General features: G+C 55.1%; 104 protein-coding genes and 1 other RNA gene (2 of these 105 only partly in view). 50 read left to right on the top strand and 55 right to left on the bottom strand.

The window, feature by feature from the left end:
• The 4 genes from BMI79_RS09200 to BMI79_RS09185 all read left to right on the top strand — a co-directional run.
• A protein-coding gene (locus BMI79_RS09200) for a phage holin family protein (protein WP_076942062.1) crosses the window boundary here: on the top strand, positions 1–140 show its 3' portion. 280 nt of this gene lie to the left of the window's left edge; 140 of the gene's 420 nt are visible here — the last part of the coding sequence; the start codon falls outside the window, past its left edge; it ends in the stop codon at positions 138–140.
• Positions 118–405, top strand: coding sequence for a YqjK-like family protein (locus BMI79_RS09195; protein WP_076941842.1), 288 nt, complete (start codon positions 118–120; stop codon positions 403–405). The genes BMI79_RS09200 and BMI79_RS09195 overlap by 23 nt, the downstream gene beginning before the upstream one ends.
• Positions 406–681: 276 nt before the next feature.
• Complete coding sequence (locus tag BMI79_RS09190) at positions 682–1,077, top strand: DoxX family protein (protein ID WP_076941841.1); 396 nt, start codon at positions 682–684, stop codon at positions 1,075–1,077.
• A gap of 74 nt (positions 1,078–1,151) precedes the next feature.
• On the top strand, positions 1,152–2,138 hold the full coding sequence (locus BMI79_RS09185; protein WP_076941840.1) for a glutathione S-transferase family protein: 987 nt from the start codon (positions 1,152–1,154) through the stop codon (positions 2,136–2,138).
• Positions 2,139–2,164: 26 nt separating this feature from the next.
• On the opposite strand, the gene BMI79_RS09180 is transcribed toward BMI79_RS09185, so the two are convergent.
• Positions 2,165–3,070 (bottom strand): LysR family transcriptional regulator, encoded by a 906-nt coding sequence (locus BMI79_RS09180; RefSeq protein WP_076941839.1) that lies wholly within the window; start codon positions 3,068–3,070, stop codon positions 2,165–2,167.
• A 109-nt stretch (positions 3,071–3,179) separates the two neighbouring features.
• On the opposite strand from BMI79_RS09180, the gene BMI79_RS09175 reads away from it, so the two are divergent.
• Positions 3,180–3,881 (top strand): pirin family protein, encoded by a 702-nt coding sequence (locus BMI79_RS09175; protein ID WP_076941838.1) that lies wholly within the window; start codon positions 3,180–3,182, stop codon positions 3,879–3,881.
• A gap of 47 nt (positions 3,882–3,928) precedes the next feature.
• On the opposite strand, the gene rnpB is transcribed toward BMI79_RS09175, so the two are convergent.
• Positions 3,929–4,307: RNase P RNA component class A (gene rnpB, locus BMI79_RS09170), an RNA gene on the bottom strand.
• A 41-nt stretch (positions 4,308–4,348) separates the two neighbouring features.
• Positions 4,349–5,212 carry a 16S rRNA (cytidine(1402)-2'-O)-methyltransferase gene (rsmI, locus tag BMI79_RS09165; RefSeq protein WP_076941837.1) on the bottom strand — a complete coding sequence of 288 codons (864 nt, stop codon included), beginning with the start codon at positions 5,210–5,212 and terminating at the stop codon, positions 4,349–4,351.
• A gap of 62 nt (positions 5,213–5,274) precedes the next feature.
• Between rsmI and BMI79_RS09160 the strand changes: the two genes are divergently transcribed.
• Genes BMI79_RS09160 through dolP form a run of 4 tightly spaced genes read left to right on the top strand, consistent with a single transcriptional unit; the run spans position 5,275 to position 8,852 of the window.
• Positions 5,275–7,275 (top strand): penicillin-binding protein activator, encoded by a 2,001-nt coding sequence (locus BMI79_RS09160; protein ID WP_076941836.1) that lies wholly within the window; start codon positions 5,275–5,277, stop codon positions 7,273–7,275.
• Complete coding sequence (locus tag BMI79_RS09155; RefSeq protein ID WP_208611198.1) at positions 7,272–7,625, top strand: YraN family protein; 354 nt, start codon at positions 7,272–7,274, stop codon at positions 7,623–7,625. Before BMI79_RS09160 ends, BMI79_RS09155 begins: the two co-directional genes overlap by 4 nt.
• 50 nt (positions 7,626–7,675) lie before the next feature.
• Entirely contained in the window at positions 7,676–8,266 is a 591-nt protein-coding gene (gene diaA / locus BMI79_RS09150; RefSeq protein ID WP_076941834.1) for a DnaA initiator-associating protein DiaA, read from the top strand.
• A 10-nt stretch (positions 8,267–8,276) separates the two neighbouring features.
• Entirely contained in the window at positions 8,277–8,852 is a 576-nt protein-coding gene (dolP, locus tag BMI79_RS09145; protein WP_076941833.1) for a division/outer membrane stress-associated lipid-binding lipoprotein, read from the top strand.
• Between the two features lie 137 nt (positions 8,853–8,989).
• Here dolP and mtgA read toward each other — a convergent pair whose 3' ends face one another.
• The 4 genes from mtgA to mnmL all read right to left on the bottom strand — a co-directional run bounded on the left by mtgA (position 8,990) and on the right by mnmL (position 13,989).
• Positions 8,990–9,721, bottom strand: a complete 732-nt coding sequence (gene mtgA / locus BMI79_RS09140) for a monofunctional biosynthetic peptidoglycan transglycosylase (protein WP_076941832.1) — start codon at positions 9,719–9,721, stop codon at positions 8,990–8,992.
• Complete coding sequence (gene elbB / locus BMI79_RS09135; protein WP_076941831.1) at positions 9,718–10,371, bottom strand: isoprenoid biosynthesis glyoxalase ElbB; 654 nt, start codon at positions 10,369–10,371, stop codon at positions 9,718–9,720. The genes mtgA and elbB overlap by 4 nt, the downstream gene beginning before the upstream one ends.
• 237 nt (positions 10,372–10,608) lie before the next feature.
• Positions 10,609–12,948 carry an aerobic respiration two-component sensor histidine kinase ArcB gene (gene arcB, locus BMI79_RS09125; RefSeq protein WP_076941830.1) on the bottom strand — a complete coding sequence of 780 codons (2,340 nt, stop codon included), beginning with the start codon at positions 12,946–12,948 and terminating at the stop codon, positions 10,609–10,611.
• Between the two features lie 114 nt (positions 12,949–13,062).
• A complete protein-coding gene (gene mnmL, locus BMI79_RS09120) occupies positions 13,063–13,989 on the bottom strand; it encodes a tRNA modification radical SAM protein MnmL/YtqA (protein WP_076941829.1) in 927 nt (308 codons plus the stop codon).
• A gap of 696 nt (positions 13,990–14,685) precedes the next feature.
• Here mnmL and gltB point away from each other — a divergent pair.
• Both gltB and BMI79_RS09105 read left to right on the top strand, forming a co-directional pair.
• Positions 14,686–19,146: a glutamate synthase large subunit gene (gltB, locus tag BMI79_RS09110; protein ID WP_076941828.1), complete on the top strand. Its 4,461-nt coding sequence runs from the start codon at positions 14,686–14,688 to the stop codon at positions 19,144–19,146.
• A gap of 11 nt (positions 19,147–19,157) precedes the next feature.
• On the top strand, positions 19,158–20,576 hold the full coding sequence (locus BMI79_RS09105; protein ID WP_076941827.1) for a glutamate synthase small subunit: 1,419 nt from the start codon (positions 19,158–19,160) through the stop codon (positions 20,574–20,576).
• Positions 20,577–20,697: 121 nt separating this feature from the next.
• On the opposite strand, the gene sspB is transcribed toward BMI79_RS09105, so the two are convergent.
• The 5 genes from sspB to zapE form a co-directional block, all read right to left on the bottom strand.
• Complete coding sequence (gene sspB, locus BMI79_RS09100; RefSeq protein WP_076941826.1) at positions 20,698–21,195, bottom strand: ClpXP protease specificity-enhancing factor; 498 nt, start codon at positions 21,193–21,195, stop codon at positions 20,698–20,700.
• A 5-nt stretch (positions 21,196–21,200) separates the two neighbouring features.
• Positions 21,201–21,842, bottom strand: coding sequence for a stringent starvation protein SspA (gene sspA, locus BMI79_RS09095; protein WP_076941825.1), 642 nt, complete (start codon positions 21,840–21,842; stop codon positions 21,201–21,203).
• Between the two features lie 390 nt (positions 21,843–22,232).
• Complete coding sequence (rpsI, locus tag BMI79_RS09090; RefSeq protein WP_076942061.1) at positions 22,233–22,625, bottom strand: 30S ribosomal protein S9; 393 nt, start codon at positions 22,623–22,625, stop codon at positions 22,233–22,235.
• A gap of 15 nt (positions 22,626–22,640) precedes the next feature.
• Positions 22,641–23,069, bottom strand: a complete 429-nt coding sequence (gene rplM / locus BMI79_RS09085) for a 50S ribosomal protein L13 (RefSeq protein ID WP_004958166.1) — start codon at positions 23,067–23,069, stop codon at positions 22,641–22,643.
• Positions 23,070–23,289: 220 nt separating this feature from the next.
• Positions 23,290–24,417, bottom strand: coding sequence for a cell division protein ZapE (zapE, locus tag BMI79_RS09080; protein WP_076941824.1), 1,128 nt, complete (start codon positions 24,415–24,417; stop codon positions 23,290–23,292).
• 232 nt (positions 24,418–24,649) lie between these two features.
• Between zapE and zapG the strand changes: the two genes are divergently transcribed.
• The 3 genes from zapG (at position 24,650) to degS (ending at position 27,764) form a co-directional block, all read left to right on the top strand.
• Complete coding sequence (zapG, locus tag BMI79_RS09070; protein WP_076941822.1) at positions 24,650–25,051, top strand: Z-ring associated protein ZapG; 402 nt, start codon at positions 24,650–24,652, stop codon at positions 25,049–25,051.
• Positions 25,052–25,242: 191 nt separating this feature from the next.
• On the top strand, positions 25,243–26,616 hold the full coding sequence (degQ, locus tag BMI79_RS09065; protein WP_076941821.1) for a serine endoprotease DegQ: 1,374 nt from the start codon (positions 25,243–25,245) through the stop codon (positions 26,614–26,616).
• An 89-nt stretch (positions 26,617–26,705) separates the two neighbouring features.
• Positions 26,706–27,764 (top strand): outer membrane-stress sensor serine endopeptidase DegS, encoded by a 1,059-nt coding sequence (gene degS, locus BMI79_RS09060; RefSeq protein ID WP_076941820.1) that lies wholly within the window; start codon positions 26,706–26,708, stop codon positions 27,762–27,764.
• 44 nt (positions 27,765–27,808) lie between these two features.
• On the opposite strand, the gene murA is transcribed toward degS, so the two are convergent.
• The 7 genes from murA to mlaF all read right to left on the bottom strand — a co-directional run bounded on the left by murA (position 27,809) and on the right by mlaF (position 32,603).
• Positions 27,809–29,068: a UDP-N-acetylglucosamine 1-carboxyvinyltransferase gene (gene murA, locus BMI79_RS09055; RefSeq protein WP_076941819.1), complete on the bottom strand. Its 1,260-nt coding sequence runs from the start codon at positions 29,066–29,068 to the stop codon at positions 27,809–27,811.
• A 56-nt stretch (positions 29,069–29,124) separates the two neighbouring features.
• Positions 29,125–29,379 carry a BolA family iron metabolism protein IbaG gene (ibaG, locus tag BMI79_RS09050; RefSeq protein ID WP_076941818.1) on the bottom strand — a complete coding sequence of 85 codons (255 nt, stop codon included), beginning with the start codon at positions 29,377–29,379 and terminating at the stop codon, positions 29,125–29,127.
• A 128-nt stretch (positions 29,380–29,507) separates the two neighbouring features.
• The gene (mlaB, locus tag BMI79_RS09045; RefSeq protein ID WP_076941817.1) at positions 29,508–29,810 is read right to left on the bottom strand and encodes a lipid asymmetry maintenance protein MlaB; all 303 of its coding nucleotides are present in this window, start codon (positions 29,808–29,810) and stop codon (positions 29,508–29,510) included.
• Complete coding sequence (gene mlaC / locus BMI79_RS09040; RefSeq protein ID WP_076941816.1) at positions 29,810–30,439, bottom strand: phospholipid-binding protein MlaC; 630 nt, start codon at positions 30,437–30,439, stop codon at positions 29,810–29,812. Before mlaC ends, mlaB begins: the two co-directional genes overlap by 1 nt.
• 14 nt (positions 30,440–30,453) lie before the next feature.
• The gene (gene mlaD / locus BMI79_RS09035; RefSeq protein WP_076941815.1) at positions 30,454–30,996 is read right to left on the bottom strand and encodes an outer membrane lipid asymmetry maintenance protein MlaD; all 543 of its coding nucleotides are present in this window, start codon (positions 30,994–30,996) and stop codon (positions 30,454–30,456) included.
• Between the two features lie 4 nt (positions 30,997–31,000).
• Positions 31,001–31,783, bottom strand: a complete 783-nt coding sequence (mlaE, locus tag BMI79_RS09030) for a lipid asymmetry maintenance ABC transporter permease subunit MlaE (RefSeq protein WP_076941814.1) — start codon at positions 31,781–31,783, stop codon at positions 31,001–31,003.
• Between the two features lie 4 nt (positions 31,784–31,787).
• Positions 31,788–32,603: a phospholipid ABC transporter ATP-binding protein MlaF gene (mlaF, locus tag BMI79_RS09025; protein ID WP_076941813.1), complete on the bottom strand. Its 816-nt coding sequence runs from the start codon at positions 32,601–32,603 to the stop codon at positions 31,788–31,790.
• A 441-nt stretch (positions 32,604–33,044) separates the two neighbouring features.
• Here mlaF and BMI79_RS23320 point away from each other — a divergent pair, with 441 nt between their 5' ends.
• The 11 genes from BMI79_RS23320 to npr all read left to right on the top strand — a co-directional run bounded on the left by BMI79_RS23320 (position 33,045) and on the right by npr (position 41,147).
• Complete coding sequence (locus tag BMI79_RS23320) at positions 33,045–34,025, top strand: calcium/sodium antiporter (RefSeq protein ID WP_095996112.1); 981 nt, start codon at positions 33,045–33,047, stop codon at positions 34,023–34,025.
• A gap of 15 nt (positions 34,026–34,040) precedes the next feature.
• On the top strand, positions 34,041–35,027 hold the full coding sequence (gene kdsD, locus BMI79_RS23315) for an arabinose-5-phosphate isomerase KdsD (protein WP_095996111.1): 987 nt from the start codon (positions 34,041–34,043) through the stop codon (positions 35,025–35,027).
• A 17-nt stretch (positions 35,028–35,044) separates the two neighbouring features.
• The gene (kdsC, locus tag BMI79_RS09010) at positions 35,045–35,599 is read left to right on the top strand and encodes a 3-deoxy-manno-octulosonate-8-phosphatase KdsC (protein ID WP_076941811.1); all 555 of its coding nucleotides are present in this window, start codon (positions 35,045–35,047) and stop codon (positions 35,597–35,599) included.
• On the top strand, positions 35,596–36,174 hold the full coding sequence (lptC, locus tag BMI79_RS09005; RefSeq protein WP_076941810.1) for an LPS export ABC transporter periplasmic protein LptC: 579 nt from the start codon (positions 35,596–35,598) through the stop codon (positions 36,172–36,174). Before kdsC ends, lptC begins: the two co-directional genes overlap by 4 nt.
• Complete coding sequence (lptA, locus tag BMI79_RS09000) at positions 36,143–36,682, top strand: lipopolysaccharide ABC transporter substrate-binding protein LptA (RefSeq protein WP_076941809.1); 540 nt, start codon at positions 36,143–36,145, stop codon at positions 36,680–36,682. Before lptC ends, lptA begins: the two co-directional genes overlap by 32 nt.
• Before the next feature lie 6 nt (positions 36,683–36,688).
• The gene (lptB, locus tag BMI79_RS08995; protein ID WP_076941808.1) at positions 36,689–37,414 is read left to right on the top strand and encodes an LPS export ABC transporter ATP-binding protein; all 726 of its coding nucleotides are present in this window, start codon (positions 36,689–36,691) and stop codon (positions 37,412–37,414) included.
• A gap of 30 nt (positions 37,415–37,444) precedes the next feature.
• Positions 37,445–38,878: an RNA polymerase factor sigma-54 gene (gene rpoN, locus BMI79_RS08990; protein ID WP_076941807.1), complete on the top strand. Its 1,434-nt coding sequence runs from the start codon at positions 37,445–37,447 to the stop codon at positions 38,876–38,878.
• A 23-nt stretch (positions 38,879–38,901) separates the two neighbouring features.
• Positions 38,902–39,189, top strand: a complete 288-nt coding sequence (gene hpf / locus BMI79_RS08985) for a ribosome hibernation promoting factor (RefSeq protein WP_076941806.1) — start codon at positions 38,902–38,904, stop codon at positions 39,187–39,189.
• Positions 39,190–39,429: 240 nt separating this feature from the next.
• Complete coding sequence (gene ptsN / locus BMI79_RS08980; protein ID WP_197091822.1) at positions 39,430–39,891, top strand: PTS IIA-like nitrogen regulatory protein PtsN; 462 nt, start codon at positions 39,430–39,432, stop codon at positions 39,889–39,891.
• 132 nt (positions 39,892–40,023) lie between these two features.
• A complete protein-coding gene (gene rapZ / locus BMI79_RS08975) occupies positions 40,024–40,878 on the top strand; it encodes an RNase adapter RapZ (RefSeq protein WP_076941805.1) in 855 nt (284 codons plus the stop codon).
• Positions 40,875–41,147 (top strand): PTS phosphocarrier protein NPr, encoded by a 273-nt coding sequence (gene npr, locus BMI79_RS08970; protein WP_076941804.1) that lies wholly within the window; start codon positions 40,875–40,877, stop codon positions 41,145–41,147. The genes rapZ and npr overlap by 4 nt, the downstream gene beginning before the upstream one ends.
• 145 nt (positions 41,148–41,292) lie before the next feature.
• Here the strand turns inward: npr and BMI79_RS08965 are convergent, their stop codons facing one another.
• The 5 genes from BMI79_RS08965 to BMI79_RS08950 all read right to left on the bottom strand — a co-directional run bounded on the left by BMI79_RS08965 (position 41,293) and on the right by BMI79_RS08950 (position 45,708).
• Positions 41,293–42,786 carry an aldehyde dehydrogenase family protein gene (locus BMI79_RS08965; protein WP_076941803.1) on the bottom strand — a complete coding sequence of 498 codons (1,494 nt, stop codon included), beginning with the start codon at positions 42,784–42,786 and terminating at the stop codon, positions 41,293–41,295.
• A 20-nt stretch (positions 42,787–42,806) separates the two neighbouring features.
• Complete coding sequence (locus BMI79_RS08960; RefSeq protein ID WP_076941802.1) at positions 42,807–43,172, bottom strand: cupin domain-containing protein; 366 nt, start codon at positions 43,170–43,172, stop codon at positions 42,807–42,809.
• Between the two features lie 36 nt (positions 43,173–43,208).
• On the bottom strand, positions 43,209–43,385 hold the full coding sequence (locus tag BMI79_RS23785; RefSeq protein WP_158069110.1) for a hypothetical protein: 177 nt from the start codon (positions 43,383–43,385) through the stop codon (positions 43,209–43,211).
• Positions 43,386–43,541: 156 nt separating this feature from the next.
• Positions 43,542–44,843 (bottom strand): NAD(P)/FAD-dependent oxidoreductase, encoded by a 1,302-nt coding sequence (locus tag BMI79_RS08955; protein ID WP_076941801.1) that lies wholly within the window; start codon positions 44,841–44,843, stop codon positions 43,542–43,544.
• Positions 44,844–44,943: 100 nt separating this feature from the next.
• Positions 44,944–45,708 (bottom strand): helix-turn-helix transcriptional regulator, encoded by a 765-nt coding sequence (locus tag BMI79_RS08950; RefSeq protein WP_076941800.1) that lies wholly within the window; start codon positions 45,706–45,708, stop codon positions 44,944–44,946.
• A 274-nt stretch (positions 45,709–45,982) separates the two neighbouring features.
• On the opposite strand from BMI79_RS08950, the gene BMI79_RS08945 reads away from it, so the two are divergent.
• Positions 45,983–47,110: an iron-containing alcohol dehydrogenase gene (locus BMI79_RS08945; protein ID WP_076941799.1), complete on the top strand. Its 1,128-nt coding sequence runs from the start codon at positions 45,983–45,985 to the stop codon at positions 47,108–47,110.
• A 270-nt stretch (positions 47,111–47,380) separates the two neighbouring features.
• On the opposite strand, the gene BMI79_RS08940 is transcribed toward BMI79_RS08945, so the two are convergent.
• The 9 genes from BMI79_RS08940 to BMI79_RS08900 all read right to left on the bottom strand — a co-directional run bounded on the left by BMI79_RS08940 (position 47,381) and on the right by BMI79_RS08900 (position 55,183).
• Positions 47,381–49,297 carry a BglG family transcription antiterminator gene (locus tag BMI79_RS08940; RefSeq protein WP_076941798.1) on the bottom strand — a complete coding sequence of 639 codons (1,917 nt, stop codon included), beginning with the start codon at positions 49,295–49,297 and terminating at the stop codon, positions 47,381–47,383.
• Between the two features lie 243 nt (positions 49,298–49,540).
• Positions 49,541–50,281 carry a 2-dehydro-3-deoxy-phosphogluconate aldolase gene (dagF, locus tag BMI79_RS08935; RefSeq protein ID WP_076941797.1) on the bottom strand — a complete coding sequence of 247 codons (741 nt, stop codon included), beginning with the start codon at positions 50,279–50,281 and terminating at the stop codon, positions 49,541–49,543.
• The gene (locus BMI79_RS08930) at positions 50,278–51,396 is read right to left on the bottom strand and encodes a DgaE family pyridoxal phosphate-dependent ammonia lyase (RefSeq protein ID WP_076941796.1); all 1,119 of its coding nucleotides are present in this window, start codon (positions 51,394–51,396) and stop codon (positions 50,278–50,280) included. Before BMI79_RS08930 ends, dagF begins: the two co-directional genes overlap by 4 nt.
• On the bottom strand, positions 51,380–52,519 hold the full coding sequence (locus BMI79_RS08925) for an amidohydrolase/deacetylase family metallohydrolase (RefSeq protein WP_076941795.1): 1,140 nt from the start codon (positions 52,517–52,519) through the stop codon (positions 51,380–51,382). Before BMI79_RS08925 ends, BMI79_RS08930 begins: the two co-directional genes overlap by 17 nt.
• 52 nt (positions 52,520–52,571) lie before the next feature.
• Positions 52,572–53,222: a DUF4310 family protein gene (locus BMI79_RS08920; RefSeq protein ID WP_076941794.1), complete on the bottom strand. Its 651-nt coding sequence runs from the start codon at positions 53,220–53,222 to the stop codon at positions 52,572–52,574.
• 11 nt (positions 53,223–53,233) lie between these two features.
• Positions 53,234–54,010, bottom strand: a complete 777-nt coding sequence (locus BMI79_RS08915) for a DUF4311 domain-containing protein (RefSeq protein ID WP_076941793.1) — start codon at positions 54,008–54,010, stop codon at positions 53,234–53,236.
• A gap of 87 nt (positions 54,011–54,097) precedes the next feature.
• Positions 54,098–54,394 (bottom strand): DUF4312 family protein, encoded by a 297-nt coding sequence (locus tag BMI79_RS08910; RefSeq protein WP_076941792.1) that lies wholly within the window; start codon positions 54,392–54,394, stop codon positions 54,098–54,100.
• Complete coding sequence (locus tag BMI79_RS08905; protein WP_076941791.1) at positions 54,394–54,759, bottom strand: SFCGS family glycine-rich protein; 366 nt, start codon at positions 54,757–54,759, stop codon at positions 54,394–54,396. Before BMI79_RS08905 ends, BMI79_RS08910 begins: the two co-directional genes overlap by 1 nt.
• A gap of 76 nt (positions 54,760–54,835) precedes the next feature.
• Positions 54,836–55,183, bottom strand: a complete 348-nt coding sequence (locus tag BMI79_RS08900) for a glycine dehydrogenase (protein ID WP_076941790.1) — start codon at positions 55,181–55,183, stop codon at positions 54,836–54,838.
• 427 nt (positions 55,184–55,610) lie between these two features.
• Between BMI79_RS08900 and rnk the strand changes: the two genes are divergently transcribed.
• A complete protein-coding gene (rnk, locus tag BMI79_RS08895) occupies positions 55,611–56,021 on the top strand; it encodes a nucleoside diphosphate kinase regulator (RefSeq protein ID WP_076941789.1) in 411 nt (136 codons plus the stop codon).
• A 62-nt stretch (positions 56,022–56,083) separates the two neighbouring features.
• Here rnk and cybC read toward each other — a convergent pair whose 3' ends face one another.
• Together cybC and pmbA are read right to left on the bottom strand one after the other, a co-directional pair.
• Positions 56,084–56,470 (bottom strand): cytochrome b562, encoded by a 387-nt coding sequence (gene cybC / locus BMI79_RS08890; RefSeq protein WP_076941788.1) that lies wholly within the window; start codon positions 56,468–56,470, stop codon positions 56,084–56,086.
• A 133-nt stretch (positions 56,471–56,603) separates the two neighbouring features.
• Positions 56,604–57,944, bottom strand: a complete 1,341-nt coding sequence (pmbA, locus tag BMI79_RS08885; protein WP_076942059.1) for a metalloprotease PmbA — start codon at positions 57,942–57,944, stop codon at positions 56,604–56,606.
• Positions 57,945–58,279: 335 nt separating this feature from the next.
• On the opposite strand from pmbA, the gene yjgA reads away from it, so the two are divergent.
• Positions 58,280–58,828 (top strand): ribosome biogenesis factor YjgA, encoded by a 549-nt coding sequence (yjgA, locus tag BMI79_RS08880; RefSeq protein WP_076941787.1) that lies wholly within the window; start codon positions 58,280–58,282, stop codon positions 58,826–58,828.
• Between the two features lie 32 nt (positions 58,829–58,860).
• Here yjgA and BMI79_RS08875 read toward each other — a convergent pair whose 3' ends face one another.
• The 5 genes from BMI79_RS08875 to aaeX form a co-directional block, all read right to left on the bottom strand.
• Positions 58,861–59,160 carry a barstar family protein gene (locus BMI79_RS08875; RefSeq protein ID WP_076941786.1) on the bottom strand — a complete coding sequence of 100 codons (300 nt, stop codon included), beginning with the start codon at positions 59,158–59,160 and terminating at the stop codon, positions 58,861–58,863.
• A gap of 4 nt (positions 59,161–59,164) precedes the next feature.
• Complete coding sequence (locus tag BMI79_RS08870; protein WP_076941785.1) at positions 59,165–59,623, bottom strand: ribonuclease domain-containing protein; 459 nt, start codon at positions 59,621–59,623, stop codon at positions 59,165–59,167.
• Positions 59,624–59,819: 196 nt separating this feature from the next.
• Positions 59,820–61,787 (bottom strand): p-hydroxybenzoic acid efflux pump subunit AaeB, encoded by a 1,968-nt coding sequence (aaeB, locus tag BMI79_RS08865; RefSeq protein WP_076941784.1) that lies wholly within the window; start codon positions 61,785–61,787, stop codon positions 59,820–59,822.
• A complete protein-coding gene (gene aaeA, locus BMI79_RS08860) occupies positions 61,787–62,698 on the bottom strand; it encodes a p-hydroxybenzoic acid efflux pump subunit AaeA (protein WP_422066823.1) in 912 nt (303 codons plus the stop codon). The genes aaeB and aaeA overlap by 1 nt, the downstream gene beginning before the upstream one ends.
• Positions 62,699–62,726: 28 nt before the next feature.
• Positions 62,727–62,930 (bottom strand): p-hydroxybenzoic acid efflux pump operon protein AaeX, encoded by a 204-nt coding sequence (gene aaeX / locus BMI79_RS08855; protein WP_076941783.1) that lies wholly within the window; start codon positions 62,928–62,930, stop codon positions 62,727–62,729.
• 306 nt (positions 62,931–63,236) lie between these two features.
• Between aaeX and aaeR the strand changes: the two genes are divergently transcribed.
• The 6 genes from aaeR to BMI79_RS08825 all read left to right on the top strand — a co-directional run bounded on the left by aaeR (position 63,237) and on the right by BMI79_RS08825 (position 69,434).
• The gene (aaeR, locus tag BMI79_RS08850; protein ID WP_076941782.1) at positions 63,237–64,148 is read left to right on the top strand and encodes an HTH-type transcriptional activator AaeR; all 912 of its coding nucleotides are present in this window, start codon (positions 63,237–63,239) and stop codon (positions 64,146–64,148) included.
• Positions 64,149–64,445: 297 nt separating this feature from the next.
• Positions 64,446–65,348, top strand: a complete 903-nt coding sequence (locus tag BMI79_RS08845; protein WP_076941781.1) for an acetamidase/formamidase family protein — start codon at positions 64,446–64,448, stop codon at positions 65,346–65,348.
• A gap of 12 nt (positions 65,349–65,360) precedes the next feature.
• Positions 65,361–66,704: an APC family permease gene (locus tag BMI79_RS08840; RefSeq protein ID WP_076941780.1), complete on the top strand. Its 1,344-nt coding sequence runs from the start codon at positions 65,361–65,363 to the stop codon at positions 66,702–66,704.
• 591 nt (positions 66,705–67,295) lie between these two features.
• Positions 67,296–68,660 carry a glycoside hydrolase family 28 protein gene (locus BMI79_RS08835; protein WP_076941779.1) on the top strand — a complete coding sequence of 455 codons (1,365 nt, stop codon included), beginning with the start codon at positions 67,296–67,298 and terminating at the stop codon, positions 68,658–68,660.
• A gap of 262 nt (positions 68,661–68,922) precedes the next feature.
• Entirely contained in the window at positions 68,923–69,093 is a 171-nt protein-coding gene (locus tag BMI79_RS08830) for a SymE family type I addiction module toxin (RefSeq protein WP_076941778.1), read from the top strand.
• Positions 69,090–69,434: a SymE family type I addiction module toxin gene (locus tag BMI79_RS08825; RefSeq protein WP_076941777.1), complete on the top strand. Its 345-nt coding sequence runs from the start codon at positions 69,090–69,092 to the stop codon at positions 69,432–69,434. The genes BMI79_RS08830 and BMI79_RS08825 overlap by 4 nt, the downstream gene beginning before the upstream one ends.
• A 317-nt stretch (positions 69,435–69,751) precedes the next feature.
• Here the strand turns inward: BMI79_RS08825 and BMI79_RS08815 are convergent, their stop codons facing one another.
• From BMI79_RS08815 to csrD, 11 genes are all read right to left on the bottom strand, one after another.
• The gene (locus BMI79_RS08815; RefSeq protein ID WP_076941776.1) at positions 69,752–79,819 is read right to left on the bottom strand and encodes a hemagglutinin repeat-containing protein; all 10,068 of its coding nucleotides are present in this window, start codon (positions 79,817–79,819) and stop codon (positions 69,752–69,754) included.
• Between the two features lie 62 nt (positions 79,820–79,881).
• The gene (locus BMI79_RS08810; RefSeq protein WP_244157327.1) at positions 79,882–81,513 is read right to left on the bottom strand and encodes a ShlB/FhaC/HecB family hemolysin secretion/activation protein; all 1,632 of its coding nucleotides are present in this window, start codon (positions 81,511–81,513) and stop codon (positions 79,882–79,884) included.
• A 669-nt stretch (positions 81,514–82,182) separates the two neighbouring features.
• Complete coding sequence (gene tldD, locus BMI79_RS08800; RefSeq protein WP_076941773.1) at positions 82,183–83,628, bottom strand: metalloprotease TldD; 1,446 nt, start codon at positions 83,626–83,628, stop codon at positions 82,183–82,185.
• 7 nt (positions 83,629–83,635) lie between these two features.
• Positions 83,636–84,496, bottom strand: coding sequence for a deaminated glutathione amidase (gene nit1 / locus BMI79_RS08795; protein WP_076941772.1), 861 nt, complete (start codon positions 84,494–84,496; stop codon positions 83,636–83,638).
• Positions 84,493–88,305 (bottom strand): AsmA2 domain-containing protein YhdP, encoded by a 3,813-nt coding sequence (gene yhdP, locus BMI79_RS08790; RefSeq protein ID WP_076941771.1) that lies wholly within the window; start codon positions 88,303–88,305, stop codon positions 84,493–84,495. The genes nit1 and yhdP overlap by 4 nt, the downstream gene beginning before the upstream one ends.
• Before the next feature lie 44 nt (positions 88,306–88,349).
• Positions 88,350–89,819: a ribonuclease G gene (gene rng / locus BMI79_RS08785; RefSeq protein ID WP_076941770.1), complete on the bottom strand. Its 1,470-nt coding sequence runs from the start codon at positions 89,817–89,819 to the stop codon at positions 88,350–88,352.
• Positions 89,820–89,873: 54 nt separating this feature from the next.
• Positions 89,874–90,461, bottom strand: coding sequence for a Maf family protein (locus BMI79_RS08780; protein ID WP_076941769.1), 588 nt, complete (start codon positions 90,459–90,461; stop codon positions 89,874–89,876).
• 55 nt (positions 90,462–90,516) lie between these two features.
• Positions 90,517–91,005, bottom strand: coding sequence for a rod shape-determining protein MreD (mreD, locus tag BMI79_RS08775; RefSeq protein ID WP_076941768.1), 489 nt, complete (start codon positions 91,003–91,005; stop codon positions 90,517–90,519).
• Positions 91,002–92,015 carry a rod shape-determining protein MreC gene (mreC, locus tag BMI79_RS08770; RefSeq protein WP_076941767.1) on the bottom strand — a complete coding sequence of 338 codons (1,014 nt, stop codon included), beginning with the start codon at positions 92,013–92,015 and terminating at the stop codon, positions 91,002–91,004. The genes mreD and mreC overlap by 4 nt, the downstream gene beginning before the upstream one ends.
• A 94-nt stretch (positions 92,016–92,109) precedes the next feature.
• Positions 92,110–93,153, bottom strand: coding sequence for a rod shape-determining protein MreB (gene mreB, locus BMI79_RS08765; RefSeq protein ID WP_021180765.1), 1,044 nt, complete (start codon positions 93,151–93,153; stop codon positions 92,110–92,112).
• A gap of 321 nt (positions 93,154–93,474) precedes the next feature.
• Positions 93,475–95,406, bottom strand: coding sequence for an RNase E specificity factor CsrD (csrD, locus tag BMI79_RS08760; RefSeq protein ID WP_076941766.1), 1,932 nt, complete (start codon positions 95,404–95,406; stop codon positions 93,475–93,477).
• 297 nt (positions 95,407–95,703) lie between these two features.
• Here csrD and acuI point away from each other — a divergent pair, with 297 nt between their 5' ends.
• The 14 genes from acuI to BMI79_RS08685 all read left to right on the top strand — a co-directional run bounded on the left by acuI (position 95,704) and on the right by BMI79_RS08685 (position 108,570).
• Positions 95,704–96,681: an acrylyl-CoA reductase (NADPH) gene (gene acuI, locus BMI79_RS08755; protein WP_076941765.1), complete on the top strand. Its 978-nt coding sequence runs from the start codon at positions 95,704–95,706 to the stop codon at positions 96,679–96,681.
• 137 nt (positions 96,682–96,818) lie between these two features.
• A complete protein-coding gene (gene msrP, locus BMI79_RS08750) occupies positions 96,819–97,820 on the top strand; it encodes a protein-methionine-sulfoxide reductase catalytic subunit MsrP (RefSeq protein ID WP_076941764.1) in 1,002 nt (333 codons plus the stop codon).
• Positions 97,821–98,420 (top strand): protein-methionine-sulfoxide reductase heme-binding subunit MsrQ, encoded by a 600-nt coding sequence (gene msrQ / locus BMI79_RS08745; RefSeq protein ID WP_076941763.1) that lies wholly within the window; start codon positions 97,821–97,823, stop codon positions 98,418–98,420. It abuts the gene before it with no gap.
• A gap of 286 nt (positions 98,421–98,706) precedes the next feature.
• The gene (gene aroQ, locus BMI79_RS08740) at positions 98,707–99,201 is read left to right on the top strand and encodes a type II 3-dehydroquinate dehydratase (RefSeq protein WP_076941762.1); all 495 of its coding nucleotides are present in this window, start codon (positions 98,707–98,709) and stop codon (positions 99,199–99,201) included.
• A gap of 117 nt (positions 99,202–99,318) precedes the next feature.
• On the top strand, positions 99,319–99,780 hold the full coding sequence (gene accB, locus BMI79_RS08730; RefSeq protein ID WP_076941760.1) for an acetyl-CoA carboxylase biotin carboxyl carrier protein: 462 nt from the start codon (positions 99,319–99,321) through the stop codon (positions 99,778–99,780).
• 11 nt (positions 99,781–99,791) lie between these two features.
• On the top strand, positions 99,792–101,141 hold the full coding sequence (accC, locus tag BMI79_RS08725; protein WP_076941759.1) for an acetyl-CoA carboxylase biotin carboxylase subunit: 1,350 nt from the start codon (positions 99,792–99,794) through the stop codon (positions 101,139–101,141).
• Between the two features lie 149 nt (positions 101,142–101,290).
• Positions 101,291–101,533 (top strand): YhdT family protein, encoded by a 243-nt coding sequence (locus tag BMI79_RS08720; protein WP_076941758.1) that lies wholly within the window; start codon positions 101,291–101,293, stop codon positions 101,531–101,533.
• Complete coding sequence (gene panF, locus BMI79_RS08715) at positions 101,523–102,968, top strand: sodium/pantothenate symporter (protein WP_076941757.1); 1,446 nt, start codon at positions 101,523–101,525, stop codon at positions 102,966–102,968. The genes BMI79_RS08720 and panF overlap by 11 nt, the downstream gene beginning before the upstream one ends.
• Before the next feature lie 11 nt (positions 102,969–102,979).
• Entirely contained in the window at positions 102,980–103,861 is an 882-nt protein-coding gene (prmA, locus tag BMI79_RS08710) for a 50S ribosomal protein L11 methyltransferase (RefSeq protein WP_076941756.1), read from the top strand.
• Between the two features lie 186 nt (positions 103,862–104,047).
• Entirely contained in the window at positions 104,048–104,785 is a 738-nt protein-coding gene (locus tag BMI79_RS08705) for a carbonic anhydrase (protein ID WP_076941755.1), read from the top strand.
• A gap of 382 nt (positions 104,786–105,167) precedes the next feature.
• Positions 105,168–106,172: a tRNA dihydrouridine synthase DusB gene (gene dusB, locus BMI79_RS08700; protein ID WP_076942057.1), complete on the top strand. Its 1,005-nt coding sequence runs from the start codon at positions 105,168–105,170 to the stop codon at positions 106,170–106,172.
• Positions 106,154–106,450, top strand: a complete 297-nt coding sequence (gene fis / locus BMI79_RS08695; RefSeq protein WP_000462905.1) for a DNA-binding transcriptional regulator Fis — start codon at positions 106,154–106,156, stop codon at positions 106,448–106,450. The genes dusB and fis overlap by 19 nt, the downstream gene beginning before the upstream one ends.
• A 373-nt stretch (positions 106,451–106,823) precedes the next feature.
• Positions 106,824–107,744 carry a kdo(2)-lipid IV(A) palmitoleoyltransferase gene (gene lpxP, locus BMI79_RS08690; protein WP_076941754.1) on the top strand — a complete coding sequence of 307 codons (921 nt, stop codon included), beginning with the start codon at positions 106,824–106,826 and terminating at the stop codon, positions 107,742–107,744.
• A gap of 133 nt (positions 107,745–107,877) precedes the next feature.
• Positions 107,878–108,570 carry a CTP synthase C-terminal region-related (seleno)protein gene (locus tag BMI79_RS08685; protein ID WP_425272347.1) on the top strand — a complete coding sequence of 231 codons (693 nt, stop codon included), beginning with the start codon at positions 107,878–107,880 and terminating at the stop codon, positions 108,568–108,570.
• 30 nt (positions 108,571–108,600) lie between these two features.
• On the opposite strand, the gene BMI79_RS08680 is transcribed toward BMI79_RS08685, so the two are convergent.
• Together BMI79_RS08680 and BMI79_RS08675 are read right to left on the bottom strand one after the other, a co-directional pair.
• Positions 108,601–109,290: an LrgB family protein gene (locus BMI79_RS08680; RefSeq protein ID WP_076941753.1), complete on the bottom strand. Its 690-nt coding sequence runs from the start codon at positions 109,288–109,290 to the stop codon at positions 108,601–108,603.
• Complete coding sequence (locus BMI79_RS08675) at positions 109,283–109,705, bottom strand: CidA/LrgA family protein (protein ID WP_076942055.1); 423 nt, start codon at positions 109,703–109,705, stop codon at positions 109,283–109,285. The genes BMI79_RS08680 and BMI79_RS08675 overlap by 8 nt, the downstream gene beginning before the upstream one ends.
• 124 nt (positions 109,706–109,829) lie before the next feature.
• Between BMI79_RS08675 and BMI79_RS08670 the strand changes: the two genes are divergently transcribed.
• Together BMI79_RS08670 and BMI79_RS08665 are read left to right on the top strand one after the other, a co-directional pair.
• Entirely contained in the window at positions 109,830–110,744 is a 915-nt protein-coding gene (locus tag BMI79_RS08670; protein ID WP_076941752.1) for a LysR family transcriptional regulator, read from the top strand.
• A 119-nt stretch (positions 110,745–110,863) separates the two neighbouring features.
• Positions 110,864–112,594, top strand: coding sequence for a SulP family inorganic anion transporter (locus tag BMI79_RS08665; RefSeq protein WP_076941751.1), 1,731 nt, complete (start codon positions 110,864–110,866; stop codon positions 112,592–112,594).
• A 40-nt stretch (positions 112,595–112,634) separates the two neighbouring features.
• On the opposite strand, the gene BMI79_RS08660 is transcribed toward BMI79_RS08665, so the two are convergent.
• Positions 112,635–114,284: a Na+/H+ antiporter gene (locus BMI79_RS08660; protein WP_076941750.1), complete on the bottom strand. Its 1,650-nt coding sequence runs from the start codon at positions 114,282–114,284 to the stop codon at positions 112,635–112,637.
• A gap of 363 nt (positions 114,285–114,647) precedes the next feature.
• Positions 114,648–115,343 carry the 3' portion of an NCS2 family permease gene (locus BMI79_RS08655; RefSeq protein WP_076941749.1) on the bottom strand. Its footprint extends 666 nt past the window's final position, so 696 of the gene's 1,362 nt are visible here — the last part of the coding sequence; its start codon lies off the right edge, out of view — the gene reads right to left on this strand; its stop codon occupies positions 114,648–114,650.

Here is a 115,343-nt window from a genome sequence, read left to right as displayed (position 1 = left end):
TATTGTTGCTGGCTATTGTGGGAGCCGTCTGGACCCTGGCCAAGGCACGCCGTTCGACGTTGCTGAGCGCCACACGCAGGCAACTGGAGCTCGATCGCGCCACGCTGGAGGGAAACAATGAATCACCGCCAGTACCGTGAATGGAAAAAAGAGCAGTTAATCCGGCAAATCGAGCAGCAACGCCTGGATCTGGTCGAAAATAAAACGCTGTGGTTGGCAAAGACTGAATACCTCGACCAAGGTTGGCAGACGCTATTTAACCTGCGTAAATACGTGGCGATCGGTTCCAGCGTTGTTGCCTTGTACGGCATCCGTCACCCTGGCAAATTTATCCGCTGGTCGCGGCGTGCTTTTGGCATTTTTAGCACTATTCGTTTGATCCGTAAAGCATTTACCGCAAAGTAACTTCTTCATCGCTCGTTCAATGAACCCGTGGTAAAACCACGCTATCTGTACCACCTTTTCGTTTTTATCGCTAACCGTGTAGCAACGTGTTGATTATCTCGGCTTTATTAGCAGACTAAATATTCAGTTTTTTTGAAAAAATAAAACAGATTTACTTGCTAACAACCGTAACCATTCTCGTCTACCATTTATTTCATCAACAGGCGATTGGTGCATCATGCCCTCTGGCCAAGCGGATGCCAAAATTGGCAAACAAAATCACTTTCGGAGTTAACGATGAAAAAATTAGAAGATGCAGGTTTGCTGGTAGCACGTATTCTGATGCCAATCCTGTTTATCGTGGCAGGTTACGGCAAAATGGGTGATGCCTATGCGGGCACCCAACAATACATGCAGGCAATGGGGGTACCTGGTTTTCTATTGCCATTGACTATTCTGCTGGAACTGGGCGGCGGTCTGGCGATTTTGTTCGGTTTCCTGACCCGCACCGTGGCACTGTTCACCGCCGGTTTCACCATTCTGACTGCACTGTTGTTCCACGCTAACTTTGCCGAAGGTGTAAACCAACTGATGTTTATGAAAAACCTGAGCATTGCCGGTGGTTACATCGTTCTGGCCATTGCAGGCCCTGGTGGTTTCAGCCTCGACCGCCTTCTGAACAAGAAATGGTAAGTTAACCATCTCATCCAAAGGCCTGGAATTCCGGGCCTTTGGGCTTTTCTCACTGCGCGATGAAGGAGATCATCATGGGGCAACTCGTTGATGGCGTTTGGCAAGACACCTGGTATGACACCACCTCTACCGGGGGCCATTTCAAGCGTTCAGCCGCTCAGTTCCGCAACTGGGTTACAGCAGACGGCCAGCCCGGCGTTGATGGCAACGGCGGATTCAAGGCAGAAACCGATCGTTACCACCTTTACGTTTCCCTCGCCTGCCCTTGGGCACACCGTACCCTGCTGATGCGCAAGCTAAAAGGGTTGGAGCAGATCGTTCCGCTTTCCGTTGTCCATCCGCTGATGCTGGAAAACGGTTGGACCTTTGGCGAAGATTTCCCTGCAGCCACCGGCGACGCACTGCATCACGCCGATTTTCTCTACCAGCTCTACCTGCGTGCCGACCCGCACTACAGCGGGCGCGTGACCGTCCCAGTGCTGTGGGACAAACAGCAGAACACCATCGTCAGCAACGAGTCGGCCGACATCATGCGCATGTTCAACAGCGCGTTTGATGCCATTGGTGCGCGTGCAGGTGACTATTATCCTGCTGAGCTACGCGCCAAGATCGACGAACTGAACGGCTGGATTTATGACGGTGTGAATAACGGGGTGTATCGAGCCGGTTTTGCCACCCGCCAGGAAGCGTATGACGAAGCCGTGCACGGAGTGTTTGCCGCGCTGGAACGGCTGGAGCAGATTCTGGCACAGCACCGCTATCTGACAGGCGATCGCCTGACCGAAGCCGATTTGCGCCTGTGGACCACGCTGGTTCGCTTTGATCCGGTGTATGTCACCCATTTCAAATGCGATCAACGCCGCATCAGCGATTACCCTAATCTGTACGGTTTCCTGCGCGATATCTATCAGATGCCGGGCATTGCGGAGACGGTCAATATGGCGCATATCCGCCATCACTATTACCGCAGCCATGCCACCCTCAATCCGCATGGCATTATTTCTCTTGGGCCGACGCAGGATCTTAATGCGCCACACGGGCGCGATCGGCACTTTGGTTAACGTTTTACCCCGTCCACCAGACGGGGTTACTGATTTTCCTGCCGGGCAAACAGGCGTGGGATCTCACGCAGGAACCAGGATTTGGCCTCCCCCATGCTGTCACGCCGCCAGGCCATGATGATCTCAACTTCCTGACTGTATTCCGGCCCAACCACGCGCAAACGCCCCGCTTCGATGTCTTTTTCCACCATGCTGTACGGCAGGGTGGCCACCCCCAGCCCGGCCAGCAGAGCACGGCGTTTATCTTCAATAGTGCTGACCGTCAGGCGCTGCTGCTTATCCAGCAGTTGCACGGTCAGCACCGGCCGTTCCCGCGCGGTATCAGCCACCGCAATGCCGCGATACTTCACCCGCGTGGTTTCTGACAACGGCTCCGGCTCCAGGTGGATCGGGTGATCCGGTGCCGCCACATAGACGCTCATCACTTTGTACAGCTTACGGGTATTGATTTCCGATGAGGCACGAAAGTGCATATCCGGCGCGATCACAATGTCGGCACGCCCCTGCTCCAAACGCTCCCAGGCACCGGCCAGCACTTCGGTAAAGATCGAAACCTGGGTGTTCGCCTTCAGCGCCAGTTTGTCGATCAGCGGAAACAGTTTAGCCGCCGGTGAAAGGGCTTCGCTCACGATGGTCAGATGAGTTTCCCAGCCGCGCGCCAATGCCTCTGCATCGGTGGTCAGCTTATCAGCGGCCTCAAGCAACACGCGCCCGCGCTCCAGCAGCATCCGCCCGACGTTGGTAAACTTGGTGCGATGCCCTGAACGATCGAACAGCACCACGTCCAGCTCTTCTTCCAACTTTTGCATGGTATAGCTGAGCGCCGAAGGCACACGCCCCAGTTCATCGGCAGCGGCGGCGAAGCTGCCACGGCGGTCAATCGCATCCATTACCCTCAGCGCTTCCAGCGTTAATGCACGATCTCTGGCCATCGAGTCTCTCTTTCAGGAAATTTGAATATACTGACCAGATTAACTGGCTAACAATCCTGCGTCCAGATGCTTACCATTCGAGTAATGAATATTTAAAGAGCCGATTGCCATGATTACATGCAGAACAGCACAACAATGCGGGCAAGCTGACTTTGGTTGGCTACAGGCTCGTTATACCTTTTCCTTTGGGCATTACTTTGATCCAAAACTGATGGGCTACGCCTCGTTACGGGTGCTGAATCAGGAAGTGCTGGCACCGGGTGCGTCATTCCAACCACGCACCTACCCTAACGTCGATATTCTGAATCTGATCCTGCAAGGGGAAGCCGAATACCGCGACAGCGACGGTAATACCGTGCGAGTGGGAACGGGGGAAGCGCTGCTGCTGGCCACGCAAGCCGGGCTCAGCTACAGCGAGCAGAACATCAGCAGCAGCACACCGCTCACCCGCATGCAACTGTGGCTGGATGCCTGCCCGGAGCGCAGTAACGATCGGGTGCAGCACCTGAGCCTGTCCGCACAGCCACATCAGCTACTGGCATCGCCTGATGGCGCACAAGGCAGCCTGCAACTGCGGCAACAGGTGTGGATCCATCACCTGAATTTACCCGCTGGCGAACAACTGACGCTGGCACTGAACGGGCCACGAGCTTATCTGCAATCGATCCACGGTACGCTTTCAGCCAACGGCGAACACCACGACGGCCAAAAGCTGACCTGCGGAGACGGCGCGTTTATCCGCGAGGAAAATCGCCTTACCCTCCGGGCTGAGACACCGCTGCGCGCACTGCTGATTGATTTGCCTGTTTAAAAGAAAAACCCCGCGCAGCTCAGGCTATGCGGGGTTTTCTATGTGATAGAGGGAGTTGACCGGTAAGCCGGGTTCTGTCGTGGACAGTCATTCCTCTAGGCCAGCAATCGCTCACTGGCTCAAGCAGCCTACCCGGGTTCAGTACGGGCCGTACCATGCGAACCCCTATTTGGCCTTGCTCCGGGTGGAGTTTACCGTGCCACGGACTGTTGCCAGCCGCGCGGTGCGCTCTTACCGCACCCTTTCACCCTTACCTGATCCCGCTTGCGCGGGCCATCGGCGGTTTGCTCTCTGTTGCACTAGTCGTAGGCTTGCGCCTCCCAGGCGTTACCTGGCACCCTGCCCTATGGAGCCCGGACTTTCCTCCCCTCCATCTGTCTCCCCCGAAGAGGACGGCAACGAAGCGGCGACTGTCTGGTCAACTCCGGCGCGGATAGTAGCGTCGTGCCCCCGGCAGGTCAACAGCTTTACTGCTCCTGATGCTCTAGCGCATGTTTATACAGCGCATTTTTCTTCACGCCGTGGATTTCTGCCGCCAAAGCCGCCGCCTTTTTCAGCGGCAGCTCTTTTTGCAGCAGCGCCAACGTGCGCAGCGCCTCCAGTGGGAGATCGTCATCCTGCACCTGGTGGCCTTCAACAATCAGCACCATCTCCCCGCGGCGGCGAACTTCATCCTCCTGCACCCAGGCCAGCAGTTCCCCTACCGGCGCACCGTGGATCGACTCCCAGGTTTTGGTCAACTCACGAGCCAGCACCACATAGCGTTGCGGCCCCCATACGGTGACCATGTCCTGCAGGCTGTCCAGTAAGCGGTGGGTTGATTCATAGAAAATCAGCGTGCGCGGTTCCTCTGCCAACGCCAGCAGAGTATCCTTACGGCCTTTGGTTTTCGCCGGCAGGAACCCTTCGTAGCAGAAGCGATCGGATGCCAGCCCTGCGGCGCACAGCGCCGTGGTGGCAGCACAGGCACCCGGCAGCGGCACGACGCGGATCCCGGCTTCACGGCAGCGGCGCACCAGGTGATAACCCGGGTCGTTGATCAATGGCGTGCCAGCGTCGGAAACCAGTGCTATGCTCTGGCCTTCCTGCAGTTTCGCCAGCAATTGGTCCGCCTTCTGCTGTTCGTTATGGTCGTGCAGCGCAAACAACCGCGCGCTAATGGCAAAGTGTTGCAACAGCAACCCGGTATGACGCGTATCTTCCGCCGCAATCAGATCGACGCTTTTCAGTACTTCGAGTGCCCGATAAGTGATATCCCCCAGGTTACCGATGGGAGTAGGCACCACGTACAGCGTTGAGGCAGAAATGACTGATTGTTGCTGTTGATTCATTGTTTCATCCGGATTGCCGATTTAATATTGAGCATCTTGAAAAAAACATCACTGGATACAGTATGCTTTCCTCAACATTCATTCGTACCAAAGCAGGGCGTTTACTCCCTGTTGTACTGGCAGCCATGCTGTTAGCCGGTTGCCCGAGTCAGGCGCCACAAACTCCGCCGATAAATATACAAGATGAAGCGAGCGCCAACTCTGATTACTATCTGCAACAACTGCAGCAAAGCAGCGATGATAACAAGGCTGACTGGCAATTACTTGCTATTCGCGCATTAATCCGTGAGGGCCAATTGCCGCAGGCTGCTGCGCAACTGAACGCCCTGCCACAAGACATGAACAACTCGCAATTGGTAGAACGCCAGTTGCTGCTTGCAGAACTGCAGGTGGGCAACAAAAGTTACGATGCCGCACGCAATTCACTGAGCAGCATCGACAGCAACGCGCTTTCGTCTAATCAGTTAGTGCGCCTGTATCAGGCTCAGATTGCGGCCAATCAGGGCCATGCGTCGCTGCCGTTGATCCGTGCCTATATTGCTCAGGAACCGCTGCTGCCCGTCAATGCACGGCAGGATAACCTGGATCAGACCTGGAAGGCGCTGCTCGGCCTCAAGCCCGCTGATATGAACAGCCTGGTGATTAACGCCGACGAAAACGTGCTGCAGGGCTGGCTGGATCTGTTGCGGGTTTACCAGGAAAACAAACAGGATCCCGAACTGCTGAAAGCCGGCATCAAAGACTGGCAGAACCGCTACCCACAAAACCCAGCGGCCAAAAATCTGCCAAGCCAATTGAACCAGGTGCTGAGTTTCAGCCAGGCCTCCACCTCGCACATCGCGTTGCTGTTGCCGCTGAACGGCCAAGCCAAGGTGTTTGCTGACGCTATCCAGCAAGGTTTTGCCACCGCCCAAAGCGGCATTACGCTCACCGTACCGGTTCAGCCAACGCCGCCAACCAATAACCCGGATCAGAGTGCTGCCGCGGCACCAAATGCCAACGGCGCGGTGAGCCCTTCCGCGCCGCCTGCGGACATTGCTCCGGCCCAACCGGCAGCCCCATCCGCCGCGCCAGCGATGCCTACGCAACCCGCCAATGCTCAGGTGAAGGTCTATGATACTTCCGGTCAGCCGTTGTCCGCTTTGCTGGCTCAGGCTCAACAGGAAGGTGCCACGTTGGTGGTGGGTCCGTTACTGAAAACCGATGTTGAACAGCTTGCCAGCACACCCACCACGCTGAACGTGCTGGCCCTCAATCAGCCGGAACAACCGCAGGATAGCCCGAACATCTGCTACTTCGCACTTTCCCCAGAAGACGAAGCCCGCGATGCGGCACGCCATATCTGGGCACAGCAGAAACGCCTGCCGTTGTTGTTGATCCCGCGCGGCGCGTTCGGCGATCGTATTGCCAAAGCCTTTGCCGAAGAGTGGCAGAAGCAGGGGGGACAAACCGTATTACAACAGAGCATCGGCTCTACCACAGAACTGCGTCAGATGGTTAACAGCGGCGGTATCCGCATGAGCGGCACGCCGGTCTCGGTCGCCGCGCAAGCGCCACAGTCGGTGACTATCGCCGGCCTGACCATTCCTGCCCCGCCAAGCGATATCCCGGCGTCCACCGGCGGTGGCGTTGATGCGGTGTATATCGTGGCCACGCAGGATCAACTGATGCTGATCAAGCCGATGATCGACATGACCACCAACTCGCGCAGCAAACCCGCCATGTTCGCCAGCTCACGCGGCTATCAGGCCGGTGCAGGCCCCGATTTCCGTCTGGAAATGGAAGGTTTGCAATTCAGTGATATCCCGCTGTTGGCGGGGGTTAACCCAGCGCTGCAGCAGCAGGCCAGTGCTAAATTCGGCAACGACTATTCTTTGGTACGCCTTTACGCCATGGGGATGGATGCCTGGACATTGGCCAACCACTTTGCTGAAATGCGTCAGCTGCCAGGGTTCCAGGTTTCTGGTGCCAGCGGTGTGCTGAGTGCTTCACCCAACTGTGTGATCTCTAGGAAGCTAACTTGGTTGCAATACCGCCGGGGCTCGGTCGTTCCGGTCTCCTGAGTCGACGCGCCAAAGGGGCGGGCTACGAAATACAGGCCCGCCGCTATCTGGAGCGCGCAGGGCTGACCTTCACCGCCGCCAACGTGACGGTGCGCGGTGGTGAGCTTGATCTTATCATGCGCGATGGTCAAACCTGGGTATTCGTCGAAGTGCGCTATCGGCGCAGCGCCGCCTTTGGTGACGCCGCAGCCAGCGTCACTTACCGCAAGCAACAGCGTTTGCTGCATGCCGCCGCGGTCTGGTTGGCAGGGCGCGGAGCCAGTTTTGACACATCATCTTGCCGTTTTGATGTTTTTGCCATCACCGGTAGCCAGTTAGAATGGATACCGAATGCCTTCAATGCGGATTAACTATGGTTTACCGGTGTAACCGGCCTTTGACTTAGTGGATTAAAAACAACGTGCTGGATCGAATCAAAGTCTGTTTTACCGAAAGTATCCAAACCCAGATTGCAGCGGCGGAAGCCCTGCCGGACGCAATCTCCCGCGCCGCGATGACCCTGGTGCAATCATTATTGAACGGCAACAAGATCCTGTGCTGTGGCAATGGGACTTCAGCCGCCAATGCGCAGCATTTTGCCGCCAGTATGATCAACCGTTTTGAAACCGAGCGCCCCAGCTTGCCGGCTATCGCGCTGAATGCCGATAACGTGGTACTGACCGCGATCGGTAACGATCGTCTGCATGACGAAGTGTATGCCAAACAGGTGCGGGCATTGGGCCATGCTGGGGATGTCTTGCTGGCGATTTCCACCCGCGGTAATAGCCGTGATATTGTGAAAGCGGTTGAAGCTGCGGTAACGCGAGATATGACCATTGTCGCCCTCACGGGTTACGATGGCGGGGAATTGGCGGGCTTACTTGGCCAACAGGACGTTGAGATCCGTATCCCTTCCCACCGCAGTGCACGCATTCAGGAAATGCATATGTTTACCATAAATTGCCTATGCGACCTGATTGATAATACGTTGTTCCCCCACCAGGACGATTAAAGGAACCAAGATGAAGCTGAAAACAACATTGGCAGTGCTGTTCAGCGCCCTGCTGTTACAAGGCTGCGTCGGCGCTGTCGTGGTCGGCAGTGCTGCCGTTGCCACAAAGACCGCCACAGACCCGCGCTCCGTAGGAACGCAGGTCGATGACGGAACCTTGGAAGCCCGGGTTGAAAGTGCCCTGAGCAAAGATCAGCAACTGAAAAAAGAAGCCCGGGTTGTTGCCACCGCTTATCAGGGCAAGGTGCTGTTGACCGGTCAATCACCCAGCACCGAGCTTGCCAGCCGTGCCAAGCAGATCGCACTCGGCGTAGAGGGGGCAACAGAAGTGTATAACGAAATCCGCCAGGGCACGCCGATCAGCCTGGGAACCGCGTCTTCAGACACCTGGATCACCACCAAAGTCCGTTCGCAACTCCTGACCAGCGACACGGTCAAATCCTCGAACGTGAAGGTAACAACCGAGAATGGTGAAGTGTTCTTACTGGGTTTGGTAACGCCAAAAGAAGGGCAGTCAGCAGCACAGATCGCTAGCCAGATCAGCGGTGTAAGGCACGTTACCAAGGCATTTACTTACGTTAAGTAAACTCGCACACCGGGGTAAGAGCAGGGTTATCTGCGCCCTCACCCCGGCCCTCTACCAAGAGGGCGTCATCTCTGGAATGGTGCCCGGTGTTATAACCAACGGGTTAAAAGGTGCACGCTTTCAGGCCTAATGACCCATCACTCCAGCTCATTCTCTTTAAGAAACCCTTCCCCACCCAACTGCCGCATCTGACGGATAATCCATTGCTTGCGCTGAATCACATACCCTGATGGGGCCTTCACCTTAAACCGATGAGGATTGGGCAAAACCGCCGCCAACAAGGCCGCCTCTGATACCGTCAGCCGTTTGGCCGGTTTGTTGAAAAAACGCTGTGCCGCGGCTTCCACACCGAAAATACCATCACCGAATTCGACAATATTCAGATACACCGTCAAAATACGCCGCTTAGTCCACACCACCTCAATACCTGCCGTCAGGCCAGCCTCGAGCCCTTTGCGTATCCAACTGCGTCCGTCCCATAAAAACAGGTTTTTTACCATCTGCTGGGACAGCGTAGAAGCACCGCGAATGCGTGTCGGACGGCGCTCATTGTGGCTTAATGCTTTCTCGATGGCCGCCACATCAAAACCCCAATGATCGGGGAATTTCTGATCTTCTGCTGCCATCACTGCCAGCACCATATTCGGTGAAATGTCATCCATCGACACCCAATCCGAATGCGCCACATAGCTGAAATCACCACTTAACCAGGCGCTGATTTGCCGCTCCACCATCACAGCAGAAAAGGGCACCGGCAGAAAGGCAAACAGGATAATCCCCGCCAGCCACAACCCCAGCACCGCCAGCAAAGCGCGTTTGAGCCAATACCACAGCCGGGAAAGCAGCGACTGACTCACCCATCTGCTCATGCGGTGAGATCCAGAACCCGTGAAACCAGCTTATCAATCCCGCGGGCCGCTTCACCGATCGATTGAGCCAGCATGTAGGCTGGCGTCGTTACCACTTTGTTCTCAATATCGACCACAATATCACCTACAGGGCAAGTCACTGGCTCTCCCCCCATGGCATCGATCACCTCAGCGAGATCGGGATCGTTACCAATGGTCAGCCGGATTTGTTGGCCGAATATCTTCGGTAACAGCGCAGGAGCAATGCACATAAAACCAATTGGTTTATGTGCCTTATGCATTTTTTGCGTAATCTCAGCAAAATCTGTATTAACAAAACATTCAGCGCCCTCCTCGGCAAAACTGCTGAGATTCTTGGCTACCCCAAATCCACCGGGTACGATCAGGGCATCCAACTGGCTGACATCAGCCTGGGAAAGAGGCTGAATCTTCCCCCGAGCAATGCGCGCAGATTCCACTAAAACGTTACGCTTTTCAGGTAAAAAATCACCAGATAAGTGATTAATAACATGGAGTTGGTCTTCATCAGGCGCAAAGCACACCGCACGGGCACCGGCACGATCCAATGCCAGCAAGGTGAGGACAGCTTCATGGATCTCTGCACCGTCATAAACACCACAACCACTCAGTACCACACCGACCTGTTTCATCGATATTCTCCCAATCAGGACGACCAACGGATGAGCATCCAAAACGAACAAACACTAACTACATCACACATTTTAATGAATCTTCTAACAAGAGCGCTTACATTTGCTATGTTGTTCGCTGTATGATGTATACGATTTTTCTGCAACCTGCTCCACCTGAACATTGAAAACCAATACGCAGGTTCACAATTTCCCTGGTGTTGGCGCAATATTCGCGCACCCCGGCCTAGGTCGGGGTCATTTTTTTTCAGCGTTCTCTACCCATGCCCGCAGCATTGCCACATCGTTACGCCACTCTTGCTTAAGCTCATCGACCCAATCCTGCACGTTGTCCCACCATGCCGGTAAGGTCGGTGTCTGAATCTGCTGTGCCAGTTGCTGCAGATGCTTCAGCCCCACGGAGCCCGCGGCCCCCTTAATCTTGTGGCCTTCTTCCGTGATCCCTTTCTGGTCCCGCGCGGTCATATTGGAATCCAGCAGCGCCAGATAGCCCGGCATCACCTGCTCAAACATGTCCAGGCTCTGGTAAATCAACTGCGGCCCCACCAGGTCCATGTACTGCTCCAGCATGACGGTATCCAGTAACGATTCGTTAATCTGCATTGCCTTTTGCTCCATTTTTTTTGTGGTATGCGAGGGTTGTAGATCCCAGTAATGTTTGATCATCTGGGTCAAGGCCGGTACCGACAAGGGTTTGCTCAACACATCGTCCATACCCGCATCAAGATATTCTTTTTTGTCTTTCAGTACGTTGGCCGTCAACGCAATCAACGGTGGCAGCGCCTGGCCGCTGTAACGGCGGCGTAATTCGCGGGCAATATCCAGCCCGGTCATGTCCGGCAACTGGATATCCAGCAGCACCAGATCGAATTCGTCCGGATCAAACATCGCCAGCGCATCATGGCCATTCATCGCCACCTCCACGCTGTTGCCCAACTTCTCGAGCACCGAACGGGCAACAATTACGTTCAGCTCAATATCTTCCACCAGCAGAATGTGCAATGCCGGCAACGGCAACTCTTCTTCCTGCTCGGTCTCGTTTACCAAGTCTTCCACCGCCGGAGCCATGATAGTCAACGTGAAGCAAGAACCGTGCCCCTGTACGCTTTGCACGGTAATATCCCCCCCCATGCTCTGCGCCAACCGCTTGGAAACCGCCAGGCCGATCCCCGTTCCGGTAGCGGGCCGCCCGCCGTTCTGGTCTTTCACCTGGTAATACATGGCGAAGATCTTATCCTGTTCATCCTGGGGAATGCCCATGCCGGAATCTTCCACTTCGAAAATCATCCGCTCCTGATCTTCACAGCGCACGCGCACCACAATACGGCCCTGGGGAGTGAACTTCACCGCATTACCGATCAGATTCCACAGAATCTGGCGCAGGCGCGTGCCGTCGGTGATGATTTTCTGCGGCAAGGGGAGCTGCGGCTCCATCACAAACTGCAGCCCTTTCGGCTGTGCCAGCAGGCCAGCAAGGTTCTCCAGGTCTGCCAGGAAACCGGTAAAATCCACCGGCTGATTGTCCAACTGCACTTTGCGCCGCTCAAGTTTATCCATCTCGATAATATCGTTGAAAATATTACCCAGGGTAATGGCGCTGACGTGGATGGTTTTCAGGTAGTTCAGTTGCTCATCATTCAGCTCGGTATCGAGCAAGATACGGCTCAGGCCGACAATGCCATTAAGCGGCGTACGCAGCTCGTGGCTAATCGTTGAGATAAAGGTGGTCTTCTCCCTGCTGGCATTCTCCAGCGCGTCCTGGTAGCGCTTGCGCTCGGTTATATCGCGCCCAAACCCCATCAGCCCGTGACGCTTGCCCACGCGATCGTAAAACGGCACCTTGCGCAGTTCAAAACAGGCTTTGCGCCCGTCTGGGTACACCAACCACTGCTCGTAGGTGAGAGAAACGTTGTGGCGGAACACTTTTTCATCGGTTTCGATGACCTTCTCCGCGACATCCTGGCTGTAAACATCAAACGGCGTCAGGCCGATCAACTGCTTTTCGCTCTTGCCGGTCAACAGTTCCATCGCCCGGTTACAGCCGGAGAACTCTTTGTCTTCGTTGCGGTAATACACCAAATCCGGTGAAGCATCGAGGAATGAACGCAACAGCACCGACTGCTGGCCGAGCTCTATCTGCGCCTGCTCGCGCTGTTCCATTTCTTCGGTCAACTTGTCCATCACCTGCTGGCGGCCTTCTTCCGCCTTGATGCGCTCGGCAATTTCCTGGTTAAGCTGGGTGATGTTCTCTTTCATCTGCTGGTTCAGAGCGAGATCGCGATTACGCATCTCTTCAAGCTTATCCACCAACCGAGCCAGGCGCTGGCGCGACTCTTCCAGTTGCTCGACCACCACCGAAAGAAAATAGACCGCCCAAGGCGTGATCAGCAGGCCAAAGAAGATGGAGCGCACCACATCGATACTTTCCACCTGGCCACGCAGCAGCATAGTGACCGCCATCTGCACCACCATCGCCAGCAGCACCAGCGCCGAAGCCAGCAACAGCGAAAAACGCACCAGCCCCAGCTTTACCATTAAATCAACGTAGTACTGCGCCAACACCCGGACTTGCTTCATGAGCCATTCCCATCAGACATAAACGTTTAAATCATACCGTAAAACACCAATGAGATAAGAAACCTTGATGGGAAGTGTGGGAATGATTACAAACCCAAACTGACTGGAGGGTGTTTAAAGAGAGTAGTGATGCCTGCTATCAAGAGCACTGCCCTGCCCGCCACGGCATTGCAGGTAACTGCCCACAGCCTGCATGCCATTCCAGCGGTTTTCGCACCATAATGGTGCCAGCAGCGTTGGCCGGCGCGCGCTGGCGGAGAGACGGTGATAGACAATCTCTTTCGGCGTATGGCGGATCATTTCACCGGCGCTGGAGGCGTAATCGTCCAACGCCAGCGCCGGTAAACGGCCTGCCTGCCAGGCTCGCGCCATAATACTGCCGGTGACGATATGCAGCGGGTGCAGCTTGATGCCGTCTACCCCGCACTCTACCACCGCCTGAAGCGTTGCCAGGTGCTCGGCCTGGGTTTCCCCCGGCAGGCCGACAATCAGATGGGTACAGACCTTCAGGCCACGCTCACGCGCGCGCCGGGCGGTCTGTTGATAGCAGGAGAAATTATGGCCACGGTTGATGCGCTTTAGCGTTTTATCGTGTGCCGTTTGCAGCCCCAGTTCCAGCCACACTTCAAACCCTTGCTCACGGTAACCGGCCAATAAGTCAAGCGCGGCATTGGGTACGCAGTCTGGGCGGGTGCCCACACAGAGGCCGACCATTGCGGCTTTTAACAATGCCTGGCGATACATGCTGGCCAGCAGTTCCACTTCTGCATAAGTACTGGTATAGGCCTGGAAGTAAGCCAGATAGCGTTTGGCACGATTGACCTTTTGCGCCTGCACCGCCAGCTGTTCGGCGATACTCTGCTGCTGCATCTGTTCATCGGCAAACGAGGCAACATTACAGAAGGTGCAGCCGCCACGTCCAAGCGTGCCATCGCGATTTGGGCAGCTAAACCCGCCATGCAGCGTGAGTTTGTGGATCTTTTCGCCATAGCGGCGCTGGAGATCGCTGCCAAACATATTGACTAATTGCGGCAACTGCATAATCTTGGTGTTTCTCTGTGTTCAAAGCCCGTGATGCTAATCAAAGGTGGCTTTTCCCGCGATGACAGAGATCAACGCTTTTCTCTAAAGGCCGAAACAGGCATAACTATTCACTATTACTGAAAATAAAATCACTTCCGTCACGATGAATTTTTCTAATCAGCGCACACTGATTAATGTCTTTATGACAAAGTGATGAAAAATAGTTATAACCGACAATAAATAGATACTTTGCAGAATAAAATTCCAACATTAACTCACAAACCAGCATGGTTCAGAGATTCAGGCCGCGCACTATAGTGAGACAGCTCACATTTCCCTGAGCTTCCCCTTGACGTCACATGGCGGGGAAAACGTATGAAAAATCTTATTTTTCATAATAATAAGCCTGATTACGCCATCAAAAAACCTTCTTAAGCCTATATTTGACCTGCGTATTCTTTCTCGTATAAGTTGGAAGTCCGCTGGAAGCTTTCTGGACGGGCAAACGTCTCGTCATATTTATGCAGTAATTTAAGACTCCCTCTTAAAACAAGTCATTTACCACTTGTGAAAACCGTCACGAGAGGCCATTGATGGAGGGCGGAAAAGCAGTTCGGCGCCATTAACCTCGCCGTTCGGACTTCTGCCTGAAACCAGAAAGCCCCCTCGTGAGTGGTTGTGAGAGTCACGCAGAGCCTGGGGAGGTTCACTGATATGTTGTACGACAAATCCCAAGAAAGGGACAACTGTGGTTTCGGCCTGATCGCCCACATAGAAGGCGAACCTAGCCACAAGGTAGTGCGAACGGCGATTCACGCACTGGCCCGCATGCAGCACCGTGGCGCTATCCTTGCCGACGGCAAGACTGGCGACGGTTGTGGCCTGTTATTGCAAAAGCCCGATCGCTTTTTCCGCATGGTGGCGGAAGAGCGCGGCTGGCGTTTAGCCAAGAACTACGCGGTTGGCATGATGTTCCTCAGCACCGACGAAGAAGAAGCCCGCGCCAGCCGCCGCATCGTGGAAGAAGAGTTACAGAACGAAACGCTGTCGATTGTCGGCTGGCGTGAAGTGCCCACCAACCCGGACGTACTGGGTGAAATTGCCCTCTCTTCCCTGCCGCGTATTGAACAGATTTTCGTCAACGCCCCTGCGGGCTGGCGTCCGCGTGATATGGAACGCCGTCTGTTTGTGGCGCGTCGCCGTATCGAGAAGCGCGTCCAGGACAGCAGCTTCTATGTATGCAGTTTCTCCAACCTGGTGACGATCTACAAAGGCCTGTGTATGCCTGCGGATCTGCCACGTTTCTATCTGGATCTGGCCGATCTGCGCTTAGAATCCGCCATCTGCCTGTTCCACCAGCGCTTCTCCACCAATACCGTGCCGCGCTGGCCATTGGCGCAACCGTTTCGCTATCTGGCGCACAACGGTGAGATCAATACCATCACCGGTAACCGCCAGTGGGCGCGCGCCCGTACTTACAAATTCCAGACGCCGTTGATCCCAGATCTGCAAACCGCCGCACCTTTCGTTAACGAAACCGGCTCTGACTCCAGCTCGCTCGACAACATGCTGGAGCTGTTGCTGGCGGGCGGGATGGATCTGATCCGCGCCATGCGCCTGCTGGTGCCACCGGCCTGGCAGAACAACCCGGATATGGACACCGATCTGCGTGCCTTCTTCGACTTCAACTCGATGCACATGGAGCCGTGGGACGGCCCGGCAGGCATCGTGATGTCCGATGGCCGCTATGCCGCCTGTAACCTTGATCGTAACGGTTTGCGTCCGGCGCGCTATGTGATCACCAAAGACAAGCTGATTACCTGCGCCTCGGAAGTCGGTATCTGGGATTATCAGCCGGATGAAGTGGTCGAAAAAGGCCGCGTCGGGCCCGGTGAACTGATGGTGATCGATACCCGCAGCGGCAAGATCCTGCACTCTGCTGAAACTGATAACGATCTGAAAAGCCGCCATCCGTATAAAGAGTGGATGGAGAAAAACGTTAAGCGCCTGGTGCCGTTTGAAGATCTGCCGGACGATCAGGTGGGTAAACGCGAACTCGACGACGCCACGCTCGAAACCTACCAGAAACAGTTTGGCTACAGCAGCGAAGAACTGGATCAGGTGATCCGCGTGCTGGGCGAGATTGGCCAGGAAGCGACCGGCTCAATGGGTGACGACACCCCATTTGCCGTGCTTTCCAGCCGCCCGCGCATTATTTATGACTACTTCCGCCAGCAGTTTGCGCAGGTGACCAACCCACCGATCGATCCGCTGCGTGAAGCACACGTGATGTCTTTGGCTACCAGCATTGGCCGTGAAATGAACGTGTTCTGCGAAGCCGAAGGCCAGGCGCACCGCCTGAGCTTTAAATCACCGATCCTGCTGTATTCGGATTTCAAACAGCTCACCACGCTGGAAGGGGAATATTATCGTGCCGATACGCTCGATCTGACCTTCGATCCGGCCGAGCAGGATCTGGAACAGACGGTTCGCGCCCTGTGCGACGAAGCGGAACGTAAAGTCCGTGACGGTGCGGTGCTGCTGGTGTTATCTGACCGCGCCATCAGCAGCCAGCGCCTGCCGGTTCCGGCACCGATGGCCGTGGGGGCGATTCAGAGCCGCCTGGTGGAGAAAAACCTGCGCTGCGACGCCAACATCATCGTTGAAACCGCCAGCGCGCGCGATCCGCACCACTTTGCCGTGCTGCTGGGCTTTGGTGCTACCGCCATCTATCCTTATCTGGCCTACGAAACCCTGGCCAAGCTGGTGGACAGCCAGGCGATCGACAAAAAATACCGCGAAGTGATGCTGAACTACCGCAACGGCATCAATAAAGGGCTGTACAAGATCATGTCCAAAATGGGCATCTCGACCATCGCCTCTTACCGTTGTTCGAAACTGTTTGAAGCCGTCGGCTTGCATCGTGAGCTCTCCGATCTGTGTTTCCAGGGCGTGGTCAGCCGCATTGGCGGTGCCAGCTTCAGCGACTTCCAGCAGGATCTGCAGAATCTGAGCAAGCGCGCCTGGCTGAAACGCAAGCCGCTGGAACAGGGCGGCCTGCTGAAGTTCGTTCACGGTGGTGAATATCATGCCTACAATCCGGACGTGGTGAACTCGCTGCAAAAAGCGGTGCACAGCGGCGAATACAGCGACTATCAGGCTTATGCCAAGCTGGTGAACGAACGCCCGGTTGCCACGCTGCGCGATCTGCTGGCGATCAAACCGCAGGGGACGCCGATCCCGGTCGATCAGGTTGAACCGGCGGAATCGCTGTTCACCCGTTTCGATACCGCGGCCATGTCCATCGGGGCGCTGAGCCCGGAAGCCCATGAATCGCTGGCGATCGCCATGAACAGCCTCGGCGGCTTCTCCAACTCCGGCGAAGGCGGTGAAGATCCGGCACGTTACGGCACCAACAAAGTGTCGCGTATCAAGCAGGTGGCTTCCGGCCGCTTCGGCGTAACACCGGCCTATCTGGTTAACGCCGACGTGATCCAGATTAAGGTCGCTCAGGGCGCCAAGCCAGGTGAAGGTGGCCAGTTGCCAGGGGATAAAGTCACGCCGTATATCGCCAAACTGCGTTATTCGGTACCGGGCGTGACCCTGATTTCGCCACCGCCGCACCACGATATCTATTCGATCGAAGACTTGGCGCAGCTGATCTTTGATCTGAAACAGGTGAACCCGAAGGCGATGATTTCGGTGAAGCTGGTTTCTGAGCCGGGCGTGGGCACCATTGCCACCGGCGTGGCGAAAGCCTATGCCGATCTGATCACCATTGCCGGTTACGACGGCGGTACCGGTGCCAGCCCACTGTCTTCGGTGAAATACGCCGGTTGCCCATGGGAACTGGGCCTGGTGGAAACTCAACAGGCGCTGGTGGCCAACGGTCTGCGCCATAAGATCCGCCTGCAGGTGGATGGTGGCCTGAAAACCGGCGTCGACATTGTTAAAGCAGCGATCCTCGGTGCAGAAAGCTTCGGCTTCGGTACAGGCCCGATGGTGGCGTTGGGTTGTAAATACCTGCGTATCTGCCACCTCAACAACTGTGCCACCGGTGTGGCGACTCAGGATGAAAAGCTGCGCCGCGATCATTACCACGGCCTGCCGGAGCGCGTGGTCAACTACTTCCACTTTATCGCACGGGAAACCCGTGAAATCATGGCGGAACTGGGCGTCAGCCAACTGGTCGATCTGATTGGCCGTACCGAGTTCCTGACCGAACTGGATGGGATCTCTGCCAAGCAGAACAAGCTGGATCTGTCGCCGTTGCTGAAAACCGCTACGCCGCACGCGGGCAAAGCCCTGCACTGCACCGAAAGCAGCAACCCGCCGTTCGATCAGGGCCTGCTGAACAAGGATCTGCTGGCGCAGGCGCTGCCGCATGTTGAAGCGAAGCAAAGCAAGACTTTCTACTTTGATATCCGCAACACCGATCGTTCCGTGGGTGCCACCCTGTCTGGTGCAATCGCTACGCTGCACGGCGATCAGGGCATGGCGGCCGATCCGATCAAGGCGCACTTCTCCGGTACCGCAGGCCAGAGCTTCGGCGTCTGGAATGCGGGCGGGGTTGAGCTGACCCTGACCGGCGATGCCAACGACTACGTGGGGAAAGGCATGGCCGGTGGCCGCATTGCCGTGCGCCCACCGGTGGGTTCCGCCTTCCGCAGCCATGAAGCCAGCATCGTAGGTAACACCTGCCTGTATGGCGCAACCGGTGGCAAACTGTTCGCCGCTGGCCGCGCTGGTGAGCGTTTCGCGGTGCGTAACTCCGGTGCCATCACCGTGGTTGAAGGGATTGGTGATAACGGTTGTGAATATATGACCGGCGGTATCGTCTGCGTGCTGGGCAAAACCGGCATCAACTTTGGCGCAGGCATGACCGGTGGTTTCGCCTACGTGCTGGATGAAGACGGCGAGTTCCGTAAGCGCGTCAACCCAGAGCTGGTGGAAGTGTTAGACGTCGATCAACTGGCGATCCATGAGGAACACCTGCGTGGTTTGATTACCGAGCACGTGCAGGCCACCGGTTCATCACGCGCCGAAGAGATCCTGGCCAACTGGCCGCAATGGGCACCGAAGTTTGCTCTGGTTAAGCCGAAGTCCAGCGATGTCAAAGCATTATTGGGTCACCGTAGTCGAAGCGCCGCCGAGCTGCGGGTTCAGGCACAGTAAGAGGTCATGAAATGAGTCAGAATGTTTATCAATTTATCGACCTGCAGCGCGTAGATCCGCCAAAGAAACCGCTGAAGATCCGTAAAATTGAGTTTGTCGAGATTTACGAGCCGTTTTCGGAAACCCAGGCGAAAGCGCAGGCCGATCGCTGCCTGTCGTGTGGCAACCCGTATTGCGAATGGAAATGCCCGGTGCATAACTACATTCCAAACTGGCTGAAGCTGGCGAACGAAGGTCGCATTATGGAAGCCGCCGATCTGGCGCACCAGACCAACAGCCTGCCGGAAGTCTGTGGCCGCGTTTGCCCGCAAGATCGCCTGTGTGAAGGCTCCTGCACCCTGAACGATGAATTCGGTGCGGTCACCATCGGCAATATTGAGCGCTATATCAATGATAAAGCCATCGAAATGGGCTGGAAGCCGGATATGTCCCACGTGCAGCCCACCGGCAAGCGCGTAGCGGTGATTGGTGCCGGCCCGGCAGGCTTGGCCTGTGCCGACGTGCTGACCCGTAACGGAGTAAAAGCGGTGGTTTACGATCGTCACCCCGAGATCGGCGGCCTGCTGACCTTCGGCATACCAGCCTTCAAGCTGGAAAAAGAGGTGATGATCAAGCGCCGTGAGATCTTCAGCGAGATGGGCATCGAATTCCAGCTTAATACCGAAGTCGGTAAAGACATCACCATGGACACACTGTTAAGCGAATACGATGCGGTGTTCCTCGGCGTGGGGACTTACCAATCGATGCGCGGCGGGCTGGCGAACGAAGAAGCACCGGGAGTTTACGATGCGCTGCCATTCCTGATCGCCAATACCAAGCAACTGATGGGCTATGAAGCCACACAGCACGAGCCTTATGTCAGCATGCAAGGCAAACGCGTGGTGGTACTGGGTGGTGGTGATACCGCGATGGACTGTGTGCGCAGTGCCATCCGCCAAGGTGCCACTCAGGTAACCTGTGCCTATCGCCGTGATGAGGCCAACATGCCGGGTTCCAAGCGCGAAGTGAAAAATGCCCGCGAGGAAGGGGTGGAATTCAAATTCAACCTGCAACCGCTGAGCATTGAACTGAACAGCGCAGGCCGCGTGGCTGGCGTGAAGATGGTTCGCACTCAATTGGGTGCGCCGGATGCCAATGGGCGCCAGGTGGCCGAACAGGTTGCAGGTTCCGAGCATGTGCTTGACGCCGATGCGGTAGTGATGGCGTTTGGTTTCCGCCCGCACAACATGGACTGGTTGGCAGCGCACGACGTGCAGCTCGACAAACAGGGCCGGATTGTGGCGCCAGAAAGTATCGATAACGCCTTCCAGACCAGCAACCCGAAGATCTTCGCTGGTGGCGATGCGGTGCGCGGTTCTGATCTGGTGGTGACCGCGATTGCCGAAGGGCGTAAAGCGGCAGAAGGCATTATGAGTTACTTGGAAGTGTAAGTAACTCCTCTGTGTGATTCCAAGGGGCCAGCATGCTGGCCCTTTATTTTTTGGCAAACGTCCAAACGCTGGGCAACAAAAAAGGCACAGCATGCTGTACCTTTTTATCCTGCTGACGCAGTTACTTCACGACGCGCAACGCCGGGCGGCCACCGCGTGGCGGCTGCGGCGGTTCATCATCAGGGCCATGATCGTCATGGTGGTCCTGACGATCGCCGTCGATCACTGACATCAGATTTTCTGAAGAACCGGTTTGATTATCCAGGCCTTCGAAAGCCCTTTCCGTTTCATAGGCAGCTTCAGGCTCGAACATGGTACCTGCGCCGTTTTCACGTGCATAGATCGCCAGTACGGCGGCCATTGGCACCAACACCTGACGCGGCACCCCACCAAAACGGGCGTTGAAACTCACGTCATTATCGCCCAACTGCAGGTTACCGACGGCGCGCGGCGCGATGTTCAGCACTATCTGGCCATCACGGGCAAACTCCATTGGCACCTGGACATCAGGGCGCATAACATCCACCACCAGATGCGGGGTGAGTTGGTTATCCAGCAACCAGTCATAGAATGCCCGCAGCAGATAAGGGCGGCGCGGGGTCATCTGAGACATATCCATGACGTTTAACCCCGGGTTTGCAGGCGCATTTCGCGCTCGGCTTCGGTCAGGGAGGCCAGGAATGCATCACGCTCGAACACACGGGTCATGTAGCCTTTCAGCTCTTTAGAACCCACACCGCTCAACTCAATACCCAGTTGCGGCAAACGCCACAGCAACGGTGCCAGGTAGCAATCCACCAGGCTGAACTCTTCGCTCATGAAATATGGCGTCTGACCGAAGATTGGCGCGATTGCCAGCAGCTCTTCGCGCAGTTGACGGCGTGCTGACTCGGCTTCCTGACCGTTACTCTGCTCGATTTTATACATCAGCGAGTACCAGTTTTTCTCGATACGCAGCATCATCAGGCGGCTTTCGCCACGCGCAACCGGATAAACCGGCATCAGCGGTGGGTGCGGGAAACGCTCATCAAGGTATTCCATGATGATGCGGGACTCGTACAGCGTCAGTTCGCGATCGACCAGCGTAGGTACCGTTTGGTAAGGATTGAGGTCAATCAGATCCTGCGGCAGGTTATCCGGTTCAACCTGCTCGATCTCGACGCTGACACCTTTCTCCGCCAGTACGATACGTACTTGATGGCTAAAGATGTCGGTCGGGCCAGAAAACAGCGTCATTACCGAACGTTTGTTGGCAGCGACAGCCATGAAAACCTCCAAGTGTTATCTAGAAAATACTGCGAATAGCCAACTTCCCTTTGTCTTTCAAGTTGGCATCTTGCCGCGGCTTGAAATCTATTGGGCCCATCAGGCTGCTATTCTGAATAGTCTTGACCGCAAGCCTGCAGTTCGCAGATAAACCTTAGGTCGAGAAACGGGCCTCGGAGGTAGACTGACAGCAACTGCACGGCGAACAGGCGCAAAAGTGGGTCATAGTTTACCAGATTTTGACTCTCTTGTGGGGACCATGCGGCGATTTCATGTTGAATTGTCAGCCAGGCCGCAGATTTCCATGAAGTTTCAAGGAATTTCAGGCATAAAAAAACCCGGTGAGGCACCGGGTTTTTCGCGTAAAACGCACTGCCGAGGCAGCAAGAATTAACGCTTGGAGAACTGCGGACGACGACGTGCTTTACGCAGGCCGACTTTCTTACGTTCAACCTGACGAGCATCACGAGTAACGAAGCCTGCTTTACGCAGCTCGCCACGCAGAGTCTCATCATATTCCATCAGTGCACGGGTAATACCGTGACGGATAGCACCAGCTTGACCAGAGATACCACCACCTTTAACGGTGATGTACAGGTCAAATTTACCAACCATGTCGACCAGTTCCAGCGGCTGACGAACTACCATGCGGGCAGTTTCGCGACCGAAGTACTGTTCCAGGCTACGCTGGTTAATAACGATGTTACCACTGCCCGGCTTGATGAAGACGCGAGCGGCGGAGCTTTTGCGGCGACCAGTGCCGTAGTATTGATTTTCAGCCATTGCCATTAATCCCGATTAAATGTCCAGAACTTGCGGTTGCTGTGCCGCGTGATTGTGCTCAGTGCCCGCGTAAACTTTCAGCTTACGGAACATTGCACGACCCAGCGGGCCCTTCGGCAGCATGCCTTTAACCGCGATTTCAATCACACGCTCAGGACGGCGGGCAATCATCTCTTCAAAGGTCGCTTCTTTGATACCACCGATGTGGCCGGTGTGGTGGTAGTACATCTTGTCATTACGCTTGTTGCCGGTTACAGCAACTTTTTCTGCGTTCAGAACGATGATGTAATCACCGGTATCAACGTGCGGAGTGTATTCCGCTTTATGCTTGCCGCGCAGACGACGAGCCAGTTCAGTAGCAAGGCGGCCTAAAGTTTTACCGTCTGCATCAACAACGTACCAGTCGCGTTTTACGGTTTCTGGTTTAGCTGTAAAAGTTTTCATTAAAAGCTTACCCAATAATTAGTTACACGTTGGTGAACACCCAAACGCTCGAAAACAGTTGAGGCTCACACGACCATCAAGTCCAGCAAACCTACCCCTTCGAATAGCCATTGCCGGCACTATAAAGTTTTTGGGAAAAAAACTTTGTTGTAACGTGGGGTCGCAGGATTATAGAGAAGTCGCCCACAAAGATCGAACAGTTTTTGAGGCAAACCGCGATTTATGGCAAGTGAGGCAGCTTCAGATACTCTTCACTCTGCATCTCCTGCAAACGCGACAAACAGCGCTGGAATTCAAACTTCAGCCGCTCACCCTGATAAATCTCGAACATCGATGCCTCAGCGGTAATCACCAGCTTGACATGGCGCTCATAAAATTCATCCACCAGTGCCAGAAAACGGCGGGCGGTATTCTCCTTCAGCGGCCCCATAATGCGCACGTTATACAGCATCACGCTGTGATACAGGCGCGACAGCGCAATATAATCCAACTGGCTGCGCGCATCTTCGCACAGCGTGTGAAAATCCACTGCCAACACCCCTTCTACCGCGCGGATCGTCGCTAATGGCCGATGGTTGATCTGCAACACCGGCGCATCTTCACCCGCTCTGCCGGCCAGCTTCAAAAAGATCTGGTCCATCGCGCTTTGCGTCTGTGGGGTGAGCGGTGTCAGATACAGGTGCGCCTGTGTCAAGGTGCGCAAGCGATAATCAATACCGGCATCGACGTTCATCACGTCACAATATTCTTTGATCAAGGCGATGGCGGGCAGGAATCGCGCCCGCTGCAAACCGTTATGATAGAGGTTGTCCGGCAGGATATTGGACGTGGCCACCAGCGTGATCCCGCGCGCAAACAGCGCCTGCAACAGCGTTGCCAGCAGCATCGCGTCGGTGATATCCGAAACGAAAAATTCATCAAAGCACAACACATCGGCCTGTGCTTTGAAGCCATCGGCCACGATCTCCAGCGGATTTTCATGGCCCTGCAATTCGGTCAGTTCTTCGTGCACCCGCAGCATAAAACGGTGGAAATGCAGCCGCAGCTTGCGTTCGCCCGGCAAGCTGTGGAAAAACAGATCCATCAGCCAGGTTTTGCCACGGCCAACGCCGCCCCACATATACAATCCTTGCACCGGGCGCGGGTTCAGCGTTGTGCTGTTTTTGCCCCACAGTCGGCTGAACTTGCCGCGTAAACCGCCCGCCGTTGCGCCTTGAGCCGGTACCTGCAGCAACGCCTGATAGATCTGATCCAACTGCGTAACGGCCTGACGCTGAACCGCATCGGCCTGGTATTCCCCCGCATCCAGCGCCTGCTGGTAGCGTGATAACGGTGACTGTGCCTGCATTTATTCGAAGATCCCTAAGAATTCTGAGAATTTATTTTGCAAATTTTCGCGGCGTTTCGCAGCTGCTTCGCCCCCTGATCGCCACATTTACCCACGCTGTGGCCAGAGAAAAAACCCGGCAAACGTTCGGTAACGGTTTATCAGGATTCCACTCAGACAAGGTTAACGGTTATAGTGAACATTATTAAGTGAAAAATCCCTGCGGAACAACGAAGTCACAATAGGAGTCATCATGACCTGGGAGTATGCGCTGATTGGTTTGGTTGTCGGTATCGTGATTGGTGCGGTAGCGATGCGTTTTGGTAACCGTAAATTACGTCAACAACAAGAGCTGCAAAGCGAGTTGGATAAAAGCAAAACCGAGCTCGAGGAATACCGTCAGGAACTGGTTGGCCACTTTGCCCGCAGTGCCGAACTGTTGGACAACATGGCGCGCGACTATCGCCTGCTCTATCAGCATATGGCGAAAAGTTCCAACAACCTGCTGCCGGATCTGCCGCTCCAAGACAATCCGTTCCGTTATCGTCTGACTGAAGTGGAAGCCGATAACGATCAGGCCCCGGTAGAAATGCCGCGTGACTATTCTGAAGGGGCATCTGGTCTGCTGCGTGGCACAACGCCACGTCGCGATTAATTTCTCTGATGCAAACCCGTGGTTCACCCCACGGGTTTGTTGATCTTCTCCACGCCTTACCCCCTGCATCTGCGCTATTCTTTCTACTGACGATTAAGTGAACTTTTCACGCAAATTCACAGTCTTACACGGGTATCGCTATTGCTTTATCATCAGAATTTCACCGGCAGGTATTGAGAGAGTTATTATCAATGAAGAAAAAATCATTAATTCTTAGCGCGTTAGCAATGAGCATGAGTCTAACGCTGGCTTCTGCACCCGTAGCCAACGCAGCCATGCCGGTTGCCGTTGAGGGGCAACCGCTGCCAAGCCTGGCACCAATGCTGGAAAAAGTCCTGCCCGCCGTGGTGAGCGTGCGTGTGGAAGGCACCCAGGTACAACGCCAGCAGCAATTGCCGGAAGAGTTTAAATTCTTCTTTGGCCCCAACATGCCATCACAGCGGCAAAGCTCGCGTCCTTTTGAAGGCCTGGGTTCCGGTGTGATTATTGATGCGGAAAAAGGTTATATTCTGACCAACAACCACGTCATCAGCAACGCCGACAAGATCAGCATCCAGCTTAACGATGGCCGTGAATATGAGGCCAAGCTGCTTGGCCGTGATGAGCAATCCGACATTGCCCTGTTGCAGGTCAGCGGTGCAAAAAATCTGACTGCGGTAAAAGTGGCAGATTCCGACAAACTGCGCGTAGGTGACTTCGCCGTCGCCGTTGGTAACCCCTTCGGCCTCGGCCAGACGGCAACCTCCGGCATTATCTCTGCCTTAGGCCGCAGCGGCCTGAGCCTGGAAGGGCTGGAAAACTTCATCCAGACCGATGCCTCCATCAACCGTGGTAATTCCGGCGGTGCGCTGGTTAACCTCAACGGTGAACTGATCGGTATCAACACCGCAATTCTGGCTCCGGGCGGGGGCAATATCGGTATCGGTTTCGCGATCCCCAGCAATATGGCGCAGAGCCTGAGTAAGCAACTGATTGAGTTTGGCGAAGTCAAACGCGGCCTGTTGGGCATCAAAGGCAGTGAAATGACCGCCGATATGGGGAAAGCCTTTAATACCGACGTGCAACGCGGTGCCTTCGTCAGCGAAGTGTTGCCAAAATCTGCCGCCGCCAAAGCGGGTATCAAAGCCGGTGACATTCTGGTTTCTATTGAAGGCAAGCCGATCAGCAGTTTTGCTGAGCTGCGCGCCAAAGTCGGCACCACTGCACCAGGTACCACCATCAAAGTGGGTCTGCTGCGTGAGGGTAAACCGATGGAAGTGTCGGTCACCCTGGAAAACAGCGAAAGCGCCTCTACCAATGCCGAGACGCTCTCTCCTGCGCTGCAAGGGGCATCTCTCAGTAACGGTGCTCTGCCAGGCGGTGAGAAAGGCGTGAAGATTGAGAACGTCGAGAAAGGCACTCCGGCCGCCCAGATTGGCCTGCAGAAAGGGGATGTGATCATCGGTGTCAATCGTGAACGGATTGAGGACATCGCGGCATTACGCAAACTGCTCGACACCAAGCCAGCCGTTACGGCATTGAGCATCATGCGCGGCAATGAAAACATTTATCTGTTAATGCGTTAATTTGTCTCAAAACCGGGTGCGGTAACATACTGCCCCCGGTTAACTCATGCTATCCTCCATTTACCATCCATTTAGCATATTAAAACCCCATGTTTGCTAAGCTTTTGCGTTCAGTTGTTATTGGTTTGATTGTCGCTGGCCTGTTGTTGGTTGCCCTGCCCGTGCTGCGTTCTTCCAGTAATATTTTCGCCAGCAAACCTGGAAACACCAGCGACGAAATCCCTGCCAGCTACAATACCGGCGTACGCCGCGCAGCGCCTGCGGTGGTGAATATCTATAACCGCAATATGAGTGGCACAGCCAACGTGCTGTCGTTAGGTTCCGGTGTGATCATGAACGATCGCGGCTACATCATTACCAATCGCCATGTGATCAAAGATGCCCAACTGATTACCGTGGTGCTGCAGGATGGCCGCCGTTATGAGGCACTGCTGGTGGGTTCCGACAGCCTGACTGATTTGGCGGTGCTGAAAATCGATCCCGGTAACTTGCCGGTGATCCCGATCAATAGCCAACGTCCGGCGCATATCGGCGATGTAGTGCTGGCGATCGGCAACCCTTACAACCTGGGGCAAACCGTGACTCAGGGGATTATCAGTGCCACTGGCCGCATCAGCCTTAGCACCACCGGGCGGCAAACCTTCCTGCAAACCGATGCCTCGATCAACCGTGGCAACTCCGGCGGTGCGTTGGTCAATTCACTGGGTGAACTGATGGGCATCAATACCCTGACTTATGACAAGGTGACCGATGGGGAAACACCGGAAGGGTTAGGCTTCGCTATTCCAACGGCGCTGGCAACCAAGATCATGGATAAGCTGATCCGCGATGGCCGAGTGATCCGCGGTTACTTTGGTATTCAGGGGAAAGAGATTATTCCGGTGCGCACTTCCAATAGCGGTATCGATCGTCTGCAAGGCATTATCGTCACCGAACTCACGCCCAATGGGCCAGCCGCCAACGCAGGCTTCCATATCAACGACATCATTATCAACGTCGATAATAAACCGGCCGTGGCCGTGCTGGAAACCATGGATCAAGTGGCTGAAATTCGCCCAGGGACCGAGATCCCGGTTGTGGTACTGCGTGAAGGCCAACGCCTGACGCTGAAAATGACGGTGGGTGAGTTCCCGGAAGATAATAGCTAAAAGCCCGGTTTCCCGGGCTCTCATTTTCTAGGCCAAACGCAGCCTTATGCGTCTTTTACCCGCTCGATATTGGCACCCAGCGCACGCAGTTTGTTTTCAATACCTTCGTAGCCACGATCGATGTGATAGATACGATCCACCGTCGTCACGCCCTCGGCAATACAGCCAGCCAGCACCAAGCAAGCGGAAGCACGCAGATCCGTAGCCATCACTTGTGCACCAGAAAGCTGCTCGACACCGTGGCAAATCACGGTATTGCTCTCGATCTCAGCATGTGCGCCCATACGAATCAGCTCAGGCACGTGCATAAAGCGGTTTTCGAAGATGGTTTCGGTAATAACGCCAGTGCCTTCTGCCACCAGGTTCAACAGGCTGAACTGCGCCTGCATATCGGTAGGGAACCCCGGGTGTGGAGCAGTACGCACGGTCACCGCTTTCGGGCGCTTGCCATGCATATCCAGGCTGATCCAGTCGGCCCCCACTTCAATATCGGCTCCGGCCTCACGTAGCTTGGCCAGCACCGCATCCAACGTATCCGGGCGCGTATTACGGCACAGAACTTTGCCACCGGAAACCGCCGCTGCCACCAGGAAAGTACCGGTTTCGATACGGTCTGGCAGCACGCGATAAACACCGCCGCCCAGGCGCTCGACTCCTTCAATAGTGATGCGGTCAGTGCCAGCACCGCTGATTTTGGCACCCAGCGTGTTGAGGAAATTGGCGGTATCGACAATTTCCGGCTCGCGTGCGGCGTTCTCAATGATGGTGGTGCCCGTTGCCAGCGTTGCCGCACTCATGATCGTCACGGTAGCGCCTACGCTGACCTTATCCATCACGATGTGTGCACCTTTCAGGCGCCCGTCCACGGAAGCCTTGACGTAGCCCTCTTCCAGTTTGATTTCTGCGCCCAGTTGTTCCAGGCCGGTAATGTGCAAATCAACCGGGCGCGCACCGATGGCGCAGCCACCGGGCAGCGAAACCTGACCACGACCAAAACGCGCCACCAATGGCCCCAGGGCCCAGATGGATGCTCGCATGGTTTTCACCAGTTCGTATGGCGCACAGAACTCGTTAACCTCGCTGGCATCAACAAATACCGAGCCATTACGCTCGATTTTGGTGCCTAACTGGTTGAGTAATTTGATGGTTGTGTCAATGTCCTTCAGTTTCGGGACATTCTGCAACTCGACAGGCTCTTCCGCCAACAAGGCGGCAAACAGAATCGGCAGGGCAGCATTCTTCGCCCCGGAAATGGTCACTTCACCGCTGAGACGGCTCGGACCCTGCACACGAAATTTATCCATTTGACTATATTCTCTGTTATTTGTTCTGAGCTGCCTGCCCGACAGGGCAAACAGCCTTAAAATCCGTTGAGCTTGCGATCCCGCTGCCACTCTTCTGGCGTGAATGTTTTGATCGACAGGGCATGAATGCGGTTATCCGCGATGTATTCCATCAGCGGCGCATAGACAGTCTGCTGTTTTTTGACACGGCTCAGAGTGGCGAACAATTCCCCCACCGCAATCACCTGAAAGTGGCTACCATCACCGGTAACATGGACTTCATCCAGTACCAATGCTCGCATCAGCACGTCTTTAATTTCGCTATTTTCCATAGTATCCAGTTCTGTATCAAAAGGATCGTTATCAACCTAGTATCTTAGTGGAATCCGACGCTTTCTTAAACTAAAGAAAAAGCCCCTGGGCAACAGGGGCTTTCAACATAAAACCAGCCTAAAGCGGGCTAAGCGACGGTATCTGCAGGCATTATCGCTTGCAGATTGTAAAGCGCAATCAGCGTTTGCAACCGCTCTGTCACGCCAGAAATTTTTAATTCGACACCCCGCTGGCGCTGCTGTTCGCGCAAATGCAGCAGCAATGCCAGGCCGGAGGAGTCAACGCGCTGCAACTGAGCCACGTCCACGATGGCTTTATCCGCCACCAGTGCCTCACGCTGTTGCCAAAGTGGCAGCAGGGTTTCGCGCGTCAGTTCGCCGCGCAGAATCAGGATTGGCGGTTGTGATTCCCAGCTTAATGCTTCGGCCATCAGTTTTTCTGATCCAAGGTGATTGGCTGCTGCGCCGCAACCAGCAACTGTTGAGTCAGGCCATCAACCCCTTTGGTACGCAGAGTCGATGCCCACTCATTCTGCTTGGTGGTGATCATGCTGACGCCTTCGGCAATCATGTCATACGCCTGCCAATAGCCGGTCTTGCTGTTTTTTCGCCATTGGAAGTCCAAGCGCACCGGTGGGCGGCCCGCGTTATCGATGATCGTCACACGAATGGCGACAATGTCGGCATCTCCCAGAGGCTGCGCCGGTTCAATCTGATAAGTCTGGCCATGATACATCGCCAGAGCCTGGCCGTACGCCTGCTCCAGATAAGCCTGGAAAGCGGCAAAATAAGCCTCACGCTGTGCCGGGGAGGCCTCTTTGTAGTAACGGCCCAATACCAGCGCACCGGCGTATTTCACCTGCACAAACGGCATCAATTCCTCATGCACGATGGTGCGCAGGTAGTTGGGATCCTGTTTGATTTTAGGCTGTTCGGTTTTCAGGCGCGCGAAGGTTTTATCCGCGGCATCCTGCATCAGGCTATAAGGATTGGTCTGATCAACCGCAGACGCTAGCGGAGCAACCACCAGCAGAGCCACCATCAGTAAACGTTTAAACATGCAGGCTTCCTCTATTAATGACTTGGGGCAGGTTGTGGAGCAGCATCGGCTGCCGGTGCCGCAGCCGCCGGTTTGCCCGCACTATCCTGGCTGCCACTCTTGTACAGGAACTGGCCGATCAAATCTTCCAGCACCATGGCTGACTTGGTGTCCTGAAGGGTTCCGCCATCTTTCAGAATGGTGGTGCCCATATCAGGATCTTCAAAACCGATGTTCAACGCCAGATATTGTTCCCCCAATAGGCCGGAGGTACGCACCGCCAATGAACTAGTGTCTGGTATCTGGTTATATTTACTCTGAATATCCAGCGCCACACGCGGCGTGTAGGTTTTCGGATCGAGCGAGATCTCCGCTACCCGGCCAATCACCACCCCACCGATCTTCACCGGTGAACGCGCTTTCAAGCCACCGATATTATCAAAGGTGGCATAGATACGGTAAGTCGGCTCATTACCGATCGACTTAATATTTGCCACCTGCAGGCAGAGGAAGACGATGGCACACAGTGCAATCAGCATGAACGCCCCAACCCAGATTTCACTCTTCTTCGTTTGCATCGAATCAATTCCCAAACATCAGTGCAGTCAGCACAAAATCCAATCCCAACACCGCCAGTGACGAATGTACCACGGTCCTTGTCGTTGCCCGGCTAATCCCTTCAGAAGTCGGCACCGCATCGTAGCCGTTGAAGATCGCAATCCAGGTCACGGTAATGGCAAATACCACGCTCTTAATCAGGCAGTTGAGCAAATCCTTGCGCCATTCAACCGCCCCTTGCATCGCCGACCAGAAGAAACCGCTGTCGATCCCTTTCCAGTCCACGCCCACTACCGATCCGCCCCAGATCCCGACAGCCACAAAAATGATCGTCAGCAGCGGCATACTGATTAATCCCGCCCAGAAACGCGGAGCAACGATGCGCCGCAGCGGATCGACCGCCATCATTTCCAGGCTGGAGAGCTGTTCTGTGGCTTTCATCAAGCCGATCTCGGCGGTCAAGGCAGAACCGGCACGGCCGGCAAACAGCAGGGCGGTCACGACCGGCCCCAGCTCACGCAGCAGCGACAGCGCCACCATCATGCCAAGGCTGGCTTCTGCGCTGTAGGTGGTCAGAACAATGTACCCTTGCAGCCCCAGAACCATACCGATAAACACGCCAGAAACCATGATGATCAATAACGACTGCACACCCACGCTGTAAAGTTGCCTGATCAGCAGCGGCCACTGCTTATGCGGTTCCGGGCGCCCGATCAGCGCATGGAACAGCATCAGCCCGGCGCGCCCAAAAGCGGCGCTGGTGTTGATGCCACGGCGCCCTAACGACGCTAACGCCTGTAAAAACATGAAATTATTTACTCCCATTCCTTAGAAGCTCAGTCTGATAATCACTGGCCGGATAGCGGAAGGGTACCGGCCCGTCGGCAATACCATCCAGAAACTGACGCACGCGTGCATCAGGATTGTTCTGCAACTGCGCTGCCGTACCCTCGGCAATCACATGGTGATCCGCCACGATATAGGCGTAATCAGCAATGCTCAATACCTCTGGCACATCATGTGAAACCACGATGCAAGTCATACCCAGCGCATGATTCAGCTCATCAATCAGCTTCACCAACACGCCCATCGTAATGGGATCCTGGCCGACAAAGGGCTCGTCGAACATGATCAACGCCGGATCCAGCGCAATCGCCCGCGCCAGTGCGGCACGCCGTGCCATCCCGCCAGAAAGCTCGTTTGGCATCAGCTCAGCGGCACCGCGTAGCCCCACGGCTTCAAGCTTCATCAGCACCGTGCTGCGCAGGATTAGCTCCGGCAGGCGGCTGTGTTCACGCAGCGGAAAAGCCACGTTTTCAAACACCGTCAGATCGGTGAACAGCGCTCCCGATTGGAACAGCATGCTCATCTTCTTGCGCGATTCATACAGCTGATGGCGCGATAAGGCGGGAATATTATCACCATCAAACCAAATCTCGCCGCGATCCGGCGCTAACTGACCACCGATCAGGCGTAATAGCGTGGTTTTCCCAATCCCCGACGGCCCCATGATCGCTGTCACCTTGCCGCGGGGAACCGTCAGATTGATGTCTTCAAATATCAGCCGATCGCCGCGAGAGAAGCTCATACCGCGCACTTCGACCAGATTATCTGCCTTCTGGTGCATGTTTATTGATCCTTTACCGGTCGCTCTTGCTAAGGGCCAGCCTTAATGAGGGTGGTTGGGCAGGCTCTAAATCTATCCGTGATGTTAAAGCAACAGACGCAATGCGTCTCATCTTTACAAAAACTTACCGCCATTTTGCTACCAATGATGCCATTGGTTTTACTTTTAAGCTTCAGGCAGTCAAAATTAAGAAATAACGCAAAAAAATGAAACTGTTCAACCTTTAACCGGGAAAATCCGTTGCTGCAGCTTAACTTTGCACAACGATGGGCAAGCAAGATGGCCGAATTTCGGCTTTACCAACGAACCGGGATAATACCCAATGGATTTCAAGTTGTAGCCAGGCGGTAAGTCCGTGCCCCACCAGCGGGGTGAACGTGTACAACCCACGACACTGCAACCTGAAAAACCAGGGGCATTATACCTAATAAAGGACCCTGCATGTTTCTCGCGATCGTATTGTTAATCGTTGGTTTATTTTTACTGGTGTATGGAGCGGATCGATTAGTTTATGGTGCGGCGGTGCTTAGCCGCTCGTTGGGCGTACCGCCGCTGATTATCGGTATGACCATTGTCGGTATCGGCACTTCCCTGCCGGAGCTGATCGTCTCGGTCACTGCGGCGCTGAATGGCCAGACCGATATGGCCGTTGGCAACGTATTGGGTTCCAACATCACCAATATTTTATTGATCCTGGGGGTTGCTGCGCTGATCCACCCTTTGGCGGCCCATTCTGACATCCTGCGGCGCGAACTGCCGCTGATGTTGGCTGTCACCCTGATATGCGGTTTTGTGCTGATGGACAACAGCCTCAGCAGGCTGGACGGTGTGCTGCTGCTGGCTGCCGCCACCGGCTTTATTCTGCTGATGCTGAAAATCGCCCGGCAGGCCCAGCGTGAAGGCAATGACAGCCTGACCATGGAACAACTCGCCGAACTGCCACAGGACAGCAGCAACACCGTGGCCATACTGTGGCTGGTGCTGGCATTTATCATCCTGCCGCTCTCTTCGAAGATGATCATCGACAACGCCACGGTGATCGCCCATTACTTCGCCCTGAGTGAACTGGTGGTCGGCCTGACGATTATTGCCATCGGCACCAGCCTACCCGAACTGGCCACCACCATTGCCGGAGCACTAAAGGGCGAAGATGATATGGCGATTGGTAATATCATCGGCTCCAACATTTTTAACCTGGTGATCGTCCTGGGCATCCCCGCGCTGCTATCGCCGGGCAGGATCGATCCTGCCGCCTTCCAGCGCGATTACTGGGTGATGCTGGCAGCCAGCATCCTGCTCAGCGCCTTGTGCCTCAGGCGTAAACATCGTATCGGCCATCTGGCGGGTGCTCTGTTATTATGTGGCTTTATTGCGTATCTTGCGGTGTTGTTGTTTAACCCTTTCAGCACGTTTTTTGGCTAAGTGATGGGAATGAGTATGTCGAACATTCAGTGGCAACCGGGCTTTGATTTTCAGCAGGCAGGTAAGGAAGTGCTTCAGATTGAGCGTGCAGGCCTAGCCCAGCTCGATCAGTACATCAACACCGACTTCACCCGTGCCTGCGAAATGATCGCCGCCTGCTGTGGCAAAGTCGTGGTGATGGGCATGGGTAAATCCGGCCACATCGGCTGCAAGATTGCCGCCACGCTGGCCAGCACCGGCACCCCGGCATTTTTCGTACACCCGGCAGAGGCCAGCCACGGCGATCTGGGCATGGTATCAGCGCAGGACATTGTGTTGGCCATCTCCAACTCCGGTGAATCTAATGAGATTCTGGCACTGATCCCGGTGCTGAAACGCCAGCAGATCCCACTGATTTGCCTGACCAATAACCCGGAAAGCTCAATGGGCAAAGCGGCGGAAGTACACCTGTGCATCAAGGTGCCGCAGGAAGCCTGCCCGCTTGGTCTGGCTCCCACCACCAGCACCACCGCCACGCTGGTGATGGGTGATGCTTTGGCGGTGGCACTGCTGAAAGCACGCGGTTTTACACCAGAAGATTTTGCCCTGTCGCACCCTGGTGGAGCACTGGGTCGCCGCCTGCTGCTGCGCGTCAGCGATATCATGCACAGCGGCGATGAGATCCCGCAGGTGAGCGCCGACGCCTCTCTGCGCGATGCCCTGCTGGAGATCACCCGCAAAAACCTCGGCATGACCGTGATCTGCAACGATCTGATGAAAATCGCCGGGATCTTCACCGACGGTGACTTACGCCGGGTTTTCGATATGGGTATCGATCTCAATAACGCCAAAATCGCCGATGTGATGACCCCAGGGGGTATTCGCGTGCGTCCGAACATGCTGGCGGTCGATGCGCTCAATCTGATGCAGCAACGCCATATCACCGCCGTGCTGGTTGCTGATGGCGACCAGTTGCTGGGTGTGGTACATATGCATGACATGCTGCGTGCCGGCGTTGTCTAATGAAAGGAACCCAAAGAATGAGTCTGGTTGAAACCTGCTACGGGCCGGTGACTGAAGACGTGATGGCACGAGCCGGAAAGATCCGCCTGCTGATTTGTGATGTCGACGGCGTGCTGTCAGACGGCCTGATCTACATGGGCAACCAGGGTGAAGAGCTGAAAGCCTTCAATGTGCGCGATGGTTACGGCATCCGCTGCCTGAAAACCTCTGGTATCGAAGTCGCCATCATCACCGGCCGTTCAGCCAAGCTGCTGGAAGATCGGGCAAAAACCTTGGATATCACCCATCTGTATCAAGGGCAATCCGATAAGCTTTTGGCCTTCCGTGAACTGTTGGATAAACTGTCGTTAACACCCGAACACGTGGCTTATATCGGCGACGATCTGATCGACTGGCCGGTGATGGCTGAAGTCGGCCTGGCGGTTGCCGTGGCGGATGCGCATCCGCTGCTGACGCCGCGGGCTCATTACGTCACGCGCATCTCCGGTGGACGTGGTGCCGTGCGTGAACTGTGTGACATGATTCTTTTGGCTCAGAACAAACTGGAAGGGGCCAAAGGGCTGTCGATATGAGTAAAACCAAACTCTGGATCACCCTGATACTGGCGGTGATCGTACTGGCGCTGATCGGCTGGAATATGGCTGACTTCAGCGATGAAAGCAGCTCGGCACCGATCAATAACCAAGATCCGACCTATCAGAGTCAACACACGGTAACGGTGGTATACAGCCCAACCGGTAAGTTGAACTATAAACTGGTGGCCGAAGAGGTGAAATATTACACCGCCGATGAGTTAAGCTGGTTCACCCAGCCGGTAATGACGCTGTTTAATGATGATGCCGTGGCCACGTGGTCGGTACGCGCCGATCGCGCCAAACTGACCAAGGATCGTATGCTGTATCTGTACGGTCACGTTGAGGTGAACAGCCTAACCACCACCTCGCAGCTAGAAAAAATCAAAACGGATAACGCTCGGGTTAATCTGGTCACGCAGGATGTTTACTCCGATGATGAAGTGACCCTGTTCGGGACGAACTTTACTTCTAACGGCATGAAAATGCGTGGAAACCTGCGGGACAAAACCGCTGAGCTGATTGATAAGGTCAAAACCAACTATGAAATTCAAAACCCAAAGACAACTCCGTAATCTATTGATCGCCAGCCTCGTTTTGACCGCCAGCGCTCCGGTTATGGCGTTGAAATCCGACGCCGATCAGCCGGTGAATATCAATTCGCTGAAACAGTCATTAGACATGCAGAGCAACGTCAGCACCTTTACTGACGACGTGGTGATCAGGCAGGGCACCATCGAGATCAAAGCCGATAAAGTGGTCGTCACGCGCCCCGATGGCGATCAGAACAAAACCTATATTGAAGCCTTTGGTAATCCGGTCACGTTCTACCAGATGCAGGATAACGGCAAACCGGTGAAAGGCCATGCGCAGAAAGTCCGCTACGACGTCGCAACCCAATTGGTCACACTCACCGGCAATGCCTATCTGGAACAGCTGGACAGCAATGTGCAGGGCGATCGCATCACTTATCTGGTGCAACAGCAGCAGATGCAGGCATTCAGCGATAAAGGCAAACGTGTGACAACGGTCCTGGTGCCCTCACAGTTGCAAGACAAAAACGCTCAAAAGAAGAGTAACTAATCCCTTATGGCAACACTCATCGCAGAAAATCTGGCGAAAGCCTATAAAGGCCGCAAAGTCGTCGAAGACGTCAGCCTGAAAGTGAAATCTGGCGAAATCGTCGGCCTGCTGGGCCCCAACGGCGCCGGCAAGACCACCACGTTCTATATGGTGGTGGGTATCGTTCAGCGCGATGCTGGGCGTATCGCCATCGATGAAGAAGACATCAGTATTCTACCGCTGCATGCCCGTGCGCGCCGGGGTATCGGCTATCTGCCGCAGGAAGCCTCGATCTTCCGTCGCCTGAGCGTTTACGACAATCTGATGGCGGTGCTGGAGATCCGTGACGATCTCACCAGCGAGCAGCGTGCCGATCGCGCCGTCGAACTGATGGAGGAATTCCATATTTCCCATCTGCGCAACAGCATGGGCCAGTCACTGTCCGGTGGTGAACGCCGCCGCGTGGAAATTGCCCGTGCGCTGGCCGCCAACCCGAAATTCATCCTGCTGGATGAACCCTTTGCCGGGGTTGACCCGATTTCCGTTATCGATATCAAGAAAATCATCGAGCACCTGCGTAACAGCGGTCTGGGGGTATTAATCACTGACCACAACGTGCGCGAAACGCTGGACGTGTGTGAACGCGCCTACATCGTCAGCCAAGGCAAATTGATTGCCCATGGCACACCAGATGCTATTCTGGCCGATGAGCAAGTGAAACGCGTTTATCTGGGCGAAGAATTCCGCCTCTAGGTTCTAGCTAACGGAAGTAACCTGAAGATTATGAAGCAAGGTTTGCAACTCAGGCTCAGCCAACAATTGGCGATGACTCCCCAGCTACAGCAGGCGATACGCCTGTTGCAGCTGTCCACGCTTGAGCTCCAGCAGGAAATCCAACTGGCGTTAGAAAGCAACCCACTGCTTGAACAAACCGACCTGCACGAAGAAATTGATACCGAAGAACGCCCGGAGACCGAAGCGCTGGACACCCGTGAGGCGCTGGAACAAAAGGATATGCCCGAAGAGCTGCCTCTGGATGCCACCTGGGATGAGATCTACACCGCAGGCACCCCCTCCGGCAGCAGCATCGATTACAGCGATGACGAATTGCCGGTCTACCAGGGAGAAACCACCCAGACGCTGCAGGACTATCTGATGTGGCAGGTGGATTTAACGCCGTTTTCCGATACCGACGCAGCGATTGCCACCTCGATCGTCGATGCCGTTGATGATACCGGCTATCTCACCGTGCCGCTGGAAGACATTCTGGAAAGCATCGGTGACGACAATGTCACCATGGATGAAGTCGAAGCGGTCTTGAAACGCGTACAGCGCTTCGATCCTATCGGCGTGGCGGCGCGCGATCTGCGTGATTGCCTGCTGATCCAGCTTTCCCAATACCCCAAAGACACGCCTTATCTGGCGGAGGCGCGCCTGATCGTCAGCGAGCACCTAGATTTGCTGGCCAATCACGACTTTCGCAGCCTGATGCGAACAACCCGCTCAAAAGAAGATACACTGAAAGAAGCGATGCTGCTGATCCAGTCGCTCGATCCGCGCCCTGGTCAGTCGATCAATACCGGTGAATCCGAGTATGTGATCCCGGATGTCCTGGTGCGTAAGGTGCAAGGTAAATGGCAGGTTGAACTCAATACTGACAGCATCCCGCGCCTGAAGATCAACCAGCAGTATGCCGCGCTCGGCAATAACGTGCGTAACGATGCCGACGGCCAGTTTATTCGCAGCAACCTGCAGGAAGCAAAGTGGCTGATCAAAAGCCTGGAAAGCCGTAATGATACTCTGCTCAAAGTTACCCGCTGCATTGTCGAGCAGCAGGAAGATTTCTTTGAACAGGGGGAAGAGTTTATGAAACCCATGGTGCTGGCCGATATCGCCCAGGCCGTGGAGATGCACGAATCGACGATCTCGCGCGTGACGACGCAGAAGTTCCTGCACAGCCCGCGTGGTATTTTCGAATTGAAGTATTTCTTCTCCAGCCATGTGAATACCGACAGCGGTGGCGAAGCCTCCTCTACGGCGATCCGGGCGTTAGTGAAGAAATTGATTACGGCGGAAAACCCCGCCAAACCGCTTAGCGACAGCAAGCTGGCCACGATGCTTTCCGATCAGGGGATCATGGTGGCACGGCGCACCGTTGCCAAGTACCGAGAGTCTTTGTCCATCCCGCCGTCAAATCAGCGCAAACAGTTGATTTGACCTCTACAGAGAAGGAAGACATTATGCAGCTCAACATTACCGGACACCACATCGAAATCACTGAACCAATGCGTCAGTTCGTGAACAATAAGTTCGCCAAACTCGAACAGTATTTTGATCGCATTAATCAGGTGTACGTCGTTCTCAGTGTGGAAAAAGTGCAGCAGATTGCGGAAGCAACGGTGCACGTGAATGGAGGCGAGTTGCACGCCACCTCGGAAAAAGAGGATATGTATGCCGCGATTGACAGCCTGATCGATAAACTGGCGCGTCAATTGAACAAACATAAAGACAAACTAAAGCAGCACTGACATTGAGCCGCGATCGCCTCAGCGAACGCCGCTCAAATTGTAGTCCATTGGCTACCAGGCAACGTCGGCACGCTCCCCCTGAAAGGGGCGCGCCGACCCGCCATCAGGGTTAAACCGGCGAAAAAAGCGATTCATCAGGCGTCATCGGAGCAGACAGTTTGCCAGCCACTTAGCGCATCACTGGCTGGCGGCAAAAAGCCCGATAAAGCGCTTAATGAGAGTTTTTTAAGTGAAGATGAGATGAACAACGAAATAATGCAATTAAGCTCGGTGTTAAACATCGAGTGCACCAAGAGCTCGGTACACTGCACCAGCAAGAAACGGGCGTTGGAGATTATCAGCGAATTGGCCGCTAAACAGCTCAACCTGCCGTCGCAGGTGGTGTTTGATGCCGTTCTCACCCGTGAACGCATGGGCAGCACCGGTATCGGCAACGGTATCGCGATCCCCCATGGCAAACTGGAAGAGGACACCCTGCGTGCCGTTGGCGTGTTTATCCGTCTGGAAGAACCCATCGCCTTTGACGCCATTGATAACCAGCCGGTCGACCTGCTGTTTGCCTTACTGGTGCCCGCCGATCAATGCAAAACGCATTTGCATACCCTGTCGCTGGTCGCCAAACGGCTGGCAGACAAAACCGTCTGCCGCCGCCTGCGCGCAGCACAGACCGATGAAGAGCTCTATCAGATTATCACTGAGTAATCGCGAGTTGGCGTGACTTTTAGCCATGAAAAAGCTAGTGTTTTACTGATAATGCATCCAGGCTGCGGCTTGGATAATAAAGATCCTAACGGTGGCGATAAGCGCCATTGATATGCCAGGGGGAGTTGCCACATGGTGCTGATGATTGTCAGCGGCCGTTCCGGTTCAGGGAAGTCTGTCGCCCTACGGGCGCTGGAAGATATGGGTTTTTACTGTGTTGATAACCTGCCGGTGGTCCTGTTGCCACAGCTCGCTCAGACGCTGGCCGAACGCAATACCTCTGCTGCGGTGAGCATTGACGTGCGTAACATGCCGGAATCACCGGAAGTATTCGAATACGCCATGACCCAGTTGCCTGAGAGTTTTTCCCCGCAACTGCTGTTCCTTGATGCCGATCGCAATACCCTGATCCGTCGCTACAGTGACACCCGTCGCCTGCACCCGCTTTCTGCCAAAAATCTGTCGCTGGAAAGCGCGATTGATGAAGAAAGCGATTTGCTGGAACCTTTACGTTCACGCGCCGATCTGATCATCGACACATCAGAGATGTCGGTGCACGAACTGGCCGAAATGCTGCGCACCCGCCTGCTGGGCAAACGCGAACGCGAATTGACCATGGTGTTCGAGTCTTTCGGCTTCAAACACGGTATTCCTATTGATGCCGACTATGTGTTTGACGTGCGCTTCCTGCCGAACCCGCACTGGGATCCGAAATTGCGCCCGATGACCGGCCTGGATAGACCGGTCGCCTCGTTCCTCGATCGCCATACCGAAGTGCATAACTTTATCTACCAGACGCGCAGCTATCTGGAGCTGTGGCTGCCGATGCTGGAAACCAACAATCGCAGCTATCTGACCGTGGCTATCGGCTGTACCGGTGGTAAACACCGTTCGGTGTATGTGGCAGAACAACTGGCAGATTATTTCCGCTCACGCGGCAAGAACGTGCAATCACGCCACCGTACGCTGGAAAAACGCAAGCAATGACGGTCAAGCAAACGGTAGAAATCAAAAATCGGCTGGGCATGCATGCCCGGCCAGCGATGAAGCTGTTTGAACTGGTGCAAAGTTTTGACGCCGAAGTGCTGCTGCGTAATGACAGCGGCACCGAAGCGGAAGCCAGCAGCGTCATAGCGCTGCTGATGCTGGATTCCGCCCAAGGCCGCCAGATCGAAATCGAAGCCTCCGGGCCGGAAGAACAACAGGCCCTGGCGGCGGTGATTGAGCTGTTTAATTCCGGCTTTGATGAGGATTAATCCTCTTCCCATCCCAGAATACCCTATGGATTTCAAGTTGCAGCTAGGCGGCAAGGGCTTTAATCCCCAGGAGCTTACTTAGGTAAGTGCCTGGGGTTCACGCACGCAGCCAACAACGCTGCGGCTTGAAAGACGACGGGTATGTTTAGTACCTCATCATCACCGATTTCAGCTCGGTGTAATGCTCGATAAACGCGCTGCCAAACTCGCGCCCGATCCCTGACGATTTCACCCCGCCGAAAGGCAATGCCGGATCGAGGAAGGTGTGCATATTGATCCACACCGTACCGGCTTCGATCCGTGGGATCATGCGCATCGCCTTGCTGAGATCGTTGGTCCACAGGCTGGCCGCCAGGCCGTAAGGCGAGTCGTTCATCATGGCGATCATCTGCTCTTCGTCGTCATAGGCCAGGAAAGTGCCGACCGGGCCGAAGGTTTCTTCCCGCATCAGCAGATCGTTCGGCCCAGTAGCGCGGATCGCCGTCGGGGCCACAAAGAAACCGGGCCCCGCAAGCGCATGGCCACCGCAGACAATCTGGCTACCTTCGGCACGCGCCCGATCGAACAGGCCCAGCACCTTGCGATAATGCGCTTCGTTGGCCAGCGGCCCCACTTCGGTGGTTTCATCCAGTGATGAACCGACCTTCATCGCCCCCAAACGCTGCGCCAGCTTTTCCAGCACTTCATCAATATGGCTAGCGGGCAGGTAAAAACGCTCGGCCGCCGCGCAGATTTGCCCTTGATTCAGATAACCCGCTTCGATGATGCCGTCGACCATCTTATCGACGGAGACATCGGCCAGAAACGCCGCGCCATTTTTGCCACCCAACTCCAGCGTGGTGCGCACAATCCCCTGCTCCATGGCCGCTTTACCCACGGCAATCCCCGTCGGCACCGAACCGGTAAAAGTCACCTTGGCACAATGTGGATGAGCGATCAGTGCCGGGCCCAAGCGCGCACCGGAACCATTCACCACGTTCAGCGCACCATCTGGGATCCCCGCTTCTTTTGCCAGTTCGGCCACCCGCAACATGGTCAGCGGCGTGTACTCACTGGGTTTTAATACCACCGTACAGCCGCAGGTCAGCGCCGCTGCCAGCTTCCAGATGGCGATCATGATGGAGAAATTCCACGGAATAATCCCCACTACCACGCCCAAAGGCTCGCGCCGGGTGAAAGCGGTGTACTGTTCACCTCGGAAGGAAGGTAATGAAACGTTAAGCGTTTCCCCACTGATTTTGCTCGACCAGCCGGCAAAGTAACGCAGGAACTGCGCGGCCATATCAATTTCCAGGCCCCGCGCCAGTTGAATGGTTTTGCCGGAGCACAGGCTTTCTAACTGCGCTAACTCTTCACGGTGCGCCTGTAACAGGTCGGCCAGGCGCGTCAGGCAGTTGCCGCGCTCCATTGGCGAAACCTGCGCCCAGGCACCGTGGAAAGCAGTAAACGCCGCCTGCATCGCGGCATCAACCTCTTCCTGCCCACCTTCCATAACCTGAGCAATCGCCTGCCCGGTGGCCGGGTTAACCACCGCAAAACGTTCCGTTCCTGTTCCACTCAGTAACCGGCCGTTAATGTAGTGGCCATGATCGCGGCCCAGAAATGCCGTCACCTTCGGCAACAGTGTAATGTCAGTCATCGCATCACCCTCTTACAGAGTTAGCCTTCGACAATCGCCAGATAGTGCTTAACAAAGCGATCGGAGGTAATTTCCCAGCGTACCGGGGTGCCTTTTTCCACAAACCAGGAATCACCGGCTTGATAATGCACCGATTCACCGGTGTTTTCGTTGGTCAGCGTGGCAGTGCCTTCCCATACGGTGGCATGTTCATTAAACGGATACTCCATCACGAACGCACCGCGGGTACAGCTAAAGACACCGCAGTTCAGGTTGTCTGACGGTTCACCGAAGATCATCGCCACACCGACGTTAGGTTCACCGGCAACGACCGTTGCCCCCAGATTGCTGACGCTGCCGATTTGTAGCAGTTCCGGTAACGCTTGTTTAAGCAGTAATGGTTTCATAGTTTTTCCTTTTAAAATCAATGACGTGGTTTCCCCTCACCCTAACCCTCTCCCCAAGGGAGAGGGGACTGTCTGGTGCATCGCTGCTGCAACGGCGTTCTCCTGCAACGTGGCACCTTGCACAAACAGTGCCGTCCTCTCTCCCTGAGGAGAGGGAGCCGTCTGGTGCATCGCTGCTGCAACGGCGTTCTCCTGCAACGTGGCACCTTGCACAAACAGTGCCGTCCTCTCTCCCTGAGGAGAGGGAACCGTCTAGTGCATCGCTGCTGCAACGGCGTTCTCCTGCAACGTGGCACCTTGCACAAACGGGCCGCTAACCTCTTTTCCCCCTCTCCCTTGGGGAGAGGGCCGGGGTGAGGGGCGACAGAATCAACGGCGGCCCTTCCAGTAGCCCGAAGTCTGGTGCCAGACTTTACCGGCAGTGGTCATCACCCGGCGTAGCTTGTCTTTACCAAAAATATTAACGTGCGGGATCGAACTCATCAGATCGTAACGATCGGAACCTTCACTCATCCCCTCTGCCAACACCTTGCAAACAATATGGCTCGGCGTCACGCCAAAGCCGGAATACCCTTGCACGTAGAACACATTGTCGTGCTGTGGCAATGTGCCAATCTGCGGGAACAGGTTGGCGCTGCAGCACAACGGCCCGCCCCAGGCCAGGTCAATCTTCACGTCTTTCAGGTACGGGAACACCTTCAGCATCAGGTTGCGGTTCCAGGCCTTGAGATCCGACGGAATGTATTCAAACAAGCGAGTTGCACTGCCAAACAACAGCCGGTTCTCGTTGGTCACGCGGTAGTAGTCGATCACCGGCCGGATATCGCTATAAGCGCCACGGATCGGGCTGATCTGGCGGATCAGTTCGTCAGATAATGGTTCGGTTGCCAGTTGAAAAGCATAAGTGTTAATGGTTTTGTGGTAGATAAAGGGCTCCATACCGTTCAGGAAACCATTGCAGGCCCAGAGCATTTTCTTGGCGCGCACCGAGCCCATCGCCGTGCGCACGGTAATCCGCGAGCCATACTCCACGTTCAGCACGCTGCTGTTCTCGAAGATTTTTACGCCATACTCCGTTAAAGCTTGCGCTTCCCCCAACAGCAGGTTGAGTGAATGAACATGACCACCGCCCATATGTTTCAGCGCGCAGGTATAGGCATCAGAACCCACCACCTGTTTTACCTCTGCACCGGTATAGAGTTCGATCTCCTCATCCGGCGAAACCGCCTTGAACTCCTTCAGCCAGCTGCGCAGGGTTTTCTCCTGCCGCGCATTGCTGCCCAGATAGCCGTAGCCGAAGCAGAAATCAGCATCAATGCCGTACTTTTTGATCCGCTCACGGATGATCCCAGCCCCCAGGTTGCTGATCTTGAAGATGGTTTCCAGCCCGGCCGGGCCAACGTGGCGTTTGATCTTTTCCAGATCGTGGCCGATCCCGGCCATCACCTGCCCGCCGTTGCGGCCGGTGCCGCCGTAGCCCAGATAGCGGCCTTCCAGAATGGCAATATTGGTAATGCCCTTTTCCGCCAGCTCCAGCGCGGTATTAATGCCAGAAAAGCCGCCGCCGATGATCACCACGTCAACGTCCAGATCCTCTTCCAGCGTCGGGAAGCGCAGATCGTATTTTTTGGTCGCCGCATAGTAGGTTAACGATTCGATTTCATTGTTCATTACTGCACTCCCCTATACCCATTGCCTTAGCCTGAATTATCAGGAGAGGGAGTGCGGGCGGCTATGTCCCTTTAGGGATATTTGCAACAGAATTTTAACATTATGCGCTGCGCCGCAGCGGCGTCGTAAGGAACAGGTTGAACAACTCAGCCTGAGAACCGATATTCAGCTTGCCATAGATGTTCTTACGGTGATTTTTTACCGTTCCCAGGCTGATAAACAGCCGTTCGGCAATCTGCTGCGATCCTTTCCCTTTGAGGATCAGATCAACAATCTCACGTTCACGCGGCGTCAGGGCATAACGTGCCTGAGCAGCATTATCCGTCGCTGGCGCTGAAGAGGCAGGAACGTTGGCGGGCACCACTTCACTGTGCAATCGCGCTACGCTTTTCACCAGCGTCAGCGCACCGCGTAAGTCCGCCAAGTGAGGATAACGTACCCCTACCGTTTGCCGTGCAGAGCCGAAAAACACCCCCAACCCCTGCTCCGGCGTCAGTTGCAGCAATACCCCGGCTTCATCGTGCCAGCCGGTTTTACGGTAGAAATTGCGATAATAATCCGTCTGATAGAAACCGCAGGGCGCTAACTGGCGCAGGGTGAATACCTCTCCCTGCCCACCGCCATTCAGCGCCTGGTAAAAAGGATCGTCAAGGTAAGCGCCCTGCTGATAAATCTGGTTTACCGCATCGCTGTTTTCCTTTTCTGCTTTCATCAGGCAACGCGGTGCCTGGCCATGTTCGAAGGCATAGACAATGGCATTATCAAAAGCGAAGAACCCTTCCAGATAAGCCAACAGATTGGAATAGAACTGACGGGTCGCCACTGCATCGATCACCGCTGATAATCTTTCGATCTGAATATCCATGCCCGCCCCCACAACCATTAACAAATTAACAATCTATCTCTTCCGGATAATGGCCGCACAATTTGTGCCCGTAGGCTATAGAAAGCATTCAACCGGTAAGAATGCAAGGTCGAGACTGTTTACATGTTAAACAAATCACAAGTTCGGCCGCTTGGCTCACTATCGGCAGTTAACATATTAACAATTAAGAGTTAGTCGCATAAAAAGCGTTGGTTCACCTCTAAAGGCTGAATTATGCTGTGATTTCCATACTGACGTGTACCGAGGAGAAATCATGACCACTAGCCTGATGATAGCTAACCGGCAGACCTGGTTAGGTAGCGGCAGTATCCAGCAATTGCTCCCTTTGTTGCAGACTGAGCCCCAGCCCACACTGCTGTTCACCTGCCATTCATTTATCAATGGCCCGATTTACTCTTCGCTGGCGGATGCGCTGATGTCGCTGCTGGTTGGCAGCGAAGTTGTTGCTCATGAAGCTTCGCCGCAAGAGATCGATGCCTGGGTCGCACGCTGGCGTGGCAAGGTAAGAAGAGTGGTCGCCATCGGTGGCGGCAGCGTCCTAGATGCCGCCAAAGCCTTTGCCGCCCTCGTCGAACACCCGTTGCCAACGCTGCGCTATATGGAAAAAGTCGGCGACAGCAAAGTCAGCGGTGCTACGCTGCCGGTGATCGCTATTCCAACCACCGCGGGTACCGGTAGCGAGGTAACGCAAAATGCCGTGATCACCGATACCCGGTTCAGCAAAGTCAAAGCCTCTTTACGCCACCCCAACTTCGTACCGCAGGTGGCGATCCTCGATCCCGATCTGCTGAAAGGAGCACCGGACCAGGTGCTGGTCTATTGCGCCATAGACGCCTTCACTCATCTGTTTGAGTCTTACCTGTCTAAAACGGCCAGCAGCCTGTCACGCGCTATGTCGCTGGCCGGTATTCAGCACTTCCTCAGCGCCTGGCCGATGCTGAAGCACAGTGATGAAGCCAGAGAGGCCATTATGCAGGCGTCCTATCTGGGTGGCCTAACGCTGAGTATGGCTGGGCTGGGGGTGATCCACGGTATTGCTGGCGAGATTGGCGCACTGCGTGACTACCATCACGGCCAGGTATGTGGCCGCCTGCTGTTACCCTTCCTGGAATTGCTCGATGGCAGTGAACACCCGCAGCAGCGTGCGCTGATGGCGGAGCTTGCTCAATATTTGTTCCCTAAAGAGCAAGACAGCCCAGAGCGTTTCCTGATCGACTTCATTACCCGCCATGCGATTATCCCCTTCTGGCAGAACGATTTACCACTCACCCGTGAGGAGTTGGCCATCGTTTTAGAGAAGTCGAACAGCAAGAACTCCTGGGTCACCTATTCAGAACAACAGCGGCAACTGATGATCGAAGAGGCATTCCCGATTGCATGATAATATACCCGTCATATTTCAAGTTGCCTGTGCGTTGGCTGCATTCGTTCACCCCAGTCACAGCGTTGTCTATGCTACTGGGGACTCACTTGCCGCCTTCCTGCAACTCGAATTTTTAGGGTAAAAATAGTGAGAGAAAGCCTATGAGCATTATCGACTGGATTTTAACCGGCATCGCGGTGGGGCTGATCGTCGGGGCGCTGATCAAGATCTTTGGCAAAAAAAAAGAGCAATAAACCTCAATCCCCTCTCCCCGCTCGAGAGGGTCATTCAAATCCGGCTCAGGCAATCCAGCGCCACTGCCTTGAAGCTGTCGAAATTATCACTGCCCAACAGGCGGCTCATCGAACGTTCGCGCACAAAGGTAACGAACAGATCGTAAATCGCCATCGCCTCTTCATAATCACGCTTGCTGATCGCCAACAGGAATACCACATGAGCGATCTCTCCCTCTCCCCAAGCGATACCCTGCGGGGCTAACAAGGTGACGACCACGGTCTTTTTCGCCAGCAGGCCTAGCGAGTGTGGCAAGGCAATGCCCTCACCCAGCAGGGTGGAAACGATCGCTTCACGCTCTACCACGGAAGGGTAGAAATCGCTGCCCACGTAATCTTCCTGCTCCAACTGGGTACAGACTTTTTTAAACAACTGCTCCTGTGTCAGCGGTTCGTTGACAATCATGAAATGATTGGCGTCGAAGAATTTTTCCAGCATATACGGCTTGGTACGATCCACCAGCACCAGCTTGCCCAACTGTTCGAGCTGATATTCGGTCGGGAAAGGTGACATCACCACCACCGGTTTATTCTTCTCGCTGATACGCGCGTTTGAAATCACGAAATCCTCTTCGATCTGGCTAAGGATCTCGTAATCGCGCAGCGAAACAATGCGCGTCATCACCAGTTGCGGATACTTGCGGGCAATCTGCGCCTGAATCATGCGCACCGTGGAGTTGCCGGTATCGCACACCAGCATCACCTGCGGGTGGCGCTCATAGCCGATATTGTAATGCCGCTCCAGGCCGACGCCGATATGCAGCACCAGGTAGCCGATCTCATTCTCACTCAGGGTATAAGGCGTGTGTTTCCCCCAGCTCGATACCGCCGCCAGCGTGACGTCGTAGGCCATCGGATAGTGCTGCTTGATGTTGGTCAGCAGCGGATTCGGGATCGTAATCTGGTACTTCACCCGGGTTATCATGGTCTTGATATGGGTGAGCAGATCGGCGCGCAGCTGTTTGTCACCCTGCAGATTGTAGTTATAGTGCGCATTGATGTAGGACAGGATGTAATCCACCAACGCCTCTTCATCATCGGCATTGATCTCCGTCGGCTGCACTTCCTGCACGCGCCGGGCGGCAATATTCACCCGTAAATAGGCCTCTTCGGCCGCCGAGATCTCTTTGCCCGCCGCCTTGCGCAGTTCGCTCGCCAAGCGGCAAGAGGCCTTGCGCACCGCATCATCGCCGTCCTCAACCTCAAAATCCGGCAGCGGATAGCCATCAATAATGCGCTGCAGCGCAACGGCACAATAGAAAATCAGGTATTGCTCGCCTTCATCCGTCAAGCGGATGGCGTATTGCGTCAGCAACGGATGCAGCAGCTCGGCAAAGGTCACCACCTGCGGCTGATGCAAGATCTCATTGTTCAGCAACGGGTTTTCCGGATCGGCCAGATGCAACTGAAACAGCAGGTCGGTCAAGCAGGCGCGGATCGCCATTTCAGAGCCAAACAGCTTCATGCCATAGCGCGGTTTGGTTTCAATGGTTAACTGGTAACGTGCCAGGTGCTCTCTCACCTCCGCCATATCGTTTTGCAGCGTGCCGCGGCTGACAAACCATTCGTCAGCTAAATCTTCCAGTTTGAGGGAAAAGGCCGAGGTCAAAAAACGCACCAACAGATAATGCACCCGCTCCTGCGCACTGCGCGGGGTAGCCTGTTTTTTACGCTCCTGATGCTGCAAGGCGCTGAACAGCGCCGCGTCATCCACCTGCAGGCGATAACCCGCCCCACGGTTGTGCACAAAACGCGCGCCGTATTTTTCCAGAATGTCATTCAGCGCTGTGATATCCGCACGCACGGTTCGGGTAGACACGGCAAAACGCTTTGCCAGTTCTTCCTGAGGTAGCGTCTCAGACTGCAAAGCATCGAACAGATAAGCCAAACGTGGGTAGGGGAAACGCACCATTCTCTTTCCGTTATTAACGTGCCCGTCCGTTCACACAGGACGGGCAACAGGTTAAGGCATTAAACACCATTTGCGAAAAGGGCAGCCGACCAACGTGTAAATTCTCAACAACGTTGAGTTTACCGCTCTGTGAGCAACGTTGAAGCGAGTGGTATCATCGCTGCGTGGGTTCATTTTGCCCTCGGCCCTAGCGCCAAGCCAGCAGACGGTGTGAGGGGAAAATACCACACTCGGCGTACTGCGTTAACCCACCAGCTTTTTGGTCATCGCCAGCAGGGTTTTCACATCCTGCGGGCGGGTATTGCCACTGGCGGAATCAATGATGGAGCTGTAAATATGCGGGATCACCTGCTTCACACCGGCGGCCAGCGCGATCTCCATAATGGCTTCGTAGTTTTCCAGATCGATGCCCCCGGTCGGCTCCAGCAAGAAATCATGTTCGGCACAGGCCTGCGCCACATACTGGAATTCCTCTTTGTGCTTCAGGCCCCCCATCGGGAAATACTTGATCGAGCTGCCGCCCATATCTTTCAGCAGGGCGATCGCAGTTTCTACCGGCACGATGCCGTCTGGTGCCTGCGCACTCAGCGGCCCGGTGGAGATTTTTACCAGGCCCACGCGGCCAGTTGGGGAAACCAGGCCATTGACCACGGTTTCGCGCTGCCCCAGCAGCGCACGGCTGGCACCAACGCCGGTAAACACCTGGTTCACATGCTGCGGCTGCACCTTCCAGGCGATCTGGCTGACCATATTCGACTGCTTCGGATCGCCTGCCCCCAAACCGATGGAAAGCGCGTTTTCGATCAACCGGGCATAACGCACCATATCAGCTACCGCGCTGTCAACGTCCGGGTAGTCTTTGGAAAGCACCCCCACCAGTACATGCCCCTGGGCCGCATCGTAGATTTCTTGCGCGTTGTTTTTCGAACCGGCCAGCACGTTCAGACACACGCGGTCTTTATAGTAATTCGGCTTCAGCTTCATGCTTGTTGCTCCGTAAACAGATTTTTAATACAGGTGAAGACGGTCATCAGTTGCTGTTCGTTGACGCTGCGTACATCCACTTCGATCTTGCCTTCGTTGGCTTTATAGCCACGGAAATAGATAGCGATATCGCCCGTTTTCAGCCGCTGCACGATGTCTACGGTCGACATGCCCAGCACCGCCTCATCAAAGGTAATTTCCGCCCTGGCGATATCGCGTCCCGCGCTGTCCCACACGGTTTTTGCGCTGACACCGTTCAGGGTATTGAGATGGGTGATAAACGGCGTCATGCGCTCCACCATCTGCGCACCGCTGGTTTTCTCCAGCCGCAGATAGCTTTCAATCGCCTGCGTCAGCCCCAGAATGCCCTCTTTGCCGATCTTCATCGCGCGGCCAATACCGTTGGACTGCTGCTTCACCCAGGCAACGTACTGTTTTTTACCGATCACCAAACCGCTGGTTGGCCCCTCGATCGCCTTGGCACCGCTGTAGATCACCAGGTCGGCCCCCATCTGGTAGTAGCACATCAGATCTTCTTCGGCCGCCGCATCGACGATCAGCGGCAGGTTGTGCTTGCGCGCCACCGCCGCCGCCTGCTCCACCGAGAGAATGCTTTTCTGCACGCAGTGGTGGGATTTGACGTACATGATGGCCGCCGTTTGCGGCGTGATGCAGGCTTCGATCTGCTCAGGGGAGCATTCGTTGGCATAGCCCGCTTCAACTACTTTGCCGCCGCCGAGGGCGACCATGGTGTCTACTGGCGCACCAAAGTTAACGTTATGGCCGCGGGGCAACACGATCTCACGTGGTTCATTCACCGCAGCCGAGTGCAGATTGACCAGCAGGTTGGCGTTATCTTTAACGATCACCGCCGCCACCGACTGGGCAATACCGGCAGAAGCGCAGGAGACAATCACCGCATCTTCCACGTTCAGCAGGTCAGCAATATAAGCGCCGGTCTTGTTCACCAGATCTTTGATTTCAAAGTAATGGTTCAGGCCGTAATCCACGGCGTCAATCACCTCCTGGCGCGGCGTGGAAACCCCCAGAATGGTCATGCGACCAGACGTATTGATCACCTGTTTTAAATTATATTTTTCATAGACTGAAGACATCGGCAGCTTTCCCTTCATCGGTTAATAGGACTTCCCCGGCCACCACGGCGGCCAGCGGCACCAGCAGTTGTTCAGCGCTGACCGACTCCCCTTCGGAATCAGCAAACACCTGCGGCGCGGTGCGAAGTTCAAAAATGGTCAAATCGGCGTCAAAGCCAGGCTTCAAGCGCCCTTTGGTGGTCAGGCGCAGCGCCGCAGCGGCATTTTCCGTGACGCAATCAATCACCTGCGGTAATGAAAGCCCAACGCTAAAGAACTTGGACATCACCGTCGCCAGGCTGTAAACCGGGCCGCTGATGCGGTTGCGGCAGTAGATATCGGAACTGATGGTGTGCGGCAAAATGCCCAGCGCGATCGCCTGTCTGGCGACCGCAAAACTGAAGCTGGCCGTGCCGTGGCCCACATCCAGCAGCACCCCGCGCTGCAACGCGCGCTGGATCGACTCGCGCAGCGTACCGGCTGGGGTCAGGATGCGGTTCGGTTTGCCGTTATAGCAGTGGGTAATGATATCGCCCTGGGTCAGCAGATCGGCAATCTCGTCCAGATCCGGCGGGTTGTTACCGATATGCACCATCAGCGGCAGTTGATGGTTTTCCTGCTGGATCTCTTTCGCCAGCACCAGCGGTTGGGTGCCATTCTGCCCCACCACGCTGCTGCTCATGCGCGCCTTGATGCCGATGATAAAACCCGGTTTGCCGTCGATGGCTTTTTTGACTTCCTGCTTATTGATATCCGCCATATCCGCCAGCTCATTCTGCCGCAGCAGGCCGATGCGCGAGATATTGAGAAAGGCAAATACGTTGGTTTTGGCACTGCGCGTCAGGGCGTAGAACTCATCGATATCGTCGGTGCCGGTGCTGCCCGCATCCACCACGGAGGTGACACCGCTGACAACCCCAACCCGATCCGGTTCATCATGGTAGATCGGCGAAGAGGGGTAGCAGTGTACGTGCGAGTCGATCCAACCGGCGCTCAGGTAATAATTCCCCGCCAGATCCCGTTGCTGATGCGCACCGGCGTCTGCTGCCACCTGCCCCACGGCAGCAATTTTGCCGTCTTGGATGGCCACATCGGCCAGGGTGCCATCCACCAGCTTGGCGCGGCGAATGATTAGGTCATACATACTTCGCTACTCCCTTTCGCCCCGAAGGATCTCCAGCGGGGCGAAATTTTGATTAAGAAATGGCTACCGGGAAGATCGCGCCTAAAATCATCGCCCCCAGGATCGCACCACCGGTGATCGGCTTGCCCCAGATGTAGAACAGCAGGGCTCCCAGCAGGGAACCGACGCCGATCGGAATCGAAGCGGCCATGGCAGACAGGATGATCAACGGCCCCAGGAAACGCCCAGAGGAGTTACCCGCGCCCATCATCACGTCTGCGCCGTAGGTGGAGTTGCTCTGGTTGATGGTGAATTTACGCGCCAGAATAATCACGTAGCCAATCGCCAGACCGATCACCAGGCCGGTCACCAACGAGGCCGCAAAGTTAGCCACCGGGAAGACGATCCCGGCACCGAGCAGCAGCGCCGGAACGCCGAGGCCGACACCGGTCTGAATCGCCCCGCCGATATCCAGGATCCCCACCAGCGAACCTTCGATGATGCGGGCAAACAGGAAGCTGGCACCAAACGCCGCCACTGCGCCATACACCCCGGTATCCATGCCAGCACGCAGCATGGAGACAAACGCCACTTCGTTAAATGCGCCAATGCCGTACAGGTAATACATATGCGTCCCGGCAAATACGCCGGAAGAGAGCAGGCCAACAAAAATCGGGAACGACCAGTCGGCGTACCAGAAGCCTTTTTGAGTTTGTGTTTCCATCATCCAGCTCCTTATTTACCGCTCAGGGTGTTATGAATGGCATCCAGCCAGCCTGGCACGCCAAGGCTGAAGGACTCGAGGAATTTCAGATCAAAGCCGCGGAAGAAGCCACTCAGCACGAACAGCAGCACGATCACCGTCATCATGATCTTGGTGACTTTGTTCCAGCCGCTTTCTTCGACGCCTTTACCGATCAGGATCCCCAGCACCAGCCCTGGTACGGCGTTACCCATAATCAGCTGCGCCAAGCCGCCAAAGATGGTGCCCCAGAAGCCGGAACGCTTGCCGGCCTCGATCGCCGCCAGCCAAAAGATCACCGGCATCACGGTATTCACCAGCAGGTTGGCGGCTGGCACCAGCACCTTGATCGCCGTTACCTGCAAGGCAGCAGGCACTGCAGATGCGGTGGTGTTAAGGAAGGTTACGACCAAGATGCCAATGATGCCGCAGGCGATCGCCATTTTTTTCGGATCGTGCAGCGTTTCAGCCAAGTTACGGTTCTTGATCATCAAAGCCGCAGCCCCCCAGTTGGGGATAATGCGGTGATCAACGTCCTGCGTGAAGGCACCCGCCGCCACGGAAGACGCCCAGGCGTTGAAAAAGAAGCCCAGACCAAATGAGAAGTGAGAGGCTGGATCGCCTTCGCAGGAGTTCAGCTCACCCAAGGTGCGGAAAGCACCCATACCCTGTGTCGTCGGGGCATGGAACATACGCGCAGCACCGGCACCGACGCCGACACCCACCAGCCCACCGATAATAATCGACTTAAATAAGATGATTAAAAACATTAACATCCCCTTTTATGCTATATCCATTCTCTTTCATTTGTTGTTGACCAATAACACAACGGTTTGAAAGAGGTTGGGTATAACGTTTTATTTGGTGGTGAAAACCACTTTTTCGGTATTGATGATCGTCACATTCACGGTTATTTCTAAAGAGACGGCATAACTCTTTCTTTCTCGCGGCAGAAAGAAAAACATAAATTTCTCTTTAGTGATTTTCTCTTCCGCTTTTAATATTCTGACGTCCTGTGGCTCAATACGCAGTAGAATATTGCTGGTAGACTTTAATATTGCCCCCTGCACATTCGCCAAGGCGGAAGCAAAAGCTTTCGCCTTGCTGTCGCCTTTACCTTCTACCTTTACCGAGGTGGTATATTGTTCTTTCATTACGCGCTGCCGTATTTCTTGATATAGGCTTCCACTAGCTTCTGGCCCAACTCCTCTTTATCCATAAAGCCAAAACCTAATACGTTATAGCCCTCGTTGATCGCCGTTACGCCTTCTTCCACAGAGCGCATGCCATATTTAGCTTTATAACCATGCTTGTTTTGTGCCGTGATCGCACCGGCACCGCCGCTGCCACAGAAGGAAATCCCCATCTGCGCGTTTTCCGCTTTCATCACGTCACCCAACTTCATATCTGCCGCTACGCCTGGGATAACGATCGCTCTGCCGCCCGCATTTTCAATGCCCACGCCAACTTTCTGACCTTTACCCAGACGATCGCCAATCACTACGGTAATTTGACCCATGGTATTCTCTCCTGATTAAATTTAATCCAGTATCCCCTGCATACTTCAGCAACTCGAAATACTTGGGATATAAAACTTATTGGTTATTATCTTTAGCTACTTCAAAATGCACAGAAAGTAAATAAGCTTCTTCGATAGGCAACGTAGCAAATTTACCCACAACCCGTTCGGCCATTTGCATTGATTCTGCAGAGATCTCGTCAAACAACGATTTATCCACTTCCGGCAAAGGTTCACCGGTTATCGAACGCAATACCATGGCGCGAATATGTGACTCCAGCATTTGCTGTTGCACCGCATTGGTAAAAATATTCTCCGCACTCAGCATTGCGGTGATATCTGCTAGCACCTGCGCGGTGATCGTCGCCGCCTTGCTGATATCAGCCTGTTCAATTTCACTTACCGAAGCAGTTCCTTCATTCACTTTTCAGTCACCCCTGGTTTCGGACATTAATCTGTAAGTTGTAAAGTGCATCATCGAATAATCCACTTTATCGGATGCCTTTACCCTAACCTTAAGGGCATTTCCTGTGTAGTCTGTTTTTTTCCAGTTCAAACTGGAAATTGAGTGACAGTTGGGGATCCATTTCGCAAAACGGTTCTTTTGCCAATAAGTTAATTAAATTACAAAAAGATAGCGCAATGGCCACTTTACAGTGGGCAAAAAACCAGCAAAAAACTTCGTGATCGGGATCTCTTCCTTTTCCGTGCCTAACCGCCTACTATCTTAAGTAGGACAAATTGCTATTTCTTACACCCCCGCACCCAAAGGCGCGGGGGTGTTGCTTTGTGTTGTTTTTCCGAATTTACAGGCGCAGAAAGGGTGCCTTTTGATTTGACTGGAGAGTGGAATGACCAAACCAACCATTACCATTAATGAGCTGGATGCGGAACGCCTGGATGCCCTGCTGGCACAGCCTGCCTTTGCCAACACTGACGTCGCAGCCGCGCTGAATGCCGAACTGGATCGCGCAGATATCGTGCCACCATCGCAGATCCCAGCCAATGTCGTTACCATGAACAGCCGCGTGCGTTTCCGCGATCTGCATACCGCAGAAGAACACATACGCACGCTGGTATACCCGGCGTCGCTCAAAGACAGCAACGAACAGCTTTCCGTGATGGCACCGCTGGGCGCAGCCTTGCTGGGTATGTACGTGGGTAAACAAATTACCTGGAAGCTGCCAAACGGCGAAGAGGCACGGATCGAAGTGCTGGAACTGCTGTATCAGCCGGAAGCGGCGGGTGAATATCACCGCTGAGAAGCGCAGTGACAGAAAGCACCGGCATAGACGGGCGGCAGAAACGCCGCCCGCTGCTGGCTTTAGCGGAACTTCTTATGATTGGTATCACGGGTTTGCTTGAACTCCTGCGCAACTTTGCGCGCCTCTTCAAGTTTACCCTGATTCGCCAATGCCAGTGACTGATCGATCTGCCCGATTAACGTGGTCATCCCCTGGCGGAAATCCTTCATTTCAGCGCTGTCATGCGCCTTACCTTTCAGCTTAGATGGCGTGCCTTTCTCGGCGCTGACCGCAGCTGCGCGCATGTTCTCCAAGCTCAGCTTCAACGTCTCAACAGAATCGGTTTTCAATACGGTTTTATAATTACTGGCGATGGTGTCCATATCTGTTTCCAGATCGGACGCCATCAACGCCGAACTCGCACCCAACAGCGTCAATGCTACTAATGCTTTCAATGCTTTTTTCATACTCACCTTCCAGTTATTGTTTTATTCAACCCACAGATAACATAGGCAGAGAACGATAAATTCGAAACCCTATATTTGTAAGAGAGGCTAAAAAGGGGACTCGGCCGACAGAACGCCGGCCGAAAAGGCTTGATTACTGACCGGCAATCTTCATTTCTGGCAGCAGAATAGAACCGCATTGGATGTTACTGCGGGTTTCGATATCGCTGCCAATACTGACAATATTACGCAGCATATCTTTCAGGTTACCGGCAATGGTGATCTCACTGACTGGATACTGGATCTCGCCATTTTCCACCCAGAAACCGGAGGCACCGCGCGAGTAGTCACCGGTAATGCCGCTAACCCCCTGTCCCATCAGTTCGGTCACGACCAGGCCGGTCCCGAGCTGCTTGAGCATCGCGGCAAAATCGTTACCCTGCCCGGCAATGCGCCAGTTGTGGATGCCTCCCGCATGCCCGGTGCTGCGCATGCCCAACTTGCGCGCCGCGTAGCTGGTCAGCAACCAGGTTTGCAGCACGCCGTCTTTGACAATATCGCGGCGCTCGGTACGTACCCCTTCACTGTCAAACGGCGTGGAAGCCAGCCCTTTCAGCAGATGCGGATGTTCTTCAATGGTCATCCATTCCGGCAGGATCTGTTTGCCCAATGAATCCAGCAGGAAGGTCGATTTGCGGTAAACGCTGCTGCCGCTGATGGCACCAACCAGATGGCCAAACAGCCCGGTTGCCACTTCAGAAGCGAATAAGATCGGTGCTTTCATGGTGGCCAGTTTGCGCGGCGAAAGGCGCGCCAGCGCACGGCGAGCACACTCCTGGCCAACCCACTCGGGGCTTGCCAGATCGCCCATAGCACGGCCGATGGTATAGGCGTAATCCCGCTCCATATCGCCGTTGTGCTCGGCAATGACGCAGCTGGAAAGCGAATGACGGCTGGAGCAATAGCTTTGCAGCATGCCGTGGCTGTTGCCGAATACCTTAATGCCGTAATGGCTGTTGAAACTGCCGCCTTCGGTATTGGTGATGCGCCTATCCGCCGCCAGCGCAACCTGCTCGGCGCGCGCCGCCAGCTCGATCCCGCGCTCGGCATCCAGTTCGGTCGGGTGGAACAGATCGAGATCCGGTGCCTCAAACGCCAGCAGATCTTTTTCCGCCGGGCCCGCGTGAGGATCTGGCGAGGTATAGCGGGCAATATCCAGCGCCGCCTGCACGGTGCGGGAAATGGCATCCGGGCTGAGATCGGTCGAAGAGGCACTGCCTTTACGCTGGTGGTAATAAACGGTGATACCCAACGCGCCGTCGCTGTTGAACTCAACGTTTTCCACCTCACCAAAGCGCGTACTGACGCTGATACCGGTGGTTTTGGTCACGGCAACTTCTGCCGCATCGGAACCGGCACGCGCCAGTTCTAAAGCCTGTGAAACGGCTTGTTCCAGCGCTTTGCGCTGTTCTGCAACTTGAGTGACTACTTTCATCAATCTGCCATAATTAATCAGAAAATCGCTGAGAAAAGTGCCGTATCGGCGCAATGCCCGTCCGTTAAGCAGCATCATCGGCGCAATGCTAACAGCGGCGCCCCCTCTCCCTGTGGGAGAGGGAACTGGCTAGCCTTAACATACCGGCATTACCGCATCGGCGTGGTTTTGCGCGCTATAACGCGCCAAAATAATTTCAAGCAGTGCTTGCGAAAAACCAGCAGCAGCAACGCAGAACACCGCCTAATCTATTTTTGAGTCTAACAGGAACTGTGTTGAATTTCGCATAATGTCAGCAACCTGTTAGGATTAGCCTCTTTTTAACGGAGCCTACCATGAACAAACAGCCTGAAGACTGGCTCGACGATGTCCCTGAGAACGAAAATGAGGACGATGACGAGATTATCTGGGTCAGTAAAAGTGAAATTAAGCGTGATGCTGAAGCGCTGAAAGACTTGGGGACCGAGTTGGTCGAACTGGGTAAAAATGCGCTGGAACGCATTCCGCTGGATGAAGACCTGCGTGCCGCCATTGAGCTGGCGCAGAAGATCAAAAAAGAAGGCCGCCGCCGCCAGATCCAACTGATCGGCAAACTGCTGCGCGCCCGTGATGTCGAGCCGATTCAGACCGCGCTGGATAAGCTGAAGAACCGCCATAACCAGCAGGTTTCACTGTTCCACAAGCTGGAAGCGCTGCGCGATCGCCTGGTGGAAGAAGGTGATGATGCGATCCCCTCGGTGCTGGATCTGTATCCAGAGGCCGATCGCCAACAGCTGCGCGCGCTGGTGCGTAACGCGCAAAAAGAGAAGGCCGCTAACAAGCCGCCGAAATCGTTCCGCCAAATCTTCCAGTACCTGCGCGATCTGGCCGAGGCGCAACAGTGATCGTCAGCAGCATCACCGGGGATGAACCCTGTTCATCCCCGGTGATGCACCGCTGCCCCCCCTGCTTCACGGATATTGAACCGCAGGTTACCTTCCAGCTCTTCTTCCGCCTCTTCAAACAGCAGAATAATGGCACCAAAACGGCGTTTACGGCGGGCGTTGAGATTGGCAAATTCAATCTCAACCGGCAGGCTGATGTCGACGGTCACCACATCCCACAGCGCGTCCAGATTGGCACCAAATCCCTCACCCAGCGCGAACTTGTCGGCAAATTGCTGATAAAACGCGGGTAGATCGGGTATCTGGTTAAAATCGAACTCTATTTTCCCCATCAATTCACTCCATCCGCATAAAGTTTTTATAATGGTCACGCGTGATAAAAATCAGACCGTCGCTGGAATACAACAGGCGATCGGCCCCGCGTCGGCCGCACTGGTAATTAACGTCTGCCTCGCGCCATACCCGGTTGTTGGCCACCGGTAAACGCCCTTCACGGTTAGAGAAACGATCGCCGCCAATCGCCTTGCCCGGCAATACCCTGCACAGGTTGCCGTCACCCGCATCCCAGCCCTGCTCACGCGCCTGTTTTTTGGTAAGGTAATAATCCGGCAACCGTTGATGCTGCTGCAGATAGCGGGCCACGCGTTTCGGCTCCGTCAGCTTGTCGATACTTTCAGCCGCAGCGCTGGCGGCAGATACAGGGGCGATCGCCCGTTCGCTATTATTGCCGCGCAGTGCGCTGAAAGCGGCCACCACAATGGCGATCAGCATCGCCACAAGGGTACGTTTATTCATATTTTCCCTGAATGAGGTGAATGCCTCATTATGGCTAAACTTATAGCAAAAAATAATGAATCAGAGATGACTGAAATGTAACCGTTTCATCTGCTGACCTTCATCCCGCGCAGAGTCTGCGCTCTAGCTATCAATCATGCCACTTTCCAGCCCCGCTGACACGCGGAACACCCGCATATTTTCAGCGTACAACGGCTCAATCGATCAACGCGTGGCGATAGCGATGCAGCATGTCCGCCAAGCGTTTGACCGGCGCGGTCACGCTGAGCGGCGCGCTGTTATCCACCAGTTTCTGCTGGTATTCATTCATCTCTTTCAGCAGCCGATCGTAGTAGTAAGCCCGTTTTCCGCCGCTCTTGGCGGAAACCACATGATCGGCGGTATTGCGGATCTGTTTGTGGAACACCGACAGCTCTTCCTTGGCCGGGATCTCGGTCATCTGCATACGCTGGTGAGCGATAATCAGGTTGAGCCCCAACCGATATTTGGCGATGTCGTTCGGGAACATCATCAGCAGTTGGTTCAAACGCTGATAGAGCGCTGGCAGGTGGTTTTCACGCCGCCGCGCCGCTTGAGTGGTTAACGCCGAAACGGCGCTGCTGACCAGTTGATTCATCAGCGTGCGGCCGGTGCGTTCCCGCGAGGTATCGCGGACCAGGAACAGCACAATCATCGCGACAAAGCAGCCGATGATCTGGCCGATCGCGCTGTCGATAAACGTCGTCACTGAGAAATGCATCGGGTTGCTCAACACAATAATATTGATGGTGCTCGCCAGCGTGCCCAGCGAACCCAGGCGGCGCTTCTGCACTTCGATGCCGATAAAAAACGCCAGCGTTCCCAGGCTCAGGCACAGCAGAAACATGCTCTGCTGGGTTTGCGGCAAGATAAACATGTAGAACAGCGCCCCCATCGGAAAGGCGATCAACACCCCCAACAGGAAATCAAACGCCATCATTTTCGGGTTCGGCGTACGCATCGCCAAGGCGGTCACAATGGCGATCATCATCATGCAGCCGCTGCCGGAGGTCCAACCGGTCCACAACCAGAACAAACAGCCGATAGACGTGGCCGCCCAAGAACGCAGGCCGTTAATCAACGCATGATGACCTTCCGCCGAAGCCGTTTTCACCTCAACTTCACTGGCCAATATCTCGTTTTCAACGGCGCTGATGCCACTGTTGGTGTGCACGCCTTTCGCCACCAGCAGGTAGCGCGTCGCCGTACCGACCCAAGTGCTGACGGTGAGCAGCGTTTCATCGGTGCGGTTAGTGGCCAACACCTGACGCACCAATTTCAGCTGTTTATGCACTTCCTGCGGGGTTTCAGCGGGTACCAGCAACAGTTGGCGAATGTTTTCCTTCACTGCATTGGGGTAATTCAGCAGGATCAGATAGGTTTCACAGGCCTGAGTAATCAGCGTCAGCGAAAGGGTGTGCAGTACGCGCACCCGGCGGTTTACCCGCTGCCAACGCGAAGACTCCAACATCAGGTTGCTGCGCATACCGTTCAAGGCGGTGGTGCTTTTTACCAGATCGCTCCAGGAACGATCGATATCCTCTTTCTCTGCATTGCTGATGCACATCTGCATCAGCCGGTATTGCCCCACCAGCAGTTGATCCACAACACGGTCGATATCCTGTTTGATCGAACGCGGCGAAAACAGCAGATCGGCCAACACCGCGCTGAGAATACCGAGCACAATCTCGCTACAGCGCTCAAGGGCAAACTGCGGTGCCTGCATCAGCGCAGAGGTGCTGCTGGCCGAGGTGACGATAATAATCAGCGCCGTATAGCCCGCCAACCCCCAGGCATAGGAGTTCTCAACTTTAACCAGCGACGAGATCCAGGTACACACCCCGAGCCAGACACAGCACAGCATCAGCATCACCACCGGCGCGCGCGCGCAGGTGACGATAATCACCAGGCCGACAAAACAGCCGACAAAGGTGCCAATAATACGCAACCAACCGCGATAGCGGATGGCACCAGAAAAGGGCTCGCCCCCTGCGGCAAAGGCGGGGCCAGCCACGACGATCGCCGCCGTCAGCACCGACCAGCGCGGCGTTTCCAGATTGAGGTGAAAACCGACAAACAGCGCGAAAACGATCGCGAAGCTGAGTTTGCAGGCAAACCTCAGGCGAACAAACGTTGAGCTATTCATCAGCCAAACTCACGCAGCCGGTGCATCAGGCGGGTAAAGGGTGAACCGTTATCGTTGCCGTCGTTCTTACCGGTAATCACCACGGTGGCGGTGGTTCCTGCCGGGTAGGGGTGCTGCTGATCTTTCTCATCCAGCAGGATTTTCACCGGCACGCGCTGCGCCAAGCGCACCCACTCCAGGTTACTGTCGATCGCCGCCAGCCCTTTGCTGTTCACGGTGCTGCTGCTGTTATTCACCGCTGCCGCCAGGCTGTCGACGGTGCCATGCATGATGCGGTTGCTGCCCAACGGAGTGATCTCCACCCGATCGCCCTGCTTCAGACCATTCAGCTTGGTTTCTTCCAGGTAGGCCAGAATATAGAAGGTATTTTTCTTCACCAGCGCCACGGCGGTGGAACCACGGGTGATAAACTCCCCGGCGTGCACGTTCAGGTTGGTCACCCAACCGTCGGCAGGTGCCCGCACCGTGGTGCGATCGAGATCCAACTGCGCCAGATCGCGAGCGGCAATCGCCTTGGCCAACTGATGCTGCACGGTTTGCAATGAGTTGCTCGACTGGTCGATCTCTTCCTGCGACATCGCCTGAATGCCCAAGCGCACGCGGCGGCCCGCCTCACGTTTTTTCTCTTCAGCCAGCGCCTGATAATAGGCCACGTCAGCATTGGCTTGCGCCAATGCCTGCTGGTAGCGAGGCTGATCGATCACAAACAGGATCTGGCCCTTTTTCACCAGTTGGTTATCCGTGACCGGTATCTCGGTCAGCAGGCCGCTCACGTCTGGCGCGATCGCCACCACATCGGCGCTGAACTTGGCATCACGCGTCCAGGGGGATTCGGTATAAAACGACCATGACTTAAACACGGCGATAGCGGCCAGCACGACCAGAATCAGGGTGATCGCAATTCGGGTCATTTGTATTGAAAAAGTTTTCACAGCTACCTCAAACAAAAAGACATGAAACCAGATAAAACAAGCAGCAATACAACGCAGTGTTGAACAACGCTGGATGCCAGACAAAATCGTAAATCCCGGTCGGTTGCAGCAGGCGGCGCACGACAAAAAACAGCACCAACGACGCCAACAGTTCAAAAAATACCGGCGGGAACGACAGTCCAAAAATGACCATAACCGGAAGCAAACTCATTACTTTATCCTTAAATGTTTACTGCACCGGGGAATCGCACCCTGCTGATTTCACATTCTCTTTACATTTTGGCCGAAGGACGCCAAACGCCGCACCTAGACAGTGGCCAGGCCGCGAACCTGAAAAAGGGTTAGACTACGAACATAGACTCATGAAAGGGAATGCATGGCCGACGGCGGTAAGCCGCGATAGTGCCGGCCATGCTCAAGCGCTCAGAAGGATACACCCGACGCGGTTATATTAGCCTGCTTAGGATATACTCATCTATAATATGTGATCTAAATCACTTTTAAGCCAGAGTGAACAATGGAAAGACTCAAACGGATGTCGGTGTTCGCCAAAGTTATTGAATGTGGGTCATTTACTGCGGCAGCGCGCCAGCTCGGTATGAGCGTTTCATCCATCAGCCAAACCGTGTCCAAGCTGGAAAATGAACTGCAGGTAAAATTGCTCAACCGCAGCACGCGCAGTATCGGCCTGACCGAAGCGGGCAAAATCTACTATCAGGGCTGCCGCCGGATGCTGCAGGAGGTTACCGAAGTGCATGAACAGCTTTATGCACTGAACAATACCCCAACCGGCACTCTGCGTATCGGCAGCTCTTCCACCATGTCGCAGAACGTGCTGGCCACCATGACCGCTGAAATGCTGCAGGAATACCCTGGCTTGACGGTGAATCTGGTCACCGGTATTCCGGCTCCCGATCTGATTGCCGACGGATTGGATCTGGTGATCCGCACCGGGGCGTTGCAGGACTCCAGCCTGTTCTCCAAGCGCCTGGGCTCCATGCCGATGGTGGTTTGCGCCGCCAAAAGCTACCTCAGCCAACACGGCACGCCGCAAAAACCGAGCGATATGGCGAATTTTTCCTGGTTAGAATACAGCGTGCGGCCAGACAGCGAATTCGAACTGATGGCCCCGGAAGGCATCAGCACGCGCATTTCCCCGCAGGGGCGCTTCGTGACCAATGATTCGCAAACCATGATCCGCTGGCTGAACGCCGGGGCCGGGATCGCCTATGTTCCACTGATGTGGGTGATCGAAGAAATCAAACGCGGCGAGATCGAAATCCTGTTCAAGCGCTATCACTCAGAGCCCCGACCGGTATACGCCCTGTACACCGAAAAGGACAAGCTGCCGCTGAAGGTACAGGTGTGCATTAATTACCTGACTGAATACTTTAAACGCGTGGCGGCCGTCTATCAGGGTTACCGCTGATTAAGCGCCGCAGGCGCTAATAGACAACACGTGTTACCTAATATTTTACCTGCTGGTAATCAGATTCGCGGCAAAGCGGTTATCTGGCAATTATCCCTTTTCAGTAACGCAAAAAACCACGGTAATTGGCCGGTGAAGAACATTCCGCCAAACGTTCGCCAAGCCGGATTTTGCTGCACTTGCCACCGCCCCGGCGGGTGTGATTAATTAATTCAGGCAAGGTAATTGATGCTGTCTCTGGCAGATTGAAATTCACCCCTCATAAGAAAAACTCAGGACAACTTTACAGGAATCACCATGGAAAGAATCCCCCGCACGCACGTGGTTTATGCCATGTCGCGTGATAACTCCCCTGTGGCAAAAATTGCCAGCGGCAGCGACGTCTGCTTTGAAACCTGTGACTGTTTCGAAGATCAGATCGCTTCTGAACACGCCGCGTTTACCGAATTGGATTGGAACCGCATCAACCCGGCTACCGGGCCGGTCTATGTGCAGGACGCACAGCCAGGCGACGTACTGCGGGTAGAGATCAAACGCATCACTCCGCGCAGCCACCAAGCGGTGATGGTCACAGCACCGGGCTTGGGCGTGATTGGCGATGAACTGCAACAGCCGCAGATCAGCACCGTGCCGCTGGAAGAGGGTTTTGCCCTGCTGCCAGGCGGCGTGCGTTGGCCGCTCAAACCGATGATTGGCGTGATTGGCGTGGCACCCGCCGGTGAAGCCGTGCCATGTGGCACACCGGATGCACACGGCGGCAACATGGACTGCAAGATCATCACCGAAGGCTGCACCCTGTGGCTGCCGGTCAACGTGGAAGGCGCGCTGTTTGCGCTCGGCGATCTGCATGCCGCCATGGGCGATGGCGAAGTTTCGGTATGCGGCTTGGAGATCCCCGGTGAAGTGGTGGTCAATCTGACCGTGGTGAAAAACCGCCCGCTGCCTACGCCGATGATGAGCACCAAAGAAGCGCTGTACACGCTGGCTTCCGCCAAGACGCTTGATGAGGCTGCCCAACTGGCGACCCGCAATATGGCGCATTTTGTTGCCAATAACAGCACAGTCACATTGGCAGACGCCATCAATCTGATGAGCATCACCGGCGATCTGCAGATCTGCCAGGTGGTTGATCCGCTGAAAACCTGCCGCTTTGCCCTGCCACGCAGCGTTGCCGCGCAGTTAAATATTCAGTTGGATTAAGGAGCCAAAGCAATGTCTGTTGAACAATTTGGCTATAAGCAGGAGCTGCATCGCACCCTTACGCTAAAAGATCTGGTGATTTACGGCATGATCTTCATGGTGCCGATCGCGCCGTTTGGCGTTTTCGGCTACGTCTGGGAAGGTTCGCAAGGCATGGTCGCCTTGGCTTACCTGATCGGTATGGTGGCAATGTTTTTCACCGCCATGAGCTACTGGTCGATGTCGCGTGCATTCCCGGTTTCCGGTTCGGTGTATGCCTACGCGCAACGCGGTATCCATGAAACCGTCGGCTTCTTCGCCGGTTGGCTGATCCTGCTGGATTACATTCTGGTGCCTTCGCTGCTGTATATCGTCAGCGCCGCAGCCCTTGGCCCGATTCTGCCGGGCGTGCCTGCCTGGGTGTGGATCGTGACGTTTATCGCCATTAACAGCGTGATCAACCTGATCGGCATTCAGTTTACCGCCAAAGCCAACCGCTACATTCTGGTGGCGGAGATCGTGATCCTGACCATTTTCGTGGTGATGGGGCTGATCGCCCTTTATGGCGGTGAAGGCGCGGGAGGGCTGACGCTGAACCCGCTCTACAACGCCGAAAAATTCAGCCTGCCGCTGGTAATGGGGGCTGTGTCGATCGCTGTGCTGTCATTCCTGGGCTTTGACGGTATTTCGACGCTCTCTGAAGAAAGCAAAGGCGGCGCCGATGCGGTGGGTAAAGCCTCGCTGTTTGCTTTGCTGCTGGTAGGATCGCTGTTTATTCTGCAAACCTGGATCGCCGCCGATCTGGCCGCCGGCCACAACTTCAATAACCTGGATACCGCGTTTTATGACACCGCCAACCTGGCCGGTGGCACCTGGCTGAAGCAGGCCACCATCTGGGCCACCGCGCTCTCTTGGGGGATCGCCAACGCCCTGGTAGCCCAGGCGGCGATTTCGCGCATTCTGTTTGCCATGGGGCGCGATCGCCAGTTGCCGAAAATCCTGGCGAAGGTGCATCCCCGTTTCAAAACCCCTTACGTCAGCACTCTGCTGGTAGCGGTGATCTCCCTCGGTTCGGGGCTGTACTTCAACGGCAGCATCGACAACCTGAGCCGCCTGGTGAACTTCGGCGCACTGATGGGCTTTTTGATCCTGCACCTGTCGGTGATTAACCACTACATCATCCGCCAGAAATCCACCGCCTGGGTGAAGCACCTGCTTTTCCCGCTGGTTGGCCTGGCGATTATCGGCTTCGTGCTGTACGAAATGGATATTGAAGCCAAAGTCCTCGGCCTGAGTTGGCTGGCAGTGGGTATTGTGTACTATTTCGTGTTACGCGTTATTCTGAAGCGTAAACCCGTACTGGAATTAGAAGGCTAAGAAATAGCATTATGTGCCCTGGTGAATGTCAGGGCACATTTATCACGCTGAAGGTCATTATTTTTAACCATTAAGTTTGCTCGTCAAAATAATAACGATAGATGATTAATCCATTTGATATATTTCTTTAGCATTACCAGGGCTGAGAATACGTCTAATTATGTCACAAGTAATTAGCGTTACAGATGCATTGATTGTACTCACCTCAATGTGTTGCTACATCTTGAAATCCATGAAGGATAAATTTTTTTATCAACGGGAGTTTTCATTAAGCGTAGGACCTTTGTATTATCCACCGTATTATCATCGTTTATACTTTCAGCCTGTAATGATTGGAGCGGTACATCTATAACGCACGGCAAAGATAATAAGCCTCCTGTCCCTGCCGATCCTTATTGGGATGATGCCGCCGTACAAAAGATTATTAAGGATATTCGCCAGCCCGTTTTCCCCACACAGGACTTTTCAATCACCCATTACGGTGCACAGTCTGGGGGTACCGATGATTGCTTAAGTGCTTTTACCGCCGCTATTCAGGCCTGTCATGATGCCGGTGGCGGCCGCGTCGTCGTACCGTCCGGGACCTGGCTGGTGAATGGCCCGATCACACTGCTTTCCAACGTTAACCTGTATCTTGAGAGTGCCGATACTGTTGTGCTGTTTGGTACCGACCCAGCGTTCTATCCCACCGTGCTGACACACTTTGAGGCCAATCCCTGTTATAACTACTCACCTTTTTTGTATGCCTACCAGGCTAACAATATTGCGGTCACCGGATTAGGGACATTTGACGGGCAGGCTAGTAAAACAGCGTGGTGGCCGTGGAAAGGTTCTACTACCTATGGCAACGATCCCGGCAGCGCCAATCCAATCATCTCCGGTAATCAGGCAGCCGAAAGTGACGCACTGAAAAACAGTGCTGACGAGCAAAGCTACCTGCCTTGGAGCGAGCGGGTATTGGGCTATACACCCGCATTCGGCCCCAATGCCAATACCGGCAAGATGAGCTTTTTGCGGCCAAACTTTGTTGGATTCTGGGGATGCAAGGCGGTTCTGATCGAGGGCGTCACCTTTACCCGATCGCCGATGTGGATCGTGGCTCCGGTACTGTGCACCGATGTGACGGTGCGTGGTGTGACCGTTGAAAGCCTTGGCACCAACAACGACGGTTGCGATCCCGTATGTTGCTCAGGCGTGCTGATCGACGGCTGTACCTTTAACACCGGTGACGACTGTATTGCCATCAAGTCTGGCCGCGGCGGAGATGGCTTCAACTTCTCTCCTGACGGCACCGGCGGCCCACGCCCCTCTTACAACATCGTGATCCAGAACTGTAAAATGGCCGAAGGGCATGGCGGCGTAACCTTAGGCAGTGAAATTTCTGGCGGCGTCTATAACGTTTATGCGCAGAATATCACCATGAGCAGTACCAATTTATATGCTGCCCTACGCTTGAAAAGTAACAGTGGGATTGGCGGCTATATCCGCAATATCTACATGCGTAATATCAACGTACCCGCAGGGACGTCAACCGCCAATAACCTCTATGGTGCGCTCCTGCTGGACGGCAACTATAACGGTTACGCCAGCCCTCAGCAGAATAGCGGAGGAACGCGCAACTATGAGATGCGCGATATCTTTGTCAGCGGCTTCCAATGTGGGCCTTCCAACGCACCGATATTTATCAATATCTATGCCCCCGACTTGGCCGCGGCAAGCAGTGCGCCAGGAGAGAACTGCATTATTAAAGATATCAATGTGCGCCATTCCAGCTTCGGCACCACGGCGCGCGATCCCGCAGGCGTTGCCGCAGTGGTTTACAACCTGGGCGTGCAATCTGGAAAAGCGGGCACACCGCAGCTATCGGCACCAGAACCAGAGTTGGCGGGCCTACAAGCCCCAACGCTGATTGACGTCACCGTTAATGGTTCAGATCAGAGCACTGCGACGGCGTAATAGTTAGAGAATATAGCAATGCTCTTTAGGAGCATGTGCGGTAGTGTATAAAAGCCCGGCCAAAATGGCCGGGACTCAATCGATTAAAACGGTGAAAATAGAGTGCTTTTATTATCACTATCAGCTCGGTCAAGCAATGTAGATACCAATCGGCATATCAAACTCTAAGTATTTTTTCTGGCTTACAGATACCCTTTCCGGCTTGTGACAGGATAGAGCAGATTCTACGTCACAACCCGCCACACCCCAAGCGCGTAAAAGCGTGGTGGGTTACCGCACCAACGGCGGCAGGCCGAACCCGCTGCCGCAACTGACCATCAAGGGCCGCTGGCTGGAACAGTGGGGCTTTACGAAGGGCCAACCGGTGAGCATTACCGCCGAACACGGCCAACTGATTATTCGCACCGCGCCCGCCACGGAGGGGAACGTATGAACATCACCTTTACCCCTCAACCGATCCCGGAGTTGGCGCTGGCAGGCAGCGCGTTGGTCGCATTGGGATTTACCCCTGGCACGCCGTTGCAACTGACGCTCCAACATCACCGGCTCTGGATCACTGTCGTCACCGACGACGCCACCTGGGAACAACTCTGTGAGGCTAGTCAGGATAGGCAGGATTTGGGGGCCGATTGGGTACGGGATAACGGCGAGGTGATTATCGGCGGTGACTGGCTCACCGAGTCCGGCATTGCCAGCGCGGAACAACTGGAAGTGACCGCTGCGCCCGGTGTGCTCCGGTTGCAACGGCGGGAAGTGGATGTTTTTAGGGCTTAGAAGCAAAAATCCCGACCAACTGGCCGGGATTTATAAGACTATCGTTAACCACTTTGTAAAAGTAAAGCTAATTGGATCTGTTGTTTTTTTTCCTAACTTGGTGTTCTTGTATCTTGATTTTAATCCAAATAGCCGTCCCCAAGACGCCCCCTCCTATGTATCCTGTCTGCAAGAATGAGGAAAAAATATCTTTCCAGTTGAACAAGAAAACTCCCGTTTTAAAATAAACCAACAACGACGCGAGCAGTACAGAAGCGGCATCAAAGAAAAAAAATAAAACAAGACACATTAGTACGAGACTAACTAGCCGAAAAAAGTCATTTTTTAACATTGTTTTTATCTATTTCCTCAAGTGTATCTTTTACCAAGTTTCCAGTTTTTTCACTGATATAACTTCCCCCTACCGCACCAGTCAGGTCAGATATACTTTCTTTAGCAACCGTTGAAGTTGAACCTTTTATTATCGCTCCTCCGACACTACCAAGAACAGAACCAACTCCTGCACCAATTGTAGAATTAGTAGGGTCCTCACCTTTTACAGCACTACCCAAAGCTGCTCCGCCCATATTGATTCCAGCAGATACACCTATGCCTTTACCTGTAGTAGCTGCGGCAGTAACACCGGCAAGTATCGCATCAACGTAGTTAAAGGGATCTTTACCACCAAGTTGAACGGCTGTATTAACACCAACGCCTATCGCCGCATTGCCTAGCATCCCAGCCTTGATTGAGTTCCCCAGCGGCCCCAGACCATACAGAACCACAGGGTCCCCAATACTCGCATTGGATTTATGGTAGCCCCAGGTATTCATGATGGTTTGCGCTTTTTGCTGGGCTTCAGTCTGCGGGGCTGATTTCAGATAAGCCTGTCCTGTCAGCATTCCAGTAATCAGTTCTTTAGTGACTGCCTCACCGTACTGGGCTTGCATTTCGGCAGCGTAGACCATCAGATAACCGGTTAGCTCAGCGCGTTCTCCCGATGTCATTCCTGTCGGATCTTTATTGAACTTGGCGACCAGCGCGTCACTACGTTTATCAGCATTTTCCAACTGTAAAAACTCTTTTGCGGTTTGCAGTGTTTTATCACCTTGCAGCACTTTCTCTGCCAACTCATCCCGTTTCGTTGAAGATGTCGTACTGAGGAAGTTATTCTCCACTACCGTCTGCCCAGTCTGAGCGCCGGCTATCACATCCCCGGTACTGTTACCGATCAAGCCACCGGCTAACCCTGCCGCCAATGTCGCCAGCGCAGAGACCGTTTGTTTTTCTGTCTCGCTCAGTTCGCTAACAGGCTTACCATAGGCATTGACTGCAATCATGCCCACCAGTTCGCCAGTGACTGCACCACCCGCCCCCACCAACGCATTATTGCCTTGGGCAGCAGCCAGTGCAGCATTCACTGCGGCATGTGCCAAAGTGCGGGCAGCAGGATCATCACGCAGGCTATCCGCAATAATGTTGGTGATATAAGGTGCGCTCGCACCCGCCAACGCTTTCGACAAGTCACCACCAGCCAACCCCTGCACTGCTGCCGTTGCGGCCTGTACCGCTCGCTGGACCTTGCCCCCGGTCCCAAAATCAGAGTCGTTAAACGCCTTGTTATACGCCGTCTGGTAGATCTGGCCGTTAATATCCTCAGCCTTTGGCTCCTGCCCTGGGTGATCTTTCCGCCACTGTTTCTCAGCGGCATCACGGTCGGCCTGCGTCACGTTCTGCATCTTGTCGTTCGCCGCTTTGGTGGCTTCTATCTGCCCCTGCGTTCGCACGATATCACCGACCTGGCTCCCGATCTCCCCAATCAGCTGCGCCTCCCTCAGCCGGTTCTGCTCCTTTTCCTTATCAAAGATGGGGCTTAATGTCTGATTTGCATGCTCGACATCACGGCTCAGGTCACCCACATCCTGCTTCTGGTTCGCCTGATCACGGATGGTGATGGTGCCTTCACTCACCGCCGAATGCGTCGTCGAACTGGCACTGCCGCTGCCGTTTACCCCGGTCAGCAGGCCATTCGCCATATTCCCTGCAAACTGCCCGCCAATGCTACCGCCCGAGCTGATACCCACGCTCTGGTGCTCAACTTGGTACTCCGCCTGGTTCTCGATATTCCCAAAGCCCAACGTGCCTGTATCCAGTTTATTCTTGTCAGCCGTCGCCGTCGACCCGATAACTGCACCGTTCAACTGCGTATGTTCACCCACCGAGATATCAAAGCCGCCTTTTCCGGCAAAGACCCCTGTCTGCTCTTGCACGCTGTCGTAGGTGCTGTGCATCTTGTCACGGCTCAGATTCACACTGCCTGAACCTGTCATAGAACCAAACGTGAAGCTGCCGCCAGCACTGGCGTTCTGCTGCTTCGCATCGTAGTTATCGCTGTCCTGTTCACTGGTCAGCGTCAGGTTGCGCCCCACATCCATCGTCACCTTATCACCGCTCACCTGCGCCCCGGTCAGGGTGGTGTCACGCCCGCTGGTGATATTCAGGTTGTTACCGGCGTTGAGCGTGGTCTCAGTATGCGTCACCCCGTTACCCGTCTCGCTGCCCTTGCCTTTGTTGGCACTGGCCGACACGCTGATACCCCAGCCCCCTTGACCAGCACCAATGCTGACACCAACGCTCCCTCCCTTACTCTCGTTTTTACCCTCAAGCTGAGAGGTGTTCTCGGCAGAAACCAGGTTGACATCCCGTGCCGCATTCAGCGCGATGTCCTTTCCGGCCTGCAGTTGGCTACCTTGGACGTTGATATCGCTCCCAGTGGCCTGAATGTTCAGATTGTTGCCAGCCGTCAGGGTGCTGCCCTGGCTCTGCGTCTGGCTGGCGTGCTGTTCTGATTTTGATGACTGGCTGCCATAGGAGAGGCTGACACCGATAGCGTTCTGGTCTGCGGCATTTTCTGAAGCCAGAACACTGCCCTGTGCCGCCTGGACACCGCTCAATGCCGCTTTCATGCCCTGCAACGCCGCCAAGCGGCCATCGGTTTCCTTGGCCGCCTCGTTGGCAGTCGTCGCTGCCGTATTTAGCGCACTGCCCACCGTGCCCGACAGCGCCAACGTCAGCCCACTCTGCTTCTGTTCAACCGTGTGACTCTGAGCACTCTGGTTCTCAGCCGCCAGAATGTTCACTTCCTTACCCGTCAGGCTGATGTCTTTCCCCGCCAGCACGTCAGAGCCTTGCACCGTCAGCGTATTGCCCGCGTTCAGGGTGACATTCCCCTGTGTGCTGCCTATCGTGCTGCCGGTGTGGCTGACGCTGCTCTCGGTATCGGTGGTCTTCAGGCTTTGCGACCCGTAACTGAAACCTATCCCGCCGGTGCCGGAGAAGCCAGATTTCTTGCTCTCGCTCGCCGCACTCGACTGATACTGGTTTTCCGCCGTACCCACCATGATGTTGTTCTTCGCCGTCAGTGAGATATCGTCAGTGGCAACAACATGGCTGCCCATCACGTTGATATCTTTACCACTCTGCAGAATAACCTCTTGCCCACTCAGCAGGCTGCCATTAGCCGTACTGCTGTGGGTTTCCTGCTGATACGCACTCTGCTTGCTGCTCAGGAACCCTTTACTGCTGCTGCTGCCCTGTATCACCAGGTGCTGCTCATCCTGGCTGGTATTCAGCGAGATGTCACCCGCCGCCTTCAGCCCAAGGGTGCCCTGCTCACTCTGCAGCGTGCTGCCTTGCAGCAGGATATCCCCCTGCTCGGCAATCACCGTGACCCCGTTTTTGGCACTGAAAACGCTGCCGTGGCCGGTGTCGCTGGCACTCTCCATCTGGCGCTGGCTTTGCGATTTACCCACCTTGTTCTGTTCGCTATCGCTGTCGCTCACCTGCTGGCGTGCTTCCTTGATGGTCACCTGCTGTGCGCTCAGGCCAATGCTGCCAGACGCACTCTCCACCTGTGCCCCTTCGGCGACAAAGTTCCCCCCCGCCAGAATAGTGACGCCGTTATCACCGCGTAATCCACTGGTGTGCAAAGTGTCAGCCTGACGACTGTTGCTCACCGTTGAGGTACGGCTGTTCGCTTCCAGATGGGTGCTATTGGTGGTGGTGTCCGCCAGTAACGAGACACTGCCCCCGGCCTGAACCTGCGTTTTGCCCCCGGCGCTGGCCTGGCTACCTTGCAGGGTAATATCCTGTCCTGCCTTCAAGCTGAGGTTGCCGCCTGCGGTCAGGCTGCTGCCCAGCGCCTGTTGCCATTCGCCGCTCACCTGTGCCTGACGCTCACCGGCTTCTTCCATCCCCTCGCGCTTACGGTTGCCCATAGCCCCCGATATCACGCTCACATCCGCCGTGGTACTGCTACGCGCAGTGGTGATCTTCAAGCTGTTACTGGCGCTCAGGCTGAGGTTGTCGGTCGCGCTGAGTTTTGCCCCCTGCAGGCTGATATCCCCACCGCTCAGGCTGAGTTCACGCGCACTCATGCTCGCCTGGCGCAAGGCATCCTGCAGATTGGTGCTCAGGCTGATGCTGTCGGCCTGCACGTTAATCGTGTCTGCACGAATATCTCCCCCCTGATGCAGGAAAGTGCCGGTATCAATGCTCATGGCCTTGTCGGCAAACAGGTTGCCCGCATTGCTGAGGCTACCCGTGGACAATTGCAGGTTACCCCCGGCAATCACCGCACCATCGCCCGTTACACGGATCGTACTGTTAGCCAGATAGACTTTCGGCACCCAGACCGTCTGCGGGCCTTCAGCCGTTTCAACCGTTTCACTGACCAGCCAGACGATATCCTGCTGCAAGGCGGCAATCTGTGACGGCGTGAGTGCGACACCGGGCACCAGGTGGAAATCTTCCGCTGCCTTGATGCCGTTATTCATCAGCGCCTGGTACTGCGCCATCGCATCATCACCTTTCAACGACGGGCGGCCCGTCAGCATCAGCAACTGTTCGCGCACCACCCGTTGCTCGTAGTAACCGTCTCCCAGGCGCTTGTGCACCTGGCTCGGGTCATACCCCACGCGCTGCAGCAGGTAATCGCTGCTCAGAAAATTGTTTTTGTCAGCGAAACGCGGGTCGGTGACCACCAGGAACGGGCTATTGGCCGCCGTTTGCTGGCGGAACAGACCATTATTGGGGATCGTGGTCGCCACGCTGGCCAGATGCTGTTTGTCGGTTAACGCCAGTTCACCCGGTGTCAGCGGCCGGCTTCCTGCGGCCAGGCCGGTATCCGCCGCTTGCCAATCACCGCCGTCGACATTGATTGCCAACGGGTTACGTTCCCATTCGGCACGCTCGGCCGCAGCGGCGTTCTGTGCCGCTTCCACGGCGCTGATTTGCGCCTGGTTGACCGTGGTGTTTTCCAGATGTGCACCGCCGATCGTCACGTTGCCATAACCGCTGATCACCCCATCTATCGTGGTTAAGGCAGTGGTCTCATCCCGATGGTAAGTCGGATACCAGTGGTTCTCCTCCCGATCGTAATGATCGACAATAAACTCCTGGCGCCGCTCGTTCACCGAATAGCCCCGGTTGATGATGTTGGCGGTGCCGTCAATCGTCAGATTGCCGTTACTGCTGATGGTGCTGGCATCATTCAACAGTTGTTCGCCAATGTGCAGGGCCATATTGCCGCCGGAAAGCAAAGTCGCCCCACCCCCTGCTGAAATCAACTTGTCACTCGTCAGCGTACCGGTTGCCGTGCGCTCACGGAAGTTGTTGTAGTCGTTCACAAACGGCGCTGTAACGATATCGACATGCTGTTCCGGATCCCACGTCATGACCTGTACCCAGTCATGTTCCCAGTGGAAGGCGTTTTGATAAGGGGTCGGAATGGTGGTGCGCTGGTTCCACCCACGGGTTTCGTAAAACGTCATGGCATAGCTGCCATCGGCATTGGGGATCAGGGCCAGATAGTTTACCCATAAGCTGACCAGTTGCCCCTGGTTGTCCTTCACCTGCACTTCAGCACGCTTATTGGCAGCATCAATATTCAGCAGGGTGCCATACGGGTTGTTCAGGGCTGCCGCATCATCACGGAAGGTCAATTGTTGGGTGGTCGGTGCCATGGTGCTGACATCCGTATTGACATCTTCACCATAAGATCGCCAATAGTAGTTGTAGCGGTGCCAACTGTATTCACTGGTTTCCGCCTCACGTACAATCTCCAGCCCTTCACGCAGGTTGTCGAAGCGTTTGGCCGTCAGGGTCAGATCCCCTTCTGCTTCAATATTACTGGCACGGTTTTCAATCAGGTCACCGCTGGTAAGCTGCAGCGTTCCGGCGCTGTAAATCAGCGCGCCATCGCGGTTGGTTAACCGTTCACCGGTTATCAGGCTGATGTTTTCCGTAGCGGCAATCAGGGCGGCGCGACCATGGTTATCGATAATCTGGCTGTTAACCGCCAGATTATCCGCCATCAGCGTAGTCTGGTTATCCAGGCTGTCGGCGTTAATGGTCAGCGTGTCGGCTTCGATACGCCCCTGATTGACCAGCGCCCCGGTAGTCAGATGCAGTTGGTTAGCCACTAAGCTAGCCAGGTTGTTTAAATGAGCGCTAGTCAGAGTCAGATCGCCCGGCAGCAACCAATCTGCCAGGTTGGTCAACACACCAGCCACACTGAAGGTGACTGCGCTGTTGCTACTGATAGTGTCCCCAGCGCGGTGGGTGTAATCCTGCTGTACCGACAGCGTTAGTGCCTGCTGGCTGAGCAGAGTGCCCGATTGGTTATCCAGCCATTGGGTCGAGACCGTTAATGTCCCGCCGCTTTGGATGTTACCGCCCTGGTTAAACAGCGACAACGCACCACCGCTGATACCCAGCGCATTATTGGCTAACAGAGTGCCCTGGCGGTTATCCAGTGAATCCAGTTGTGACAACGCGAGGGTTCCCGCACTTTGTATACGCCCGGCGGTGTTGTCCAGATAACGGGCGCTGATATCGGTTTGCGTAGTGCCAATCAGCAAGCCACCGTCGCGGTTGTTCAATTGCTGGGCATTCACGGTCAATGCGCCCTGGCTGCTGATGATCCCTTGATTGCGGTTATCCACACTGTCGCCGTTGAGCGTCAGCGCCTGGCTGGAGACTAATTGGCCCGCCTGGTTATCCACGCTGCCGCCACTCAGAATGAGTGCGCCGCCGCTGTGAATTTTCCCCTGCTGGTTACTGAGCGTGCTGAAATGATAATCGCCCGCACCTTGGCTGATCGCCCTGCCTGCGGTGTTGTCAAATTGGTTGGCGGTAAGCTCGAGGCTCCCCAGGCTGCTGATTACGCCTTGCGCGTTCAGTACACGTTCCGCCGAGATTTGCTGAGCCTGATTGGCGCGCAGCGTGCCCTGGGCGTTATCCAATACGCCAGAAAGCTGCAGAGTCAGTTGCTGCTGGCTGTCAATCACCCCTTGGGTGTTCAGCAGGTGTGCGGCGTTGATCTGTGCTCCCTCACCACTTTGCACATTGCCCAGGCGGTTATCCAGCGTGTCGTTCAGCGTTAATTGCAGCTGTTTCTGGCTATAGAGCAAACCATTTTGCTGGTTATCAATACCCTGCGCGCGGATCCATAGCTGCTCACCCGCCAGCAGTTGCCCCCCGGCATTGTAGAGCACCCCGGCAGGTGTGGCATCGGTCAACCCTTGCAGCCAAAGGCGCGCTTGCGCACTGATTTTCCCGCCCTGATTGGCGAGGTCTTGCGCCGTGCGCAACACCAGATTGGCGGCAGATTGCAGGGTGCCGTATTGGTTATTCCAGGTGGTAACGGTCAGATCGGCATCCTGCTGGCTGACCACTTCCCCTTGCTGGTTATCAAAACCTTGGCTGATTGCCGTCAAGGTGCCCAGGCTGCCGATCCAGCCTTGGCTATTCAAGATATTCTCGGCCTGCAAGCGCTGTGCCCGCTGGCTGATGATGTTGCCGCTGCGGTTATCCAGCGCGCGGGTCAACTGCATGTCCAGGCTGTCAAACGCCTGGATTTGACCCTGCGTGTTGATCAGGCTAAGCGCGCGTAACACGCTGCTGCCCCCACTGGCCAGTTTCCCGCCCTGGTTATCCCATGCTCCGGTCAGAGTCAATGTCAGCGCCTGCTGGCTTTGTATCAAACCTTGCTGGCGGTTGTTCAACTGCCCGCCATACAGTGCCAGCGCACCCCCGCTTAACAGCTTGCCTTCATCATTGTTAAACAGGCTAAGTGCACCGCCTTGCCAATAGAGATTCTGCTGCGCCGTCAGAATACCCGCCTGGTTGTTGACATTACCGCTGGTGTTGAGTGTTAACTCACCGCCCGATTGCAGCTTGCCTGCCGCGTTATCCAGGCTGCCTGCCGTGAAGTTGGCCTGCTTCGCCCCCAGTGCGGTGCCTTTGCGGTTGTCCCAGTTTCCTGCGGTGCTGACATCCAGCGCGTCGCCCGCTTCCATCAACCCTTGCTGGTTATCAATAGACTGGCGGGAGTCAAGACGTAATCCCGCTTGGCTGACGACCCGGCCTTGCGCGTTATTCAGCGCCTGGGTAGACAGCTGCAGGTTCTGACCACGGATCTCACCGGCACTGTTATTCAGTATTCCCTGACTGCTCAGGCTCAGGTTCACACCAGACAGGAGCTTGCCCTGGCGGTTATCCACCCCTTGCTGTGTAGTGAGCGCCAGATGCGACTGGCTTTGCAGTGTGCCCTGCTGGTTATCCAACGCGCCCAGATCCAGTTGTAAACTGCCATTGCTGCCCAGGATCCCGTTCTGATTGGATAACAAACCGCTGACGTGCCAGTGTTGCGCCGTGCCATCCAACGCCACCAGCCGACCACGCAGGTTATTGAGGCTGGCACTGTTCAAACTGAGCTGCTGGGCTTCAATGCTGCCGTCGGTGTTATCCAGTGCACCGCTCAGGGCAAAACGGCTTTCACCGGCCCCCACTTGTGACCAGACACCGGCCTGATTGAACAGGCTGTCGGCAGTGATTTGCCAGTTGCCCGCACGGATTTGTGCCTGCTGTGAATAAAGGTTACCTTGGCTGCTCACGGTGAATTGCTGACTATCCACCTGCGCCTGTTGCAGAGCAACATCCCCGGCCCGCGCAGTCAAGACCGCTTGCTCAGCGGCCAGACGGCTCTGGCTGAGATCGACCTTGCGGCCAGTCACACTCACCTTTTTCTGGCTTAGCAGGCTGCCGCTGGCCCGAATATCCGATTGACTGCTGAGCGTTAAATCCGCCGGACGAACCAGCGTGCTGTTCGCATCACTGCCCGCCAAAAGATGTCCGCTGCTCTGGATGGCCTGCGCGGCCTGCAATGTGACATTACCCGCCGCCGCCATCGTGCCGGATTGTGTGATCCCACCCTGACGGCTTTGTACGCTAAGCTGGCCACCGCTGTACAGTTTGCCCTGATGCTCAACGCTCTCTTTGGCGGTGAGCGTGATATCTCCACCAGCCTGAGTATGAGGCTCCGTCGTACCGGCTGCCTGCCAGATCAGTTTACCTTCGCTGCTCACCACCAGGGTCTTGTCCGCCTGCAGGTGCCCGCCCTGATTACGCACGCCGACCCCGGCCTCGGTACCGATCATGCTGATCTGGCCGCTGTACATACCGCCCATCTGGCCCATGTCGATCGCCAGATCAGGCGCGTTGCCGTCCGTGCCCGCCAGTGCCGTGGCCGTTTTGCCATCTGCGCCGATCTGATTGCGCCCTGCCACCACAGAGACACCCTGTTTCGCCCACACCCCGGCGTTCACCTGCACCGCTCGCGCCAGAATATCGACATACTCGGTATCATGACGCGCGTCGCCATTCAGACCGCCACCCTGAACCTGGATAACCCCACGCTCAACCTGATAGCCCGCAACACTGCCATCCGCATTCAGTTGTGGTTTACCGGTGGTTAAGGTCATACGCCCGGCGTTGATGGTGCCACAACCGTCACACAGTATGCCCGATGGGTTAGCCACCACCACCTGTGCCTTGCCGCCAGCGACTTCAAGAAAACCGCGTAGCTGGCTCGGGTTACTGCTATTGACTTCATTGATAATGACTCTGGCAGGGGCCGCGTTCGGATCAAGCTTGGCGTTCCCCTGGATATAGCCTGCCAGTTGGGTAGACGTCATCACCGCCGAGTTATTGAGAATGGCACCTTGCTGGCCGACATCAAACTGCTGGTACTGGTTGTGCGAGACCCCGGCCTGATTGGGCGCATTGATATTCACCTGCGGCAGCCCGTTCTGGGTGTTGATCACTTCCGGGCGTTGTGCGGGTGCCAACTGGCCATCAGCCACAATCCCATTGGCCCATACCGGTTCGGCAAACAGGGCCAGGCCAATCAGCCACAGGGCAGGGCGCAGCGTGACCCACAGGCGAGCACCTCCGGCACTGCGGCTTTGCCCAGGGTGGGTGCTGCAACTGCGGGCCAGTTCGGATACCACCCTCAACTCACCTTGAGTGCGGCTGAAAATGATACGGTAGCAATGTTTGTTCATGGAGCGAGTTCTCTAATAAAATCAGTCAAAAGGCGTCTGCTTGTTCTTATGTGCCATGGCGGCTAGAGTTGCAGGTTGATGCTGAAACCGGTGGTCACACCCGAGGTGTGGAAGCTTTCCGGTTTGTCGATCGGCACACCGGCAAACAGGTCATAGCTGAAACGCTGCCACAGCGTTCCCCGCAGGCCGATAGCGCTGCCCGTTAACTGCTGCCCTGCCAAACCATGCGCCCCTGGGCCAGCCACCCGGCCGTAATCCACGCCCCAATACAGCTCATGGCCACTCGCCAGCACTTTCCACGCCAGTTCGTTACGCCAAATCAGGCCTTTTTCACCGGATAAGTTCTGTTCGCCATCAAACCCGCGTACCGTGTAACGCCCGCCAATCGACAACCGATCCTGCGGGATCAGCGGTTGGTTGCTCCATTGCCCACGCAGGCTGGTGTTGACACGCCAGGATTGCCCCATCCACTCAAAAGGCTGGTTCAGGCTGATATCCCCGGTCATCAGGCTTGGGCGCGATCTGCCGGTGTTAGTTTCTTCTTCCGGTACCGGCAGGGCACCAAAGGCACCGATCCCACGCCGCCAATTGAGGTTGGCATCCAGCGTCGCGTCACCCAGATAGCTGTGCTGGTTCAGCCCCAACTCCCAGCCGGTTGCACGCCGCTTTTGTTGTGTTAACTCAATATCATCAACGGCATTGCTCGAGTAACGGCGGTAGCCGCGCAGATTCAGCGTGGTTTTGTGGATCTGATTGCGGAACAGCAAACGGGACACCGTGAATTGTGCGTTTTCGCTTTTGCCGCTGTAGGTAAGGATCTCGTTGGCATTAGCGATATTCTGGTGATAGTCGTAGTCGTTATAGTTGGCGGAGAAGTTCCAGTACCCCACAGGAATGCTGTAGTTCACCGTATTGGAGCGGCTGTCATAAGGCCCATCGCGGAACAGGCTCCTACCAAGGTTGACATAAAACAGATCGTTCTGAGCAAAAGGGGCATCAATTGACAGGGTGGTTGAGCCCTGGTATTTGCCGGTGCTGTCAGAACCGCTGTCATCCAGCCCCAGACTGAGATGGAACGGGCGGTTCTCTTTCCAGGTAATCAGCAGGTCGCTGGTTGCGTCCTGCGCTCCCGGCACGATCTTGATATCGGCTTCAACATTCGGAACACGCTTAAAGTTCTCCAATGCCTGCTCAATAGCGCGTAGGTTTAGGATATCCCCGGAACGGGCTGGCACCGCATTCCAGGCTCTGGCACGGTAAGAGACCGGCTCGGCAAAACGGATGTTAGCAATACGACCGGGTTGGAGTGTGAGCGTAAAGACGCCTTTGGTGAGATCCTGCTCTTGCGCCATCACGCGCGTGGTGACGTACCCTTGTTCCAGAATGGCATTTTGGACCTTATTGATCACCAGCAAGATCCCTTGTGAACCTAAACAACGGCCTTTCGCGCCACTGGCGGCATCCAGTGCCCACTGAAAACGGCTGGCTTCATCCCCGACCAATTTAAAGGTATTAATCGTAAAGCACGGAGACTCATCGGTGGGGTAATCCGGCAATGCGGTCGTTGGGCGGGTAAGCCGCACATCGGTTTGCGGGGTGTTTTGCTGCTGTAAAACCCGCTCTCTTTCCTGCTGGCGGCTTTGCTCCTGGGCATCAATAGCCGCAGCATTCTGCGGGACGGCAGCTGAGAGCATATTGGCGGAGACCTGTGCCACGGGTTGTATCGCTAAGCAGAAGAGAGTGGTCTTAACGAACCGTTCCAGAGGGTTACCGTAATTGTGATTCATCTTATCCCTTGATAAATTTAACTAAAAACAGCTCACTGTTTTTGTAATAGAGCTCTCCACGGGATCCCAAGCTGCCAACCAACACAAACGCTGGCCAGCAGGTAAACCTCAAAAATGAGGCATATTTATCCCGATGAGATTAATCAATTAATTGATTTGGATGACAGCACTGCCAGAAGCAAGTTGAAGGCTGCTCACAGCGACACCGAAGGGGTAGGCAAAGCACGCTGGTGCATACGCCAGAGGAACAGGATAGGCACAGAAGTATTACTGCGATCCGTCGTTACTGAGTCCATTCAGATAAGTCACTTTAATGATTCGGAGGCATTCTAACCAAATATCTCCACATCAGACAAGCATCCACTTTGGTCCTTTGTAGTAGAGAAAGGCCGTTAAATAAGTTTATTCCCACATAATCAAGCACAAATATCTTCTAAATGACTTAAAGTTTTTATTTAATTTTAACTAAATAATAACGATAGAAAATTATACCAGTCTGAAATTTTTAATTTCGCACAAAAAAGGGGGCTTACGCCCCCATGGATGCAGACAAGACATCCCATCATTTACGTGGCATTACGCCGTGCCGCCAACGGTCAAAGAATCCAGCTTCAGCGTTGGCTGACCAACGCCGACTGGCAGGCTTTGCCCTTCCTTACCGCACACGCCAACGCCTTTATCTAACGCCAGATCGTTACCCACCATGGAGATCTGCTGCATCGCTTCAATACCGGAACCGATCAGCGTTGCGCCTTTCACCGGCTTGGTGATACGGCCATTTTCGATCAGATAGGCTTCGGAAGTGGAGAACACGAACTTGCCGGAGGTGATATCCACCTGGCCGCCGCCAAAATTCGGCGCATACAGACCATATTCCACGCTGGCAATGATGTCCTCCGGCGTAGATTGGCCCGCCAACATATAAGTGTTGGTCATGCGCGGCATCGGCAGATGAGCATAAGACTCACGGCGGCCATTACCGGTAGGTGCAACCCCCATCAGGCGTGCATTGAGTTTATCCTGCATATAGCCTTTCAGAATGCCGTTTTCGATCAACACGTTGTACTGGCCCGGAACGCCTTCATCGTCAATCGCCAGCGAGCCCCGGCGGCCCTGAATGGTGCCATCATCCACCACGGTGCAAAGTTCGGAAGCCACCAATTGGCCCATCTGGCCGCTGAACACGGAGGTACCACGACGGTTGAAGTCGCCTTCCAGCCCGTGGCCGACCGCTTCGTGCAGCAACACCCCTGGCCAGCCAGCACCCAATACCACTGGCATGGTGCCTGCAGGGGCGGCAATGGCGGAGAGATTGATCAGCGCCATGCGCACCGCCTCTTTGGCGAACGCATCGGCACGCACTTCACCATCAACCATTTCCAGAAAGTAGTCATAGCCGAAGCGGCCACCGCCACCGCTGGCACCACGCTCACGCTTGCCGTCTTCCTCCACCAGCACGCTGACGGAAAAACGCACCAGCGGGCGAACGTCCGCCGCCAGCGTACCATCGGTGGCCGCGACCAGTATCTGTTCATACACACCGGTGATGCTGGCCGTCACTTCCTGTACCCGCTTATCTGCGGCGCGCGCCACTTTATCCACCCGGTGCAGCAGAGCGATTTTTTCTTCACGCGGCAAACTTTGCAGTGGATCGAGCAACGGATACAACGCCCGATGGCTGATTTCACCCAAGGTATGAACCTTGCCGTTGCCGGTTTCGCGCACAATGCTGCGCGCCGCGTGGGCACTCTGGTTCAGGGCATTGAGGGTGATCTGATCGGCATAGGCAAAACCGGTTTTTTCACCGCTGACGGCACGCACGCCGACACCTTGATCGATATGGTAAGAACCCTCTTTGATAATACCGTCCTCAATCACCCAGCTCTCATGGTAGCTGGACTGGAAATAGAGATCGGCATAGTCGAGGCGGCGTTCGGCCAGTTGACCTAATACAGAGAACAGGTCTTGGTGACTCAGCTTATTTACAGCGAGTAATTGCTCACTGACAAACGTCAGGCTCATAGTTTTTTCACTCTTGATGTGAGGAGGAGGGTTCAACCGGCGCAATCAGCGACGGTTGGAATCTGTTGTGCTGCATCACCGGCATCTGAGTACGAATGGTTTTCAACGCGCCAATATCCACGCGCACCTTCAATGCAGAGACCCTGTCGGCGTTTTCTGCCAGCACAGTGCCCCAACCGTCAACCGCGATAGAATGGCCCCAGGTGCGGCGAGTGGCTCCATGGCGGCCAACCTGCGCCGGTGCCAGGATCACGCATTGGTTCTCGATCGCCCGCGCACGCAGCAGTATCTCCCAGTGGGCCTCGCCGGTGAGGCGGGTAAATGCCGCTGGCACCGAAATCAGTTCCGCACCTTGCGCACGCAGCGCCTGATATAAACCCGGGAAACGTAAATCGTAGCAGATCGTCATCCCCAACCGGCCAACGGGGGTATCTACCACCGTCAGTTGCTGGCCATGCTGATAGGTATCCGATTCGCGATAATGTGCATGCATATCGTTGATGTCGACATCAAACATATGCATTTTGTCATAACGGGCACGAATTTCACCCTGATCGTCAAAGAGCAAGCTGCTGGTGGTAATGCGCTGCGGGTCTTCGCGGCTGACCAGTGGCATGGAACCAATCAGCAGCCACACGCCGTAGCGACGAGCCATTTCACGCACTGCCTGTTGCAGCGGCCCGTCTCCCTGCTGTTCTGCATGTTCACGATAGACGGCAGAGTTAGCAAACAACAAGGCATTTTCCGGCGTCATGACCAGTTTCACCCCGGTATTGAGCTGCTTGATTTGCTGCTCAATCTGGGCCAGGTTATCTCGCACCTGATCACCACTACACAGTTGTAACAACGCAACGTTAGCATTTTTCATGGCGCCTTCTCCTCTTTTGGCTTACGCAACACCTCATTGATGCTTGGCTGATCCAGGCTACCGCTGATGTCATAGCGAATAAACGAGATCTTGCTCCACAATGGCCCCAGCACTTTGCTGGCGGCAAACACCGCCGCGCCGACAATCGGGTTAATCACAAATGCCGTCGCGACGCCCACCGTGGCCGAAAGCTCAGGCGCAACCACCGCCTGCATATCAATCTGGCGACGCACCAGATCAATCTGGCCCCTCATGGCAATATCGGCCGCCAATCCATCAATGAATAAATTGTCTGTGTGCATTATGCCATCTTTCGACCAGATGGTGCCGCGTATGGAATCAAAGTAGAAACCATTACCAAAAGTATCCCTGAAATCGAACTGCAATTTACGCAGCAGAGCATCAAAACTCACCAGCCGCAACAGTTGGCCGGCTCGGCCACCACCGATGTTGTCAATCTCGCCTTTACCCAGATCAATCTTCATAGTGCCATTCAGCGTATTAATCTGCGGTTTCCACGGCTGACCATGCCAGAACAGATCAAAATCTATCGTATAGGGAGCATCTTTCAGCGGGATAGTGACGCCGAAGAAACTGGCGGTCTGATCGATCTTACTGCCCAACAGCCTGCCCTTCAGCGCGCTGCGCTCTTCAAGGCTATTCTGTTTCCACAGGCCTGTCGCCGTCATACGCCCCAGGCCGGTATCCACCAAACCGTGGGTCAGAACCAGGGAATCACCGTCATTTTTAATATCGGCTTCAACTTTGCCCAAACTCTGCCCCAACAGCCAGCATGACTCACAACGCAACATAACCGAAGGCCAGTCGTGGAACGAAATCTTGTCAGCCGCCAACGGGTTGGCGCTGCCTGGAGTGCTCTTATCATCAGAAAACTGCGGATTGTAATACAGAAAGCTGAGATCCAGCCGCCACGGGCCGTGATCCGGCATTTTCAGGCTGCCATCAATCTCGTTAGCCTTAGCAGTGATACTGCGCGTGCCATCCAATGGTTTCTCCACCGCAAGCTGGAGATTGCTCCACGCCTGCCCTGCCAGCAGAAGCTGCGGTGTCTTGAGTGTCACCTGCGTTGGGAAACTGAAATTACCTGGCTTACCGGCTTCACCGCCCGCTTTAAGCGCCGGTGCCAACAACGCCAACCACTGTTCACCGTCTAACGGTGGCAGGTTCAGCATCAGGGCTTGCTCTTTCGGCAAATTAGGGATAGCACTGCTGCCGGTTTGCCACACAGCGCGTGTCAGCGACACCTGCTGATCGGCCAACAGCCATTCGCTGTTAAAGTGGTTTTGCTTGCCCGCACTGCCGCTGAGAGTGAAGCCGTGCAGGCCACCTTTTGCTTTCACGTTGACAGGTAACGCGGTTCCTACCGGTTTATCCAACGGCGCAGGTAAGTTACTGCTCACTTTTTTCAGATCGGCGTTTACTCCCACTTCATAGCTGGGTTCGCCCTTTTGCGGCAGATGGATGGCGACCTCGCTTTGCCACGCTGCGCTACCCTTGAGGGATTTTGCCACCTCTGGCGGCACGCCTTCGAGTTTACCCGGTTGCCAGTCGCCTTTCAGCGCCACATTGACCTTATAATCCTGCGGCGCTTCCTGCGTGGTGAAGTTAATGACCAGCGGTTGACCAAACCAGTTGGCCGCCAGGGTATCGCTATCCAGATTGCCGTTATTGAAGCGGAATTTACCGGTCACATTCTCCAAGCGGCTGGCCAATGGTTTCACCAGCAAAGAGTTATTGTGCAACGTCACTTCACCTAGGGCCGTGACCAGCTCACCGTTCAGTGGGATATCGAGGTGTAAGCGCCCACTGACGTTCCCCGACACCTGCAGTTCGTCCAATGCCGCACCTACTGAGTGATCCAGCGGCGTCTGATTGAAATACTCATGCACATCCTGCCCGGTACCGGCGATATCGGCGTCAACGAACAGTTTTTCCTTCAGATAATCCGGGATCACGGCAGTGACATTCCTGCCCGTCACATTGCCCAGCCGGGTCTGCGGCGCATTCATCCACAGGCCATCGTTGACGAAATCGAGGTCGATCGCCAAATCCTTCAAGGCCGGCCATTCCGGCTGGAAGGCGAAAGTGGCGTGGCGCAGCGGCACATAAACCTGGAACTGGCCGTCATTTTGCTTGTATGGGAACTGATGCGGGTTACCGGCATAAATCAGTGAAGCATTGTCCACCTGGCCCCCCTGAATGGCACCACTAAGGTAATCCACCAGATGTTTCCCCATCAGCGGTTCTGGGAAATAACGCCAGGCATCGGCAGCGTCATAAAGGCGGATACCGGCAAGAATATCCAACCAGGGCGCCCCATTGGCCGGTTGTTGGTAACGGAAATCGCCGTTCACCCACAAGGATTTGGCTTTCACATCCAAATCTTTACCCGCCAGTTCCCAGCCTTTATCGCTGTTCCGCCAGGTCAATGCCCCCTGCGCACGGCTGATTTCCAAGGGGGCGCGGAACATATCGCCGTAAGGGAGCGTGCTGTCGCGCAGCCCCAGCGTCAGACGACCATGCTGTACACCGCCCGTTAAAGCCCCCGAGAAGTGATTCACGCCCGGCAACAGCTCCCAGTGCTGCCAGCTCAGATCCTGCCAGAGCGCCTGAAAACGGCTTTTCTCCGGTTGTTTCAGCGGTATATCTAGCGCCAGCGCGCGCAGATTGCCCTGTGGCTGCAGGTCTTTCCAACGATCCAACACGTCTGGGCTGAGGAAGGAGAAAGTCGGCAGCAGCGCTCCCAGCCGTTCAAGCTGCAGGCCTGTCGCCCGAATCCGCAGTTCTTCATTCTGATCTGGCCCAATAAACTGGTTATTTTCCGGCAGCCACAGCGCTGCCAGGCTACCCGGCGGCCAGGCCTGACCATCCGTTTTCAGATTCAACTGCGGCACGTTAACCTGCCAGCCACTGCCTTGGCGCTTTAACGCCAGCGCCAGGTTGTCCACATCCAGCCGATGCGACACATTGCTTGCCGACCACAGGGCAACCCCCTGTTTAAGCAAGGCGTTACCGCCATAGATTTCCCCGTTTTTAATCTGCAGCCAGGCGGCAAGGCTAAAATCAGCACTTTCCAGCCCGGTATTGGTCTTCAACCAGCGGCTGAACCACGGCCTCATGTCGATATCATCGGCCTGCATGTAGACCGTGCCGGTATTCAGCAACCCCTGTTCATCGCGCAGATCCAAGCGCAACTGCACCTCACCATGCTGCCCATTCAGGGTCGACAGGCTGATCTGCCCCTCAGCACGGTGACGATTATGGCTGTTCAGCCAGGTAAGATGTGGAATATGAAATTCGGCACGCGGCCCGGAAGGCGTGAGGAAAGAGATACGGCTATTGCGCAGATCGAAATGATCCAACTGATAAAGGAACAGATCGCTGATCAGGCCAGGAGGAAGAGTATTACCATCACTGCCATCGCCGCCAAGCGTGGTGTTAAGATCGAGCTGCAGCTGATAAAAGGTCAGATCGCGGAATTGCCAACGCCAATGCAACAGCGATTGCCAAACATCCAGCGCCAGGCTGACCCGCTCAATCTGCATATGGCTTTTCGGCATGGCGAGGCGGATATTGCGAATTTCCAGCGTTGGCCCAAAGGTTTCCCAACGCCCCTGAACAAAATCGGCCTCAACGGGAACCCCGGAGATCGCCTGCGCTTTCTCCAACAATTGAGGGCGATAGTTGTTCAGTTCAGGCAGGATCAGACGCAACCCGCTGATCAGCAACGCCACAACAACAATCAAAATGGCGCCTGTTGCTAACAGGATCCCGGGCAGTCGCCTCACGCATTTCTCCTTGCATCCGCTGCCAGGCAACGGGTTCTACTATTTTACATCATCACGACGTCAAACTGTTCCTGACTGTACAAGGGTTCAATCTGCACTTTGACTTGCTTGCCGACGAAGATCTCCACTTCAGCCAGCGCATGCGACTCTTCGCCTTTCAATGCTTCCCCCACCGCCGCTGAGGCATAAACCAGGAAACGATCGGAGTCGTAAGCATGATGTACACGCACAATTTCACGCATGATCTCATAACAGACGGTTTCCACCGTCTTCACCGTTCCGCGGCCATTACAGGTAGGACAGTCGTTACACAGCACATGTTCAATACTTTCACGCGTGCGTTTACGCGTCATTTCAACTAATCCTAGCTGAGAAAAGCCGTTGATCGTGGTTTTTACACGATCTTTGCTCAGCGCCTGTTCCAGCGAATGCAATACCCGGCGGCGGTGATCTTCATTATTCATATCAATGAAATCAATAATGATGATACCGCCCAGATTGCGCAGCCGCAGTTGGCGGGCAATGGCCTGCGTTGCCTCAATATTGGTGTTAAAGATGGTTTCATCGAGATTGCGGTGGCCAACAAAAGCGCCGGTGTTAATGTCGACTGTGGTCATGGCCTCGGTTTGATCGATAATCAGGTAGCCACCGGATTTCAGTTCAACCTTGCGCTCCAGCGCGCGCTGGATCTCGTTTTCTACATCGTAGAGATCGAAAATTGGCTGGCTGCCCGTGTACAACTCCAGCTTGTTGGTAATATCGGGAATATATTCGCTGGTGAATTCCACCAGCTGGTCATGCGTCAGGCGGGAATCAACCCGGATACGATCCAGCGCAGCACCGGCGAAATCGCGCAGAATGCGATGTGCCAGTGCCAGCTCGCCATACAGCTTGTATTTGGTCTGGTTGCGTTTTTTACGCTCCATCACCTTGGTCCACAAGCGTTTGAGGAAAGCGGCATCCTGTGCCAGTTCTTCTTCACCAATCCCTTCTGCCGCGGTGCGAATGATAAAACCACCCAGATCGTCGCAATAACCCACCACTGCGCGTTTCAGACGCTCGCGTTCGGCTTCACTTTCAATACGTTGGGAAACGCCCACGTGTGCAGCACCTGGCATAAAGACCAGATAGCGCGACGGCAGGGTGATATCGGTGGTAAGACGCGCGCCTTTGGTGCCCAGCGGATCTTTCACTACTTGGACCATCAGATCCTGCCCCTGACGCACCAGTTCGGCAATGTCACGCACGTGGAAGTTTTTCTGCTCATCACCCGCCACGCATTCGGTGTGCGGCATGATATCAGAAGCGTGCAAGAAGGCCGCTTTATCTAGGCCGATGTCAACAAAAGCGGCCTGCATACCCGGTAACACCCGGCTGACGCGCCCTTTATAGATATTGCCAACGATGCCGCGCTTGGCTTCGCGCTCAATGTGGATCTCTTGCAGAATACCACCGTCGATATAAGCAACTCGCGTTTCGGACGGTGTGATATTAACCAGTAGCTCAGCTGTCATGTTCTCTCCTCAGATCCGGTCGATAATGCCTGCCGCTGCCGATTGCAAGCAAATCTATTGGCCGGTTCTTACATCTCGTAATGCGACAAAATGACTGAGCAGCTCATGTGTTTCGACCAGCGGCAATCCCATCACCGCGTGATAACTCCCGGTTATGGTTCTGACGAAACAACCACCCTTTCCTTGAATGCCATAGGCACCCGCTTTATCCATCGGTTCGCCTGTTGCAATATAGTCGTGAATATCCTGTGGCGACAAGTTGCGGAACATGACGTCAGTCACTACCAACTGGCGCAAGACATCGTGGCGATCGGCGATCGCCACGGCGGTCATCACCTGATGCCGCTTACCGGATAAAGCCGCCAGCATCTGTGCAGCATCTGCTTTATCGCACGGCTTTTCCAAAACCTGACCATTCAACACCACAATGGTATCAGCCCCCAGAACCGGCCTGTCCTGCGGTGCCAACGCGACGCCTGCCATGGCTTTTTCCTGCGCCAAACGGCAGACATAGTTTTCCGCCCCTTCACCGTCCCGACGCTGCTCTTCGGTATGCGTCAGAAGAATGTCAAACGGAACGCCTAACAGGGTCAGCAATTCATGTCGCCGTGGGGAACCAGATGCAAGATAAAGTGAAATCATTGATATATCTCTCATCTTTCAAGCTGCGGCTTGAAATTCATTGGGTATATCCTTGTTATTGTACGGCAAACTGGCGGCGGATTTTGCGCATCAACAGGAATAACCATGGCCAGAGCACACCGTTTACCACACTACTCCAGAATACCTCAGGGCGAAAAGAGACATTAATCACTAAAAACTCAGCCCAGAAAACCACCACATCCATCGCCAGAGACAGCAAGACCACGATCAGCGCCTGTTGCCACAGTGCCATATTGCGGAACAGTTGGAATTTAAACGCCACCAGATAGGCAATGAGCCCCATGGCTAACGCACGCACACCCAGGGTGGAGCCCAGGATCAGATCCATAATCAGCCCCAGCACAAAACCGGTACCGACGTTAACACGATGCGGTAGCGCCATCACCCAGTAGGTTAGGATCAACAGCAGCCAGGATGGCCGGAACATGTAGATCTGTTCCGGCCATGGCATGATTTGCAGCACCAGCGCCACAAGAAATGACAGCCAGATTATCCAGCGCCCGTTGCTGCGATATCGGTTCATCTGGTTGCTCCAGAGCCCACAGTCGCCCCCGAGGGGGCCGGTGGCACGCTATTACCGGTAGCCGGAGCCGGCAATGGAGCTGGCGGGCCCATGGCATCAGCCGGTGGCAGAACCTGCGGCATCATCTGCATCAGGCGTTCGTTAGCAACGCGGTGAACCTCGTCTGGCGGCAGCGGCATGGTGCCGTTACGATCGGCCCCCCACAGCAGCAGCAAATAACGCAAGCGTTGCAGGCCAGCAGTGGGGCGTGCCTGAATCACCGTATAAGCCCGTTGGTTATCCACTTTCACCGAGGAAACCACTGCAACCGGATAGCCCTCCGGGAAGCGGCCCCCCAGGCCCGACGTCACCAGCACGTCGCCAACGCGAATATCGGTATTGCCCGGCAGGTGCTCCAGTTGCAGATCGTCGGTGCAACCGCTGCCTGCGGCAATCACGCGGATGTCATTTCGCAACACCTGGATCGGCAACGCATGTGAGGCATCACAAATCAACAACACGCGGCTGGTCATTTTAGCCACGGCGACCACTTGCCCCACCACGCCTTTATCACTGATTACCGGTTGGCCTTCATATACGCCGTTATCCGACCCCTTGTCGATCACCACCTGATCGCTGTAAGGATCGGAACCGGTCGACATCACCTGCGTGACCATTTTGTGTTCGTCCTGGCGCAGCGGCGAACCTAACAGTTCCCGCAAACGGGCATTTTCCTGCTTGAATTGGCCAAGAAGAAGAATATCGCTGTTTTTCAGCAGCAGTTCCTGCCGCAGAGCACGGTTTTCTAGCTCAAGCTGTTGGCGGGTAGCCAGCGTTTCCGAAACGCTGTCTAAAACTTTACGCGGCCCATTGGCCAAAAAATAAAAAGGGCTGACGGCGGTATCCATGTAGTTTCGTATTTTAACGAACGTACCGAGCCGGCTGTCGGCAACGATCAGGACAATGGCCGCGATCACCGCCAAAAAAAGTCGTAGTTGCAGGGAAGGCCCCCTGCTAAAAATCGGCTTCATAAATTATGCGAGTTCCTCGACAACAGAAAGGGGGATCGCACCTGATGCCATGCGACTACCGTCATCCGATGCAATCCCACCGATCTGGGGCTGACTATTCTTCGCTGAACAAATCGCCGCCATGCATGTCGATCATTTCCAACGCCTTGCCACCACCGCGAGCTACGCAGGTCAGCGGATCTTCTGCCACCACCACCGGAATACCGGTTTCTTCCATCAGCAGGCGATCCAGGTTGCGCAACAGCGCACCACCACCGGTCAGCACCATCCCACGCTCAGAGATGTCGGAAGCCAGTTCTGGCGGGCACTGTTCCAGCGCCACCATGACCGCACTGACGATACCGGTCAACGGCTCCTGCAAGGCTTCAAGGATTTCATTGGAGTTCATGGTGAAGCCACGCGGCACACCTTCGGCCAGGTTACGACCGCGCACTTCAATTTCGCGCACTTCGTCATCCGGGTAGGCCGAACCGATACCGTGTTTGATACGTTCTGCTGTCGCTTCACCGATCAGTGAACCGTAGTTACGGCGCACATAATTAATGATGGCTTCATCAAAGCGATCGCCGCCAATACGCACAGAAGAGGAATACACCACGCCGTTCAGCGAGATCACTGCCACTTCGGTAGTACCACCACCGATATCAACCACCATCGAACCGGTCGCTTCCGAGACTGGCAAGCCCGCACCGATAGCCGCAGCCATCGGTTCTTCGATCAGGAACACTTCGCGTGCACCTGCGCCCTGAGCGGACTCACGGATCGCACGGCGTTCAACCTGAGTAGCACCAACGGGAACACAAACCAGCACACGCGGGCTCGGCCGCATAAAGCTGTTGCTGTGAACCTGCTTGATGAAATGCTGCAACATTTTCTCAGTCACAAAGAAGTCAGCAATTACGCCGTCTTTCATCGGACGAATCGCTGCGATATTGCCAGGCGTACGCCCCAGCATCTGTTTGGCGTCATGACCCACGGCCGCAACGCTCTTGGGTGAACCGGCACGATCCTGGCGAATGGCAACCACCGACGGTTCATTCAGTACAATGCCTTGTCCTTTAACATAAATCAGGGTATTGGCGGTACCCAAGTCGATGGACAAGTCATTGGAAAACATGCCACGAAATTTCTTAAACATAACGAAAGGATAATCCTGCAAGCTGGGGGCGGAAAATAAAATCCGCCTACTTTACCAACCACACGAAGCAGCGACAAGGCGCAAAAATGTTCTGCTTCGGTGAAAAATAGTCTGCGTTATTACCGTTCGAACGTGCGGAAAACGAATAGAGCCTGAAATCCCTCAACAAAGGCTCAGTTCTCCACCAAATCAACGCACTCAACAACGTAACGCAGCTCATAAAATTTAACATTTTTCCTGGTTATCATCGGTGGTAAGCACCTACTGACGCCCACAGGAAAAGACGGGCCATTCTACGTCAATTTTTGCCCGGTCATCAGGTTAAACACGATAACGACGCGAATATTTTTTACGACTGACGTCGATCGGCTCTGGCGACGCAAAAAAATCGCCCTGTCCACCAAGAATTCCGCGTTCTTTCAGCGTCTGCCACTCATTGCGCGTGCGCACCCCCACGGCAAAGACCTGCGTATGGGTCCCCTCACACGCACCGGCCAGGCTCTGAACAAACAGCTGGTTCTCATCACGCCGATCGATACTCCTCACCAACCCCGGGTGAAGCTTGACGATCTCCACCGGCAATGACTTGATATAAGAAGTACTCACTACGGTTAACCCGGCCTGAGAAACCACCAGACGGCAGCCCAAGCCGGAGAATAATCGTAACACCGGACGCAGCCGATCGATATGTTGACACACTTCGGCCTCCGCAAGTTCAATCAGAATTCGCCTGCGGCAACTTTTTTCACACTGTAGCAGCATATCACGCGCCCAACGCTGGAAACTGCGTTGTAATAATGAATCCACACACAGTGGAAACGCCAGCGTCTCTTCAGGCCAAAGCGTTAATAACGGAATTATCCGACTCATATGCTGGCGATCATAGCTTTCTGCTAGCCCGAACTGCTTGATCAAGGGGAGATATTCTGCAGGCAACAGCTCCTGTGTCCCGTCGTGGATCCGGCTCATCACCTTACGGTGATGCACTTCGCCATCCACCGTGACCACCGGCTGCAGGTAAAGACGTGGCCCACCGCGTGCCAATACCTGTTCAAGCAAAGTGCGCCATTTAACATTGCCACGCCCTTTCTCCGGCACATCGCTGTCATAGACATACCAGCCATTTTCCCCCTGCAGCGTGGCATTACGGGTGGCCTGCTCGGCGTTATCAATAATCTGTTCGGTGTTCTGCCCACTACGATAGGCAACGATACCAATATGCAGGAATGCCTCGCGATCGATAAGCGTCGTTGAAGGTAAGGCATCAATGGCGTTAACCAGTTGCGCAGCAATACCGTCAGCCTCTTTGAGGGTGCGGTGCGGCAGCAAGACGGTAAAATCGCTGTGAAAATAACGGGCCAGCAACGCGGCTGGGTAGCGCATAACAAAAGTAGAGAGCAGGTTCACCAGCGAATACATCAGTTCCTCTACCGCTGCATTACCGTGAATTTCACGCAGCGTGTCGAAATCAGGCAGGCGCACCATCATGACAATGCCGTGTGATCCCCCTTCTTCCAACTGCGTCGTCAGTTGGTTATCAAAAAACAACCGGTTATTGAGGCCCGTTTTTGCATCTTGGGCAGCAAAAGCGCGGATCAGGGTATCGACACGGTTACGCTCTTCACGCGCCTCGGCCAGATCCGCCAGCAGACGATCGATCGCGCCGCTGACGCTGGCAGGAGACTCACGCACATCACCTTTAAGTACTTCTTCACGTTCGCCATTGAGGATCCGCCGGGCACGCCGATCGAGACGATCTTCACCATCAGCCTGCTCACGTAGCCAACGCAAACTAAACAACAGGATCACCACCATGGTAATGATGGACAGGGTTACCGCCGCCGTTGACTGCAACGTTCGCACATCGCTGGCGAAAGGATCGAGATAGGTGATATTCAGCACGGTTCCGGGATGATGCATCAACACCTGCGAAGTATGCCGATAACCATTGAGTGACTCCCATGGCAATTTTACCGCCGGCAAGCGGTAGGAAAACTGGGTACTTTTCTCGGTATCCACGCTGATGGCAACAATGCCAAGTGGCCGCATCACCAGCGGTAACCAGTGATCCAGCGCTTGAGGAGCCTCAAGCAACATCGCCTGATCGAGAGAGGTTGCCAACGCCTCGAAGCGGTTCTCTAACCGTTCCTGGGTGACATAAAAAAAGCTGTACGAGCACCCCATCAGCATCAAGAACATTGCCAGCGCAACGAGCAAGGTGATTAGTGCAGAGAGTTTCGTGGTAAATCTCATTCCCGTGCCTTGTCCGCAATGGTTAAATGAAAGATCACCTTTTGATATATAAAGGCCCCGTTCCTGCTCAAATAAGTACAACACCGTACCCTGATTTCAAAAAAAATTAAGAAAGTGTTTTTTTCCTTACTCAGCATCAGGTTATCGCTACCAACCTATCAAGCATAGACAACGAAGAAAACTATTAAGCGCTATTTTTTTGTCATTTATCAGAACACGCATTTCTATTATGCATAATAGTCAAAGCAAACCGATTCAAACATTCATATCCAATATGAAATCAAGGGGAAGAGTGACATGCGAGCACTGTTATTGGAACAGCAAGACGATCAAATCCTGGCGCAGGTCAAAGATATCGGCAGCGGTCGGCTGCCAGACGGCGATGTGACGGTCGATGTCAACTGGTCCAGCCTTAACTATAAGGATGCGCTGGCGATCACCGGCAAAGGAAAGATTATTCGCAGCTTCCCTATGATACCCGGAATCGACTTTGCGGGCCGCGTCTACAGCAGCCGAGACCCGCGTTTTAAAGCGGGCCAGAGCGTGGTGCTCACCGGCTGGGGCGTCGGGGAAAACCATTGGGGTGGCTTAGCCGAACAGGCCCGTGTCTCCGGCGACTGGCTGATTCCTCTGCCGACTAAGCTGGATGAGCGAAAAGCGATGATCCTCGGTACCGCAGGCTTTACCGCCATGCTATGCGTGATGGCGCTGGAAGAAGGTGGGGTCAAACCGGCTGATGGCGACATTCTGGTCACCGGTGCCAGCGGCGGCGTGGGCAGTACGGCGATCGCCCTGCTCGCCACACTGGGCTACAGCGTGACGGCGATCAGCGGCCGCGATAACAATACCGGTTATCTGAAATCGCTCGGGGCTAAAGAGGTGCTGCCACGCAGCGACTATGTCGAAACCCCGCGCCCGTTGGAAAAACAGCTTTGGGCTGGGGCGATCGATACCGTGGGTGACAAATTGCTGGCCCGCATTCTGGCCCAGATGAATTACAACGGTACCGTTGCCGCCTGCGGCCTGGCGGGTGGCTATCAACTTCCCACCACGGTAATGCCTTTTATTCTGCGCAACGTGCGCCTGCAAGGGATCGATTCAGTACATACCCCCTTCCCACGCCGCCAAGCCGTCTGGGAGCGCCTGGCCAGCATCCTGCCAGAAAGTTTCTATCAGCAAGCAACGCAGGAGATCCTGCTCGAAGAGGTGCCTGCCGCTGCCGCCGCGCTGATGAACAACCAGATCACCGGCCGTACGCTGGTGAAAATACGCTGAAAATAGCGGGAAAATGCCCTCTCCGCCTGGAGAAGGGCAATCTCCCCGCGCCACTTGCCATTGTTTTTTACCCTCTATCTCTCGCATTACGTTCACTTTCACGCCATGCTTAGGCCGTCACCTGCGGAGAACAAATAATGGACAAGCTACGAAAACTCACCGAAGCCGATGTCACGCCGGAGAGCGTGTTCTATCAGCGGCGCAAAGTGCTCCAAGCATTAGGGATCACCGCCGCCTCCCTGGCTTTACCCCCCCCTGCGCAAGCCGATTTACTGTCCTGGTTCAAAGGCAACGATCGGCCCAAGGCCCCAGCGGGCAAAGCGCTGGAGTTCAGCAAACCGGAGATCTGGCAGGCCAACCTGGCGTTGACGCCGGAGGAGAAAGTCTCTGGCTACAATAACTTCTATGAATTTGGCCTGGATAAAGCCGATCCTGCCGCTAACGCCGGCGATCTGAAAACCGCAGACTGGAAGGTGCAGATCGACGGTGAGGTCGGCAAGCCGATGACGCTGGATATCGACGATCTGATCAAGCGTTTCCCACTCGAAGAGCGTATTTATCGCATGCGCTGCGTGGAGGCCTGGTCGATGGTGGTGCCCTGGATCGGTTTTGAACTGGGCAAACTGCTGAAACTGGTGGAACCCACCAGCAGCGCACGCTATGTGGCATTCCAAACCCTGTATGACCCTGAGCAGATGCCCGGCCAAAAAGACCGCTTTATCGGTGGCGGGCTGAAATACCCTTATGTGGAAGGATTGCGGCTCGATGAAGCCATGCATCCGTTGGCCCTGCTCACCGTCGGCGTGTATGGCAAAGCATTACCACCGCAAAACGGCGCCCCTCTGCGGCTAATCGCTCCTTGGAAATACGGTTTCAAAGGCATCAAATCGATCGTGAAAATCAGCCTGACCCGTGAACAGCCGCCGACCACCTGGAATCTTTCCGCCCCCAATGAATACGGCTTTTACGCCAATGTGAACCCGCATGTCGATCATCCGCGCTGGTCACAGTCCACCGAACGTTTCATCGGTTCTGGCGGCATTTTGGACGTTCAGCGCCAGCCGACGCTGCTGTTCAATGGCTATGCCGATCAGGTGGCCTCGCTGTACCGCGGCCTGGATTTACGGGAGAACTTCTGAGTGCGGCTCACCCCAACGCATGTCCGCTGGCTGAAGGTGGTTATCACTTTAGCGGCGTTTCTACCGTTCCTGTGGCTGATTCTGGCGGTCGATCAAGGCTGGTTCAGCGCCGATCCGGCCAAAGATATCCAGCATTTTACCGGCAGAATGGCGCTGAAATTGCTGCTGGCCACCCTGTGCGTCACGCCTCTCGCCCATTATGCACGCCAACCCATGCTGATCCGCTGCCGCCGTATGCTGGGCTTGTGGTGTTTTGCCTGGGCCACGCTACATCTGATCAGCTATTCGACGCTTGAACTGGGGCTCAGCAATATCAACCTGTTGGGACGTGAGCTGATCACCCGTCCATACCTGACACTCGGTATCGTCAGTTGGCTGTTGCTGTTAGCGTTGGCCGCCACCTCAACGCTTTGGGCACAGCGCAAGTTGGGTTCAAAATGGCAAAAGTTGCATAACTTCGTCTATCTGGTCGCTATTGTAGCGCCCATTCACTATCTGTGGTCAGTAAAAACCTTTTCACCGCAGCCCTTTATTTATGCCGCGCTGGCACTGTTGTTACTGGTCCTGCGTTACAGGAAATTCCGCCGTTGGTGGCGCTAAACCCGCCTGCAACGGGTTCAACTTGCAGCGAAAATCACCGTTTGCAGTACGGAACTTTTCTGTGTTCTATCCCTCATAATCCGATAATGGGGTTATCTGTTTGTCAATTCAGGGTTGAATATCTTCGCTGATAAGACCAGTATTTAGCTGCGAATTGCTACGATATCGTTATAATGCCCGCCCTTGCACCTGCTGACGGCATGAAATCATCACCTAGCAGGTGACAAATCGGTGACATCGGGTTATTTTCTTCAATGATGGTTTTATTGCCGGAGATAGCAGCACAATGGCGGATAAGTTTCACATTTTGCTTTTGAACGGCCCCAACCTGAATCTGCTGGGGACGCGTGAGCCGGAGAAGTACGGCAGCACGACGTTACCCGAGATTGTTAACGGGTTGGAAAACCAGGCGCTGGCGCTGAATATTACCCTGAGCCATCTGCAATCCAATGCCGAATATGCGCTAATCGATCGCATTCATCAGGCTCGCGGTAATACAGATTTCATTCTGATTAACCCTGCCGCGTTCACGCATACCAGCGTGGCGCTGCGTGATGCGCTGTTGGCGGTGCAGATCCCGTTTATCGAGATCCACCTGTCCAACGTGCATGCCCGCGAACCTTTCCGCCATCACTCTTACCTCTCTGACATTGCGGTAGGCGTGATTTGCGGCCTCGGCGCGGATGGCTACACATTTGCTTTACAGGCAGCGGTTCGCCGTTTGTCAAAATCCAACTGTACCCTAAATAGTTCGAGTTGCAGGAAGGCGACGACGCAGTGAATCCTCAGGAGCTTACGGAAGTCAAGTGACTGGGGTGAGCGAGGAAAGTCAACGCACCTGCAACTTGAAGTATGACGGGTATAATTGCTACGCAAAAAAAGAGTCGGAATCACACTCATGGATATTCGTAAAATCAAGAAACTGATCGAACTGGTTGAAGAGTCAGGCATTTCTGAACTGGAAATCTCTGAAGGCGAAGAGTCAGTCCGCATCAGCCGTGCCGCTCCGGTGCAGGCTTACCCAATGATGCAACAGTACGCGATGCCAGCCCAGCAGCAACCCGCGCTGGCGGCTGCCGTTGCCCCAACTGCCGCAGAAACCCCAGCAGCACCCGCGGCCGTGAGTGGCCACATCGTTCGCTCTCCAATGGTTGGGACGTTCTACCGCACACCAAGCCCGGACGCAAAAGCCTTCGTGGAAGTGGGCCAGAAAGTGAACGCCGGCGACACCCTGTGCATCGTCGAAGCAATGAAAATGATGAACCAAATCGAAGCCGACAAATCTGGCGTGGTGAAAGCCATTCTGGTAGAAAACGGCCAGCCGGTTGAATATGACGAGCCACTGGTCGTCATCGAATAACGAGGCGCACCATGCTTGATAAAATTGTTATCGCCAACCGTGGCGAAATTGCGCTGCGTATTCTGCGAGCCTGTAAAGAGCTCGGCATCAAGACCGTGGCCGTTCACTCTGCCGCCGATCGCGATCTGAAACACGTGCTGCTGGCTGACGAAACCGTATGTATCGGCCCTGCGCCTTCGGTTAAAAGCTATCTGAACATCCCGGCCATCATCTCTGCGGCGGAAATCACCGGTGCAGTGGCGATCCACCCCGGTTACGGCTTCCTGTCCGAGAATGCCGATTTCGCCGAGCAGGTTGAACGCTCCGGCTTTATCTTCATCGGCCCGCGTGCTGAAACCATCCGCCTGATGGGTGATAAAGTTTCTGCCATCAACGCGATGAAAAAAGCCGGCGTGCCTTGCGTACCAGGTTCCGACGGCCCGCTGACCGACGACATGGATAAAAACCGTGCCTTCGCCAAGCGCATCGGTTACCCGGTGATCATCAAGGCTTCCGGCGGCGGCGGCGGCCGTGGTATGCGCGTTGTGCGCAACGACAAAGATCTTGAGCAATCCATTTCCATGACCAAAGCGGAAGCCAAAGCGGCTTTCAACAACGACATGGTTTATATGGAAAAGTACCTGGAAAACCCGCGCCACATCGAAATTCAGGTGTTGGCAGACGGCCAGGGCAACGCCATCTATCTGGCAGAACGTGACTGCTCAATGCAGCGCCGCCACCAGAAAGTGGTTGAAGAAGCGCCAGCTCCAGGGATCACCCCGGAACTGCGCCGCTACATCGGCGAGCGTTGCTCGAAAGCCTGTGTGGAGATCGGCTACCGCGGTGCAGGCACCTTTGAGTTCCTGTACGAAAACGGCGAGTTCTATTTCATTGAAATGAACACCCGTATTCAGGTAGAACACCCGGTCACAGAAATGATCACCGGCGTGGATCTGATCAAAGAGCAGTTGCGTATCGCTGCCGGTCAGCCGCTGTCGATCAAACAGGACGAAGTGAAGATCCACGGCCATGCGGTGGAATGCCGTATCAACGCCGAAGATCCGAACACCTTCCTGCCAAGCCCAGGCAAGATCACCCGTTTCCACGCGCCGGGCGGTTTCGGCGTGCGCTGGGAGTCTCATATCTACGCCGGTTATACCGTACCGCCGTATTATGATTCCATGATCGGCAAACTGATCACTTACGGTGAAAACCGTGATGTGGCGATTGCCCGCATGAAAAACGCGCTGGCTGAACTGATCATCGATGGCATCAAAACCAACGTTGAATTGCAGCAAAAGATCATGAGCGACGAGAACTTCCAGCATGGTGGCACCAACATCCACTATCTGGAAAAGAAGCTGGGTCTGCAAGAGACCTAAGCCCGCAGATTGCACGTTATCTGACCAAGGCCGATGATTCATCGGCCTTTTTCTTTATGGCTGCCACCAACTTAACGCTGGGCAAATGCCGATCTTGTCGTAAAATCCCCTCCTTTGCCAATCCATCAGCGTAAACCCCGGAGGCACGGATGGAAAAACGCTTTGTTCAAGCTCATCGCGAGGCGCGCTGGGCACTGGGCCTGACGCTGCTTTATCTGTTGGCGTGGTCACTGGCAGCCTACCTGCCGGATAGCACCGCAGGCATCACCGGCCTGCCGCACTGGTTCGAAATGGCCTGTCTGCTGGTGCCGCTGCTGTTTATCGGCCTATGCTGGCTGATGGTGCGCGGCGTCTTCCGCGATATTCCCCTGGAGGATAGCGATGCAAACTGAAGTGATCTTGCCGCTGATCGCCTATCTGTTGCTGGTGTTCGGCCTGTCGATCTATGCCTACAGCCGCCGCCAGACCGGCAACTTTCTCAGCGAATATTTCCTCGGCAACCGCTCGATGGGCGGTTTTGTGCTGGCAATGACGCTCACCGCCACCTATATCAGCGCCAGTTCATTTATCGGTGGGCCCGGTGCCGCCTATAAATATGGCCTCGGCTGGGTGCTGCTGGCGATGATCCAACTGCCCGCAGTGTGGCTTTCGCTCGGGGTACTGGGCAAAAAGTTCGCCATTCTGGCGCGGCGTTACAATGCCATCACCCTGAACGACATGCTGTTTGCTCGTTATCAAAGCCGCCTGTTGGTATGGCTGGCCAGCCTCAGCCTGCTGGTGGCCTTCCTGGGAGCCATGACGGTGCAGTTTATCGGCGGTGCGCGCCTGCTGGAGACGGCAGCCGGTATTCCCTACGATACCGGCCTGCTGATTTTTGGCATCAGCATTGCGCTGTATACCGCGTTCGGCGGCTTCCGCGCCAGCGTGCTCAACGACGCCATGCAAGGATTGGTGATGCTGCTCGGCACCGTGTTGCTGCTGGTGGCAGTGATCCACGCGGCGGGCGGCCTGCACAGCGCGGTAGAGAAACTGCAGCAGATCGACCCGGCGCTGGTGACACCACAAGGCGGCGAGCAGATCCTCAGCCTGCCGTTTATGGCTTCGTTCTGGATCCTGGTGTGCTTTGGCGTGATTGGCCTACCGCACACCGCCGTACGCTGCATCTCCTACAAAGACAGTAAAGCGTTACACCGTGGCATCATCCTCGGCACCATCGTGGTGGCGGTGCTGATGTTCGGCATGCATCTTGCCGGTGCTCTGGGCCGCGCGGTGCTCCCAGACTTGAAGATCCCCGACCAGGTGATCCCAACGCTGATGATCACCGTGCTGCCGCCTTACGCCGCCGGGATCTTCCTGGCAGCGCCGATGGCGGCGATCATGTCGACCATCAATGCCCAATTGTTGCAATCTTCCGCCACCATCATCAAAGACCTTTATCTCGGCGTGCGGCCACAGCAAATGCACAACGAGAAGATGGTCAAACGCTTCTCCAGCCTGACCACGCTGATCCTCGGCCTGCTGGTGCTGCTGGCCGCGTGGCGGCCGCCGGAAATGATTATCTGGCTGAACCTGCTGGCCTTCGGCGGCCTGGAGGCCGTGTTCCTGTGGCCGCTGGTGCTGGGCCTGTACTGGGAACGCGCCAACGCACAGGGAGCGCTTAGCTCAATGGTCACTGGTGCGTTATGCTATACGCTATTGGCCAGCTTCAAACTGCAACTGGCCGGGTTGCACCCGATTGTGCCTGCGCTGCTGCTCAGCCTGTCGACGTTTTATATCGGTAACCTGTGCGGCGAAAAGCGTCGGCTGGCGTCATCCTTACCCTCTTGAAGAGAATTGTTATGCCTTGGATCCAACTAAAACTGAACACCACCGGCAAACTGGCAGAAGACCTGAGCGATGCGCTGGTTGAGAGCGGTGCCGTGTCGGTGACCTTTCAGGACACCCACGATAACCCGGTGTTTGAACCCTTGCCGGGCGAAACACTGCTGTGGGGCGATACCGATGTGATCGGCCTGTACGACGCCGAAACCGATATGGCCGAGGTCGTTGCCATGCTGGAGCAGCATCCGTTGCTGGGTGCTGGTTTCCGCCACAAAATCGAGCAGTTGGAAGATAAAGACTGGGAGCGCGAATGGATGGATAACTTCCACCCGATGCGCTTCGGCGAGCGGCTGTGGATCTGCCCAAGCTGGCGTGACGTGCCGGATCCAGCGGCGGTTAACGTGATGCTCGATCCGGGCCTGGCATTCGGCACCGGTACTCACCCTACCACGGCGCTGTGCCTGCAATGGCTCGACGGCCTGGATCTGGCGGGCAAAACCCTTATCGACTTCGGCTGTGGCTCCGGTATTCTGGCGATTGCTGCCCTGAAACTCGGTGCCGCACGCGCTATTGGCATTGATATCGATCCCCAGGCGATTCAGGCCAGCCGCGATAATGCGCAGCGTAACGGTGTTTCTGAACGCCTAGAGCTGTATCTGCCAAAAGACCAGCCTGCCGATCTGCAGGCCGACGTGGTCGTTGCCAACATTCTGGCTGGCCCGTTGCGTGAGCTGGCACCGCTTATCGGCTGCCTGCCCAAAACCGGAGGTTATCTTGGCCTCTCCGGCGTGCTGGCGACTCAGGCCCCGAGCGTTGCCGAAGCCTATGCCGATAAATTCGCTCTCGAGCCAGTTGCCGAACGCGAAGAGTGGTGCCGTATTACCGGCCAACGCAAATAGTTACATTTTTCCCTGCCAACGAAAAACCACCGGAAATTGAATCACTTCCGGTGGTTTTGCTAATTCCTGCTCAAAATCACCGGTTTATACTGAGAAAACGCAGGCGTATTCTCCTGCGCAAGCGACGGCAACCCATTAGTTGCACGCCAAAAGCTTACCCACATTTTTGTTTTGAAAGGATTGAAAATGAAAAGAAACTTACTGCTTGCAGCAATGCTGGCTGCCAGTTTTTCGATCGGCGCTGCAGAACAACATCAGCACTGGAGCTATGAAGGGCAGGAAGATCCGGCGCACTGGGGCAAACTCTCACCAGATTTCGCACTGTGTGAAACCGGTAAGAACCAGTCACCGGTCAATATCCAGGGCGCATTGAAGACCCATCATGGCAAGCTTGAGCTGGCTTTCCTGCCGGGCAAACAGCAAATCATCAATAACGGCCACACCATTCAGGTTAACGTCAGCGAAGGCAATACCCTGCGCCTGGATAACGATACCTTCACGCTGCAACAGTTCCACTTCCATGCCCCAAGCGAGAACGAGATCGACGGCAAGCAGTTCCCACTGGAAGCGCACTTCGTCTATAAAGATAAAGATGGTGCTCTGGCCGTGCTGGCACTGATGTTCCAAGAAGGCAAAGCTAACACGCAGTTGGCGCAGGCTTGGCAGCAGATGCCCACTCAGGTTGATCAGACAGCAGTATTGAACAAGCCGGTGGATATTAAGGCGCTGTTGCCTAAGCAGTTCAACTTCTACCGCTTCAGTGGCTCACTGACCACACCACCTTGCTCTGAAGGTGTGACCTGGATGGTGCTGGATCATCCTGTCAGCGCTTCTGCTGAGCAGATCGGTCAGTTCCGTTCCGTTGTCCATCATGCCAACAATCGCCCGGTACAGCCGCTGAATGGCCGCGTTATCGTCGATTGATGTTTAAGGCATGCTCACCGCTGCCCCCTTAGGGATGGGCGGTGGGCCGCTAACACGATTCAGCCACAGCCTCTTCCACGGGAATTTTTTCCGCTTTGTCAAAGTAATACCCTGATAATTCTGCTGTATGCCTGATGCTGCATGCTTAAATTCGCATCGTTCAAAGATAATATCCTGTTGTGCCGGGAATATTTCACTGCACACAAATTAAGCACAATACGTCAAGCCATTGTTAAATAACTATAATATTATTCTAAATCGCTGTGACCCGCATTTTCATTGATAAATAGCAGCAAATTGGTCAAAGTTTGGCCTTTCATCTCAACGAAAAAATGCGTAATATACGCGCCCTTGCGGACACAGTATGGTCATTCTTTTGTCTATGCGCATTGGAAACCACCAGTTAACAAATTGCCTGATTGCGGCCCCGATGGCCGGGATCACCGATCGCCCATTCAGAACCTTATGTCATGCAATGGGGGCTGGGATGGCTGTATCCGAAATGCTCTCCTCCAATCCGGAGGTGTGGCGCACGGATAAGTCACGTCTGCGTATGGTACATAGCGATGAACCAGGGATCCGTTCCGTGCAGATTGCCGGATGTGATCCTGATGATATGGCGGCCGCGGCGCGCATTAATGTGGCCAGCGGCGCACAGATCATCGACATCAATATGGGATGCCCGGCCAAGAAAGTGAACCGGAAGCTTGCAGGGTCTGCATTATTGCAGTACCCGGATCTGGTTAAACAGATCCTCCACGCGGTGGTTAACGCGGTGGATGTGCCGGTAACGCTTAAGATTCGTACCGGCTGGGCACCAGAACACCGTAACTGTGTAGAGATTGCCCAACTGGCCGAAGACTGTGGTATACAGGCCCTGACGATTCATGGCCGAACCCGTGCCTGCCTGTTCAACGGCGACGCGGAGTACAACAGCATTCGGGCAGTTAAGCAGAGTGTTTCCATTCCGATTATCGCGAATGGTGACATTACTGACCCGCATAAAGCCAGAGCAGTGCTCGACTACACCGGGGCCGATGCCCTGATGATAGGCCGTGCTGCTCAGGGGAGACCCTGGATCTTCCGGGAAATCCAGCATTATCTGGACACAGGGGAGCTGCTACCACCGATGCCACTTGGCGAAGTGAAGCGCTTGTTGATAGAACATATTCGGGAATTGCACGGCTTTTATGGCCAAGGCAAGGGATTCCGGATTGCTCGTAAGCACGTATCCTGGTATCTCCAGGAGCATGCCCCAAATGACCAGTTTCGGCGCACATTCAACGCCATAGAGGATGCCAGCGAACAGCTGGAGGCGTTGGAGGCATATTTCGAAAATCTTAGCGTAAAAAAAGAGCTGACAGAACTATGTTCGAACAACGCGTAAATTCTGACGTACTGACCGTTTCAACCGTGAACTCACAGGATCAAGTAACCCAAAAGCCTCTGCGTGACTCGGTTAAACAAGCACTGAAGAACTATTTTGCTCAACTGAATGGTCAGGATGTTAACGACCTGTATGAGCTGGTATTGGCTGAAGTTGAACAGCCATTGTTGGACATGGTGATGCAATACACCCGTGGCAACCAGACCCGTGCAGCACTGATGATGGGTATCAACCGCGGTACACTGCGTAAGAAATTAAAAAAATACGGCATGAACTGATACTAATCAGTTAACGTATTGATAAAAGGCGCTTTTCCTCATCAGGTTAAGCGCCTTTTTCTTTATCCTTCAAATGACCGGGACTTTCGCCCCCACGCCCCGCCCTGGTTCCTCATTTCTCATCGCCAGCGCCCCTTTATGCCCCGATATTGTGTGATATAATGCGCTCTTTCCAAGAGCCCCTTCGCTGGCGAGCAGCCGTCCTTTTGAAGCCTGAAAGCAGTGCGAATTGCCCTTCGAATGTAAATATTTTGCTAATTCCACGAGTTGGCCAAACGATCATCATGACAGAGTGTCTGAGTATTGTATCGCTATCGAGTTGCTTCCTTGTGCGCTACAGGTTTCCGTCCCCCCATCGCATAATGAGTTAATAATGAAGCCCCCGCAAAAATTCCAACGTACTTTTCTGCACCCACGCTACTGGTTGACCTGGTTCGGTTTAGGTGTGCTGTTTCTGCTGGTTCAACTCCCTTACCCAGTGCTGCACAAGCTCGGCGTCTGGATGGGCCGCACTTCCATGCGTTTCCTGAAGCGCCGCGTTACCATCGCTCGCCGTAATCTTGAGCTGTGTTTCCCGGAAATGGACGCCGAACAGCGCGAACGCCAGGTCGTGGGCAATTTCGAATCCCTCGGCATGGGCCTGTTGGAAACCGGTATGGCCTGGTTCTGGCCCGACAACCGCGTAAAACGCTGGTTCAACGTGACAGGCATTCATCATCTGCAAGCAGCCCAGCAGAACAATCGTGGCGTGCTGGTGATCGGCGTGCACTTTATGTCGTTGGAACTCGGTGGCCGGGCGATGGGGTTATGTCAGCCGATGATGGCAATGTATCGCCCACACAACAATAAAGCGATGGAGTGGGCCCAAACTAAAGGCCGTATGCGCTCCAACAAAGCGATGCTGGATCGTAAAGACCTGCGCGGTATGGTGAATGCCCTGAAACGAGGTGAAGCCGTCTGGTTCGCGCCAGATCAGGATTATGGCCCACGCGGCAGCGTATTTGCCCCCCTGTTCGCTGTTGAGCAGGCTGCCACCACCAGCGGCACCTTTATGCTGGCCCGCCTGGCCAAGCCAGCTCTGCTGCCAGTAGTGCTGATTCGTCGCCCGAATGGCCGTGGTTACGAACTGCTGATCCAGCCTGCGCTGGAAGACTATCCCATCAACGATGAAATTGCCGCCGCTGCCTATATGAATAAGGTCGTGGAGCAAGAGATCATGCGCGCGCCAGAGCAATATCTGTGGCTACATCGCCGTTTCAAGACACGCCCGGCTGGGTCGCCTTCGTTGTACTGAACATCTCCTTCTGGGGCGCAGCCCGCTGTGCCCCAATCCTCCTCAGGCATTTTGTGCTCCCTATCGAAACATCCGCTGAACCGGTTTTAACTTTGCTGTAACCTCCTTTTTTACCCACACACAGGAAAAGGAAATGATGAAAACTCAGGTTCGTCTTGCTCTGGTCGGTGATTACAATCCCGAAGCGGTTGCCCACCAGGCTATCCCCGTCGCTCTTCAACTGACAGCCTCACACCTTGATATCAATATTCAGTTCCACTGGCTTGCCACGGAAACCCTTACCGCAACCGCGGTATTACAGGGTTATGATGCGATCTGGGTGGTGCCCGGCAGCCCCTATCACTATGACGATGGCGTTTTTATGGCAATCCGCTATGCCCGTGAACAGAACGTACCGTTTCTGGGATCTTGCGGTGGTTTTCAGTACGCGATTGTGGAATATGCCCGCAATGTGATGGGCTGGCACGATGCCGGGCATGCGGAAACCGATCAGGGTGGCCGTTTGGTGATCGCCCCGCTGCGTTGCTCACTGGTCGAAAAGACCGGCACCATTCGCTTCCGGCCAGAAACGCTGATCGCTCGCGCCTATGGCAAGTTGGAAACACATGAAGGTTACCACTGTAACTTTGGCGTGAACCCGGAGTTTGTTGCTGATTTGGAACAACATCCGCTGATCGTCAGCGGCCACGATACCGAAGGGGATGTACGCTCGGTAGAACTGCCGGGGCACCGCTTTTATGCCGCTACGCTGTTTCAATCGGAACGCGCGGCGCTGCGCGGTGAGCTTTCTCCGCTGGTGGTGGCACTGATTCAGGCCGCGCGCTGAGTCTTTCAGGGGGCTTAGCAGCCCCTGCGGTTACCACATCAACCGGCCAATCAGCGGGGCAGCAATCACGGTAATCACTCCCGCCAGCATCATCACCAGGCTGGAAACCACGCCTTCCTGCTGGCCAAGTTCATAGGCTCTTGCAGTACCGGCACCGTGCGATGAAGCGCCAAATCCAGCCCCCTTCGCTAAACCGCTGCGCACCGAAAGCCGCAGGAACAACACGTCCCCCACCGCCATGCCGAATACGCCGGTGATCACCACAAACAGCGCCACCAGATCTGGCTGGCCCCCCATCTGCTTTGCCGCTTCCAATGCAAACGGTGTGGTGATGGAACGCACCGCCAGGCTGCGCTGCACCTCGTCCGGCAAAGTCAGCCAACGCGCCAGCCACACCGAGCTGCAAACGGCCACGCCGACCGCCGTGAACACCCCAGCACTAAGCGAGAGCCAATGACGGCGGATGATATGCAGGTTCTCATACACCGGCACGGCAAAAGCGATGGTCGCCGGGCCAAGCAACCACAGCAGCCAGTGCGTTTCACCGATGTAATCCTGATAAGAAATGTGAGTCACCACCAGTAGCACCACCAGGATCAGCGGGGTTAATACCAACGGCATCAATAACAGCGTTCTGCGGCGGCGGTAGAGTTTTTTATTGGCAAAATAGAGCACCAAGGTAGCCACAAAACAGGCAAGGCTGAGGATCACATCATTCATGGCGCGCTTTCCGGCGTTGCAGCCAAAGCTCAAAGCGGTAGACACGATCCACCACCAGCCCGGTCGCGCCCAGCGTCAACATGGTGCTGACAGCGATCACCAGGAAAATCTTCCAGCCCTCCACCATCAGTAACTGGGCATAGTTCACCACCGCCACCACGGCAGGCACAAAGAACAACAGCATTTCGGCCAGCAACCAGCGTGCACCGGCCTTTACCCAATTCAGCGGCAGAATACGCAGCAGGATCAGTGCCAGCATCATTAACATGCCGACAATATTGGCCGGCAGCGGCAGATGGAATTGTTTTACCAGCCGATCGGCAAGCAGGAATAACAGGGCATACAGCACCACCTGAGCCGGCACCTGTAAGCGGCTCAACAACGATGGCGCAGCGCGGCGTAACGCCAGGTACATAATAGAAACCTCAAACAGAAAATCACGGCACACAGTATACGCAGTAAGGAAACTGTGCCTGAAATGAATTAAAGTCATTATCATCATGCCAAAAAGGAATGGTATCACCCTGAGGAGCACCTGAATGGATGTCCGCACCCTGCGCTATTTTGTTGAAGTGGTTCGCCAGCAAAGCTTCACCCGCGCGGCCGAGAAACTGTTCGTCACCCAACCGACCATCAGCAAAATGCTGCGCCAGTTGGAAGATGAACTGGAATGCACGCTGCTGATCCGCGAAGGGCGCAAGCTGCATCTCACCGACAGCGGGCAGGCGGTTTATCAGCGTGGGCTGGCGATTCTGGATGAATTCCGCCAGTTGGAGACGGAGCTGGAAGACATCAGCTCGGTGAAAAAAGGCGTGCTGCGGCTGGGGATCCCGCCGATGGTCGGCAGGCAGATCGCCGGGCTCATCAAGCAATTTCGCCAAACCTACCCCGGCATCGAGCTGAAGATTGCCGAGCTGGGCGGCCAGTCGGTTGAACAGGCGGTGCTGTCTGGGGAACTGGATCTGGCGATGACGATACGCCCCTCAGGCACTGAACAGCTCCTGACTTTTCTGCCGCTGCTAAGCCACCCGATGTGCGTCGTCATGCCCCGCACGGCCTACTGGCTCAACCGCACCACCGTCAATATTGGCGAACTCGCCGAGTGGCCAATCCTGATTTATAACGAGGATTTTACGCTATATAAGATGCTGATGGCCGCATTCCATCAGGCGGGTTTCGAGCCCAAGATTGCCGTGCGCAGCGGCCAGTGGGATTTTCTGGCCTCGATGGTTCAGGCGGGTATCGGCATTGCCACGTTACCCGAACCCGTGTGCCAATGGCTGGATAAAAGCAGCCTGATTTGGCTGCCGCTCGAGCCGCGTATGGAGTGGCTGGTGGGGTTGATCTGGCGCCAGGGGAGCTATCTCTCGCACAGCGCCCAGGCCTGGATCGCCTGCTGCCGCGACTACTGGCCTGTGACTTCGGGAAATTCATTGCAAAATCGCCTGCTATAATTCGGCTAATAGCTATAGAAAACAGCTAAAAATACGCTGGGTTATTCTTCCTGAACGGTTACCGGCCAGGGGCCAGCACAAAGTCAGCCTTCTCAATTATTATGCCAGATGGAAAATATATGCAGCGGAAATCCCTCCAGAATATGACTCCCGGCCTGATGAATCTGCTCGCTTATGAGCGCAGTTGGCTGAAACCGGACATTCGCGCTGGCCTTTCCGTCGCGGCAGTTGCGCTACCGGTGGCGATTGCCTATGCCGAATTGGCCGGTGTGAGCGCGATCGTCGGGCTTTACTCCTGCATTCTGCCGATGATCGCCTACGCCATCTTTGGTTCCTCACGGCAGTTGATCGTCGGCCCTGATGCGGCAACCTGTGCGGTGATCGCCGCAGTCGTGACGCCGCTGACCGCCGGTAATAGCGAACTCCACTGGCAGTTAACTATCGTGATGACTCTGATGATGGGCACATGGTGCCTGATCGCCAGCCGCTTCAGATTGGGAGCGATTGCGGATCTGCTGTCGCGCCCGATATTAAACGGGCTGCTGAACGGCGTGGCGCTGACGATCATCGTCAACCAGATCAGTAAGATACTCGGTTTCCCGTCCCCATCCAATGAACTGATTGAACGCATTCTCGCGCTACCGGAAAACTTGCTTAACAGCCATTGGCCGACGATGGGTATCTCGCTTCTGACGTTACTGATCCTGCTCGGCGTGCATTATGCCAGGCCCAATTGGCCAGCCCCGCTGTTCGCCGTAGTGTTGACGACGGCGCTGACCTGGGCAGCGAATTTGCCGCGTTTTGGCATCGAAACGGTATCGGGCTATACCGGTGGCGGCTTGCCCATGGTGTCATGGCCGGATTTTAAACCGGGGCTGCTGCGCGATCTGGTGATCCCGGCGTTAAACCTGGCAGTTGTCAGCTTTGTCAGCATGATGCTCACCGCACGCAGCTTTGCGGCCAAAAATGGCTACGAGGTGGATGCCGACAGTGAGTTTCGCGCGCTGGGGTTGGTGAATATCGTTTCCGGGCTTTCACAAGGGTTTGCTATCAGCGGTGCCAACTCCCGCACCGCCGTTAACGATGCCAACGGCGGCAAAAGCCAGTTGGTCTCGGTGATTGCCGCATTGGCGATCGCTGTAGTGGTGCTGTTCTTCAGCGAACCGCTGCAATTTATTCCTATACCCGTGCTGGGCGTGATACTGATTTACGCCTCATGGTCGCTACTGGACATGCGCAGTATTTTCCGGTTGCGCAAGCGCAATCGCCCGGCGTTCAATCTGGCGTTGTTTACTTTCCTGAGTGTGCTGCTGGTCGGGATCATTCCCGGTATCGGGCTTGCGGTTCTGCTCGGCCTGCTGCAGTTCCTGCAAACGGTGTTCCGGCCAACCGAGCAGTTGCTGGGGGTGAATGATGACGGAATGATCCATTCGATGGGGAAAGATAACGGTATTAAACCGGTCGATGGGGTGATTATGTACCGCTTTAATTCGCCCTTGACCTACTTCAACGTGGCCTATTTTAAACGGCGGATCACCAATCTGGTGGATAGCAGACCTTCCCAGCCGCGCTGGGTGGTGATTGACGCAGTAGCCAGTTTTACCCATGCGGATATCAGCGTGCTCGCCGCGATCAACGAACTGCAGCGGGAACTTAAGCTGCGTGGTATCAGCCTGGTGCTGGCGGGCCGCCGTACCGAGTTGACCCGCTGGTTCCGCCTGCATCGTTCCGGCAGCGATGAGCGCGATCTGATCCTGGTTCCCGATCTGTATCTGGCATTGAGGCTGATTCAAAGTAAAGAACTCAAGGAAGAGGGAATGAGAGACGCCGAGGCCCTGCTGAAAGGCTAGCTGCACCAAGGGCCGCGCTGCGGCCCTTGCAGTTTCTGCCTCAGCCCTCCCGCTCTACCAACAAGGCTTCCAGCAAGTCGAGGTCGTGCAGCAGTTTTTGCAGCGTCTCATTGCTGATTTTCTGTGTGGCGCGCAGGTGATAAAGCTCCCCTCGCTCAGCCCGCAATGCGGTCAGGCGGAAACGCCGCTCTAGGTTTTCCAGCGCCAGCGCGTTCTCAATGTCATCTTTATTGGCAATACGCCGCCGCAGCGCACCGATCACCCGCGAACTGACTTCTTTGAGGATCTGCGGATCAAAGTTTTCTTCGGTGTCTGCAGCCAGGCGCTCCTCCATCTTGTTGATGCTTTCGATCGCCACTTCCGCCACAAGGGCAATCGCCATGCGCTCCTCATTCTTACTGACGCTTTTATCCGCCACCTGTACGCCACGCAGCAGCCATGGCAAGACCAGCACACCGATAATCAACGACAGCAGAATCACGCCGGTGGCAATAAACACCAGTTGATAGCGAGCAGGGAAAGCGGTGCCGTCGCTCAGCAACAGCGGAATCGACAGCACACCCGCCAACGTGATCGCCCCGCGCACTCCAGCAAATGACGCCACCCACAGATCGCGCGTGCTGTAATCACCAAACTGCAACGGGCGTTTTTTCATAAAGCGCTTACTGGCGCTTTTCATCAGCCACAGCCAGGTGAAACGCAGCATCAGCAACGCGGCGTAGATAATCGCCACATCGGTGAACAGATACCAGGTCTCGATGGTCGGGTCTAACTCGGCCTGCAGAATAGAGGTCTCGATAATACCCGGCAACTGCAGCCCCAACATGATGAACACCGTGCCGTTGAACACAAACTCCAGCATGGCCCAAACGCTGTTGGCGCGCAGGCGCATCGCCAGCGGCGCGTTGCGGATCACGCCAGACTGGCTGATGGTCATCCCGGCTGCCACCGCTGCCAGGATGCCGGAAACACCGATGTGTTCGGCAATCAGATAAGAAGCGAACGGCAGCAACAGCAGAAAGACGATCTGCGTTGCCGGATCGTCACCGCTCCAGCGGCTCATCACCCGCAGCGACTTACTGTAAACCCAGGTTACCGCCACACCGGCCAGCAGGCCGCCGATCGCCACCTTCAGAAACTCCATGGTGGCACCGCCTACGGTAAACACCATGGTGCCCATGGCTACGGCGATGGCAAACTTCAGGGATACCAGGCCGGAAGCGTCGTTCATCAGCGCCTCACCTTCGAGCACACCCATGATCGACTTCGGGATCCGCCCTTTGCCGACGATCCCCCCCAGCGCTACGGCATCGGTCGGTGACAACACCGCCGCCAGCGCGAACGCCGCCACCAGCGGGATCCCTGGCACCATCAGGTAGATGAGATACCCCACCCCGACAACGGTGATCAGCACCAAAACCAGCGCTAGCCCGAGGATTTCGCGCCCATGATGCAAAAACTCGCGCAGAGGGGTTTTCCAACCGTCGGCGAACAACAGCGGAGGAATAAACAGCACCAGAAACAGTTCGGGGTCAAAGTCGACATGCAGGCCGAAATGCGGCCAGGCTAACAACGCCCCGATGACGATCTGCATGAGCGGCAGCGGCACCTGGAACGGCAACATGCGAGTCACCACCCCAGAAAGGGAAACCACCAGAATCAAAATGAGGATTGTAAAAAAGATTTCCATGCTTTCCTTATAATACCCAATGGATTTCGAGATGCAGGTAGGAGGCAACTGAACGACAAATCGGTCATGACCGATTTGAACAGCGCTTGCGCTGGCCCGCAGGGTGAGCCTCCCCGAGGCTCATAGTCCCCAGGAGCTTACACCAGTGTGAGAGAAGCCAGCCAACAACCCTGCATCTTGAAAGACGACGGGTATAGACTCTCTGGTTCAGAACAGTGCCAAATTATGCCGAATAGTAGATCACATTTTCGTAGCAGGAAAAGCTTGTTATGCCTTTTAAAACAAAGCGCAAGGAGAAAGGGATTTATCTGAAAGGGAAAAAGCACCAAGATGCCCTCTCCCGCAGGAGAGGGCCGATAAAAATCAAATCGCCCAGCCACCGGCATAGAATGCAACCAGCGCGACAGCAATCAGCACGGTACCCAGGTTCAGCTTGCGCCATTCACCCGAGAAGATACGGCCAATGACCAGGGAACTGAAGCCCAGCATAATGCCGGTTACGATGTTACAGGTCAGCACGATAAACACCGCACACAGCAAGCCCGCCATCGCATCAACGAAATCGTTGAAATCCAGCTTGGTTACGTTGCTCAGCATCAGCAACCCCACGTACATCAACGCAGGAGCAGTAGCATAAACCGGCACCAGATAAGACAACGGTGACAGGAACAGGATCAGCAGGAACAAGATCCCGACCACGGTAGCCGTCAGGCCCGTTTTACCGCCTGCTGCCGTCCCAGCGGCTGATTCGATATACACTGCCGCAGGAGAAGCCCCGACCAACCCGGAGAAGATGCTGCTCAGGGAATCTGACGTCAGCGCCTTGCCACCGTTGATGATCTGGCCGTCTTTATCCAGCAGGTTTGCCTGCCCGGCCACTGCACGAATGGTACCCGTCGCGTCAAATACCGCCGTCATCACCAGCGCCAGCACGCTTGGCAGCACTACGGGCTGTAAGGCCCCCATAATATCCAGGCTGAAGATCAGCGAGTTACCGTCAGCATCTGCCAGGCTAGGCATGGCGAACAGGCCTTGGTACTTCACCGCCGGGTCAAAAAT

This window comes from Serratia oryzae, assembly GCF_001976145.1.
In the GTDB taxonomy this organism is placed as follows: domain Bacteria; phylum Pseudomonadota; class Gammaproteobacteria; order Enterobacterales; family Enterobacteriaceae; genus Chania; species Chania oryzae.
The sequence above is the reverse complement of the archived record's forward strand: the minus strand, read 5'-3'. Positions and strand labels throughout refer to the sequence as shown.

Coding starts and splice junctions, on each gene's coding strand:
- BMI79_RS09195 (WP_076941842.1), top strand. CDS start 118: ATGAATCACCGCCAGTACCGTGAATGGAAAAAAGAGCAGTTAATCCGG.
- BMI79_RS09190 (WP_076941841.1), top strand. CDS start 682: ATGAAAAAATTAGAAGATGCAGGTTTGCTGGTAGCACGTATTCTGATG.
- BMI79_RS09185 (WP_076941840.1), top strand. CDS start 1,152: ATGGGGCAACTCGTTGATGGCGTTTGGCAAGACACCTGGTATGACACC.
- BMI79_RS09180 (WP_076941839.1), bottom strand. CDS start 3,070: ATGGCCAGAGATCGTGCATTAACGCTGGAAGCGCTGAGGGTAATGGAT.
- BMI79_RS09175 (WP_076941838.1), top strand. CDS start 3,180: ATGATTACATGCAGAACAGCACAACAATGCGGGCAAGCTGACTTTGGT.
- rsmI (WP_076941837.1), bottom strand. CDS start 5,212: ATGAATCAACAGCAACAATCAGTCATTTCTGCCTCAACGCTGTACGTG.
- BMI79_RS09160 (WP_076941836.1), top strand. CDS start 5,275: ATGCTTTCCTCAACATTCATTCGTACCAAAGCAGGGCGTTTACTCCCT.
- dolP (WP_076941833.1), top strand. CDS start 8,277: ATGAAGCTGAAAACAACATTGGCAGTGCTGTTCAGCGCCCTGCTGTTA.
- mtgA (WP_076941832.1), bottom strand. CDS start 9,721: ATGAGCAGATGGGTGAGTCAGTCGCTGCTTTCCCGGCTGTGGTATTGG.
- elbB (WP_076941831.1), bottom strand. CDS start 10,371: ATGAAACAGGTCGGTGTGGTACTGAGTGGTTGTGGTGTTTATGACGGT.
- arcB (WP_076941830.1), bottom strand. CDS start 12,948: ATGAAGCAAGTCCGGGTGTTGGCGCAGTACTACGTTGATTTAATGGTA.
- mnmL (WP_076941829.1), bottom strand. CDS start 13,989: ATGCAGTTGCCGCAATTAGTCAATATGTTTGGCAGCGATCTCCAGCGC.
- gltB (WP_076941828.1), top strand. CDS start 14,686: ATGTTGTACGACAAATCCCAAGAAAGGGACAACTGTGGTTTCGGCCTG.
- BMI79_RS09105 (WP_076941827.1), top strand. CDS start 19,158: ATGAGTCAGAATGTTTATCAATTTATCGACCTGCAGCGCGTAGATCCG.
- sspB (WP_076941826.1), bottom strand. CDS start 21,195: ATGGATATGTCTCAGATGACCCCGCGCCGCCCTTATCTGCTGCGGGCA.
- sspA (WP_076941825.1), bottom strand. CDS start 21,842: ATGGCTGTCGCTGCCAACAAACGTTCGGTAATGACGCTGTTTTCTGGC.
- rpsI (WP_076942061.1), bottom strand. CDS start 22,625: ATGGCTGAAAATCAATACTACGGCACTGGTCGCCGCAAAAGCTCCGCC.
- rplM (WP_004958166.1), bottom strand. CDS start 23,069: ATGAAAACTTTTACAGCTAAACCAGAAACCGTAAAACGCGACTGGTAC.
- zapE (WP_076941824.1), bottom strand. CDS start 24,417: ATGCAGGCACAGTCACCGTTATCACGCTACCAGCAGGCGCTGGATGCG.
- zapG (WP_076941822.1), top strand. CDS start 24,650: ATGACCTGGGAGTATGCGCTGATTGGTTTGGTTGTCGGTATCGTGATT.
- degQ (WP_076941821.1), top strand. CDS start 25,243: ATGAAGAAAAAATCATTAATTCTTAGCGCGTTAGCAATGAGCATGAGT.
- degS (WP_076941820.1), top strand. CDS start 26,706: ATGTTTGCTAAGCTTTTGCGTTCAGTTGTTATTGGTTTGATTGTCGCT.
- murA (WP_076941819.1), bottom strand. CDS start 29,068: ATGGATAAATTTCGTGTGCAGGGTCCGAGCCGTCTCAGCGGTGAAGTG.
- ibaG (WP_076941818.1), bottom strand. CDS start 29,379: ATGGAAAATAGCGAAATTAAAGACGTGCTGATGCGAGCATTGGTACTG.
- mlaB (WP_076941817.1), bottom strand. CDS start 29,810: ATGGCCGAAGCATTAAGCTGGGAATCACAACCGCCAATCCTGATTCTG.
- mlaC (WP_076941816.1), bottom strand. CDS start 30,439: ATGTTTAAACGTTTACTGATGGTGGCTCTGCTGGTGGTTGCTCCGCTA.
- mlaD (WP_076941815.1), bottom strand. CDS start 30,996: ATGCAAACGAAGAAGAGTGAAATCTGGGTTGGGGCGTTCATGCTGATT.
- mlaE (WP_076941814.1), bottom strand. CDS start 31,783: ATGTTTTTACAGGCGTTAGCGTCGTTAGGGCGCCGTGGCATCAACACC.
- mlaF (WP_076941813.1), bottom strand. CDS start 32,603: ATGCACCAGAAGGCAGATAATCTGGTCGAAGTGCGCGGTATGAGCTTC.
- BMI79_RS23320 (WP_095996112.1), top strand. CDS start 33,045: ATGTTTCTCGCGATCGTATTGTTAATCGTTGGTTTATTTTTACTGGTG.
- kdsD (WP_095996111.1), top strand. CDS start 34,041: ATGTCGAACATTCAGTGGCAACCGGGCTTTGATTTTCAGCAGGCAGGT.
- kdsC (WP_076941811.1), top strand. CDS start 35,045: ATGAGTCTGGTTGAAACCTGCTACGGGCCGGTGACTGAAGACGTGATG.
- lptC (WP_076941810.1), top strand. CDS start 35,596: ATGAGTAAAACCAAACTCTGGATCACCCTGATACTGGCGGTGATCGTA.
- lptA (WP_076941809.1), top strand. CDS start 36,143: ATGAAATTCAAAACCCAAAGACAACTCCGTAATCTATTGATCGCCAGC.
- lptB (WP_076941808.1), top strand. CDS start 36,689: ATGGCAACACTCATCGCAGAAAATCTGGCGAAAGCCTATAAAGGCCGC.
- rpoN (WP_076941807.1), top strand. CDS start 37,445: ATGAAGCAAGGTTTGCAACTCAGGCTCAGCCAACAATTGGCGATGACT.
- hpf (WP_076941806.1), top strand. CDS start 38,902: ATGCAGCTCAACATTACCGGACACCACATCGAAATCACTGAACCAATG.
- ptsN (WP_197091822.1), top strand. CDS start 39,430: ATGAACAACGAAATAATGCAATTAAGCTCGGTGTTAAACATCGAGTGC.
- rapZ (WP_076941805.1), top strand. CDS start 40,024: ATGGTGCTGATGATTGTCAGCGGCCGTTCCGGTTCAGGGAAGTCTGTC.
- npr (WP_076941804.1), top strand. CDS start 40,875: ATGACGGTCAAGCAAACGGTAGAAATCAAAAATCGGCTGGGCATGCAT.
- BMI79_RS08965 (WP_076941803.1), bottom strand. CDS start 42,786: ATGACTGACATTACACTGTTGCCGAAGGTGACGGCATTTCTGGGCCGC.
- BMI79_RS08960 (WP_076941802.1), bottom strand. CDS start 43,172: ATGAAACCATTACTGCTTAAACAAGCGTTACCGGAACTGCTACAAATC.
- BMI79_RS08955 (WP_076941801.1), bottom strand. CDS start 44,843: ATGAACAATGAAATCGAATCGTTAACCTACTATGCGGCGACCAAAAAA.
- BMI79_RS08950 (WP_076941800.1), bottom strand. CDS start 45,708: ATGGATATTCAGATCGAAAGATTATCAGCGGTGATCGATGCAGTGGCG.
- BMI79_RS08945 (WP_076941799.1), top strand. CDS start 45,983: ATGACCACTAGCCTGATGATAGCTAACCGGCAGACCTGGTTAGGTAGC.
- BMI79_RS08940 (WP_076941798.1), bottom strand. CDS start 49,297: ATGGTGCGTTTCCCCTACCCACGTTTGGCTTATCTGTTCGATGCTTTG.
- dagF (WP_076941797.1), bottom strand. CDS start 50,281: ATGAAGCTGAAGCCGAATTACTATAAAGACCGCGTGTGTCTGAACGTG.
- BMI79_RS08930 (WP_076941796.1), bottom strand. CDS start 51,396: ATGTCTTCAGTCTATGAAAAATATAATTTAAAACAGGTGATCAATACG.
- BMI79_RS08925 (WP_076941795.1), bottom strand. CDS start 52,519: ATGTATGACCTAATCATTCGCCGCGCCAAGCTGGTGGATGGCACCCTG.
- BMI79_RS08920 (WP_076941794.1), bottom strand. CDS start 53,222: ATGGAAACACAAACTCAAAAAGGCTTCTGGTACGCCGACTGGTCGTTC.
- BMI79_RS08915 (WP_076941793.1), bottom strand. CDS start 54,010: ATGTTTTTAATCATCTTATTTAAGTCGATTATTATCGGTGGGCTGGTG.
- BMI79_RS08910 (WP_076941792.1), bottom strand. CDS start 54,394: ATGAAAGAACAATATACCACCTCGGTAAAGGTAGAAGGTAAAGGCGAC.
- BMI79_RS08905 (WP_076941791.1), bottom strand. CDS start 54,759: ATGGGTCAAATTACCGTAGTGATTGGCGATCGTCTGGGTAAAGGTCAG.
- rnk (WP_076941789.1), top strand. CDS start 55,611: ATGACCAAACCAACCATTACCATTAATGAGCTGGATGCGGAACGCCTG.
- cybC (WP_076941788.1), bottom strand. CDS start 56,470: ATGAAAAAAGCATTGAAAGCATTAGTAGCATTGACGCTGTTGGGTGCG.
- pmbA (WP_076942059.1), bottom strand. CDS start 57,944: ATGAAAGTAGTCACTCAAGTTGCAGAACAGCGCAAAGCGCTGGAACAA.
- yjgA (WP_076941787.1), top strand. CDS start 58,280: ATGAACAAACAGCCTGAAGACTGGCTCGACGATGTCCCTGAGAACGAA.
- BMI79_RS08875 (WP_076941786.1), bottom strand. CDS start 59,160: ATGGGGAAAATAGAGTTCGATTTTAACCAGATACCCGATCTACCCGCG.
- BMI79_RS08870 (WP_076941785.1), bottom strand. CDS start 59,623: ATGAATAAACGTACCCTTGTGGCGATGCTGATCGCCATTGTGGTGGCC.
- aaeB (WP_076941784.1), bottom strand. CDS start 61,787: ATGAATAGCTCAACGTTTGTTCGCCTGAGGTTTGCCTGCAAACTCAGC.
- aaeA (WP_422066823.1), bottom strand. CDS start 62,698: ATGACCCGAATTGCGATCACCCTGATTCTGGTCGTGCTGGCCGCTATC.
- aaeX (WP_076941783.1), bottom strand. CDS start 62,930: ATGAGTTTGCTTCCGGTTATGGTCATTTTTGGACTGTCGTTCCCGCCG.
- aaeR (WP_076941782.1), top strand. CDS start 63,237: ATGGAAAGACTCAAACGGATGTCGGTGTTCGCCAAAGTTATTGAATGT.
- BMI79_RS08845 (WP_076941781.1), top strand. CDS start 64,446: ATGGAAAGAATCCCCCGCACGCACGTGGTTTATGCCATGTCGCGTGAT.
- BMI79_RS08840 (WP_076941780.1), top strand. CDS start 65,361: ATGTCTGTTGAACAATTTGGCTATAAGCAGGAGCTGCATCGCACCCTT.
- BMI79_RS08825 (WP_076941777.1), top strand. CDS start 69,090: ATGAACATCACCTTTACCCCTCAACCGATCCCGGAGTTGGCGCTGGCA.
- BMI79_RS08815 (WP_076941776.1), bottom strand. CDS start 79,819: ATGAACAAACATTGCTACCGTATCATTTTCAGCCGCACTCAAGGTGAG.
- BMI79_RS08810 (WP_244157327.1), bottom strand. CDS start 81,513: ATGCTCTCAGCTGCCGTCCCGCAGAATGCTGCGGCTATTGATGCCCAG.
- tldD (WP_076941773.1), bottom strand. CDS start 83,628: ATGAGCCTGACGTTTGTCAGTGAGCAATTACTCGCTGTAAATAAGCTG.
- nit1 (WP_076941772.1), bottom strand. CDS start 84,496: ATGAAAAATGCTAACGTTGCGTTGTTACAACTGTGTAGTGGTGATCAG.
- rng (WP_076941770.1), bottom strand. CDS start 89,819: ATGACAGCTGAGCTACTGGTTAATATCACACCGTCCGAAACGCGAGTT.
- BMI79_RS08780 (WP_076941769.1), bottom strand. CDS start 90,461: ATGATTTCACTTTATCTTGCATCTGGTTCCCCACGGCGACATGAATTG.
- mreD (WP_076941768.1), bottom strand. CDS start 91,005: ATGAACCGATATCGCAGCAACGGGCGCTGGATAATCTGGCTGTCATTT.
- mreC (WP_076941767.1), bottom strand. CDS start 92,015: ATGAAGCCGATTTTTAGCAGGGGGCCTTCCCTGCAACTACGACTTTTT.
- mreB (WP_021180765.1), bottom strand. CDS start 93,153: ATGTTTAAGAAATTTCGTGGCATGTTTTCCAATGACTTGTCCATCGAC.
- csrD (WP_076941766.1), bottom strand. CDS start 95,406: ATGAGATTTACCACGAAACTCTCTGCACTAATCACCTTGCTCGTTGCG.
- acuI (WP_076941765.1), top strand. CDS start 95,704: ATGCGAGCACTGTTATTGGAACAGCAAGACGATCAAATCCTGGCGCAG.
- msrP (WP_076941764.1), top strand. CDS start 96,819: ATGGACAAGCTACGAAAACTCACCGAAGCCGATGTCACGCCGGAGAGC.
- aroQ (WP_076941762.1), top strand. CDS start 98,707: ATGGCGGATAAGTTTCACATTTTGCTTTTGAACGGCCCCAACCTGAAT.
- accB (WP_076941760.1), top strand. CDS start 99,319: ATGGATATTCGTAAAATCAAGAAACTGATCGAACTGGTTGAAGAGTCA.
- accC (WP_076941759.1), top strand. CDS start 99,792: ATGCTTGATAAAATTGTTATCGCCAACCGTGGCGAAATTGCGCTGCGT.
- BMI79_RS08720 (WP_076941758.1), top strand. CDS start 101,291: ATGGAAAAACGCTTTGTTCAAGCTCATCGCGAGGCGCGCTGGGCACTG.
- panF (WP_076941757.1), top strand. CDS start 101,523: ATGCAAACTGAAGTGATCTTGCCGCTGATCGCCTATCTGTTGCTGGTG.
- prmA (WP_076941756.1), top strand. CDS start 102,980: ATGCCTTGGATCCAACTAAAACTGAACACCACCGGCAAACTGGCAGAA.
- BMI79_RS08705 (WP_076941755.1), top strand. CDS start 104,048: ATGAAAAGAAACTTACTGCTTGCAGCAATGCTGGCTGCCAGTTTTTCG.
- dusB (WP_076942057.1), top strand. CDS start 105,168: ATGCGCATTGGAAACCACCAGTTAACAAATTGCCTGATTGCGGCCCCG.
- fis (WP_000462905.1), top strand. CDS start 106,154: ATGTTCGAACAACGCGTAAATTCTGACGTACTGACCGTTTCAACCGTG.
- lpxP (WP_076941754.1), top strand. CDS start 106,824: ATGAAGCCCCCGCAAAAATTCCAACGTACTTTTCTGCACCCACGCTAC.
- BMI79_RS08685 (WP_425272347.1), top strand. CDS start 107,878: ATGATGAAAACTCAGGTTCGTCTTGCTCTGGTCGGTGATTACAATCCC.
- BMI79_RS08680 (WP_076941753.1), bottom strand. CDS start 109,290: ATGAATGATGTGATCCTCAGCCTTGCCTGTTTTGTGGCTACCTTGGTG.
- BMI79_RS08675 (WP_076942055.1), bottom strand. CDS start 109,705: ATGTACCTGGCGTTACGCCGCGCTGCGCCATCGTTGTTGAGCCGCTTA.
- BMI79_RS08670 (WP_076941752.1), top strand. CDS start 109,830: ATGGATGTCCGCACCCTGCGCTATTTTGTTGAAGTGGTTCGCCAGCAA.
- BMI79_RS08665 (WP_076941751.1), top strand. CDS start 110,864: ATGCAGCGGAAATCCCTCCAGAATATGACTCCCGGCCTGATGAATCTG.
- BMI79_RS08660 (WP_076941750.1), bottom strand. CDS start 114,284: ATGGAAATCTTTTTTACAATCCTCATTTTGATTCTGGTGGTTTCCCTT.